General features: G+C 57.1%; 86 protein-coding genes and 1 tRNA gene (2 of these 87 running past the window's edge). 40 read left to right on the top strand and 47 right to left on the bottom strand.

Going from position 1 to position 115,343, the window contains the following annotated elements:
* From VGM18_09725 to VGM18_09700, 6 genes are all read right to left on the bottom strand, one after another.
* Positions 1-531, bottom strand: partial view of a sulfotransferase domain-containing protein gene (locus tag VGM18_09725; GenBank protein HEY3973271.1) — the 5' portion only. The gene continues 402 nt to the left of window position 1, outside the view; the window shows 531 of its 933 coding nt (coding positions 1-531); it begins with the start codon at positions 529-531; its stop codon lies off the left edge, out of view.
* Between the two features lie 5 nt (positions 532-536).
* Positions 537-1,391 (bottom strand): sulfotransferase domain-containing protein, encoded by an 855-nt coding sequence (locus VGM18_09720; protein ID HEY3973270.1) that lies wholly within the window; start codon positions 1,389-1,391, stop codon positions 537-539.
* A gap of 24 nt (positions 1,392-1,415) precedes the next feature.
* On the bottom strand, positions 1,416-2,972 hold the full coding sequence (locus VGM18_09715) for a flippase (protein HEY3973269.1): 1,557 nt from the start codon (positions 2,970-2,972) through the stop codon (positions 1,416-1,418).
* Positions 2,969-6,979 carry an amino acid adenylation domain-containing protein gene (locus VGM18_09710; GenBank protein HEY3973268.1) on the bottom strand — a complete coding sequence of 1,337 codons (4,011 nt, stop codon included), beginning with the start codon at positions 6,977-6,979 and terminating at the stop codon, positions 2,969-2,971. Before VGM18_09710 ends, VGM18_09715 begins: the two co-directional genes overlap by 4 nt.
* Positions 6,976-7,752, bottom strand: coding sequence for a 4'-phosphopantetheinyl transferase superfamily protein (locus VGM18_09705; GenBank protein HEY3973267.1), 777 nt, complete (start codon positions 7,750-7,752; stop codon positions 6,976-6,978). The genes VGM18_09710 and VGM18_09705 overlap by 4 nt, the downstream gene beginning before the upstream one ends.
* 693 nt (positions 7,753-8,445) lie before the next feature.
* A complete protein-coding gene (locus VGM18_09700; protein ID HEY3973266.1) occupies positions 8,446-9,561 on the bottom strand; it encodes a sulfotransferase in 1,116 nt (371 codons plus the stop codon).
* A gap of 579 nt (positions 9,562-10,140) precedes the next feature.
* Here VGM18_09700 and VGM18_09695 point away from each other — a divergent pair.
* Complete coding sequence (locus tag VGM18_09695; protein HEY3973265.1) at positions 10,141-10,623, top strand: hypothetical protein; 483 nt, start codon at positions 10,141-10,143, stop codon at positions 10,621-10,623.
* A gap of 24 nt (positions 10,624-10,647) precedes the next feature.
* On the opposite strand, the gene VGM18_09690 is transcribed toward VGM18_09695, so the two are convergent.
* Positions 10,648-11,502, bottom strand: a complete 855-nt coding sequence (locus VGM18_09690) for a helix-turn-helix transcriptional regulator (protein HEY3973264.1) — start codon at positions 11,500-11,502, stop codon at positions 10,648-10,650.
* A gap of 376 nt (positions 11,503-11,878) precedes the next feature.
* On the opposite strand from VGM18_09690, the gene VGM18_09685 reads away from it, so the two are divergent.
* From VGM18_09685 to VGM18_09660, 6 genes are all read left to right on the top strand, one after another.
* Positions 11,879-12,592 carry a PEP-CTERM sorting domain-containing protein gene (locus tag VGM18_09685; GenBank protein HEY3973263.1) on the top strand — a complete coding sequence of 238 codons (714 nt, stop codon included), beginning with the start codon at positions 11,879-11,881 and terminating at the stop codon, positions 12,590-12,592.
* A gap of 777 nt (positions 12,593-13,369) precedes the next feature.
* Positions 13,370-13,993, top strand: a complete 624-nt coding sequence (locus VGM18_09680) for a PEP-CTERM sorting domain-containing protein (protein HEY3973262.1) — start codon at positions 13,370-13,372, stop codon at positions 13,991-13,993.
* 474 nt (positions 13,994-14,467) lie between these two features.
* Positions 14,468-15,166, top strand: coding sequence for a PEP-CTERM sorting domain-containing protein (locus VGM18_09675; protein ID HEY3973261.1), 699 nt, complete (start codon positions 14,468-14,470; stop codon positions 15,164-15,166).
* A gap of 494 nt (positions 15,167-15,660) precedes the next feature.
* Entirely contained in the window at positions 15,661-16,524 is an 864-nt protein-coding gene (locus VGM18_09670) for a hypothetical protein (GenBank protein HEY3973260.1), read from the top strand.
* A gap of 128 nt (positions 16,525-16,652) precedes the next feature.
* Complete coding sequence (locus tag VGM18_09665) at positions 16,653-18,530, top strand: tetratricopeptide repeat protein (protein HEY3973259.1); 1,878 nt, start codon at positions 16,653-16,655, stop codon at positions 18,528-18,530.
* A 270-nt stretch (positions 18,531-18,800) separates the two neighbouring features.
* Positions 18,801-20,603, top strand: a complete 1,803-nt coding sequence (locus tag VGM18_09660; GenBank protein HEY3973258.1) for a tetratricopeptide repeat protein — start codon at positions 18,801-18,803, stop codon at positions 20,601-20,603.
* Between the two features lie 95 nt (positions 20,604-20,698).
* On the opposite strand, the gene VGM18_09655 is transcribed toward VGM18_09660, so the two are convergent.
* Positions 20,699-22,576, bottom strand: a complete 1,878-nt coding sequence (locus VGM18_09655) for a tetratricopeptide repeat protein (GenBank protein ID HEY3973257.1) — start codon at positions 22,574-22,576, stop codon at positions 20,699-20,701.
* Positions 22,577-22,844: 268 nt separating this feature from the next.
* Between VGM18_09655 and VGM18_09650 the strand changes: the two genes are divergently transcribed.
* Positions 22,845-24,803 carry a tetratricopeptide repeat protein gene (locus tag VGM18_09650; GenBank protein ID HEY3973256.1) on the top strand — a complete coding sequence of 653 codons (1,959 nt, stop codon included), beginning with the start codon at positions 22,845-22,847 and terminating at the stop codon, positions 24,801-24,803.
* Between the two features lie 7 nt (positions 24,804-24,810).
* Here VGM18_09650 and VGM18_09645 read toward each other — a convergent pair whose 3' ends face one another.
* Positions 24,811-25,137, bottom strand: a complete 327-nt coding sequence (locus VGM18_09645) for a hypothetical protein (GenBank protein HEY3973255.1) — start codon at positions 25,135-25,137, stop codon at positions 24,811-24,813.
* Between the two features lie 198 nt (positions 25,138-25,335).
* Here VGM18_09645 and VGM18_09640 point away from each other — a divergent pair, with 198 nt between their 5' ends.
* Complete coding sequence (locus VGM18_09640) at positions 25,336-25,674, top strand: hypothetical protein (protein ID HEY3973254.1); 339 nt, start codon at positions 25,336-25,338, stop codon at positions 25,672-25,674.
* A 2-nt stretch (positions 25,675-25,676) separates the two neighbouring features.
* On the opposite strand, the gene VGM18_09635 is transcribed toward VGM18_09640, so the two are convergent.
* The gene (locus tag VGM18_09635) at positions 25,677-30,155 is read right to left on the bottom strand and encodes a carboxypeptidase regulatory-like domain-containing protein (protein ID HEY3973253.1); all 4,479 of its coding nucleotides are present in this window, start codon (positions 30,153-30,155) and stop codon (positions 25,677-25,679) included.
* Between the two features lie 551 nt (positions 30,156-30,706).
* On the opposite strand from VGM18_09635, the gene VGM18_09630 reads away from it, so the two are divergent.
* From VGM18_09630 to VGM18_09590, 9 genes are all read left to right on the top strand, one after another.
* Entirely contained in the window at positions 30,707-32,995 is a 2,289-nt protein-coding gene (locus VGM18_09630) for a hypothetical protein (protein ID HEY3973252.1), read from the top strand.
* 179 nt (positions 32,996-33,174) lie between these two features.
* Entirely contained in the window at positions 33,175-34,389 is a 1,215-nt protein-coding gene (locus tag VGM18_09625) for an alpha/beta hydrolase (protein ID HEY3973251.1), read from the top strand.
* A gap of 569 nt (positions 34,390-34,958) precedes the next feature.
* A complete protein-coding gene (locus VGM18_09620) occupies positions 34,959-37,355 on the top strand; it encodes a hypothetical protein (protein HEY3973250.1) in 2,397 nt (798 codons plus the stop codon).
* Positions 37,356-37,604: 249 nt separating this feature from the next.
* Entirely contained in the window at positions 37,605-38,702 is a 1,098-nt protein-coding gene (pstS, locus tag VGM18_09615; GenBank protein HEY3973249.1) for a phosphate ABC transporter substrate-binding protein PstS, read from the top strand.
* A 63-nt stretch (positions 38,703-38,765) separates the two neighbouring features.
* Positions 38,766-39,740 (top strand): phosphate ABC transporter permease subunit PstC, encoded by a 975-nt coding sequence (pstC, locus tag VGM18_09610; GenBank protein ID HEY3973248.1) that lies wholly within the window; start codon positions 38,766-38,768, stop codon positions 39,738-39,740.
* On the top strand, positions 39,724-40,602 hold the full coding sequence (gene pstA, locus VGM18_09605; GenBank protein HEY3973247.1) for a phosphate ABC transporter permease PstA: 879 nt from the start codon (positions 39,724-39,726) through the stop codon (positions 40,600-40,602). The genes pstC and pstA overlap by 17 nt, the downstream gene beginning before the upstream one ends.
* A 119-nt stretch (positions 40,603-40,721) precedes the next feature.
* The gene (pstB, locus tag VGM18_09600) at positions 40,722-41,525 is read left to right on the top strand and encodes a phosphate ABC transporter ATP-binding protein PstB (protein HEY3973246.1); all 804 of its coding nucleotides are present in this window, start codon (positions 40,722-40,724) and stop codon (positions 41,523-41,525) included.
* Positions 41,526-41,678: 153 nt separating this feature from the next.
* Positions 41,679-42,725: a phosphate ABC transporter substrate-binding protein PstS gene (gene pstS / locus VGM18_09595; GenBank protein ID HEY3973245.1), complete on the top strand. Its 1,047-nt coding sequence runs from the start codon at positions 41,679-41,681 to the stop codon at positions 42,723-42,725.
* Between the two features lie 856 nt (positions 42,726-43,581).
* Complete coding sequence (locus VGM18_09590) at positions 43,582-43,818, top strand: LuxR C-terminal-related transcriptional regulator (protein HEY3973244.1); 237 nt, start codon at positions 43,582-43,584, stop codon at positions 43,816-43,818.
* Positions 43,819-43,901: 83 nt separating this feature from the next.
* Here VGM18_09590 and VGM18_09585 read toward each other — a convergent pair whose 3' ends face one another.
* The 5 genes from VGM18_09585 to VGM18_09565 all read right to left on the bottom strand — a co-directional run bounded on the left by VGM18_09585 (position 43,902) and on the right by VGM18_09565 (position 53,516).
* On the bottom strand, positions 43,902-45,254 hold the full coding sequence (locus tag VGM18_09585) for a zinc-ribbon domain-containing protein (protein HEY3973243.1): 1,353 nt from the start codon (positions 45,252-45,254) through the stop codon (positions 43,902-43,904).
* Positions 45,255-45,392: 138 nt separating this feature from the next.
* Positions 45,393-47,207, bottom strand: a complete 1,815-nt coding sequence (locus tag VGM18_09580; protein HEY3973242.1) for a GAF domain-containing protein — start codon at positions 47,205-47,207, stop codon at positions 45,393-45,395.
* A 251-nt stretch (positions 47,208-47,458) separates the two neighbouring features.
* Positions 47,459-50,665, bottom strand: coding sequence for an efflux RND transporter permease subunit (locus VGM18_09575; GenBank protein HEY3973241.1), 3,207 nt, complete (start codon positions 50,663-50,665; stop codon positions 47,459-47,461).
* An 18-nt stretch (positions 50,666-50,683) separates the two neighbouring features.
* Positions 50,684-52,045, bottom strand: coding sequence for an efflux RND transporter periplasmic adaptor subunit (locus tag VGM18_09570; protein HEY3973240.1), 1,362 nt, complete (start codon positions 52,043-52,045; stop codon positions 50,684-50,686).
* A 34-nt stretch (positions 52,046-52,079) separates the two neighbouring features.
* Complete coding sequence (locus VGM18_09565; GenBank protein ID HEY3973239.1) at positions 52,080-53,516, bottom strand: TolC family protein; 1,437 nt, start codon at positions 53,514-53,516, stop codon at positions 52,080-52,082.
* Positions 53,517-53,888: 372 nt separating this feature from the next.
* On the opposite strand from VGM18_09565, the gene VGM18_09560 reads away from it, so the two are divergent.
* From VGM18_09560 to VGM18_09550, 3 genes are all read left to right on the top strand, one after another.
* On the top strand, positions 53,889-54,113 hold the full coding sequence (locus tag VGM18_09560) for a helix-turn-helix transcriptional regulator (protein ID HEY3973238.1): 225 nt from the start codon (positions 53,889-53,891) through the stop codon (positions 54,111-54,113).
* Positions 54,110-54,373 carry a helix-turn-helix transcriptional regulator gene (locus VGM18_09555; GenBank protein HEY3973237.1) on the top strand — a complete coding sequence of 88 codons (264 nt, stop codon included), beginning with the start codon at positions 54,110-54,112 and terminating at the stop codon, positions 54,371-54,373. The genes VGM18_09560 and VGM18_09555 overlap by 4 nt, the downstream gene beginning before the upstream one ends.
* Before the next feature lie 274 nt (positions 54,374-54,647).
* On the top strand, positions 54,648-55,052 hold the full coding sequence (locus VGM18_09550) for a hypothetical protein (protein HEY3973236.1): 405 nt from the start codon (positions 54,648-54,650) through the stop codon (positions 55,050-55,052).
* A gap of 132 nt (positions 55,053-55,184) precedes the next feature.
* Here the strand turns inward: VGM18_09550 and pgl are convergent, their stop codons facing one another.
* The 9 genes from pgl to VGM18_09505 all read right to left on the bottom strand — a co-directional run bounded on the left by pgl (position 55,185) and on the right by VGM18_09505 (position 66,090).
* Entirely contained in the window at positions 55,185-55,940 is a 756-nt protein-coding gene (pgl, locus tag VGM18_09545; GenBank protein HEY3973235.1) for a 6-phosphogluconolactonase, read from the bottom strand.
* A gap of 21 nt (positions 55,941-55,961) precedes the next feature.
* Positions 55,962-56,945: a glucokinase gene (gene glk / locus VGM18_09540; GenBank protein HEY3973234.1), complete on the bottom strand. Its 984-nt coding sequence runs from the start codon at positions 56,943-56,945 to the stop codon at positions 55,962-55,964.
* A complete protein-coding gene (zwf, locus tag VGM18_09535) occupies positions 56,942-58,483 on the bottom strand; it encodes a glucose-6-phosphate dehydrogenase (GenBank protein HEY3973233.1) in 1,542 nt (513 codons plus the stop codon). The genes glk and zwf overlap by 4 nt, the downstream gene beginning before the upstream one ends.
* Positions 58,484-58,575: 92 nt before the next feature.
* Positions 58,576-59,559, bottom strand: a complete 984-nt coding sequence (gene gnd, locus VGM18_09530; protein ID HEY3973232.1) for a decarboxylating 6-phosphogluconate dehydrogenase — start codon at positions 59,557-59,559, stop codon at positions 58,576-58,578.
* A gap of 92 nt (positions 59,560-59,651) precedes the next feature.
* Positions 59,652-61,370: a bifunctional transaldolase/phosoglucose isomerase gene (locus tag VGM18_09525; protein HEY3973231.1), complete on the bottom strand. Its 1,719-nt coding sequence runs from the start codon at positions 61,368-61,370 to the stop codon at positions 59,652-59,654.
* A gap of 38 nt (positions 61,371-61,408) precedes the next feature.
* Positions 61,409-62,572, bottom strand: a complete 1,164-nt coding sequence (tal, locus tag VGM18_09520; GenBank protein ID HEY3973230.1) for a transaldolase — start codon at positions 62,570-62,572, stop codon at positions 61,409-61,411.
* A 36-nt stretch (positions 62,573-62,608) separates the two neighbouring features.
* The gene (gene tkt / locus VGM18_09515) at positions 62,609-64,690 is read right to left on the bottom strand and encodes a transketolase (protein HEY3973229.1); all 2,082 of its coding nucleotides are present in this window, start codon (positions 64,688-64,690) and stop codon (positions 62,609-62,611) included.
* 197 nt (positions 64,691-64,887) lie between these two features.
* On the bottom strand, positions 64,888-65,610 hold the full coding sequence (locus VGM18_09510) for a PilZ domain-containing protein (GenBank protein ID HEY3973228.1): 723 nt from the start codon (positions 65,608-65,610) through the stop codon (positions 64,888-64,890).
* A 135-nt stretch (positions 65,611-65,745) separates the two neighbouring features.
* Complete coding sequence (locus tag VGM18_09505) at positions 65,746-66,090, bottom strand: energy transducer TonB (GenBank protein HEY3973227.1); 345 nt, start codon at positions 66,088-66,090, stop codon at positions 65,746-65,748.
* Between the two features lie 375 nt (positions 66,091-66,465).
* Here VGM18_09505 and VGM18_09500 point away from each other — a divergent pair, with 375 nt between their 5' ends.
* From VGM18_09500 to VGM18_09485, 4 genes are read left to right on the top strand one after another with little or no spacing between them, the layout of a single operon-like run.
* On the top strand, positions 66,466-67,869 hold the full coding sequence (locus tag VGM18_09500) for a TolC family protein (GenBank protein ID HEY3973226.1): 1,404 nt from the start codon (positions 66,466-66,468) through the stop codon (positions 67,867-67,869).
* 3 nt (positions 67,870-67,872) lie between these two features.
* A complete protein-coding gene (locus tag VGM18_09495; protein ID HEY3973225.1) occupies positions 67,873-69,174 on the top strand; it encodes an HlyD family secretion protein in 1,302 nt (433 codons plus the stop codon).
* On the top strand, positions 69,171-70,769 hold the full coding sequence (locus VGM18_09490; GenBank protein HEY3973224.1) for a DHA2 family efflux MFS transporter permease subunit: 1,599 nt from the start codon (positions 69,171-69,173) through the stop codon (positions 70,767-70,769). The genes VGM18_09495 and VGM18_09490 overlap by 4 nt, the downstream gene beginning before the upstream one ends.
* A gap of 34 nt (positions 70,770-70,803) precedes the next feature.
* Positions 70,804-71,472 carry a cytidylate kinase-like family protein gene (locus VGM18_09485; GenBank protein HEY3973223.1) on the top strand — a complete coding sequence of 223 codons (669 nt, stop codon included), beginning with the start codon at positions 70,804-70,806 and terminating at the stop codon, positions 71,470-71,472.
* Positions 71,473-71,506: 34 nt separating this feature from the next.
* Here VGM18_09485 and VGM18_09480 read toward each other — a convergent pair whose 3' ends face one another.
* From VGM18_09480 to VGM18_09415, 14 genes are all read right to left on the bottom strand, one after another.
* The gene (locus VGM18_09480) at positions 71,507-72,559 is read right to left on the bottom strand and encodes a ferrochelatase (protein ID HEY3973222.1); all 1,053 of its coding nucleotides are present in this window, start codon (positions 72,557-72,559) and stop codon (positions 71,507-71,509) included.
* Positions 72,560-73,103: 544 nt separating this feature from the next.
* Positions 73,104-73,763 carry a class I SAM-dependent methyltransferase gene (locus VGM18_09475; protein HEY3973221.1) on the bottom strand — a complete coding sequence of 220 codons (660 nt, stop codon included), beginning with the start codon at positions 73,761-73,763 and terminating at the stop codon, positions 73,104-73,106.
* 56 nt (positions 73,764-73,819) lie between these two features.
* Complete coding sequence (locus VGM18_09470; protein ID HEY3973220.1) at positions 73,820-74,338, bottom strand: PadR family transcriptional regulator; 519 nt, start codon at positions 74,336-74,338, stop codon at positions 73,820-73,822.
* 417 nt (positions 74,339-74,755) lie between these two features.
* Positions 74,756-76,039, bottom strand: coding sequence for a hypothetical protein (locus VGM18_09465; protein HEY3973219.1), 1,284 nt, complete (start codon positions 76,037-76,039; stop codon positions 74,756-74,758).
* Between the two features lie 106 nt (positions 76,040-76,145).
* Positions 76,146-76,222: transfer RNA gene (locus VGM18_09460), tRNA-Arg, on the bottom strand.
* A gap of 218 nt (positions 76,223-76,440) precedes the next feature.
* The gene (locus VGM18_09455) at positions 76,441-76,803 is read right to left on the bottom strand and encodes an RNA-binding protein (protein HEY3973218.1); all 363 of its coding nucleotides are present in this window, start codon (positions 76,801-76,803) and stop codon (positions 76,441-76,443) included.
* Positions 76,804-76,974: 171 nt separating this feature from the next.
* Complete coding sequence (locus tag VGM18_09450) at positions 76,975-77,241, bottom strand: hypothetical protein (GenBank protein HEY3973217.1); 267 nt, start codon at positions 77,239-77,241, stop codon at positions 76,975-76,977.
* Complete coding sequence (gene typA, locus VGM18_09445) at positions 77,238-79,061, bottom strand: translational GTPase TypA (GenBank protein HEY3973216.1); 1,824 nt, start codon at positions 79,059-79,061, stop codon at positions 77,238-77,240. Before typA ends, VGM18_09450 begins: the two co-directional genes overlap by 4 nt.
* Before the next feature lie 176 nt (positions 79,062-79,237).
* Positions 79,238-80,059, bottom strand: a complete 822-nt coding sequence (locus VGM18_09440; GenBank protein HEY3973215.1) for a glycosyltransferase — start codon at positions 80,057-80,059, stop codon at positions 79,238-79,240.
* Positions 80,056-80,922: an ABC transporter permease gene (locus VGM18_09435; protein HEY3973214.1), complete on the bottom strand. Its 867-nt coding sequence runs from the start codon at positions 80,920-80,922 to the stop codon at positions 80,056-80,058. Before VGM18_09435 ends, VGM18_09440 begins: the two co-directional genes overlap by 4 nt.
* Positions 80,907-81,755, bottom strand: coding sequence for an ABC transporter permease (locus tag VGM18_09430; GenBank protein ID HEY3973213.1), 849 nt, complete (start codon positions 81,753-81,755; stop codon positions 80,907-80,909). Before VGM18_09430 ends, VGM18_09435 begins: the two co-directional genes overlap by 16 nt.
* Positions 81,756-81,775: 20 nt before the next feature.
* Positions 81,776-82,885, bottom strand: coding sequence for an ABC transporter ATP-binding protein (locus VGM18_09425; GenBank protein HEY3973212.1), 1,110 nt, complete (start codon positions 82,883-82,885; stop codon positions 81,776-81,778).
* A gap of 9 nt (positions 82,886-82,894) precedes the next feature.
* Entirely contained in the window at positions 82,895-83,992 is a 1,098-nt protein-coding gene (locus VGM18_09420; GenBank protein HEY3973211.1) for an ABC transporter substrate-binding protein, read from the bottom strand.
* Between the two features lie 9 nt (positions 83,993-84,001).
* Entirely contained in the window at positions 84,002-84,829 is an 828-nt protein-coding gene (locus VGM18_09415; GenBank protein ID HEY3973210.1) for a cupin domain-containing protein, read from the bottom strand.
* 149 nt (positions 84,830-84,978) lie between these two features.
* Between VGM18_09415 and VGM18_09410 the strand changes: the two genes are divergently transcribed.
* The 12 genes from VGM18_09410 to VGM18_09355 all read left to right on the top strand — a co-directional run bounded on the left by VGM18_09410 (position 84,979) and on the right by VGM18_09355 (position 104,165).
* On the top strand, positions 84,979-88,818 hold the full coding sequence (locus VGM18_09410) for a TonB-dependent receptor (protein ID HEY3973209.1): 3,840 nt from the start codon (positions 84,979-84,981) through the stop codon (positions 88,816-88,818).
* Positions 88,819-88,947: 129 nt separating this feature from the next.
* Positions 88,948-90,324 (top strand): glutamate-1-semialdehyde 2,1-aminomutase, encoded by a 1,377-nt coding sequence (locus VGM18_09405; protein ID HEY3973208.1) that lies wholly within the window; start codon positions 88,948-88,950, stop codon positions 90,322-90,324.
* Between the two features lie 91 nt (positions 90,325-90,415).
* The gene (locus VGM18_09400) at positions 90,416-91,924 is read left to right on the top strand and encodes an APC family permease (GenBank protein HEY3973207.1); all 1,509 of its coding nucleotides are present in this window, start codon (positions 90,416-90,418) and stop codon (positions 91,922-91,924) included.
* Between the two features lie 16 nt (positions 91,925-91,940).
* Complete coding sequence (locus VGM18_09395; protein ID HEY3973206.1) at positions 91,941-93,422, top strand: aldehyde dehydrogenase family protein; 1,482 nt, start codon at positions 91,941-91,943, stop codon at positions 93,420-93,422.
* A gap of 98 nt (positions 93,423-93,520) precedes the next feature.
* Positions 93,521-94,882, top strand: a complete 1,362-nt coding sequence (gabT, locus tag VGM18_09390; GenBank protein ID HEY3973205.1) for a 4-aminobutyrate--2-oxoglutarate transaminase — start codon at positions 93,521-93,523, stop codon at positions 94,880-94,882.
* A gap of 234 nt (positions 94,883-95,116) precedes the next feature.
* The gene (locus VGM18_09385; protein ID HEY3973204.1) at positions 95,117-96,607 is read left to right on the top strand and encodes a CoA-acylating methylmalonate-semialdehyde dehydrogenase; all 1,491 of its coding nucleotides are present in this window, start codon (positions 95,117-95,119) and stop codon (positions 96,605-96,607) included.
* 109 nt (positions 96,608-96,716) lie between these two features.
* Positions 96,717-98,054: an aminotransferase class III-fold pyridoxal phosphate-dependent enzyme gene (locus VGM18_09380; GenBank protein HEY3973203.1), complete on the top strand. Its 1,338-nt coding sequence runs from the start codon at positions 96,717-96,719 to the stop codon at positions 98,052-98,054.
* 127 nt (positions 98,055-98,181) lie between these two features.
* Entirely contained in the window at positions 98,182-98,412 is a 231-nt protein-coding gene (locus tag VGM18_09375; protein HEY3973202.1) for a hypothetical protein, read from the top strand.
* A gap of 191 nt (positions 98,413-98,603) precedes the next feature.
* A complete protein-coding gene (locus VGM18_09370) occupies positions 98,604-99,500 on the top strand; it encodes an OmpA family protein (protein ID HEY3973201.1) in 897 nt (298 codons plus the stop codon).
* A gap of 262 nt (positions 99,501-99,762) precedes the next feature.
* Positions 99,763-100,191: a response regulator gene (locus VGM18_09365; GenBank protein ID HEY3973200.1), complete on the top strand. Its 429-nt coding sequence runs from the start codon at positions 99,763-99,765 to the stop codon at positions 100,189-100,191.
* Positions 100,192-100,437: 246 nt separating this feature from the next.
* A complete protein-coding gene (locus VGM18_09360; protein HEY3973199.1) occupies positions 100,438-100,863 on the top strand; it encodes a hypothetical protein in 426 nt (141 codons plus the stop codon).
* 305 nt (positions 100,864-101,168) lie between these two features.
* Positions 101,169-104,165, top strand: a complete 2,997-nt coding sequence (locus VGM18_09355) for a sigma 54-interacting transcriptional regulator (GenBank protein ID HEY3973198.1) — start codon at positions 101,169-101,171, stop codon at positions 104,163-104,165.
* 89 nt (positions 104,166-104,254) lie between these two features.
* On the opposite strand, the gene VGM18_09350 is transcribed toward VGM18_09355, so the two are convergent.
* Entirely contained in the window at positions 104,255-105,412 is a 1,158-nt protein-coding gene (locus tag VGM18_09350; GenBank protein ID HEY3973197.1) for a P1 family peptidase, read from the bottom strand.
* 129 nt (positions 105,413-105,541) lie between these two features.
* Between VGM18_09350 and VGM18_09345 the strand changes: the two genes are divergently transcribed.
* Positions 105,542-105,820 carry a hypothetical protein gene (locus tag VGM18_09345; GenBank protein HEY3973196.1) on the top strand — a complete coding sequence of 93 codons (279 nt, stop codon included), beginning with the start codon at positions 105,542-105,544 and terminating at the stop codon, positions 105,818-105,820.
* Between the two features lie 49 nt (positions 105,821-105,869).
* Here VGM18_09345 and VGM18_09340 read toward each other — a convergent pair whose 3' ends face one another.
* Entirely contained in the window at positions 105,870-106,205 is a 336-nt protein-coding gene (locus VGM18_09340) for an iron-sulfur cluster assembly protein (protein ID HEY3973195.1), read from the bottom strand.
* 83 nt (positions 106,206-106,288) lie between these two features.
* Here VGM18_09340 and VGM18_09335 point away from each other — a divergent pair, with 83 nt between their 5' ends.
* On the top strand, positions 106,289-107,014 hold the full coding sequence (locus VGM18_09335; GenBank protein HEY3973194.1) for a hypothetical protein: 726 nt from the start codon (positions 106,289-106,291) through the stop codon (positions 107,012-107,014).
* A 109-nt stretch (positions 107,015-107,123) separates the two neighbouring features.
* Here VGM18_09335 and VGM18_09330 read toward each other — a convergent pair whose 3' ends face one another.
* From VGM18_09330 to VGM18_09300, 7 genes are all read right to left on the bottom strand, one after another.
* Entirely contained in the window at positions 107,124-107,789 is a 666-nt protein-coding gene (locus VGM18_09330; protein HEY3973193.1) for a DUF2461 domain-containing protein, read from the bottom strand.
* Between the two features lie 81 nt (positions 107,790-107,870).
* Positions 107,871-108,209: an L-rhamnose mutarotase gene (locus VGM18_09325; protein ID HEY3973192.1), complete on the bottom strand. Its 339-nt coding sequence runs from the start codon at positions 108,207-108,209 to the stop codon at positions 107,871-107,873.
* A 37-nt stretch (positions 108,210-108,246) separates the two neighbouring features.
* Positions 108,247-109,029, bottom strand: coding sequence for an SDR family oxidoreductase (locus VGM18_09320; GenBank protein HEY3973191.1), 783 nt, complete (start codon positions 109,027-109,029; stop codon positions 108,247-108,249).
* 17 nt (positions 109,030-109,046) lie between these two features.
* Entirely contained in the window at positions 109,047-109,826 is a 780-nt protein-coding gene (locus VGM18_09315; GenBank protein HEY3973190.1) for a glucose 1-dehydrogenase, read from the bottom strand.
* A gap of 29 nt (positions 109,827-109,855) precedes the next feature.
* On the bottom strand, positions 109,856-111,502 hold the full coding sequence (locus VGM18_09310; GenBank protein ID HEY3973189.1) for an altronate dehydratase family protein: 1,647 nt from the start codon (positions 111,500-111,502) through the stop codon (positions 109,856-109,858).
* 53 nt (positions 111,503-111,555) lie between these two features.
* Positions 111,556-112,404, bottom strand: coding sequence for an amidohydrolase family protein (locus VGM18_09305; protein ID HEY3973188.1), 849 nt, complete (start codon positions 112,402-112,404; stop codon positions 111,556-111,558).
* The gene (locus VGM18_09300; GenBank protein HEY3973187.1) at positions 112,394-114,622 is read right to left on the bottom strand and encodes a glucoamylase family protein; all 2,229 of its coding nucleotides are present in this window, start codon (positions 114,620-114,622) and stop codon (positions 112,394-112,396) included. The genes VGM18_09305 and VGM18_09300 overlap by 11 nt, the downstream gene beginning before the upstream one ends.
* Before the next feature lie 321 nt (positions 114,623-114,943).
* On the opposite strand from VGM18_09300, the gene VGM18_09295 reads away from it, so the two are divergent.
* A protein-coding gene (locus VGM18_09295; protein ID HEY3973186.1) for a TonB-dependent receptor crosses the window boundary here: on the top strand, positions 114,944-115,343 show its start. Its footprint extends 3,113 nt past the window's final position; the window shows 400 of its 3,513 coding nt (coding positions 1-400); the start codon lies at positions 114,944-114,946; its stop codon lies beyond the right edge, outside the window.

Below are 115,343 nucleotides of genomic sequence, written 5' to 3'. Positions count from 1 at the left end.
AAGCATCAGGAACGTGGACTCATTCCGCCGCAGCAAGGTCCAGCTCAGAACATTCTCTCGCCACGAGCCGAATTTGCGATCAAACTCCCCTGCGATGAAGCGGGGCACGAAACTCGTCATGGGATAGTCATCCGGTATGTTTCGCGCCTTCACATTGTGGTGATAGAAAGACACAGCCACATCCCGCGGATCGCGCACGATGTAGATGACCCGCGGATAATGCGGCTGAAAGCATTCGTGACTCTTCAGCATGCGGGGACGCGGAAGGTTCCTGAGCACGCGGTCGCGATTGAAATAAATTTCCGGAATGCGCGCTTCAATATTGGAAAACGTGACCGGATCGTGCTGGTAAAGCAAATTCCCGAGGAGGAATCGCGTCCAGGTGTTTCCAGAGCGGGGATAGGAAACAAGAAAAACGTCATCCGGAAAAACGGTGAGGCCGCGACCGGCGATCTGCCGTCCGGTAAGCACGCGCCCCGCCTGGGCCAGCGCGCCCCAAAGCCTTTGCATATTTCCCGGGGCCGTCTGCATTGGGCTCAGCCTTTCACCAGTTCGCGTTCCGGAGTGGCGTCCATAACCAGAGCGTAGCCCAGTTCTTTCATGGTGGATCCCCATGCCTGTTCGATGGTGCGGACTGCAGCGGGTGAAAGCTTTTTCGCCCAGCCGCCGGCTTTGGCCTCGCGCACAAAGGGAATATCCTGCCGAGTGCCTTTCGTGGCCGCCCACTGTTGGGATTGCTTCCTTTCGAGAGACTGCATGTGGCTGGCTGAACTTAACTGCACAGCTCGCTCCACGCGAGCGGGAGTGGGTTCGATTCCCAACAGGGGAGCGAGGTTGGTGAGTTCTTTCGCCGGGTCAGCTAAAAGATCTTCGTAGCGGACCATCCTGAATCCCGGCCGTCCGTCTCGCAGGCGCAGCCAGCTTAGAACATGGTCCTGCCAGCAGCCGACGCGGTCGGCGTAACCTACCACATTGGCGGCCACGAACCGGGTCACGAATTCATCCATCGAATATCCATCAGGGATGACTCGCACCTTAAGATTGAAGAAATAAAACGAAACTGCCACATCCCGCGGATCGCGCACGATATAAATCACGCGGGGATAACGTGGATCGAAGCACTCATGACTTTTCAGGACGCGAGGCAAACGCCGAAGCACGCGATCGGGAAAGTCGTAAATAATGGGAACAAGCCGCCCCATATTTGTAAAAGTGACGGGCTCGTCCTGATGGATGAAGTTGCCGAACAGGAAACGCGACCAGGTGCTGCCGGAGCGAAAGTAGCTGACCAGGAAAAGGTCGCCGGGAAAAACGGATAGGCCTCTCCCCGCGGGAGTGCGTCCCAGGGCGGTCTGCGATATGGCTTTTAAGTGCGTTGACAAGCGACTCAAACCGTTTGCTCCCTGAATGCCAACCTATGCTTCCTCCTGATAACTTTCCACCAGCGCGAGGGTTACGTCATCCTCGGGATTCGCCACCAGTTCTCCCACATCCCAGGCGCGTTTGGTCCAAAACGCCCAGGCCAGGCCGAGACCATATACCAGCCCCGCAATCACCAGTTGTATCAGAAGCGGGCCTAATCGATGAGGGACGAACCAGCGCTGCATCAGAAGAAGAACCGCGATCAAAGGAAGACATAACGCAAGCGGAAAAACAAATGCTCGATGGAGATAAGTTCTAAGCTTGATGCCCAACAAGCGGCACAAGTGCAGGGGCAGGAAAAGAATCATGGAACAGGTGAGCGGAATTGCCGTGCCGATGGCGTCGCCCATAATGCCGTAGGGCCTTACCAGGACGACGCTCAGAATCAGGTTGGCGGCGCCTTCCACCAGCACGACGTACGCCCATGTCCGGTGTTTGGCCATTCCCCACAGCGTGCGTCCAGAGGCGGACTGCGCCAGCATCAGCGTCGTCGGATACAGCAGAACCAGAAGCACGGGATAACTGGTGGCGATATATTTCGGACCAACCCAGGCTTCGATAATGGACTTGCCCAATACCGTGAGGATGGCGGTGATGGGAAAGATGATGAGGGCGCAGGCGCGATTACCGACGACGAAAATTTTCCGCAGCCCGTCGATATCACCCTTGGCCTGCGACTGGCTCGACATGGGAACGAAAATCTGAGCCAGGCTGCTGACCAATTCGGAAGAGTAGTCCACCAGGCGGGAACCGATGGTGAAATAGGTGATAGCTGCCGCCGAGACGAAGGTACCAATCACGAGAGCGTCGGTTTTGAAGCGCAGCCGTCCGGCCACGATGATCAGGAATGTTGTGCCGCTGTATCCGGCAATCAGGCGCAGACTCGCGCGGCTCACGTACCGGGGACCAAGCCGCAATGGTAAAAGGTGAAATACAGATACGCCATTCACCAGGCCGTTCACCAGCGGCAAGCCGACGGTGATGAGGGCCACGGTCAGCAGCCCGCGGCCGTGCCGCAATGCGACCACGATCAGCACTGCTCGCAGCACCGTGGAGATGACATTGACAAAATTCAGCAGATAGAAACGCTGCAACCCTTCCAGAATGCCGCTGAAAACGCCAAGCGGAAAGCCCAGCGACACGGAGGCGCCCACCATGAGCAGCAGGAGTCGCGAAGTTGGCACGTCCGCCGGATCGATCTTGGGAAAGATGGAATGCACATAGTAGGCGGCGACAAGGGTAATCCCTATGGTCACGATGCCGATGGCGCTATAACTGAACATGGCGGTGTTGACCAGACGATTCATCTGCTCATGTTCTTCGTTCGCCGAGTATTTGGCGACATAGCGAACGATGGAGGAGCGAATGCCCAGGTCGAAGAGCCCGTAGTATCCCGTGATGGAAAAGATCAGGATCCAGATACCAAAAGCTTCGTCTCCCAGATGATGAATGATGTAGGGGGAAATGAAAATTCCCACCACAACGTTGGTGCCCAGAGAGAACCAGCTGGAACCGACATTTTTGAGAATCTGGCCCTTGTTGAACTTCATGAACGTGGCTGCCTGGGTGAGGCCATCGCCAAAGAAGCCTCGGGAGTTTCCGCGGACTTTGCGGCAGCCGAAACGCGGGCCAGGGCGGCAGCGAGCTCTAGGCCGAAAATTCCGACCTGCGGCTCGCGCAGAATTTCGGCGTGATGAAAATCCACCTTGTGGATCTCGACTCCGCCGGCGCTGCGCGCGCCCCAACCCATCTGCGGATCGTCGATGTAATAAAATGGCTGGTTCGGCCGCTTGAACAAAATCACCGGCGCCCGGAAGCGCGGCGGAGTGAAATCCTCGGGCCAATAGGCTTGCTGCCAATCGGTGCGCGACGATTTCGCGCCGACAAGATTCTGGACCTTGTTAGCCGCCACACGTTTGTAAGAAGCGACGCGCTGGGAGAGACTTTTCTTTTTCACTTCGCGCAGGCGCTCGCCGTAGTAGTAGATCTTCCACAACCAGCGCCTTTGACTGTGCTGCAAAACCCAGGTGTCGAAGATGGCGAACAATCCGAGCTCCTCGCCTTGCGCTTCGAGACTGAGAACAATCTGTTCTGCGATATGAGTTCCGTCGCACAGGCCGCCCACGCAGTACGGGCCGTGCGGTTGCACGGAGCGCATGGCTGCGATGTATTCGCGCGTCAGGGCTCGCATCTCGTCGGCAGAATAGGGCCGCTTTCCGCGGGTTACGGGAGTCTGCCCCTGGATTTTGTAGACAGTTTGTTCGGGACCCATGTGTCGCGCCAGCATGGCATAACCCAACGACTCTTCTCCGGGCGGGACGATGGCGAAGAAGGGGAGCCGGCTGCTTTCTCCGCGCTGGATTTCCATTACGACCGGATCGTTCTCGCCTTCCGATTCCTGCTCGATCAGCAGGGCCAGCGATTCGACGGTGGCGCCCCGAAACAGCGCGGAAAGAGGAATTTGGCGACCGGTCTTTTCATTCACTTGAGAAAGCAGCCGTCCCGCCAGCAACGAGTGCCCTCCCAGGTCAAAGAAATTGTCGGTAACGCCGACTGAGGGCAAGCCCAGGACATTCGCAAACATACCAGCCAGCTTCGACTCCAGTTCGTTACGCGGGGCGACGATCTCCACTGACGTTTCCCGCTCGAGAGCGGGGGGTGGCAACGCCTTGCGGTCGACCTTGCCGCTGGTGGTCATCGGAAATTCTTGAACCACGACGAACCGTGAAGGCACCATGTACTCGGGGAGTTTGTCCTTCACTTCTTTGCGGACGCGTTCGAGGTCAAATTCCTGACCGGGCGCCGGGATCAAGTAGGCGACCAGGCGCCTGTCGCCGGGATTATCTTCGCGCACCACGACAGTCGCTTGCAGAACGCCGGTGCACTCGCCCAAAACAGCCTCGATCTCGCCAAGTTCAATGCGAAAGCCGCGGAGCTTCACCTGATGATCGATGCGGCCCAGATATTCAACGTTGCCGTCGCTTAGGAAACGGGCTAGATCTCCAGTCTTGTACAGGCGGCCTTCGGAAGAATGGTTGAACGGATCAGGAATGAATTTTTGTGCAGTCAGATCGGGCTTGTTCAGGTATCCACGGGCCAGACCAATTCCACCGATATGCAATTCCCCTGCGACTCCAATCGGAACTGGTTGGAGAGTTGTATCCAGGATGTAGATCTGGGTATTGGCGATGGGCCGACCGATGGGAACAATCGTTCGCTCGCTATCCGGAGTGCAACGCCAGTAAGTTACGTCGACGGCGGCTTCGGTCGGGCCGTACAGATTGTGCAGCTCAGCTCCGAGCCGCTCGAAAAAGCGCTGCTGCAATTCGAAGGGGAGGGCCTCGCCGCTGGCGAACACCTGTCGCAACCCCTGGCAGCGTTCCAGTCCACCGACTTCCAAAAAAATGTTGAGCATCGAAGGCACGAAATGAAGAGTGGTGATGCCCTGATCGGCAATCAGATTGACCAGGTATGCAGGATCGCGATGACCGCCGGGACGGGCTACTACGAGCGTGGCGCCAGTCATCAGCGGCCAGAAAAATTCCCACACGGAGACGTCGAAGCTAAAAGGCGTCTTCTGTAGGACGCGGTCGCGGGCGGTCAGCCGATACATCTCCTGCATCCAGAGCAGGCGGTTCACTATGCCCTCGTGAACGTTGGGCACGCCCTTCGGCTTTCCCGTGGATCCCGAGGTGTAAATTGCATATGCCAGACTTTTCCCGTTGACTTCCGACGGAATATTTTCGGGACTCTCTGATTGCAGGGATGGCCAGTCACGGTCAAGACCGAAAACGTTCCGCGCACCGTCAGGAAGGCGATCGAGTAAATGCGCCTGAGTCAGCACGACCGGCGGATTCGCGTCCTGCAACATGGTCTCCAGGCGGTCTTTTGGATATTCCGGGTCCAAGGGAATATATGCCCCGCCGGCCTTGATGACGGCCAGTAGAGCGATGACAAGTTCCAACGATCGCTCGGCGCAGACGCCCACCAGCACATCCGGACCGACGCCGTATTTCTTCAGGCGATGCGCCAATTGGTTGGCACGTCCGTTCAATTGGCTGTAGCTGAGCCGTTCCGATCCGAAGACCAGAGCGATGGACTCGGGCGTCTTCTCTACCTGGTCTTCGATGAATCGGTGAAGAGGAACATCCCTCGGATAGCCCACCCGCGTGTCATTCCATTCCACCAAAAGCTGATGCCGCTCGGCCTCGCTGAGAAGAGGCATCTGCGAAATCCTGGTGCTTGCATCGTTCAGGCTTCGCTCGTTCGCCGCCGACTCCAGCAGAATCCGTAAGTGTCCTGCCATACGGCCGATGGTCGCGGCATCGAAAAGATCGGGATTGTAGCTGAAAGATATTTGCAGATCGTCACTCACCGTCAATTCGACCGACAGGTCCAGTTGCTCGGCGGAGTTCTCCACATCAAAAGGACTCATGACTGCCGGTAAATCTGAATTCGCCGCAACATCTTTCAAGGTGAGCATGACCTGGAACAGCGGATGACGGGACATATCCCGCTCCAGCCGCAACTCGCGGAGCAGGGTTTCGAAGGGTACATCTTGGTGGTCGAAGGCTTGCTGAACCGTGTCGCGCGCATGAATCAACAGCTCGGAGAAAGTGGGATCGCCCGACAGGTCGACGCGAAGCGCCAGCATGTTTTCCAGCGGGCCAATTAAATTCTTGAGTTCAGGCTGCTCACGACCGGAGACGCGCGTCCCGATGACGATGTCGTGCTGCCGACTGTATCGGAATAGAAGAACGCCAAGAGCGGCGAGCACGGTCGAGAACAATGTGACGTCGGCTTCTTGCGCAAGATCGAGAAGCTTTCGTAGCAGCGCCGCTTCAATCCTTATGCTATGCTTTGCCCCGCCAAAGGTCTGGACCGGAGGACGAGCGCGATCTGTGGGCAAATCGAGGCTGGATGGTGCGCCCTGGAGGCGTTGCAACCAATAGGAGAGGTCAGATGTACTTACAGTTTGCCGCGATATAATCTCGTTGCACTGCGGCGAAATGCTGGATTGCTGCGGCGTTTTTCCATCCGCTTGCGCCAGGTAGAGCAAGGCTATTTCGCGGCGTAACAAATCCATCGAAATCTCATCGCAGACGATGCGATGGGTGACCACTAGAAGCACGTGTTCGTTGTCCGACACTCCAAACAAGGTTGCACGCCAGGGAATCTCTTCCGCCAGATCAAACGGATCGCGAACTTCCTCTTGCGCCAAGTGAAGAAGATGCACAGGTCGTTCCGGCGCAGGCGAGGATCGCAAGTCAACAACTCTTAATTGTACGGGGCTCGTCGGAAGGACCATTTGCCGGGGCTCTCCATCGACAGATCGGAACACCGTCCTTAGAATTTCGTGCCGCTGCACCACGAGCCGGAGCGCAGACTCCAGCGCACTCCGATCCACCCCTTCGGTAAAGCGCATACCACCGGCGATGTTCTGAGCAGGATTGCGAGGATGCAGTTGGTCCAACACCCAAAGGCGTTCTTGAGCAGGAGAGAGCGGGCTTTCCTTCGTCGAGGACCGTGCGATTTGTTCCGCCGCCTTAAGGGTCATTTCACGGCCCCGAGATTACGATCACGGTATTCGATGGGGGTGGCGTTCGCGGTATTCGCCACCGCCAAGGCCGCCGCATACGCGGGCTGCGCGGTCAGGTCGCTCAGCATCCAGCGCTCCGCTTCGGACGAGTCTGGGCGGGTGGCCAACAGGGCTTTAGATGAGCTGGCCGCGATGGAAACGTCGAATTGATGCAGCGGCAATGACAATCCCTCTCCCCTCGCCTTGACATAGGCTTCTTTGCGAGTCCAGCAACGAAAGAACGCCGAGCATAGCTCTTCGCCGCAGAGAGGATGCAGACTCTGCCGCTCATGGACGGAAAAAAATCGTTCCGTGAGTTGCCTCAGTTCCGGCACCGGCCTGATTTTTTCCACGTCGATCCCAACCTCGCGAGCCTTAACGAAAGCCATCAGAGCCAAACCATCGGTGTGCGAAACGTTAAAGCGCAGCTCGGACGCTCCATCGAGGAACGGCTTGCCGTACGAGGAATAGCGGAACGACAACTCCTGCGGCGTTGTCGCCAGATAACTCGCAGCGAGCCAACGAAGCGTTCCTCGAGTCAGGACAAAATCTGAGCGTGGCCCCCCAACACGATATCGGGCCGCGCGCTCACGTTCCTCGGACGAGAGCAATTCGTAGCAGGCCAACTCCAGGTGCGGGGCAACTTGCAGCGAGCGAGTCCACACCTGCACCACGTCAGACTCAAGTTCGGGAACGACATAATCTCCCGGCTCACCGCAGTCCCCTACATTCACTCTTATGCTGACCTTCATCTGCCGATATTCATCGAAGAGAAAACCCAATGCGCAAAACTAGAAATGCCTTCAGACGAGACCAAATCCGCTCTGAGTCGGAAGCAATTCCCATTGCAACATTTTACGCTGCCATCATTTCAGGCATGTTTCAATACCTGAAACATTGCAGATAACTTTTGTAACCGCTAGTGATGATCAAGAGCGATTCGTCGAGAACTGGCGATACGCTCCGCAGAGGAATGGTCTGGGAAGAGGCGACTAAAGCCGGATGGCGGGGGGCGAACATTGGGCCGAACCGCTTAGTGCCGGCGGCTTCCCGGGGCTGACGTTCTGTACATCTGACCGGTCTGAGGAGGGCGATACGAGAAGCTAATTGGGGTTCCGCGGTCGGAGGCCTTCGACTCGATCGGGTGCCCCGATGACGTCCCCGATTTTGCACTCCGTTTCGACTCAGACAGAAGTTGAGTCGAATTATTGTGTTCCAAACGGTCAAGCTCCGAGGTATGGCTCGTCGATTTTCCGAGGTTGGCGGGAATCGCCGTGGAACGTGGCAAATGGTTGTTGCCACTGGTCTTAAGTGGATCGTAGTGAGGTATCCGCTCGGAATGGTGGTATTGGCCTGCGGACTGCGCCCCGGACTGTATCGAAGCTGCCAAGAGGAGCGCAGCCGCTGCTATCTCGAAAAACTTCATGGCAACCCTTCTTTAGTTATTAGTGCTGGACCATCGCCTGTACGGGGGAAACTTCGCCGAGCGGCCCATGCGTCAAAAAACCACTCTGGATCTTACCCGTGCTGGCCGACACCCGATCATCTACTATAACGATCTGATCCACGTACTGCGAGGTGAGCGCTGGCCGCAGAGCGCGAAGAAAACGGTTTTTCTTCGACTGATATTTGAGTTCGAAAAACTGGCGGTACAGAAGACGATTCCAGGCCAACTGAGCCTTGTTGCACGCGCTTTGGCCTGATGTCGCCAACTCGTAGCCCAGATCCGACAGAGTTCCGCCGACCAAGCCTTCAATTCTGGTCAGTTGCTGCGGAGTCAGCTGCTTTTTCCAACGCGCAACCGGATTGAAGCCCTGCTGCCGCTGCGCCGAGAAAGATGTGTTAGGGCGAGCTACGGTTCCAATCGCGGTCTTCTGGATGCGATCGTAGTCGAGATCGTGGTGCAGGAACCCGCTCAATCGCCGGAGAACCATGCGAGGGTCGTGAACCAACTCCTCGAACCGGACCTCGGTGTAGTCCCCCCCGAATTTGGCTCCGGCCGCTCTCCCTTTCTTCACAATCCACTCCCAGTAGAGAGCAGCGCCCTCGGGAGTTTCGCGGTCTTTCCACGGGAACGGCTGGATGTAGCGTTTTTCCGATAAAGACACGCTCACATCTCGACCGTCACGGATGGCGTGGATAATCAGTGCATTAGGAATAGTGTCCTTAATATGCTCCAGGTGGAGAATCTCTTCTGGCGCATTTGCGGCCCAACGGCGGACATTCTGCTGCCTCGCCAGCTCACCCATCACCGCACTGAGAAAGTCGCCGGCATTCCGGCAATGTTCCACCTTATCTTCAATTTGAGAGCGTTCCAGACCCGAGACCCGAAAGAGCCGGCTGCCCAGCCAGACATTCAACATCTTCTCTCGGTTCTTGCGCACGCTGAGATCACCGAATCGCGGCGCCAGGAGGTTGAAGATATTGGATTCACCGAGATAAACGGCAAAGCCGCCCGCCGAGAGCAAGGTATCATAGAGAAGAGTCGTCCCAGAACGGGCGCTTCCAACTACGAAGACTGGCGCACAGCTCCTATCGACTAAGGGCGCGGGCTGTTTCATTGCTATGTCTCCTTCGAAAGTCAGGACTAATAGGTTTGCGCTGTCGCTCAGACACGTTTTCGAAGGCGTGAAGTATCGTAGCGCAATGCCTAGTTCATATCAAGAGATTGTCAGCAGGATTCACTAAACATTCATAACCTGTGCAAAAGCAGAATGTTATCGGAGAACTGAGTCGCTACGGAGCCACCCGAGTCGCCGGTAATCCTGGAACATCTCGCATTTGCATACTCGCTCATCCGAGAGGCGGCGTAATCCCCCAAACAAGGTATTTTCGCGGGCCGCGCCGCAAATACCTCATTTGGGGGATTACACTCCTCGGCCGAACTGAAAAGATGTAATCAGGCGAGGTTACGAAAATGGAAGGCTATCTTATTCAACAGAACGACTATCGGGGCAACATCGAACAGAGTTCGCGGCGCGACCATAGTTTTTACAGCTACTCCCTCTGGCGCTCCCGGTCTGGCGAACACTTGTTTGACGGCGTGGCGGGTGACCTTGCGGAGGCGCTTGACACGGTCCGCGCCCATTTTTTATTTCTCTCAAATCAAGGAGGGTCAGTCACAAGGGAGTAGCATCCTTATGAAACCATCTGTGAAACTGCGGGCGGTTGATCCCGCCACCGACGGAACCCTGGAAAACCAGGGGTCCTTTGAAGTGGTTGACTTAGGCCCCTTCGACAACAATCGGAACGATGTGCTCGCCTTGAACGATCACGGGCAGTGCGCGGGAGTGTCTTTGAATCCGGGATCGGGCCGGATTGAAGCCTTTCGTCAGGAACAGGGAAAGCGCACGATGCTGGGGACGTTGGGCGGTTCGTTCAGCATCGCCCGCGGCATTAATAACCGCGGCGATGTAGTCGGGGGTTCTCTCACCGATGGCGACGAAAACTTTCATGGGTTCATCTGTCACAACCAGAAACTCTACGATCTCAACCAGTTCCTGGAGCCTGGCGCCGGATGGGAAGTGATTCAGGCTCTCGCCATCAACAGCCGGGGAGAAATCGTCGGGATCGGGTCACAGGAAGGTGAAGACCGGGTAGTGCTGCTGCGACCCAAAAAGTAGTTGGATCATGACGTGGCGCGGCTATTACAAAACCGTCAGCAGCATGCGCACTACCAGCTCGGTTTGACGATGAGTGTCGGTCTTCATAAAAATGCGTTTGAGGTGCGTGCGCGCCGTATGTGCGCTGATGAACAGCTCGTCGGCGGCCTCCTCGATCGATTTGCCTTGGGCCAGTCGCGCCGCCAGCACGGCTTCTCCCTTTGTCAGACCGTACAGGGAAATGAGAGCGCGTTCGTCTACAACGAGTCCTAAGTCCTGATCGTAGAGCTTCAGCAACGCGGGGCGGCTTTCGGCATGTGGCCAGCAATCCAATCCCGGTCCAGGAACCACCCGCACGATGAGGGCATGCCGCGCCTTCTTGCGTTGGAGCGTGAGCGGCGATTCGACCGGTTCGCCACCTTCGGGAGAGTTGATGGCGTCTTGCAGGAGTTTGTGGAGCACTCGAGTATCCGCGGCGCGATCGGCAACGAGTCCATTTGCAGAGATCGCTATGCCATCTTTCTTGGCCAGAATTGTGCTGGCCATCCGATTCGCCAGCCGAAGATGGCCAGGGCCCGCGACCAGCGCTGCTCCATGCTGTACCAGGTCGAGCCCATACTGGAGCGCGCGCAGAACGTCACGCGGAGTGGCGAGGCCGTCGCTCCTCGGCGGTTCCGAACCCGACGGTTCGGAGCTTTCGCCGGTGAAGCCGGCGGAATACTCAACCTCAGGTCGCGCGTCGTCCGCCGCTTGCGCGACTGGGTCGTTGCACTGACGTGGATCGGAAGACTCTGGACTGCCGACAAAGCTGTCCCGAGGTTTGTCAGCGGAACTCGAATTCGGCAGGTCCCAGAACTTGGCCCGATCTTTATTGCCCGTGGCGCGGGGGGTGATCGCCATTGATTCGCCTGACAGACTCCTTAATTTTGCTCAGAACTTAAGCGGGGAGAGTATCGCCTTAGCTTGTTGCGGGATAATGACGCCCGCGTTACGCTGACGTTAATTTTTCGCCAGCAAGCTCTTGGGTTGTGGAAAACAAAAACCTTCCAATTCGTACGTAGGCCTGAATTGTGGAATTCGGAGTCCTGGGGGTTTCGCCGGCGGATGGGCGGGCGGAGCAGCTCAGATTTCCACAAGCCCCCACTCGCCTTCCGCAATAATTAACACACTGTTAACATTCGCGTGATCTGTTCGTAATACCCTTCTGGCGATACTGTTCTCGCACGTTTCGCCATCCGCCGTACTCGCTGGTCGGTATCAGCTAAGGAGAAGGTCCATGCGTCGCTCGGTATTCTCGTGTCTTGCACTTGCCACTTCCATTCTGTTCTGGAGTTCTTCAGCGTTCGCGGGTTCTGGGGAACTGTTGAATTTCCAGGGGCTCGGAGACCTGCAAACCGTCGGCGGGTTTTATAGCGGCAGCGGTCTCGCCAGCACCCCGAATTACGGCATAACATTCTCATCGAACTTCTTCGGTCTGCAATCGATCTACTTTTCCCGGCCCAACGGCACCACCGGTTCGGGCAATTTCGCGCCATTAACAATTCCCGGAACCGGTACCGTGCCCAACACGACTGCGATCTTCATGAACGGAACCATGGGCTCGTCGGTAACCGGTACGATGAATGTTACCAATGGCTTCTCGAATGGGATCAATTTCTTTTTTACGGCAGGATTCCAGCCTGGTCAGACGGCACTGGTACAGATCTGGAGCGGTTTGAACGGAACCGGCAACCTGCTGGCGACCATTTCGTTGTCCGGTAACGATAGCGGCTGCAAAGCGCCAGCGTACTGTAACTGGAGCGCTGTGGGCGCCGCTTTTATCGGTCCGGCTCATTCGGTGACCTTCACTGGTGCGGCCGACGAGTTGGGGTTGGCGCAAATCACCTTGGGATCGACCACCACAGCGATTCCCGAGCCGTCCTCGCTTTTCCTGGTTGGGACGGGGCTGACCGTTCTTTCGTTCAAGGTGCGGCGCTTTATTGGGATCTAGAATCGTAGCCTGAAGCCAGAAGCGGATTGAAAAGGCAGATCGCAAAAGGTCTGCCTTTTCTCTTTTGCTCGGGATTCTACGAAGTACGGGATTCTACTTAGCACTTGGATGGTTGAGGTTTTTAATCGCAGGCGGAGGACGCTGAAGGGAAAAACCAATTCCTATTCAATTCGGCACGTATTAGGTGAGCTGCTACCCAGAAGCGCCGATTTCCCACTTAGGCACTTTGTTGTTTGGAACGATTAAGGTCTCGACAATGTGCGCAGTGGCACTGGAAGGCCGGATCCGTGGAACGAGCTAAATGGTGGCACTTACTACAGAAAAAAATCCCGTCCTTACTGCCTGTCAATCCCACCATGGGTCGGAACTGATAGTCCTCGGCACAGTACGGACAGCGCATCGTGAAGGCAATTTGCTCCCACGCTTCTGTGCCTTTTGACTCTTTCATGTGGTTTGATCCCGCAGCGAACGATCTGGGCGTCGCCAGCATACGTCTCTATTGTTAATCCTGTATTAAGGAAATGTGAACGAACGCGCAATGCGCAAGGACAGACAAACAAGGGCAGACAGATAACAGATAAAGGTTCGACGGACTCTTCAGCGCAATGCGGTCTCGACTCCCGCCAAGAATACCCTATATGGGGGATTACAGAATTTACCCCATCCCTCAAAGTACGCTATTAGGAGGGATGTCTAATGTCAGGAAAAAATCGCGCAGGAGCACTTGTCGTTCAACGCTGGTTGGCCGTTGCTGTGTTGGCTTTATTTGTGCCTATCATGGCTCGGGCGGACAGCTCAATTACTATCTTCAATCTCGACGGGAATGCCGGAACGACCACTGCTGGATTCTCCGGACCGTTTTCCGTGTCGGGGTCACAATTAACCTACATTGGCGTTTTTGCCCAGGGAGCGGGCTCCTACATGTCGTTCTCGACCGGATCTATGATCGGCGGAAACCTGTATGGCACCTACGCTGGGGGGGGGCAAATTGCAACTTTCAACGGTGGCGGGCCGAACAGTTTCACCCTTACTGGAAACTGGAACGGCTATAACGGAACTATCTTCACCGGCGCGTTCTCGGGAGTCGTTTCGTGGATCGATAATGGGTGTACTGGTCCGGCTTCGAACGAAACCTGCCATTACGTACTGTCGGGACCAATCTCCGGAACTTGGGCCAACGGAACCCACGTAAATGGTGAGACGACCCAGATTTTGTTCTCGTACACTGGAAAAGCTATGTGCACCGGTTGCGGCAACTACAACGGCGGTAACATTAAAGACTTGGGCGGAACGTCGTCGGTCACCACTCCCGAGCCCAATTCGTTGGGATTGATGGGCGCAGGATTGCTCGGCTTGGGATTTGTGGTGAAGCGCAAGGCAAAGGGACAAGTAGGACAGTAGTCGAATTCTGAATTTTGGCTGATTGAGGTGGCCAACCTCGGCTACTTCTAAGGTTGGCGTCGTTACCTTGTTGCGGTGACAAGGCGAAAGGAAGCCGTCGTCGGGGGATTAAGTGCTCGAGCACATGCCAGCCAATTTGGTTTTGTCGCTTGGACAAGCTTGGGAATAATGGCTTTCCTTTGGGGCCGGATACGCGTGATCGAACTCAGCGCTGTTGGAAGGCACGTCTCGCGTGCGTGTCTTCTACCAGCGCTGTATTTCTTTGGGGGACGCCGAGCAGCGAAACCTAAGAATTGTTCATCGCCCTTTGGCTCGCTCCGCTAAGCTGTTCCTTCGTTCGGTCTTCTTGGGGGTTATGCTCCTTCCGCTATCGCCTAGCTCCCCGCCAAAGCCACCCTCTGGTGAGAATACCCTATTTGGGGGATTACAGGATTTACCTTAGCCCTCAAAGTACGATACTAGGAGGGATGTCTAATGCCCACTAAAACTCGCGCGTCCACTCGTGTTGTTCAACGCTTCTTAGCCGCTACAGTATTGGCCTTGCTGTTTGTTCCCATCATGGCTCATGCTAGTAGCGATACCATCGTTACCTTCAACGGCGGCGGCGCCGCAGGAACGTCCGCTTCGGGCGTCACTGGACCGTTCACTCTAACGAACTCAGGGGTACTCAGCATTGGGATTTTCACTCAGGCGCCAGGTTCAACGATGTCGTTTTCAACTGGATCCCTCATCTCCGGGGACCTTTACGGCTCCTATGCCGGTGGGGGACAGATTGCAAGCTGGAATCCAGGCGGTCCGAATAGCTTCACGATCAATGGATCGTGGAACGGCTACACAGGGACCATTTTCATGGGGCAGTTCTCGGGAGCGGTTTCGTGGATCGATAATGGCTGTACCGGCTCGGGTGCGAAGACGGTTTGCCACTACGACCTAACAGGAGCGATCACAGGTACTTGGGCGAATGGAACGAAGGTTGTCGGCGAAACCACCCAGCTTCTGTTCACCTTTAAGGGCGCACCTGTCTGCAGCGGCTGCGGCAACTACAACGGCGGCAATATTCAGGACATGGGCGGAACGACGGCAGTCACCACCCCCGAACCCAATTCGTTGGGCTTCATGGGTGCCGGACTGCTCGGTCTGGGTTTTGTAGTACGGCGCAAGGTCCGGCTCTAAGGAAGCAAGACTAGGTCCCATTTAGATGGTGCGACTGCGGCTTGTCAGTGGTAGGACTCCCTCGCTGGGGCGTGCACTTGTTTCTGAATGAGCCGAAAAGCATTATCTTGCCGGGTCGAGCTCGGAAGGATGCCGGCACATCAGATGGGTTGCTTCGGAACAACAGATCTGAAGGCTTTACATCTGAGCCCGGTGCGTATAGCTAGGCGCAGCACTGTTGGAAGGCACTTTTCGCGACGTGTCTTCTACCGGTGCTGCGTCATTTTTCTTTAGGCTTTGTCGGGAGCACGGCCCTACGGGCAAGAAATCCTTTGAGGGAGAAGCCAGGGCGGACGTGTTGGTTGACCCTAATTCGCGATCAGGCCGAAAATTAACGCACTATTAACACGCGACTCGGTGGGCGATGCCATAATTTCTGCTCGCTATTTTTTCGGTCAAGTTTGTCCCGAAGGAACTCGTTATCCTTCCACCGCACGCCGCTGGAGACATTGAAAATGCTGAGGCTGTTAAAACCCAGGCTGATCGCTTGGATCGCGTTATTGCTCGTAAGCGCCCTTCTTATCGGTTGCGGTAGCGGCCACGGATCCTCTTCGAGCGTGCCGATCGCGAATATCCAAGGCCCATGGGAGTTCGTAGCCTATTCCACCGGCGGTTATGTGACGGGGATCGATGTGGCATTGGTGGAGGGCCAGGTTCTGGTCAGCGGACTGGAGGAACCGAACGGCCAGATTTCCGCTAGCAGCGCCCAGATTACCTTTGTCTCGCTGGATCCCGCGACTTCCGACGCCACCGGCTTCGGAGGTATCAACTGTCTGCCGGTCACTTCCACGAACAGCCTCGGCCCCGGCTCGGTCACCGCTCTGGGCGCGCCGATCAATTTCACCTTTACTCAGAACGGCAACGTGTTCAACGTGACGGGCACCCTGAGCGGGGACGGAAGCAGCATTTTCAATGGGACATACACCGCGCAGGCGGGGAACCCCTGCACCGATCCGGGAGGCACGATCACAGGTACGGTATTAACCAAGCTTACGGGAAGCTACACGGGGACAATGTGTCCCCCTTCCAGCAGTTCCTGCCAATCTTCACAGGACTTCACGGACAATGCGACCGCCACGCTCAGCGAGAGCTCCAGTGTTCTCACTCTTACATTAGCGCTCACCGGAACCGACAACACCAGCTTTACACTGACGGGTCCAGTCACGGGCAATGCCTTTATCGTTCAGGGAACATTCCAAGGCCAAACGCTCACCTACAACGGATACGCCGAGATTGTGGGCAACGCCAGGTCGCTATACCTCGTGAACGGGACCAGTTCGGCGCAACCCAACTATGTTGGGACTCTCTCTATGCCGTAGGTATAGGGACTCCACGGCACTTTGAGGCCGACCGGCTTCCTGCGATCCAGAGCAGGGAGCAGCGGACTGCTGCGAGGTATGAAGCGTTCTCGATGAGCTGATAGATTCCAACTCCGTCCAACACAGAAATGTCCACCACCACTGCAAAACGGGCGAATATTCGGCGCTCGCGAAAAGCCGCATCCAGAAGGGCCGATGCTGCCTCCGGCAACGTGAGTGCTCCGCCCGCGAGGTTGCATCGAGTTTCGGCGGCCTTGGCCTTGGCGGTGGCCACTCTTATTCTCTATTCCTCTACGGGCAGCCATCCTTTCACAAATTATGACGATCCCGGCTATGTTCTCGAGAACTCGCACGTGAAAAAGGGTGTGACCTGGGAAACGCTGAATTGGGCTCTAACCACCACCGAACAGGGCAACTGGCACCCACTCACTTGGTTCTCGCATGCGCTGGACTGTCAGTTTTTTGGGCTGGATGCGTCCGGCCACCATTGGACCAGTGTGGCGATTCATGCTCTCAATGTTGTGCTTCTGTTTCTGCTGTTGCAGCGGATAACAGGCGCCACCTTTCGAAGTTTTCTGGTCGCGGCGCTATTCGCCTTTCACCCGCTTAACGTGGAGTCTGTGGCTTGGGTCGCGGAGCGCAAGACCGTTCTGAGCACGCTGTTTTTCCTATTAACGCTGGGGGCCTACGGTTACTACGCCATGCAGGTTGGCCTGAAACGCTACAGCCTGGTGGCGGGATTGTTCGTGTTAGGGCTGGCGGCCAAGCCGATGCTTGTGACCTTGCCATTTGTGCTGCTGCTCATGGATTATTGGCCGTTGTGCCGCATTCAGGGCTGGAGTCCGCCATCGCAATTTCCCTCGGTGCAGGAGAGTTTTTCCCGGTTGGTGGTAGAGAAGCTGCCTCTGATGGCATTGTCTGCCGGCAGTGCAGTCGTCACGGTCATGGCGCAGCGTACCAATCTGGCGCCCTCGGAACAGTTCTCTTTCGCCATGCGCCTGGAAAATGCCGCTTATTCCTACTGGATGTATCTGGCGAAAGCGTTCTGGCCAATGCGGCTCGCATTGTATTATCCCCATCCGGCCAATTCTTTGCCGGCATGGCAATGGATCGGCGCGACTTTGTTTCTTGTCGCCGTCTCAGCGCTTGTCTGGAGGCAAGCATCGAGCCGCCCCTATCTACTTGTGGGCTGGCTGTGGTTTCTGGGCACTCTGGTTCCAGTGCTGGGCATTGTCCAAGTTGGAGCCCAAGGAATGGCCGATCGATACGCGTACATTCCTTTGATCGGGATATTCGTGGCCGTAGTTTGGGGCGTGAAACTACCCGCCCATGTGGCGGCGCAAGCGGCAGCCGGCGCTATTGTACTTGTGCCGCTGTTCGTAGTAACGTGGCGCCAAATTGGGTATTGGAAAAGCGACTACGACCTCTGGTCTCACACACTGGCCGTAACCGAAAACAATCTGATTGCTGAAGACAAGCTTGGGGTGGCATTGCAGGCGATGGGTCGCCAGCAGGACGCGATCACCCATTTTGCCAATGCCGCACGCCTGAATCCGCTGGATCCGCTCAGTAATTTCAGTCTCGGAGCCGATCTTCACTGGCATGGCCGGCTCCAGGACGCGATTCCGCATTACGAGGTTACGATCAAGGAGACCACCGACGCTCGACTTCAGGCAGATGCTTACCAGAATCTTGGCGCCGCCTATCTACAGATGGGTGAGCGCGCGCAAGCCCGCGAGAACTTCCTTCTGGCACTAAAAGCCAATCCCGGTTTATTGAGCGTATTTGCCGGGTTGGGTGAGTTGGGAACGGAAGCGGCGCGGACGCTGTCGCGATCAGTCGTGCAACATCCGTCTGGCTTGGGATTCCTGCAACTGGGACGGATGTTTCAGCAGGATGGACTCGTGCCCGAGGCTCGTCTGGCCTATGCGGAGGCCTTGACCTTGAGTCCGGATCCGGACGAAGCACGACAGGCCTTGGCCGCGCTCGATCGCGTTCCCCAATAGAGCGGTGCACCCGGATTGTGCCATCGTCCGACCGTCGAACGAACTTTCATCAGCTACCGCGATCTCAGGGTCAGGTTACGTTCAGGTTAATTTTGGCCGCATAGTTGTCCCCTGCGGCTGCTTGGAGGAGGCTTTTTCGGTACTCTAGTAACTTCCGCTGGCGGTCTTTTAAAGATGTCCAATAAAGCAAAGTTAATCGAACGAAACCCTATCTCGTCCAAAGCCCGACAAAGGACGGCCCCCAAGCGGGAAGTTTCTGGCAAAGTCGCGGTGAATCTTCCGCCCTTGCGCCTGAAGCATACCTTGGTAGTCGCCGTCCTACTCGCTGTGGGCACGCTGCTCCTCTACTGTAAGGTGGGAAGCCATCCCTTCATTGACTATGACGATCGGGATTACGTTTTCGACAACGCTCATGTCAAAGAAGGGGTGACCTGGGACACGCTGACCTGGTCTTTGACCGCGACAGAAGAGGCCAACTGGCATCCGCTGACATGGATGTCGCATGCCTTGGATTGCCAACTCTTTGGACTGAATGCTGGAGGTCACCATTGGACCAGCGTGGTGATCCACGCGCTAAACGTTGTGCTGCTATTTCTTCTGTTGCAGCGAGCGACCGGCGCCAGGTGGCGAAGTTTTTTCGTTGCGGCTCTTTTCGCCTTTCACCCGCTGAATGTGGAATCTGTGGCTTGGGTGGCCGAGCGGAAGAATGTATTGAGCACATTGTTCCTGCTGCTGGCCTTGGGTGCTTATGGCTGGTACGCGCGAAAACCGAGCGTTCGACGTTACGGACTTGTCGCTCTGCTCTTCGTCCTTGGCCTGGCCGCCAAGCCGATGGTCATCACCCTGCCTTTCGTGCTCCTGCTGGTTGATTTTTGGCCGCTGCAGCGGATCGAGAATTGGAGCGATACGTCGCCGACCTTTCCGGTGCCTCAAGAGCCGTTTCCACGCCTGGTCCTGGAAAAGCTGCCCCTGCTGCTTTTTTCCGCGGGCAGCGCGGTCATCACGCTCATTGCGCAAAGAGAAACCGTCATATCGACTCTCGTGCTCCCAGTCACGGTGCGTCTGGAGAATGCTGTCTACGCCTACGGCATGTATCTCTGGAAGGCGATATGGCCGGCGCATCTGGCGCTGATCTATCCTCATCCCGGTCGCACGCTGCCCGCATGGCAGCCCACGCTCGCCGCGCTGACATTGGCGTCGATTGGCTGGATAGCGTGGCGGCAGCGGTCCACTCGTCCCTATCTCGCCGTGGGCCTGCTGTGGTTTCTTGGAACTGCGGTCCCTGTGATCGGGATCATCCAGGTTGGGGTTCAGGTGATCGCGGATCGCTACGCTTATTTGCCGTTAATCGGAGTCTTCCTGATTCTCGTTTGGGCGGCCGGGGATGGGGCGGATCGCCTTCAGGTTTCGTTTGTGCCGCGTATCGCGGTCGGGTTCCTGCTCCTGGGACTACTGGCGTTTGTGACATGGCGCCAGATTGGCTACTGGCGCAGCACGATCGACGTGTGGACGCACGCGCTGGCCGTAACCACAAACAACTCGATTGCCGAGCAAAACATCTCGAATGCTTACTTCTCGCTGGGGCGATATCAGGAAGGAATGGTGCATTATCGCAACTACTCGCGGCTGGAACCCCTGGACCCGGCGGCGCATGCACGCGTGGCCGCCGATTTTCAGGATCACGGACAACTTTCCGCAGCCATTAAAGAATATGAGGCCGCTATTCGAAGCGAACGAGTTGTGATCGCATCCGGTGTCCGGGCCTTAGACAGTACGACGTTAGCCGTGACCTATGCCAACATGGCTGTGATCTACGCTCAACTGGGAGAGGTTGAGCACGCTCGTGAACAAATGAAGAACGCTCTCGGTTCCGATCGGCAAGCGGTCGAAGGCATGATGAATCAACTCGACCAATCCCTTGCCACACGCCCGACCGCCGAGGGCTATCTCCGGTTTGGCCTTTTTTTGGCGCTCACCGGTCACCCTTCCGAGGCCCAGCAGGCTTTTGCATTTGCGCAGCGACTTGATCCTAAAGTCGGGTTGCCGCCGACGGAGGGTGGGGCCCAACCCTGAATGCGAAGGACGAAAACGGTGAAGCTGAAACCGGGCGAGAGAGACCTTATGGTCTGCCACCAACGTTATCTTAATTCCTGCTGGTGGGTGTAGCGCTAGCTCGGGGATGCTCCGAGATGATCGACGTAGCGCTGGACTTCCATCCGCTTGGGGTTTAGCTTCAACGCCTGAAGATAGGCCGCGCGGGCTTCCGGACTCCGCCCCTCTTGCTCCAGCAGCAAGCCTAATCGCACGTAAACTTCGTCTCCGGGACGGGCCGCCGCCGCCCGGGAAAATTGGTCAATCATTTTATCCATAGCCCGCCGGTCAGTGGACAGCGCCTGTTGAAACTCGGCGCCTGCCTTCGCAAAATCCCCCAGTTCGGTATAAATAATGCCCAGGTTCGCATAGGCGAAGGCTAGAAACTCGGCGGTGGGAGGGTTCTGCAGGACCACTTCATACTCCGGAATAGCCTCCTGCAATCGTCCTTGATCTTCGAGATAGGCCGCAACGGCGCCGTGGCTGACGCTGTCCTTGGGAGCAATTCTCGCCGCTTCCTGAAAGTACTGGATCGACTCTGGACGCCCAAGCGACATTAGTGCATCGGCCATGTTGTCGTCGGCGACAAAATTATCTTGCGTAACCTCCAGCGTGTGCCCCCAAATCTCAGAACCGCTTCGCCAGTAGCCAACTTGACGATATGTGAGAATCCACAGCGCCGCCAGCACGAGGGCCGCAATCAAGCGGCTCGAAGCCGGACTCATGCTCAGGCCGTTTGCTAAATCGGCGAACCCCCAAACCACAATCACGAATAACCCGATCAGCGGCACGTATGCGTAGCGGTCCGCCATAGCCTGCATCCCAACCTGGACGATCCCAATTACCGGAACCAACATTCCCACGTAGCATAGCCATCCGGTCACGAGATAGGGGTGACGGAAGCGCTGTTGCCAAACGGCCAGGCTCGCACCGACCAGCAACAATGCGCCGAGCGCCACCACGGCATACACGCTGGCCTCGGGCGCGTGGTTCACAATCGGAGCAAAAGGATGCGGGTAGTAAAGTGCAAATCCCGAAGGCCAAAGCATTTTCCACGCATACATGAAATATGAGTAAAGCGCATTAGCCAGGCGCAGAGTAAAAGGGAGATTCTCGGTTGTAGCGATCGTGCCCCGTTGTGCGATCATCGTCACCCGGCTGCTGACCGCCGAGAGCACGAGCAGCGGCAGCTTTTCCAGCGCTAAATGCCAGGGGGACTGTTGGGGAAGCGGGAATGCTTGCGATGGCGGAAGCCAGGAACGCACCCGTTTCAGCGGCCAGAAGTCGAGAAGCAGAAGGACGAACGGCAGGGTTACGATCATCGGTTTGGCTGCGAGTCCAAGGACGAACAGCGCCGCCACGGCGATGTAACGCTTCCAATGGGGTCGTTGCGCGTACCAACCGTATGCGCCGATAGCCAGCAGAAAGAAGAACGTGCTTAGCACATTCTTTCGCTCTGCCACCCAGGCTACCGATTCCACATTGAAGGGATGCCAGGCAAACAGCGCAGCCACCACGAAACTGCGTCCTGCGGCTCCGGTCGCACGTCGCAGCAAGAGAAACAACAAGACCGCGTTGAGCACGTGGAACAGTACGCTGGTCATGTGGTGGCCGCCAGCCGCAAGGCCAAAAAGCTGATAGTCCAGGGCGTGCGACAGCCATGTCAGCGGATGCCAGTTGGCCTGTTCGGTCGACGTAAAAGACCAGCGGATGGTCTGCCAGGTGAGGCCTGCCTTTACATGCGGATTCTGGGTGACATAACCTTCGTCGTCCAGCCTGATGAAGCCGTGGCTGACGACTTGCCCATAGAGGGCCAGAGTGCCTACAACTAAGCAGAGACACGGGAAAAGGTTCCCGGACCACCAGTTGCTCGAACCAAGTTGTGCGGCGCGCCGGCGTTTGGCCGATCCGCGTACACCTCGCTGCCGTTCCTTTGTTACTCCAATTCTGGTCATCTTCGCTTGAACTCGGCAACCCGGAGCGGCGCCTCGTGAGAGCCGATTTTCAGGAGGATCAGGGCGTGGAGATCCCGATTCCTGAGAGTCCAAAGTAGGAATATACACTGCGTCGGCAGCGGGAAAGTCCGGCAGTTTTCCTGAAGTTTTCGAAATTGTTACGTTGCGGTTACAGTCAGGTTAAATTCCTGCAACAAGGGCGAGGCGCTCTATTCCCAGGCCCCAATTCTTCGGTAAGTTTATTACTCGCCATTTGGTAATTCCCAAGATGCCCACGAAAAAGATGCCCACGAAAAAGACGCCCACGAAAAAGAAGCTCTCAATAGCAAGCTCCAAGCCTCGTCCAGGGCCAGTTCGGGCCAAGATAATAGACGGTCCGACCTGGCAAGCCGAAGTTCCTGGCAATCCCGTGCTTTCTAAGATCGACGTTGCCCTGATCGTCATGCTCGCAATTGCGACTTTTGCGGTCTATTCCCGGACTGCCAGAAATTCGTTTGTAAACTTCGATGATCCCCGCTACGTAAGCGAGAACCGCCACGTCCAACAGGGGTTGAATCGGGATACGTTGCGGTGGGCATTTACAACGACGGAAGAAGCCAATTGGCATCCGCTGACCTGGCTATCGCACGCGCTGGATTGCCAACTGTTCGGCTTGATTCCCGCCGGCCATCATTTGACCAACGCTCTGCTGCACGTGATGAATACCGTCCTGCTCTTCTTGATACTGTGGCGGGCCACGGGGGCGACCGGACGGAGTCTATTCGTGGCCGCGCTGTTCGCCCTCCATCCCATGAACGTCGAGAGCGTGGCTTGGATTGCGGAGAGGAAGAACGTCCTTTCCATGCTGTTTTTCCTGCTGACTCTGGGCGCTTACGGCTGGTACGTTCGGAAGCCAAACGTCGCGCGTTACTCGGCAATGGCAGTGCTGTTTGCTCTTGGACTCGCGTCCAAGCCGATGATTGTGACCCTGCCTTTTGTTCTCTTACTCCTCGACTTCTGGCCGCTGCGCCGCGCTTCGGGATGGAGTTCGCCCTCAGCTAGCTTTCCTGTATCACAAGCCGGATTCTGGAAGCTGGCGCTGGAGAAAGTGCCCCTAATCGCGCTTGCAGCGACCAGCAGCATTATCACCATGACCGTGCAACATGGTGCCATGGAAAGAGGAGTCCCGCTGATGGTGCGGTTCACCAATGCTGTCTATTCGTATGTGATGTACCTCGTCAGGACATTCTGGCCGCTCCATTTGGCAGTCTTGTATCCCTACGAGGGCTACCGCCTTTCCGGTTGGGTGGGATTGCTTTGCGGGCTCGTTTTGGCTGGAATCAGCTTCTTGATCTGGCATGCCCGTTCCCGTCCATATCTCGTCGTTGGCTGGCTCTGGTTCCTGGGAACACTGGTCCCGATGATCGGGCTGGTGCAGGTCGGGGATCAGGGAATGGCGGATCGTTACGCGTATCTTCCTCTAATCGGAATCTTTGTGATGCTCGTTTGGTGGGGAGACGAGTGGGCTCGGAGCCGCCAGGTCGATTCTCGATGGCGAAGCTCCGCGGCAGGGATCGTTCTCGCCGTGTTGGCTGTGCTCACATGGCGGCAGATCGGGACCTGGAAGAGCAGCTACGCGCTATGGACGCGCGCGGTCGAGGTCACGAAAGACAATTATGCTGCCGAGAATTATCTCGGGGAAGCAATCCTGCTGACCAGTTTTCAATCGACGGGGCAGCGCTACTCCGAGGAGGCCGCAGTTCATTTCAGAAACGCTGTCCGGCTCAATCCCCGAGACGCCATGAGCCGACTCAATCTGGGGGCCGATCTCCACGAACACGGACACCTGCAGGAAGCAGTTTCGCAATACATGGCAGCCCTTCAGTTAACCCAGGATCCCCAGATCGCGTCGAAAGCGCTGATGGACTTGGGCGCCGCTTATCGAGAGATGAAGGAGTATAAGAAATCCCGGGAGTGCTACCTCCAGGCCATGCAGCTGGATCCAGGCAGCCAGGTCATTTTCATGAACCTTGGCAAGTTGGCCATGGAGGAGAGAATCGATCAGCTCGCTGCCGGAGCAGCAGCCCACCCATCGCCCGAATCTTATTTGCAACTTGGGCAGGTACAGCAAGCCGCCGGCGAGCTTTCTGAAGCGCGCACCTCTTATGAGCTTGCTCTTAAATTGAATCCTACGTTATTGGAGGCGAAGAGCGCTTTGAGTAGTCTGGGCACTGAACCAGGTCGCTAGGCGCTCGTCACTGTTCTTGCTGTGCCTGGGGCGGTTGTGTCTGAGGCGGCTGTCCCTGGTTAGGTGGTTGTGCCGGATTTGAAGTCCCTGCTCCCGACGGAAGCAGGGCAACTGGCGACAGCGAGGTAGGACCTTTTATTTCCATTCCTCGATCGCGGGTGGGATCGTAAAAAAACAACCAGTCCTTGTAGTGATTCTTGTGGTCGAACTCCCGAATCGTACGAGCCTTGCTCTTGCTGGCCACACCGAAAATCACCTGTCCTACAAGATTGACGCGACTGTCGTTGGGGGCAAAGCCCGACTGCGGGCTTCCTGCGTTCGACTGAGAATTCACCGCTGATCCGGGGGCAGTAGGCGCTCCGGGAGACGGCACTGTAGATCCGGGCGCAGGCGCTAGAGATGTGCTGTCAGATGCAGGCGAAGGGGAGTCACCGGAAGAAGTCGGAGTGTCGGAATTATCACCGGTTCCGTTGCCGCTGACTTGTGCGCCGTTGAGGTTGGGCACACCGGCAGGAGGCTGAACGTCCCCCATATGAAGAAGCCGGAAATCCCCCCCGGTAATTGGATCCTTATAGAGCTTGCGAATGTACCGGACTCCAGTGGTGTTCTGAAGTTGGTCAAGAGTTACGGGATAGCGGCCGGTTTTCTGAGCAAACCTGCGGATGGCCCGGGAATACTGAACGCCGCGGTGAATCATCTCCTCCTCGCGGTCCCGTCTGATTTCGAAGGCTATGGTTGGCGCAACGATGGCCGCGGCGATTACAAGAAGGGCCATGAAAAGGGTCAACGTCAGCAAGATATAGCCGCCTTGCGGGCATTCCCCCCGACCGAAATTTCCGATTTTTCGCACCATACCAAGATTTACACGTAGATCTAGAAACTGTATTTCAATCCCAATTGGATTGTCCGCGGACGGTGGGCATCGACTGGCCGCAGAAAAGAACTTCCAGTCGTGCAGTCTACCGGAACCGGTTGACCCCCATTCGCCGCAATCAGCCCGCCCGCTGCCGAAAAGTTAGAGAGCGCCCCACCGTAGCAACTCACGGTGTTGTTGGCAGTATTTCCGATGTTGGGATTAAAGATTCGAAACTGAGTGTGGTTGAAAACGTTGAAAGCTTCAAACCGGAACTCCAGATTGCTGGCCTCGGTGACCTTGAAGTTCTTCAGCAAGGACAGGTCGAAATTCAACCGATGCGGATTATTGAGGAAATTACGGCCCGCATCTCCGAAAGTGAGCCCTTGGGGGGCGGCGAACGCTGCCGGGTTATACAACAGCGGGCCAATGCTCTGCGGGTTAATGCGGCTGATGCCGGTCGGCAGGGCGGAACGGGGATTGCCGACGACGTCCGGGTAAGAGCCAGTGCCGGCCCCATTGGCCACGCCGGCATTATCCACCACTGAAATCCCTAAATTGCTGCCTCCATTGATTACGCTGAAAGGAGTTCCGGATTGAAAGACCGTGATTCCAGAAACCTGCCAGCCGTCCAGCAAAGTGTGCAGCAACCGGGACCCGGCCTCCGACGGCTTAGCGGCTTGCGGAGCAGGGTCATCCGATTCATGGACTACCAATCCTTCAAAAGCTCGGCTGAACTTCGGCAGATCGTAGATGTAATTGAAGTTCAGCAAATGCCGCTGATCGAAATTTGAACTGGCCCAGTTCGACTTGATATTGGCCGAATTCACAAACGACGCATCCGATCGATCGGAAGAATCGTCGAACGAGTGGCTGAACGTATAAGATACGCCCACAGTGAGCGGGCCGCTGGTTCGTCGCATCGTCGCCTGGAGAGCGTCATACTGGGAGTCGGCGATATTCTGTAGTCCCAAAATACGCTGGAAGCCAATGTACTTGCGAAGCGAATTTGGACTCGGCACCCCAGTGTACCCGTAACAGGCAGCCACCATATTTTCCCATGCGGGCTGTGCCGGAGTTATGATGACGCCATTGATGCCAGTGCCGTTCGGTCCTATGAAACTATTGTTGTTGAAAGTACAATCCCCGGGAGCGAATGAACCAGGAAAAGCCTGGGTAATGAGCGGTTGACCGGGGGCATAAGGATTGCCGCTGGGAAAAATTCCGTTGTCCGCCCCGGTCGGAGGCGGCGTCAGTTGGTTCAGTTGAAGCTCTGCCGGAAGATGAGTTCCCTTGCTCCCAACGTAAGCCACAGTAGCCACCATGGCCCTGGGGAGCTGGTGCTGCACGCTCAAGCTCCACTGCTGCACGTCAGGCCAGGTTGCTTTGGTCGGAATGGACGTGACGTCGAGCGGAAAGGCTACCCGGCTGGCCCCAATCACGTTATAGCCGATCGAAGAGTAAATCTGCGGAAACGGATCGGTCATGCTGAGCACCAACGGCGAACTGCCCTCCAGTGAACCGGTATTGGCATCCTTTGCGGTGCCATGCTCAAAGAAGATTCCATACCCTCCGCGAATCGAAGTCTTGCCGTCGCCTTTTGGATCCCAGGCAAACCCGATTCTGGGAGCGGGGTTGAAAAGATGGCTTTTCATGCAACTTGCCGGCACCCCATTTTTCCCGCACTGAACCAATCCATTGATCACCGCTGGATTCAAGCTGGCTGACGGATTATCCGGATCCAGAATGACCGGCTGATTGTTTACTTGGAGGAATCCGCCAAACGTCCCTGCACTCCGCTCAGCGACGGACACAGTCGATGCAACCGTCGAGCTAAACGCGCTGGGATCCCAGTTGTAGGCGTTCAAATTTTTCTCGTGGAAATCCCCAAAATAACTTAGACGGACCCCCAAGTTCACAGTCAAGTGGCGGTTTACGGTCCAGTCATCTTGAATGTAGGGTTCGGCAACCCAATAGTCGTTGTAATACTTGAGTTGGGCGCTGTCTTGCTGAAAACTCTTGATTCCATTGAATGTGCAAGTGCTCTCGACACAATAAGGCGCCCCCGGCCCCGACAGAAAATTGGACCAGGCATTCCCGGTGTTCAGAGCACCTCCACTGTTCTGGTTGCTCGAAGTGAGAATGCCCTGTAGATCGCCCGTGGCGGCGCCAATGGCTCCGTTGGTCTCGCTTCTCCGCGCATCGAGTAACTGAATTCCGAACTGTAGAGTGTGGCCGTGCCAAGCCTTGCTGATGTTGTCCCCCAAGCCGTACGTCGGATTGGTGTGATCCCAAGGCTGGTAGGAAGGATCGACTGCAAAACCGAAGCCGCCGTAGACGGCGTTTGTCCCCGCAATGACGAGGCCGGGCGGTTTCCCACCCGCGCCATTGTTGAAAATGAAGCTCATGCAACCCGGAACGGCGTTCACAGCGCAATTCGTAATCGGCTGAAGATTCGCCCCCGGGCCATTCTGCCCGCGCAGGGTGATGTGGGCATCGACGTAGCTGGCCACAAATTCGTTCAGCAGGGTCGGGGAAATCGTATTGGTCAGCCGCGCAACCATACTGATCCCAGGGCCGTTCAGCCGGCTCTGCACGGTCGGGAAGTTGTTTTGCACGGCACCCCACAGCGGGGTGGCAAGAGTCGTGTCCCAGGAGTCGTGAATATAACGGAACGAAAGGCGCATCTTTTCGGTGAAATTGTGGTCAACCCGACCCAGTTCCTCCCGCCAATACGTCGAGGGAGAGATTACGGCGGCATAGCACGGTATGTTGGGCTGGCCCGTGCTCTGGTTAATCGTATTCGCCAGGCTCGAGTTACAGCCGGTGGGAGAGTTGGGCATCGGAATCATCCCGGTGTTGACAATTGCCGCGCTGGTAGTGTCGATGGGCACAAGGTCTCCCGGGAACGTGTTTACCCCGTCCGGGCTCGGGCAGTCGGGATACTGGGCTCGAGGAAGCGGCGACGAACCGCCGGCACTGGCCAGAGGGCATACGTCGCTGAAGTCGGCGCAACTTCCGGGGCCGGCAGGGCAGTTGGAAACTCCAACGCCACGCTCGGCGGCCGAGGGCACGGCCTGGTTGAATTCCTGCGGAGTTTTCTCCAGCCGGAATTCTTCCGACCAGAAGAAATACGTCTTGTCTTTCTTGGTGTTGAACACCCCCGGAATATAGAGCGGGCCGCCGATTGTGCCCCCGAAGTCCTGCCTGCGATAGAGCGGCGCCTTCGTCGTCTGGTCGAAGTAGTTGCGGGCGTTGAAAAATTCGTTACGAACAAAGTCGTATAGTCCGCCGTGAAACTTGGGCGTGCCAGACTTCGTGCTCACCAGCACAGTGCCCGATGCGCTACGCCCATACATCGCCCCGTAGTTGGAAGTGAGCACCTTCACTTCCTGAATAGCATCCAGACTGGGATAGACCATCAACGTGCTCTCAGCCCCGTTGAGCCCGGCGTTCAGAACGTCGCTGCCGTCGACGTCGAAGTTGTTGTACTCCACTCGTCCGCCGTTGACGCTGTACTTCACGCTGCCTTTCACGCCCACCAAGGCTTCGTCCTGTCCCGTCTGGTTGCTGACGCCCGGCGCGAGAGCAATGAGTTGGGTAAAGTTGCGGCCGTTTAAGCCGGTCTTCAAGACTTCCTTTTCGGTGATCGTACCTTCGATATGGGACTCTGCGGTTTTTACTCCCGTTACGTTCTCGGTTACTTCCACTTTCTGTACTTCACTGGGTGGCACGAGTGACGCGTCGATTTGAAGAGCCTGATCCGCGGCCAGCGTAACATCCGTCTCGAAAGGGGCGAACCCCGGCGCCTCAACCTTCAGGTGATATTGGCCTGGCGCCAATCCATTCAGCACATACAGCCCTTGCGCATTCGCAGTCGCCACGATCGGCTTTAGGCCCGGGAACGCAACGGTCGCGGTACCGCCCGAAATCACCGCTCCGGTCTGGTCGGTGGTGACGCCGTAGAGTGCGGAGCGCCCTCGCTCAGGTTTGACGTGGATGTTCTGCGGCGCCGCAACGGTCTGAATGGAAGGTGCAGCCACGGGAGTTTGGGCCGGGGCAGCGGTCGCCGGATTTTCCTGTCCAGACGCGGATGCGCCAGGTTCGGGTGAAGCCGGCGCGGATGCAGCCGGCTGGGAAGGATGCGGGGTCATGGTCATGACCGCGTCCGCCTCGGTCACTCCGGTGGCGGCGACTTTTATCTGGATCTCAAAATCGTCGTACCCCGGCGCGCTGATAGTCAGTTTATAAACGCCAGGCGTAATTCCGGTAAGCCGGTATTCGCCGCGCTCGTTGGTTGTAGCCTCCCCGCTGGCGCCCTGCGCCACGACCCGGGCATTCACGACCGGCCCTCCCGTCAGAGCGATAACCGTGCCGTGCAGCGATGCGTTTCCATTCTGCGGCGGTGAAACAGCCGAGGCAATCCGTGCACTGGCGACGCAGGCGCTGGCAGCAGCCAGCACGGTCAACAACAATACAAAACGACGAGGAAGTCTCAAGCCGATCCTCCAGGAGAGATCACGAAAGCCGCCAGACACACTGATCTGTTCGTGGGCAACCACGCGAAAGTGAACGGCAAGGGTAGCGACCGATTGTTACAGTGCTGTGAAGAAGAGGTTAATTTCACATGACATCGCCAACCAATTTCGTCCGCTTGTCATGCCGTTTTATTCGAACAGGTCGCGTCGGATTTGTGTCCATTGCGGCGGCTCCGATGTGGCGGCCGTGAGCAACCCTTTTTTCCACAGCGCCTCGCACAACTGTCGAGCGCCGCACCGGAGCGCCCCAAACGTTGCAAGAGAATTGCGAACGAGGTGCATTTTTTCGCACAGTTTAACCCTGTCTACGCGAGAAATTCATATTCCGTTCATCTTTCCGTCATTCTGCAGTAACAGGCTTCCGCGATAGTTGGGGCGCACAACAGGCAGTATTCGGTTGCGCGCCCGTACGAAATCGTTTTTCTCAACTATCTTGGCGTGTCCGGAAGCTTAGGGCATAGCTGCGCGGGGCTATCCCCCACAACCCTGTACAACTTTCAAGGAGATACACCATGAAGAAGAAAGTACTTGGAGCGGCTCTGTTGCTGATGGCGACAGTGTTCGCTTCCAATGCATTCGCAGCGGTCAATGACTGTTCCGGCACACCGACCATTCAGGCGATTGGGGTGGGATCGTCGGGCATGTACAACGCGATGTCCTACGCCATGGTCTCGATCGTCAGCAACAACAGCTTCAACACTTCGTCGTACAGCATGATCTCCAACAAGGCTGGCAACCTGCTGCTCACCGACAGCCGCTTCAGCACTTCGCTCAACGACACGCCGACGATCACGGTCGTCTGGAGTAACAATGACGGCAGCAACAACTGCAACGTCTGGGCCTACTTCAGCGTCGACTCTGGGATCGGCATCAAAGACTATTTTGCATGGAAAAAAGTTACGGTCGGCACGGCGACATTCAGCGTAGCGGCCGTGTACCCTGCTTTCACTGGTACTTTCTCTTCCGCGAACAAAGTTGGTGGCTTGCCGGACAATCTACAGGGTTTGAGCGCATTGCCGACCACGATTTTCAACGCCCTTAACACTCCGCCAGTTCCTTCCAGCCAGACCGATACCCCGTTCCTGCACGGCCTGGCCTATTGCGGTTACCAGTCCGGCGGATCGGCGAAAGCTGGAACCTGGTGCAAGTTCAACTTCGGCTTCTCCGATGAGCGCCCGGAAGACAACTTGTTTATGGTCACCCGCGCGCTGAGTTCGATTCCAGCCGCAGGCGGACTGACTGGGTTGGGCTATAACAACGGCGGCTGCCTCGCTGGAACCGACGGTACCGCCGCCCAACAGGGGTGCCCCATTGTTGACTCCTTTGGCGGAAGCAACTATTTCAACGTCCTGACTTTCAAACTGTCAGGTACGGATCCAATCACGTCCGGCACCATTCCCGCGTATACGAGTTTGCGTGTCGGAGCGGTCCCGATTCTCGCGTTCGTGAACAACGGAGACACGGCCGCACTGGGCTTCGGAGGGAAGTATACCGACGCTAACAGCCACAGCCACTACGCCTTCACCAATATCAACAAGAAAGTCCTTAGCTTAATCTACGACGGTACGCTGCATTGCACGGGCGACCTGCTTCCGGGCACGCCGGTTGCGAACAACAACATCTACGACCAGGGTTGGATCGCAGGTCCGCCTCCGGGTGCGGGCAAGCCGATCCAAGTCGTTCAGCGCGAAATGCTGTCCGGAACCTACACCGCTTTCGAGTACACTGGTGTGCGCACTTTGGGCGGCAGCGGCAATCCCTTCGTTGCTAAGGCTTCCAGTACGGCTTGGGTCAGCGATGCTGACAGCGGCCAGGAGTACGGCAATGATCCCACGACCAACTTCAGCTCCTCCCATTGCGGCGGTACGGTGGCGCTCAATGCCGGACTGTCGACTGCTCCTGACGGAACGGTTAGCTGCGGCGACCCGCTCTTCATCATCACCGGCGAAGCCGGCAAGACCTGCGGCACCGGTCTGCGCTTGCGCACGATCGGCACCGGCCAGGAAGTTCCCGCTGCTCTCGGCCAGAAGAACAAGGGCGGGAGCGTAGTGACGGACGGCATCGGGTACGCCTTCTGGAGCTATGGCAACTTCGCACCTGCGGTTACTAGCTGCAACACGGCTCTCACCAGCCAGACCGCCTACAACGCCTCTTGCACTCCCACAGGCCACTACCTGACCGTGGACAGCGTCGATCCGCTGTTCATTACTCCTGGTGGCGAGAACGATGCTGCCTACGGCGGCGTGAATAACCCGGCTGGTGCGTTTAACCTGCCGCAGTGCAACCTCACATCAAGCGCCCTGCCCTGCATCCAGCTTCCGTTCACCCATGTTTATGACGGAACCTATCCGCTGTGGTCCATCAACACGTTGGTTACGTTCCAGAACGTGGGAAGTGGAACCGGCCAAACCCTGTTCACGCCTTTGTCGGTGCTCAGTCTGGTCGCGAATGCCCAAATCCAGGTGGCTAGCCCGACCCTGAATCTTTCGGACTTCGTGCCCGTCTACAAGAACATCAACACCACCAACAACCCGCCGACTGGCGACTTGAATGTGGGCGTGTTCCGCTCGCACTACAAGGAAACCAACTCTCCGAACAATGGCCACGCCGCTTGCGCGGGTGTCTTCACCAACGTCGACATCACCGGCTCAACCAAGGGCAGCAGCAACAAGTGCCTGATCGATGCCGGCGCCGACGCCGGTGGTTCGGTGCTGACGGTGCAGTCCGATGTTGACTTCAACGTAGACTTCGGCTCCCTGTTCCTCTCTGGGGCGTACGAAATCTACGACCTGCGTCAGTAGTCGGAATGCCTGAGTACAGTATGTATTGCGCTGGAGATAAGGAGGCGGGCCAGTTGCCCGCCTCCTTCCTCCGGCGATCTTGTTTTTAAGGCAATGGCAATTTTTGTTGAAACAGGCTTGCATTTCGGTACATATCCGTTCAAACTTTCAGTTCTTTCGGCCAAGCAAAAAGGAGTTCCATGCAGTTGAAATCTTTGATAACGCTTATTCTTCGTTGTATCGCCTTGTTCCTCCTCGCAGCCGTGGCCGCCGCTTTTGCGCAGCAGAGTCCGGCGACGAAGCCCGATTCCACTTCTCTCGCAGGCGCTCCAGGCGCGGCAACCTCTGCACCTCCATCTGCGCCGTCGACCCCAAAGACTGATGCTCCGGCGCCCGCCGGGCAGTCGAAGCCGGAGGCAACTCCGGTCATGCCTGAGTTGAAACAGGAACCGCACCTCGATCCCAGCGGCAAGCCGCTCTATGAGACGATTCAGGAAGACTGGAGTTCCCTACAGGTGACGACGAGCAATCTGGTGGTGCAGCCACCCTTGGTGGGTGAGGTTGCCGACGAGACCAAATTTACCCGCACGCTGGTGCGCTTACAGTGGCGGCCAGGCGATCCCGTTGACTTGTGGATCGTGCAACCAAAAGGCGTGAAAAAGCCGCCCGTGGTTCTTTACCTTTACGACTACATTGAAGATCCCGAAAAGTTTCGCAGTAAAGTCTGGTGTGAGCGCGTGACCAGCGGGGGATTTGCCGCCGTGGGATTCCTATCGGCTCTGAGCACGGATCGCTTCCGGGATCGGCCTCTGAAGCAGTGGTTCGTGAGCGAATTGCAGGAGTCGCTGGGAAGCACGGTCCATGATGTTAAGTTCATTCTCGACTACCTCGAATCGCGGGGCGATCTGGACATGACGCGAGTGGGAATGTTCGGGCAGGGCTCGGGCGGCGCCATTGCCATCCTGTCGGCAGCCGCGGACTCGCGCATCAAGGTCATCGATACCCTCGAACCTTGGGGAGACTGGCCGGACTTTCTGGTTCAATCCCCAATCGTGTCCGCCGATCCCAAGCGGGAGGACTACAGCAAACCGGAATTTCTGAAGAAAGTGGCGCCGCTGGATCCGGTGAAATGGCTTCCCACTTTGAAGGTGCCGATTCGTGTGCAGCAGGTACAACACTACCTCGCGGTACCGATGGAGACCAAAGACGCAATTAAGGCGGCGCTGCCCAAGCAGGCGGAACTGTCCCGGTTCGAAGGACTGGGCGAACTGTCGAGCCGGGAGGGCGGCGGCGCGCTGTTTTGGTGGATCAAGGAAAAGGTGCAGGATTCGGGCAAGCCGGCCGAGGGCAACGATGCGAAGAAATCCATTGCGGTGGAAACTGGTTCCGACCCGAGTTCGACTGTACACCCCTGAAGCAGTAGATTTTTTGAGCCGGGATTCTGCATGCGCCGATGAGAAGTGCATGCAGGAATCAGCGATTCAATTTTGTTAGCTCTTAGCGATTAGAAATCTACATAGATGGGCTCCGGCAAAGTGTGTGGGGCCCAGGAGCCTTGTTCTCCAGAAGGATTTGTGTGCGCAAAGGTGCCGATTCCAGGTTACTGTTCTCCTGCATAGTACTCTGCCTGCTGACTGCAGGTTGCAGCAGCAGCGGTTCGAAGACCAGCAGTAGCGGCTTGCAGTTCACCGCTCCCTTGACGGGTCCGACGATCGAATCCGCTCAGAGCGTCAGCCTTACAGTCAATGAGCCGGTTACATGGACGTGGCAAAACGGCAGCGGGTTTGGGAAACCTATCGGTCAGCTAACCAACCAAACCCCAACTTCAGTAACGTACGTGGCGCCGACGGTGAATCCACCTTTCTGTGGTGGCAGCGCGCCTCCCCCGCCACTACAAGCAACGGTGGTGGCGACATCTACGGCAGACTCCACCCAATCTGTATCCATTGTTGTAACCATTACGCAGGCTCAGCCTTGCATAGTTGTGGCCAGTAACGTCGCTACGGTTTGCCCTCCGTCGGGGACGATTATTCTGCCAACTTCGATTCAAATTGCTCCGCTTTTCCAGGCTGGTGTCTTCGCACTGTTCACCATTAACGACGGTGGCAGTCAGAGCCATGCTCCGTTCGGCGTGGCCCCGTTTACCTGGTCCCTGGCTTCTGGCTTACTGCCCAGTGGGCTCACCCTCTTACCTTCTGCCGACGGTTCTACGGTGAATATTCAGGGCACTCCAGCCTCGTCCGGCTGCTCAGTGGCCACTCTACAGATCACAGACGCGACTGGAGCTACTGCCAGCGAGCCAATCGCGTTCGTAGTGATCCCACCTGCTCTGAAGGTCCAGGTACCAAGCTACCCTGACTCGTACGTGAATACGTCCACAAACGTTGGCGTTCCGTATCCTCCGACCGCCATTTCTGTATCCGGAGGTCTAACGCCCTATACCTGGGCATACAATTCAACGCCCGGCGGAGTTCCTGACTTTCCCGCCGGACTTTGCCTGAGTAGTTCCACCAGCAATGTGCCTTCCGGTTGTACGAGTAGCGCTCCTCCCGCGAGCTCGAGCGTTGGTTTTGTCTGGGGAACGCCACTGGCCAGTAATCTCGGAACTGAACAGAACACTGGCGGACCTTTCACGGTGCAGTTGCAGATCAGCGACAGCCAGCAACCCTACCCGGCGGTGGCGCTTCCCAATCTCACTTCGACGGTTTACCCGCTACAGACTTCTTGCCCTTCAGCGCCGGACATCCAACCAAGCACACTCAACGGCGGGACGACCGGAGCCGGTTCGGTCCCGGCGAACGCGTACCTGCAAGGATCGTTTGCGTTCTTAGTCCGTGGCTTTGATGCGAACGGTCCCGTCGCGATTGCGGGCAGCGTAGTCACCGACGGCAACGGAGGCATTACGGGAGGAGCTGAGGACATTACGCGAAGCGCCGGTTCTCAGAGTCTGACGATCCTTTCGGCAGGAAGTTCCTACTCGCTTGGCGGATCTCTCAGAGTCTCAGCGTTGGGCGGTCCGTCTGCTGTTTACAATCGGGGCTGCATGACGCTGGCAAATTCGGGAGGAACCTCAACCACATTTGCTTTTAGTCTAGGGGGATGTTCCAACAGTTATACAGAAGGCGGCGCAATTACGACGCACGATAACGCGTGCGGGATGATGCTGAACGGCCAGGGGCAGAACGTCGCCGCCGGCACTTATTCGACGGGACGAATCATTGAGTTCGACGACATTACGGGCACGGGCACTCGGGGGGCAGGAATTCTAAGGTTGCAAGACTCCTCCAGTTTTTCGAACAGCGGATTCAGCGGGCTTTACGCCTTCGGACTCGCTGGTCAGGACTCCAGCGGTGGTCACTACGCCCTGGCGGGCTCGACCCAGGCGAGTTCCGGCAACTTGAGTTCAGCGGCCGCCGACATCGACGATGCAGGCACTCTCAGCTCTAACCTGACTGGTGGCAGCGGGACTTACAATATCGGCGCAAATGGGAGAGGAACCGCGACCCTGACACTTGGCCCGACGACTCTGGACCTTGCCTTGTATATGGTCAGCAGCGGCGAGGCCATCGCGATCACGACCGATCCCTTGAGCTCGAGCCATCCCATTGTCTCCGGAGAAGCTATTAAGGCATCTGGCCCCTTCAATTTCGCAACCCTACAGAACAGTCACATGTTCCACATCGGGGGGCTGGGCCCAAGCGGTCCGGATGTCAGCGTTGGCGTCTTAAACTTCGACGGTTTCGGCAGTTTGACCGGTACCGCTTATCAAGACCAGGCTGCAACGCTCGGGACAACGAGCCTGTCAGGTGTTTATTCAATGGATAGCAATACCGGGCGGACCACATTCTCGGCCCCTACGATTAACCAGACCCTGGGACCGCATCCATTCGTCGCTTACCTGACTGGGCCGCCCTCCACTCTGACGCGCGCCAACTGTAGTACGCCGGCGAGTTGCGTCACCGGATTTCTCGTGGGTATCGACGGTACTGCCCAGGACGGTATCCTGGAGTTCCAAACCCCCACAATCGCCCCGCCTCCCCCGTTTGGCAAGCAATTCATTGCCGGAGACTATCTCTACGGCAACGCAGAGAGTCTGGATGCCGCAACGACGAATATCGACGGCAGCTTGTCCAGCGACACCAACAACCTTGTCAGCAGAAGTCAAAATACGAGCTATGCCAACGGCAGTTACTGCTTGCAGAGCGACTGCCTGATCTTGTTGCCTGAGGAAACTTTCTCGAGTTCTTCATATACGGTAAACGCGGACGGCACGGGCTCGTTCGGCAGCGAGACGGCATCAGTGACCAATGGCAACGTCGTCTTCTACATCGACGAATCGCCGTTGAACCTGCATCCTTCGGTGATTGTTGCGGAACAATAATGGAAGGTGTCGGATTGCGATCGGGTTCCAGGCGATTTCCGGGTTTCGATCAGCAACGCTGAGGGCAAGAATGCCCTACCTATTTTCCAGCTTTCCTGGGTCCTGGTGCCGACGCATACCAAGGATCCCGCCGCAAGGTAAACGCACATTTCAGACACTACCCCGCGACGTGTTTAACACAGTTGTAACAATAGACGTATAGGATTACTGCTTCATCTCAAGTAGTCCAAACTCCACAGGGGATTGCAAGTGGTAAGCCGGTGGTCGCCAAGGAGAAAATCAAAAATGAGACTTTTTAGTCGTTGTGGTTCAGCCGTTGCAGTCTTCACCCTGATCTTGTTTGCTTCTCTGGGTATTTTCGCCCAGTCTGGTGCTCTGACCGGTGCGGGTTCCACGTTCGTCAACCCGCTGATGTCAAAGTGGTCTAAGGAGTATCACACGCTTCACCCCAATGTCGAAATCAACTACCAATCCATCGGATCGGGCGGCGGTCGTCAGCAGTTTTTGGCAAAAACGGTTGCCTTCGGGGCGAGCGATGCTCCCCTGACCGATGAGCAGCTTGCGCAAGCTGGTGGCACGGCGAACGTGGTTCATATTCCGGTCACACAGGGTGCCGTTGTGATCGCCTACAACGTGGCTGGAGTGTCGAAGCAACTGCGGTTCAGTCCCGATAGCATCGCCGGAATATACCTTGGCGAGATCAAGTTGTGGAACGATCCGAAGATCGCCGCCGATAATCCGGGAGTATCTTTGCCGGCGAAACCGGTGTTGGTGGTTCACCGCTCAGATGGTTCTGGGACAACGGATATTTTTACGGACTACTTGACCAAGGTCAGTGGGAAGTGGAAGTCGAAGGTGGGCCATGGAACATCCGTGCAATGGCCAGTCGGCATCGGTGGACAAGGAAATGAGGGTGTGGCAAACCAAGTGAGGAATACTCAAGGCGGAGTTGGCTATATCGAACTCGCCTACGCGCGGCAGAACAAGATTTCCTACGGCCTGGTCAAGAACCAAGCCGGGAACTACATTGATCCAGATCCCAAAAATGTAACGAACGCCGCTGATTCACTAAAAGAAATCCCTGCGGACTTGCGCTTTTCGATCACCGACCAACCGGGCCCGCAAGCGTATCCGATCGCGGGATCGACATGGGTTCTCCTTTACAAGAACCAACAGGATGCGAACCAGGGTAAGCTTGTCGTCGATTTCGTGGAGTGGGCCATCACTGACGGCCAAAAGTACGCCAATGAACTGGACTATGCGGTGCTGGCGAAGAACCTGGTCCAGAAATCGCAGGCCGCTCTTCATTCCATTACTTGTGGTGGAAAACCCTGTTTGCAAAAGTAGGAATTGTACACTTTTCCCCGTTCTCACTTCTCAGACGACTCGGAGAGGGAATCCAGGAGACGTATGGCGACTGCCGTAGCTGACCGTCTAGTGATGCAACCAAAGGAAAAAGCCCGGCGGGCGGGTCGCGGAGATCGCATATACCACGCCGTAGTAAAGAGTGTGGTGGGTGTGGTGCTTGCGATCTTCACTGGCGTCGTCGTCGTCGTGATCACGGGAGCCTGGCCGGCGATGAAGCGTTTTGGTCCGGGCTTCATGGTCCGCACCGGCTGGGACCCGGTGCATCTATCCTTTGGAGCGCTACCGTTTATCGTTGGCACGATCCTGGTGGCGCTTGGAGCGATGATCCTGGCGGGAGGGGTAGGTCTGATGACCGCAGTCTGCATCACCGAGCTTCTGCCACGGTGGTCGCAGGGACCTGTTACGTACCTCATCGAATTACTCGCGTTCATTCCAAGCGTGGTTTACGGTCTATTCGGTCTGCTCGTTTTGGCTCCATTGCTGCAAAGTACGGTCGAAATTTGGCTTATGGAGCATCTTGGAACACGACTTTCGATCTTCAACGGTGCACCGTATGGAGTCGGGTATCTAAGCGCCATACTCATTCTGGCAATCATGCTTCTACCGCTAATTGTGACCCTCGCCAGGGAAGCTCTCATCCTCGTTCCCAGAGGCATTAAAGAGGGTGGGTACGCGCTTGGCGTGAGTCACTGGGATGTGGTTTGGAGAATCACTGTCCCGTATGCAAAAAACGGAATTGTCGGGGCATTCGTTTTATCGCTGGGCCGCGCGCTGGGCGAAACCATCGCGGTCGCGATGACGATCGGGGGTGGGTTCAGCCTTCCGAGAACCGTAATGGATCAGGGCTACACCCTGGCGAGCGTTATTGCCAACGAATTCAATGAAGTTAGCTCGGATATGTATCTATCCGCACTCATCTACTGCGGTTTGATCCTGCTTGTGATCACGGTTGTCGTCAACATCTTGGCGTATTTCATTGTGCGGAGGTTGTCAGGGCTCCATGGATTCAAAGTATAAGGCCTCATTCTTGGGACACACCGAGAGCAATTGGCGACGATGGCGCGGAACTCTGGGCTTTGCGTTTACGGGCCTTGCAACCTTGCTGTGCCTGGGAGCATTATTTTCGATCCTCGGGTATTTGGTATTCAATGGCATTGGCGCAATTAACTGGAACTTTCTCGTAAAAGAGCCCGCCGCTGTTGGGGAGCCAGGCGGCGGCATCGCACCTTCCTTATTAGGGACTGGAATTCTGGTTGCAATCTCAATGATCATCGGCGTGCCTCTTGGTGTCGGTGTCGGCATATACCTCTCGGAAATTGCTGGCGACACGCCATTCGCCCGAATCACTCGTACGGCAATCAACACATTCATTGGTGTGCCGTCGATCGTCGTCGGAATTTTCGTTTATTTCATTCTGGTCAAACCAACCAACACGTTTTCGGCGGTGGCCGGAGGGTTGGCGCTAGGGATCATCATGATCCCCATCATGGCACGAACTACGGAAGATGTTTTGCGGTTGGTTCCCAACAGCGTTCGTGAAGGCGGGCTCGCCCTTGGAGCACCGAAATGGCGGGTTACCTTCGATTTAGTGCTGCCGGCGGCACGAGCTGGAGTTATCACCGGCGGCGTATTAGCGGTTGCTCGGGTTGCGGGAGAGACGGCGCCGCTGATCTTGACCGCGCTCGGCAATGAATATTATCCTTCGGGCCTTTTTAGGCCGATTGACGAAATCACGCTGAGGATTCTGAAGTATGCGCGCGGACCGTACGACGTTTGGCACCAGCAGGCGTATGGAGCTGCCTTGCTGCTGGTTCTTGGCGTCGCCATTGGGAGTCTGCTATTGCGCATAACCACACGAGACCGTTATGCGGCCACTTAAAGATGTCGGAGAACTGGCGTTCTGGATAAGGTGATGCATACGATTTTTGATTTTTCTTACGATGCAAAGGGATAGGTTTTGACGTGTCAGCGATGAACGCGCTTACAAGGTTCCCAGACATGAATGAAGCGGGCGGAGGCCCCACTCTAACTTTCGATGGGGGAAAGTCGGCTTTGCAGCCGCCGTTCTCTGTTAACAATTTGAACTTTTACTATGGGGCTCATCAGGCCCTGCACGACATCTCGATTGTCATCGCAGATAAGGTTGTTACTGCACTAATCGGGCCCTCGGGATGCGGCAAATCAACGTTTCTGCGGACCCTAAATCGCATGTATGAGGTCGTGCCGAACGCGCGTCTGACGGGGGAGATCTTGCTTCGCGGCGAGGATCTGCTTTCGCTTGAGGCCTCGATCCTGCGGCGGCGCGTGGGTATGGTCTTTCAAAGTCCAAATCCTTTCCCAAAGAGCATTTTTGATAATGTCGCCTACGGCGCCAGGATCTCAGGCGAGTTTTCGCGCGCATCCATCCCCGACCTCGTGGAACATAGCCTGAAACGAGCTGCTCTTTGGGACGAAGTCAAAGATAAGCTTCGTCGTTCGGCTATGGCCCTCTCGGGTGGACAGCAACAGCGTCTCTGCATCGCGAGAGCCTTGGCCCTCAATCCTGAAATCCTGCTGCTCGACGAGCCTTGTTCGGCACTGGATCCGATTTCCACCGCAAAGATCGAAGAGTTGATCTTCAGCCTCAAAGACAGCTGCGCCATGGTGATTGTGACCCACAACATGCAGCAAGCGGCACGAGTCGGAGATTTCACCGGCTTTTTCCTTATGGGTAAGTTGGTCGAGTTCAATCGGTCCAACGTCATTTTTGAGAACCCAGCGAGCAAACAAACCGAAGACTACATTACCGGCCGGTTCGGCTAACCGAGATAGCGAAATCTTTGACGTTCTCGGGCCTGGGATGACGCCGGTGAACTTACAGAAGTGTGTTTCGAAGTACAGGAGGCATCGACCATGAAGCGCAATCGGACGTCGCTCGCAGTCGTTTTCTTCGCCTCACTGGTAGCGCTCTGCCTGTTGCTCTCACTGGCCTGCGAGTCGAAACCTAACTCTGAATACACGATCACTGCGTCCGCCGATGCGCCGACGAGTGTCCTGGGCGCCTCAGGAAGCACTTTCATCGCCCCGCTCATGGACAAGTGGGCCGCTGCTTACCATCAGACTCACCCTAAGGTCGAGATCAATTATCGCCCAATTGGCAGCGGGGGCGGAATCGAAGAGATGAAGCAAGGGTATCTCAGCTTTGGCGCTAGTGACGCACCTTTGAGCGACGATCAAATCAAGGACCTGCGCCGCCCGATTATCCAGGTTCCCGCCAGTGCCGGGCCCGTTTGCATCGTTTACAACCTCTCCAGTCTGAGCGTTCCACTCAAACTCAGCGCCAAGAGTTTGAGCGATATTTATCTGGGGAACGTCATCAATTGGGAGGATCCAGAGATTGCGAAAGACAATCCGGGAGTTAAATTACCAAAAGGCGCGATCATTGTTGTACATCGCTCCGACGGCAGCGGTACGACGAACATTTTCACTTCATACCTTTCCAAAGTTAATCACTATTGGCAATGGAGGGTGGGACAAGGATTGTCGGTGAGCTGGCCAATTGGTTTGGGCACAGAAGGAAGCAAAGCGTTGCTAGCCATGGTCAGGCAAACGCCTGGAACCATCGGTTATATAGAGTTGAGTTACGCAAAGCACGATGGCGCACCGGTCGCTTCCATTCAGAACCAGGCTGGCCATTTTGTGCAACCGTCGTCTGCCAGCGCCGCCGCGGCAATCGCCGCTTCCAGCGACGCCCTGGCGAAGGATGTACGTACGCCGATTGTCGATCCGCCCACGGCTGCCGCCGATGCTTATCCAATATCGGGGCTGACTTTCATCCTCATACCGAAAGACCGCACGGATGTGGCCCAGCAGGAGACAGTCAAAGACTTCATTGCCTTCGCACTTTCCTCGGGTCAAGATTCCGCCGAAGAATTGTCGTATGCCAAACTCCCGGAAACTGTTAAGAAACAGGGGCAAGCACTGCTTAATCAGTTGACGGCCAATGGCCAGCCGCTGAAATGATTGATGTGTCGGCACTTCGACGATTATCAAATGGAGCTTCCGTCGTGATTGCTGCATTGAAGATCCACGAATAAAGCGTTCGGTTCGAACCACGCGCGGATTTTCAATATGGAAATCCGAATTGCTGGAACGACGCCGTTGTGTAGTCTCACGTCTGATTAGATGTCGGTCCAATCATTCTTCAGAGCCTGTCAGCCTTCGGCGTATGTCACCGATCGTGTAATTTGTGCCAAAAAGTTCCCGGGTGACGGGAAGTTTCGTCTAAGGCATTTACCCGATTGCCACGGTTTCGCACCGCATCTGAACTCAGAAATCCAGCCCTTTACCGTGCGGCACTTGCAATGCAGGCAATGAGAAGGCGGCGTAGTTAATCAGTGGGCGACTGTCGTGGACCCTCAGTTCGTCCGATTTTGCCAGCCAAATACTCGGCGAAATGCAGTAAAGAGGGGCCTAACGGTTTTCGAAAACAGGCCTACAATTTCCGGGGAGGCGGTCAATTTCCCGCAACTCCCTGTGGAAATAGGCTTTTCGGCATAAATCCGGATTTTCGGCTCAAAGTGGCAATGTGGGTGCTATGAAAATTGAAAGGTTCCGCCCCTGTATCTAACGTCGGGTGGAGGCGATGTCAACCACAAGGGGGAGATGGGATGAAGGAGCAGACTGTTCGGTTGGGTCCCCGCGAACAGCAGATCGTCGAACTGCTTTTGCAAGGCTGTGACAATGCCGAGATTGCCGCTCAGCTAAAAATGGCGCGGCGCACGGTGAAGGCTCATTTCAACCGCCTGTTTCTTCGCTTTGGAATCAACGGCGGCATCAAGCGAGTAAAACTCGCGACCCTGCTATATCGGAGGCAAGCATGTCTGCAACTGGACGCTATGGGACCCGTGTCCCCAGTGAACGTGAACAGAGAGTCATCCAACTTGTTGCCGAAGGCTTAAAGAACAAAGAAGTCGCGGAAGCTATCGGGACCACCGAGCACGTCGTGAAGAATTACCTCCGTGTGATCTACGACAAGCTTGGACTTTGGAATCGCGTCGAACTTGCCCTGTGGTATGAGTCGCGGCGGATTCCATCCATACTGCTCACTCAATAAAATATTTTTCTGAAGATGGATACTCGTCTGGAGCCGCGCTGAGGCGGGCGTCGCCCGGTGAGATTACTAGGTCGCCTTCACAGCTATTGACAGCCAAAAGCGGGAAGATGTCGCAATTGATCGCCCGCGCCTTTGATCCCTTGGCGCGCGGCAGCATCAAGGAGCACCCGAGCCTGATCGCAATTCTTTCCCACTCCTTGTCCCTTCAGATATAAGTCGGCGAGCAGGAGGGTGGCGTCGGGGTTGTGCTTCCCGACCGCCTTCCATAGCCATTTGGCGGCTTCGGTACGGTTCAAAGTCTGGCCATCGGTTCCATTTAAATATCGTTGCGCAGTAATAAGTTCTTCGTTACCGTTTCCCAACGCAATATCGGCTGGCAAATTCTTCGTGCTAGTTGCAACCTCGGCCGCTCCGGGCCTAAAAGTTTTGCGTCGGTGGATGTCTACACTTGCGGATTCGCTCTGCCGATTGGCACGTAATCCGTTGTCCACTGGCTGGGGTGATGGCTGCTGGTTCGCTGGAGGCTGGTTTACCTGGGGCTGATCCGGCGCCGGAGCCTTAGGAATATCTGTTTCCGACCAGCCTTGTTTCGACGAACTGGTCGCGGGCTCTGGAGCAGTGGGAGGCGTGGCAACTGCTGGCGGAGCCTCCAATTTGACATATGCGCTCCGTAAAGCCTGCCGGTTATGCCACGCCAGATATGCGATTGCGACCGCTACCACCGTCAGGGCGACCCTTAGATAAGGGTGAGGAGAGCTCGACGCTGGCAGATAGCGGAACATCTCGAAATCGTTGCCGGCATCGCTGCCGCGATATGGCGGTTCCTCATCGTCATTGCTCGGCTGCGTTTCGTGAACCCGATCTCCATAAGTAACAAAGCGTGATTTGTTTGCTTGTGCGGCGCGCGGACCAGCCTCCCGCTGAGCCACATCTTCGACTACCGGGCGCTCGAAATAAGAGTGGTCGAAATGCCCCTCCGCGCTCTCCGACTCCGCGACTTGCATATCCGCAATGTAAAGATCGGCCACCGACACCGCTTCTATAGGTTTCCCACACCTCCCGCAAAACTTGTGATTTGCAGGATTCTCCCGTCCACACGAGGGACAGCGCAGCGTCGCAGGCGAAGCTTCCTCAATTTTCGTGGCACGACTTTCGGCAGCGGTGGTAGAACTCATCCGCCGAACGTCGAATTCGGCGGGTCTTGAGGCTTCATTTTGCGCCGCCGCTACCGAAGGCTGCCCCACCGTCACATCGGATTTCCCTTGTAGTTCGCGCAACAGCTCGAGCACCGCCTCCTCGCGTTTCTCGGGAGGAGCCGTGAAGTAGACTTCAGCCCATCGTCCCATGTTCTGGCCCAGGACCGGATTGAGCAACGGATTCAACTCGGGCGTCGGCAATGCACTGGACTCTTCAGACTGTTTGACTTCACGGGCCAAATTCGAATCTCCGATCAAAGAAAGTCTGCGAATCGTGAACGCAACCTAATTACCTATATCTATGATTGCACTCCGGCGGTCGAGGGTTGTCAAATGAAACGATGCAGAAAGGCTAAACCATTGGCACGCAAGGGATTTTTAATCGCAGGGTTTGCGATAGGCGGGCTCAAACTGGTCTAATTGCGCGTCGCGCTGCGAAGTAAACTTTCCTTTTGGAGTTTTGCCGTAGAGCTCGGCGCCGGGGCAGTAGTATAAGGCCGTGTGAAGATCGACCCAAACCTGCGCGTCGGGATTGCCGTTGTCGATCGGAGCCGGTGGGGCCTCGGCCAGCCCCAGACCGATCAGCATCCGGTCGAACAACGAAAGATCGGTGGCAGATTTGTGATGGGCTGCTGCCTCTGCCGGTTGACTCCCGCTGGCGCCCACAGAATGATTAGACAAAATTCCCCAGCGAATCACGCAGGCCACAAGAAGCACGGCGATGCCCAGGTAGACATCGCCTCGGCGGGCCATCCAGAAGCGAGCCAGTGTACTCGGTCTGTCAGCTTCCGCCAGTTGCTCCAGGAAGTCGCGCGCAGTTGCCGCTGAACTCCAGGCCGTAGGGCGCTCCGGTTTCGCCAACGCGGTTGATCCCGCGGCTTGGGTGTCGCCTCGACCCGCATTCTGCGAGTTCGAACCGAGAGGAATTTCGAGATCGGAAAGTACGGAGTCCTCGAACTCTGCTCTGATCGGCGCGGTGTCGCAATCAACCGCCTTGTCGGCGTTAGCCAGCATATCGGTCGACGCAAAGAGCTCGGGCATTTGCTCTTCCAGCGAGTCGGCCAGCGCGTTCTCGGAATGAGCCTTATCAGGATTTTCGCCACGGCCGGCTATTGGGATGCTGTGCCCCGGATCCGCAGGAGGCGTCTTCTTTACCGACTCCTGCATATTCCAAATCGATGCTACCTTGCTCTGCATGCTGGGAACTTCATTGCTGCTGCGCGGCATTCCGCAGTTACCGCAAAACTGTTCTTCCCCCATGATCTTGTGCCCGCACTTGCGGCAAACGAACATGGACGCGGGTGGGATTACGGGGAACGCGCTGGCAGCGGGACTGGCAGTTGTGGCCGTCGAATCTTTAGCGGCCCCTTTGCCCGCCGTCGATTTGTCCACCAAGGCCTCAAGGTTGGGCTTCAACTTTTCTAGAGCCTCCAGCATGACTGCACGTTCGGTTGCGAGCGATTTTTTCCAGCCGGCTTCCTCCTCCCGCACCAGCGCCTCGGTCACCAGCCCGGCCATGAGCTGGCAGGTGTGAACGTCCTGCTCGGTGAACGCATGTGTGATCGGATAATAAAGCTCCACACCGCCGGCGACGACGCCCTCGTGGAAAATAGGAACCGCAATCATCGACTGAATGCCGCGCCGTCGGCACTCTTCCGTGTCGAGAAGGAATTCGGGATTTACGTCGTTGCAGCGGAACACCTGCCCGGTGCGGAGGCAGGCGACGCACAACGACTTATCCATGGGAACTTCGGTTCCCGCAGGCAACGTCAGCAGCCCGCTGGCCGCCCGGTAGAGAAACTTCTCGTCGTCGAGGATGCCAATTGCGGCACCCCTGGCCCGGGCGATCTGAGTGAGGCGCTCAGCGACCAGCGACATCGCATTTTCCAATTCCAGGTGACGGACTTGAATCTGGTGCTGAGTCTCAACGATTTGCGCCAACGTGGTGGTGTAATCGGCGTTGGCCCCTGATTCGTCGTCCGGCGGGCGCGCCGCGGCCCGTGGCGGGAAAGGCGAAGCTCGCTCTTCCGCTTCGATCTGTTCTCGCCTGAGCGAGAGCCCCAGTTCCATCTCTTGCAATTCGCGGTTGTGCTCTTGCAGCACATACGCCGCTTCCAGCAGCTTTCCGAGCGTCTGCTCGTCCAGAACTGGTTTATCTTTCTCTTCGGAACCGATCTCTTTTTGTTTTTCCACCGCAGGAAACCGTCCCGGCGCGCAACCCGCATTTCACTGGAATGCGCCTATTCTAGTGCAATTCCTAAGCGAATCATGCGCCAATTAAAGAGCGCCAAGGTGGTCACGCGGGGGAGAACCTTCAGGAAGATCGTACCTTGGGGCTCCTTCGGCCAGGCAGGGCCCACGAATCTGCCAATAGTTTACCGCCAGACGCGTCAACTGGCGAGTGCTCTTCTGGCGCGAGAGCCGGGCACGAGGGCGCCAGGTTATCACTCTTCGGTAACCACCCTCGAGTCACCCTTTTGGCTGAGAAAGAAGTGCACTGCCGGCGTGATGATGAGCGACAGAACCATGGAAATAAGCACGCCGCCAATGACCGCGATCGCCAGAGGTTGCAGCATCTGCGACCCGGCGCCGATGGCAAAGGCCAGCGGCAACATGCCGGCTACAGTCGCCAGCGCCGTCATTACGATGGGTCGCAACCGGCGGCGAGCGGCCTGAAGCATGGCCTGTTCGGCGGTCATTCCCAAGGAGCTCATCTTCTGATCGGCGTCGAGCAGCAGGATGCCGTTCTTGGCGACGATGCCGATCACCATGATCATCCCCATGAATGACGAAATGTTAAAGGTCGTGCGTGTAATCAGGAGCGCTATAAAAACTCCCGACGTCGACAAAAGCGCCGACGAGAGAATTGCCACCGGTGCGGCGAACGTTCCAAATTCAAACAGCAGCACGATGAACAACAACAATATCGCAAGCGTGAGTACGATCATCAGGTCATGGAATGACTGCCGCTGTTCCTGGTAGGTTCCGCCATATTCCACGCGAATACTCGACGGGATGTGTAAATTGGTCACAGCTTTTTGCACGTCGGCCATGCCGCTGCCCAGGCTGCGGCCTTCCAGACGGGCAGTCACAGCCACGTCGCGTTGCAGATTTTCGCGCCTGACTTCCGTTTGGCCCGGATTCTCCACAATAGCCGACAGTGCGCCCAGCGTCGCGGTATGGCCAGTGCCGCTGATCAGTAGGGTATCGCGCATGGCTTCGAGCGAGGCGCGGTTCGCGGCAGGGAAGCGCACGCGCAGTGTGTAGGCACGGTCGTTCGCCACGACCGGAGTGGGTGCCGGCTCGCCTTCGAGAATGGCCGAGGCATCCAGCGCGATTTCTTCGGCGCTGAACCCGGACCGGGCGGCTACGCTGGGATCAACCTGAAACGTCACCGCCGGACCGCTGATGGTATTTTCGATTCCATTCAGAATGTCGACCACGCCTTTGATTTTTCCGATGGACTCAGCCACCCTGGGCGCCCACTCTTCCAGTTGCTTCGGATCCTGCGAGAACAATTTGATCTGAATCGGTTCCGGCGCCGACGTGAGATCGCCGATCATGTCCTGAAGAACCTGCACGAACTCGATGTCGAGCGCAGGCTCCTGCTGCTTGATGTCGGCACGCACGTCGGCAATGATGTCTTCGATATCCCGGCTGCGTTTGGCTTTCAACTTCACCAGAATGTCCCCGGTATTGGCTTCCGTGACCGAAGCCAGGCCTAGCTGCAAGCCGGTGCGCCGCGACGTGCTCTCCACTTCCGGAACTTCGCGCAGCATCTGCTCGACGTGCCCCACCACGCGGTTGGTTTCTGCCAGCGAACTGCCGGCGGGCATGATGTAGTCGATCACGAATCCACCTTCATCCATCTCGGGCAAGAGGTCGGAACCGGAAAAGGTGTAGCACAAATAAGAGGCGACAATCAGCGCGGCGCTGAAGACGATCAGCAATCGCGGCCGCTCCAGCGCACGCCGCAGCCAGCGTTCGTGAAAGTTCACCACGCGCAGGAAGAAGCCGCTCAGGTGCTTCTCCTCGGCCGCGAGCAATCTCGCAGCGTCGTCTCCATTTTCAGCGGCTCCTTTTCCGTTATCTTGCGACGAATTGCCGGAAGCCTCGGCCTCTACTCCATTCTTCGCGTGTCTTCCTTTGACGAAGAACTGGCTCAACGTCGGCGTCCAGGTCACAGCCAGCGCGAGCGAAGTTAGCAGCGACACGGTCATAGTCACCGCCAGCGCGCGGAAGAAAACTCCAGTGACCCCGGCGATGACGATCAGTGGAATAAAGACGACCACCGGCGTGATCGTCGATCCGATCAGCGGCACGGTGATTTCCTTCAGCGCGCTGCGGATGGCTTCCAGTCGCCCTTGTCCCGCGTCGCGATGCAGCACGATGTTTTCCACCACGACGATGGCATCGTCGATGACCAGTCCCACGGCTGCCGCCAGGCCGCCGAGCGTCATCAAATTAAAAGTCTGGCCCATCACTTTGAGGGCGATGAATGTGACCATCACGGTCACTGGAATTACGAGGCCCGCCACCAGCGACGTTCCCCAATCGCGCAGGAATACCACGAGAATGATCGAGGCCAGAAGCAGTCCGAGCAGAATGGCATCGCGCACACTCTTGATGGATTCGTTGACGATGATCGACTGATCGTAAAATGGCTGGACCTGAACTCCGGGCGGAATGGTTTTGCGCAGGCGCTCGATTTCGTCGTGAACTTCCTGCGCCACCTGCACCGTGTTTCCATCCGGCTGGCGATTGATGTTCAGCAGTACGGCGGGCTTTCCGTTGGCCGTAACCACGGTATAGACCGGCTTTACACCGGGAGCGACGCTCGCGATATCGCCGATGCGCACCGGAATTCCCGCGGGCGTGCTCTTCACCACCGCGTTCCCAATTTCTTCCGGTGTGCGCACCTGGCCGCTGACGAGGCCGAGATAGAGTTGATGATTGCGCTCGATCAGTCCGGGGGAGTCGATAAGGTTCGTGCGCCGCACCGCCTCGAGAATGTCTGCCACGGTGATCCCGGCGGTCAGAAGCTTCGCCGGATCGGGCGTGATGTGAAACTCCGGCTCTTGTCCTCCCTGGACAATTACGGTGGAAACGCCTTCCAGCCGGTTCAGCCGTGGCTTCATTTCATAGGTGGCCATCTCCCACAGCTTGGTTTGGGGCATGCTGTCGGAAGTCACGCTATACCCAATGATCGGGAACGCCGCAAAGGTCAGGCGATGAGCTTCGATCTTCGCGGTGGAGGGAAGTTCCGGTTGTACGCGTGAAATCGCCGCATTTACATACTGCAGGGTCTGGAACATGTCGATGTCCCAGCGAAAAAACAGATCGATCTCCGCCGATCCCCGGCTGGTAATGGAGCGCACGGTCAACAGGCCAGGTACGCTGTTGACGGCTTCTTCGATCGGGCGCGTGACCGTCACCGTCATCTGATCGATGGGCATAACGCCGTTATCGACCGCGATCAGCACGCGGGGGAAATCTGTCGAAGGGAACACCGATACCGGAATCGTGAACGCGAGATATGCTCCCAGCAAACCCAACGTCAGAATCACGAATATAACGGGCCGCGAGTGCTGGGCAATCCAATGCTGGCTGGAGGGTTGCTCAGGCGAACCGCCGGGGTTCGGAGAGTTCATGCGGAGGCTCCGCAGCAGTTACTTTTCACTCGATCCCTCGCTGGGAGCCTTCGATGCGGGCTTCGATTCTTCCGATGATCCTTCTGCGGGAGCGGGAGCTTCGGCTGGCGCGATTTTGATCTTGGTCTTGTCGGGCAGCCCATACGCGCCGGTGGCGATTACTTTGTCGCTGGCGGTGACGCCTTCAAGAACCTGAACGTCGTCTCCGTTACGGATGCCGAGTTTTACGGCCTTCTGGTGAGCCAGGCCATCGGAGCCTGCCAGCATTACCGCAGTGGTTCCATCCGGCGCAGTGATTACCGAACTTGCAGGGACGACGAGAGCGTCTTTTATGGTCTTCGCGGTCAGTGACAGCTGCACGCTGGTTCCCGGTTTCAGCGCGTGCTTGGGATTCTTCGCTTCCACCCAGACTTCGACGGTCGTGCTGTTGGGGTCCAGCGCCGGACTCACCACCGTCACCTTGCCTTCGACAGGTTCGTCGAGGCCAGGTACGGTCATCGTGCCTTCATCGCCCACTTTCAAGGCGGCCGCATCGCTCTGTGGGATATGCGCCTTGGCGATGACCGACGAAATATCCATCACCGTCAACAGGGGAGTGCTTGCCGCTGCCATTTCGCCGGGGTAGAGCGGACGATCGGTCACGACACCGTCTATCGGACTGCGAATTTCCGAGTAGCTTAGCTGCGCCTCCGCTCCCAGGTACTTTCCTTTGGCCGAGGCCAGTTGTCCCGCGGCCGACTTCAGTTCCTGTTGCTTGCCGATGGCCAGGAGCTTGTCCAGATGCTGCTTGGCGATTGCCTGCTGGTTGCGCGCCGCGGTAATGTCGACGCGCGATTGATCCAGTTCTTTCCGTGGCAATGCTCCTTGCGCGAACAGTTGCTGGCGGCTCTCGAAGACCTTTTCCTGCGCGTCGAGAGCCTGCTGCGATTGCTGTGCCTCAGCTTCGGCCTTCCTGATCTCCTCTGGCAGGCTGGCAGCGGTAGTGGTTTCGTAAGTTGCTTCCGCCTGCTCGTATGAGCCTTTGGTGTCCTGTGCCGCGGCGCTCAGATCACGGTTCTCCAGCACCGCCAGCAGTTCGCCCTGATGAACCGGACTGCCGCGCTTCACCAGAAACTTCTGTACCGGGGCGCTGATCTTCGGCACGATCGCGGCCTGCTGCCGCGGAAACAGAATCGCCTCCGCCTTGATGGTGCGTTGAATCGTGGTTTTTTCGACGGCGGCCACCTGCACGGTGACCGTGGGCTCTTTGTCGCCTGTCTCGGACGAGCATCCCGTCATCATGGCTCCGCCAATGGCAGCCACCAGAACCGCAATGGAAAGCGTCGAGCCCCGCAACGGACTCAACGTGTACATGCCGCGCCACAGGGTTCCGGTTTCCAAGCGTGCGGTTCTCGTGTTTTTGCAGTTCATGCGGCTAGAAGTTCCCCGTCACCGTCTGTAAATTCGCCACCGCGACCCGGAATCGCGCCTGGCCATCGTCGTAGGAATCGCGCGCCTGCGTCAGAGTATTTTGCGCATCCACCACTTCGAGCACGGTTGCTTCCCCCGCTTGATAACGCAAGGTCGTGAGACGCAGGCCGTCGGCCGCCAGTTCGGCGGAACTGGCCAGCGACTCCAGTTCCAGCCGCGCGGTCTCGGCCTCACCGTAGTACTGGCGCAGATGGCTCAGCAGTTGCCGCTGCGCGTAAGTCAACTCGACCTGCGCCTGATCCCGCCGCAATTCGGCCTGTTTCAGTTTGCTGCGATCCGAGCCCCAACTGAATATGGGAATCTGCAAGGTCGCCACCGCCGAATAGCCAACATTGCGCACGCCATCCGTCCGGATCGCAAACTGGTTCGAGTCGATGCCGTAAAAATAATCAATGCCTAGCGACGGCAGAAGTCCACCCCATGCTGCCGCCACTTCATGATTCGCAATTTCAAAGCTCGCCAGAGCGGCGCGCAGGTCGGGGTTATTTTTCTTGCCCGAGGCTTCTACTTCCGCGAAAGTGGGCAGCGGCTCCGGAGTCTGCAAGTCATCGACGACGGCAAAATCCTGATTGAAATCCCGGAAAAGCAGCACCGCCAGATCGAGCCTGCTCTTCTCCATGCCAAGTTGAGCCTCCTCCAGGTTGCGCTGCTGCTGCTGGGCCTGAATGCGTGCCTTGATTACGTCGGCGCGCGCCACTTCACCGCCATGCTCGAGCTTCTGGCTGATGTCGAGAAAGTGGGCGGCCTCGGCGTCCGCGCGTTGCGCCGTTGCGTACTTTCGTTGCGCTACCACTAGTCCGTAATATGCCCCGGTCACAGTTACGACCAGTCCCCGGGCGGCGATCTCTGCTTTGGCGCGCGTCTGCGCCAGGGCCGCAGATGAGCGGCGATAGTCGGCAAAATTGGTGAGCGACAGAGCTTGATGCACATCCGCCTGGCTAATATATTCGTGCACCCCATTGTTGGCGATGAACCTGGAATTCGGACATCCCTGGGGTCTCGCCACGCAGTTCGCGGGAAGCGCTCCCGTGCCTTGGGTATAGATAAATGAATTGTTGTAATTCAGGTTCGGCAGAAGTCCAGCGCGAGTCTGCACTCGATCTTCGCGAGCCACGCCGAAATCCGTGATCGCCGAGCGGTATTGGGGATCGTTCAGGCGAGCCCGCTGAATCGCGTCCTGAAGCGTAATCGTGATTGGAGCCCCACCGGCGGGTGCGGATGCCGAAGTTGCACTCGTGGCCTCGGCCGATATTGTTACCTGTGCAAAACTAGGGAGCCGAAGTGCCAGCAGCACCAAAATGAAAAACCAGCATTGCGAACCGCGCCCGCTATGGGACGACGCCGTCCTTGTCGGAACTCCGCCAGTCGGTTGGGCCGCCACGAGGTCACAGCGATGAAAAGCAGCGCAGTCGGACCTTGATGAAAGGCCTTTAATGCCAAAGGTATGGCTCGGGACGAGCGTGCAGGCGAAACTCCGCCTCTTGTAAGCGATAACCGACGTCGGCCAGACCCGCGAAGGAAGAAAAATGTGATCTGCCACGCTTTTCATGGGGCACCTGTTGCGCCAATTTGGAACTCGTAAGGCTATCACGGCCCGTCTGAAAACCACATGAAAACCATGGGTTATCGCTTAAAGTGCTACGCCCTAAGGTAGTTAGCTCATGTCCTGGCGGACTGCGCGAACAATTGGCGAAGCCCGTGCATTAGGCCAATACGAGTTCGATCGCCGAACCACCAGGAGGAGAAAATTAACATGATCGATCTGGAGCAAGTCAAAGTCACTCCCCGCGACCGGCAGGTCTTGAACCTGCTCGTTCAGGGATGCAGCAACAAAGAGATTGCGGGACAGCTCAACATCAGTCCCCGCACGGTAAAACAACATTTGCGCACCCTGTTCCTGCGCGCCGGAATCCGCGAAGGCCGAAAACGTGTGAAGCTGGCCATCGCCATGTTCAGCAAGGAGAATGCACAATCATGACCCCCTGCGAGCGCCTCACCCCAAAGGAAATTCAGATCGCCATTCTGGTCTGGGAGGGCCTGACCAATCGCGAAATCGGCAAGATTATCGGCACCAGTGAGCAGGTAATTAAAAACCATCTGCGAAGCACCTTTGACAAGGTCGGCGTCTGGAGTCGGCTGGAATTGGCGATGTATGTGGCCGCTCACGGCGGAAAGAACTGGCCCCCTGAGGCGGAGCGCACTGACGCATCCTATGGCGAAGCCATTGGAGCTGACTGAGCCACGATCACGTTGGTAGATTGCCCGTTCGGTATCTTCGCGGCCGCGGAAAACGGTAACAGGGGACAGCAATCTCCCGATCGGGTTCCAATTTCTGCAAAACGTTTCACGACCACAGTTCGATTTGGAGCATCGGCGGACCCTTAAGTTTATATCTCACAGTCAATTGCAACTAGCTCGATAACGGCATGGGAATTGCGAGAAGCCAACTGATCTGCACGAGCGGGCTCAATAGCAGCCACGAGCCGGCTTCGCAACCCGGGGCGAAACCGCGATGGCTTATAAAGAGATTTTCTGGATGGCATGTGACTCCACCGAACAACTAAGGGCGGAGTACGGACCCTTTCATACCCGCGACCAGGCTGAGTCTGAGGCCAAGAAGCTTGGATTTGGCTACCTGCTGCGTTACGAGCACATTCTCGGTGAGAATGAAGAAATCCAGGAAGTTCGCTGCATTTTCGTAGAGCTGCCGGGGGCAGCCCCGGCCGGTGTCGAAAGCATTCCGGTAACCCTCCATACTCGTTGTGCTACCTGTGGCGAATCGGCCGCGCATGAGAAGGGCTGGCAGGCTGAAGTGTGGGCCGACATCCACGAGTTTGAACATTCGCGCCATCGGGTTCGACTGTTCGAACATGCGCGCGGCAAAGGCCTGAAGGAAATCGGCGACTGGCGCGGCTAAGGATTAAGGCAGGGAAATTACAACCGCAGAGGACGCGGGCTACGCAGAGGAGTTATTGAGCATTCCTTTTGCCGGCGTCAGTGGAATCGTAAATACTCCGCGCCCGCGTCCTCTGCGGTTTTTCATTTTAGTTTATTTCGGGGGCGAGGTCAGCGCGCTCGCCGCCGCCCGGTCCACCAGCCAGATCAGCTTTCCATTGCTCGGCTGCACCAGCTTTGAAGGATACTGTTCGCCGGGCGCATCTTCCTCCAACACAATCTTGAGGACGTTCGCCTTATCTGTTCCGCTGACCAGAAACAGTACGCAGCGGGCGGCATTCAGAACGGGAAGAGTGAGCGTAAGGCGGTTGGTCTTCAGCTTCTCGACCCAGTTGGCGATCACGAGCCGCGATTTCTCCTCCAATCCGGCAGTGCCTGGAAAGAGCGACGCGGTGTGGCCATCCGGACCCATGCCGAGGAGAATTAAATCAAAGCTCGGAAACTCTCCCGCCTTCAGTTGAAAGAATTTTCGCACAGTCTGCTCATAAGCCTCAGCCGCGGCTGCGGCGTCACGGTTTTCCGCAGGAATCGGGAACACATTCCCGGCTGCGACGGGAATCTTCGAGAGCATGGTTTCGTCCGCCATGCGGTAGTTGCTGTCGGGATCGGTCGGAGGCACGTGGCGCTCATCGCCCCAGAAGAAAAACGTGCGATCCCAGGGCAGAACGCTCTTGGCATTGGTGGCCAACAAATTAAAGAGATTTTTGGGAGTCGACCCGCCCGACAGAGCGATGGTGAAGCGGCCGCGCTGGGCTACCGCTTCCTTGGCGCGGTGTATGACCTCTTCGGCCGCCGCTTCGAACAACTCCTGCGGAGTGGTTAGCACTCGAACTTCAGCGGAGGAACTCACTCGACCTTACTCCCGTAGGCTTTAGCTCTTTCCCAGCACGGCAGCACAACGCGCCGCCCCTAGCAGCCCAGCCTTTTCGTTGGTGACGACCTCGACCGGAATCGCTTCCACCAGGGGCCTCAGGCGGCCTTTCGCGAGGAACGCCTCAATAAAGAGCGACCCCTTCAGTTTGGCAATAATTTTCGGAGAGATGCCGCCGGCCAGGAACAAGCCGCCGGTGGACATCGCTTTGAGCGCCAGATTGCCGGCCTCTGCGCCGTATACGGCAATCCACAGGTCCAGTGCCTGGACTGCCAGAGGTTCGGTTCCGTCGAGCGCCGCTTTAGAAATCGCCGCGGCCGGATCGCCCGACTCAAGCCCAGCGGCAAACTCGGCAGACTCCTTGGCGCATCCACTCTCGCGCAGGAATTCGTACACATTCACGAGACCGGGCCCCGACAAAATCCGTTCGTAGCTCACATGTCCAAATCGCGCCTGTAGAAACCGCAATAATTCGATCTGCAAGTCTCCCTGGGGCCCAAAGTCGGTATGTCCGCCCTCGCAGGCGAAAACGTGATGGCGCGTGCCATCCCAGAAAAGCCCGGCCTCACCCAGTCCAGTCCCCGGCGCGATTACAGCCTGATTGCCTGTAGCTGGGCCCGTCACCCGGTGCAACGGAACCAGATCCGAGTCGCTCAGTGCGCCGATGCCCCACGCGCTGGCTTCCAGATCGTTAATGAGAAGCGTGGCAGGAAGATGAATTTGCTTGGCCAACCGCGCCTGTTCGATCACCCAGGGGAGGTTCGAGGTTTCGACGCGTCCGTTGCGCACCGGGCCAGCGATGCCGAAACACGCCGCGTCGGGGCGGGCGCCGGAATCGTTCAAAAATTCGCTGACAATCTCGCCGAGTTCGCTGTGCTCACGGCTGGGAAAGGTTCGCTCCGAAATCAGGCGCAGATGCCCGTTCTGGGGTTGAAAATAAGCCAGCCTAGCGTTGGTACCGCCAATGTCGCCGGCCAGAATCATTTCTCGAAGTTCCTCCAGCGGCGGCCGTCGCGTTCCAGCAGTTCATCCGCTTCCTTCGGTCCCCAGGTACCGGACGCGTAATTGGGGAAATTCCGCGGCGGCAGTGCCTTCCACAAATCGAGCACGGGGTTGACCACGGACCAGCCAGCCTCCACCATGTCGGCGCGCTGAAACAGCGTCTGATCGCCGATCATGCAGTCATGCAGCAGCCGTTCATAACCGGTGCTGGGCTGCTTGCCAAAATATTCCTGATACTCGAAATTCATATCGACCGTACCCAGTCGCATGACCGGCCCGGGCACCTTGGCCGCGAATTGCAGCGAGATTCCTTCCTCGGGTTGGATGTGCAAAACCAGCTGATTCGGCATAAGATGTTCGACCGGCGTGTCGCGAAACAGCACGAATGGCGCCCGTCGAAACTGTATCACGATATGGGTATTGCGCACCGGCATGCGCTTGCCCGTACGCAGGTAGAACGGCACATCCGCCCACCGCCAGTTGTCGATGTTCAGCTTCATGGCCACGAAAGTCTCGGTCCGCGAATCGGGTGCGACGTCGGGTTCCGAGCGGTAAGCCGTGACCCGCTTGCCGTCTTCGGTCCCGTCTCCATATTGCCCGCGCACGCTTCGGCTCAATACATCTTCGTCGCCCATGGGCTGAATGGCGTGCAGAATCTTGGCCTGCTCGTCCCGCACCGCATTGGCATCGAACGAAATCGGCGGCTCCATCGCCGTCAGGCTGATCAGTTGCATGATGTGGTTCGGAACCATATCGCGCAGCGAGCCGGCATGATCGAAATAACTTCCCCGGCCCTCGACGCCAACGGTTTCCGCGACCGAGATCTGCACGTGGTCGATATAGCGGCGATTCCACACCGGTTCAAAAATTCCGTTGGCAAAACGGAACGCCATGATGTTCTGCACGGTTTCTTTGCCCAGATAATGATCGATGCGGTAGATCTGCTTCTCATCGGCGACTTTGAGGAGTTCGGCGTTCAGCGCCTTGGCCGATTCCAGATCGTGCCCGAACGGTTTCTCGATCACCACGCGGCGCCAGTGGCTATTGTTCTGTTCCATCAACCCGTTGGCGGAGAGCTTCTGCACAATCGGTCCGAAAAAGTTCGGCGCCACCGCCATGTAGTAGAAAAAATTCTGGTGGGTCAAGTGATCCTGATCGATCTTGCCGAGGAAATCCTTGAGCCGCGGGTAAAGGTTGTCATCGCCGAAATCGGCGGCGAAATAATAGAAGCGGCGCATGAACGAGTCCCACAGTTCGTCTTGGATGCACTCGCCGCAGTAAGCCTTCACATCGTCATGCACGCGCTTGCGAAAATCGTCGTTTGACATCTGCGTGCGCGCAACCCCCACTACGGCGAACTCTTTCGACAGCAATCCGGCGCGCGCCAGGTTATAGAGCGCCGGAATCAACATGCGCCCGGTCAGATCGCCGGCTGCGCCAAAAATCACCATGACACAGGGATCGCCCTGCTTGCCGATTTTAGGAGGCGCCGCCGTAAGTTGTTCCGCTAACTCAGCCATGATAAGTCCTTTTAAGTCGGTCGTTAGCCCGTGGTCGTCTGTCGCTTGCGAGCCAGTGTAAGCGGGCGGCCAACGACAAACTGCCAACGACCCTATTTTTTCGCCCCAGCTTCCACGTGTCCGCCAAACTTCTGCCGCATGGCGGAAAGCATCTTTTCCGCAAATGTGTGCTGTTGCCGCGACCGGAAGCGCACGTACAGCGCCGCCGTTAGCACATCCGCTGGGACCGCTTCGTCGAGCGCTGCCTGAATCGTCCAGCGTCCCTCACCGGAGTCCTGCACGTAGCCTTCGTATTCCGAGAGCGTCGGATTTTCCGCAAGCGCCATCGCCGTCAGGTCGAGCAGCCAGGAACTGACTACGCTTCCGCGCCGCCACACTTCCGCTATGTCTGGCAAGTTCAAGTCGTATCGAATGTCTTCGGGCAAATCTTTGCTGGTCGCGTTCTTAAAAATATCGAACCCTTCCGCGTAAGCCTGCATGATGCCGTATTCGATGCCGTTGTGAACCATCTTGACGAAGTGACCGGAGCCAGAGGGGCCGCAGTGAAGGTAGCCTTCTTCGGCGGTACCGCCGAGCTTTTCCCGCCCTGGCGTGCGCGGGATATCGCCCTTTCCTGGCGCCAGTGTCCTGAAAATTGGATCGAGCCGCTGCACCGCTTCTTTGGGCCCGCCAATCATCATGCAGTAGCCCCGCTCCAGGCCCCAGACGCCGCCGCTGGTGCCGACGTCGACATAATGAATGCCTTTGCCCTTGAGATCCTTGGCGCGGCGCACGTCATCTTTGAAAAAAGAATTTCCGCCGTCGATGATGGCATCGCCCGCCTGCATGTGCTGCGCCAACTTCTGCACGGTCGCTTCGGTCGGACCGCCTGCGGGGACCATGATCCAAACTGCGCGCGGCGCCGCCATCTTGCCAATCAGATCTTCGAGCGACGAAGATCCTGTCGCTCCCTCGCCGGCCAATCCCTTCACGGCATCGGCGCTGAGATCGGAAACAAAAAGCTGATGTCCGCCGCGCATCAACCGCCGCGTCATGTTGGCGCCCATGCGCCCGAGACCCACCATCCCCATCTGCATGCTGAAACTCCTAACCGTAACGCCTAGTAGCGCCGGCGTCCCGCCGGCTGTCGCGAGCGCATCCTGCGCTCGCACTCATGCATCACAAAACTCTAGAGTGCTTTTGCCACCGCAGCCTGCAGCGCGGCCAGCCCCGCCTTCAAATTGCTGCCCAAATGCACCCGCATCGCGCGCCTTCCGCGATCCGCCAGCACCTGGAAATCTCCACGCGCCTGCGCCGCCTTCACCACTCCAAACGTATATTTCTGGCCCGGCACGGGTAGCTCCACGGAATCATCGCAAGTGATTTGCAGAAACACTCCCGAGTTCGGCCCGCCTTTATACGCCTGCCCGGTCGAATGCAGGAATCGGGGCCCAAAGCCAAGAACTGTCGCAACACGTTTCTTATCCCGCACCAGATGCCGGATCGCTTGCAGGGCAGTTTCGTGCTCCGCATTCATCTGGATATATCCCAGCACCGCGAAGTAATCGCCCGCTTGGATGCGAGCCAGGTGCGCCTTGAGATATCCCGCCAGCGAATTATCGCCGCGCGCCGCTTTCGCAAGTTCCGCCGCGTTTTTTTCGTCGGTGAACAATTTAATTCCGGCATCTTCAACGACCGGACTTTCCGCGGGCAGGGAACCATTCTTCTCGTACTCAGTCGTCAAAGAACGCGTCGCAACTTTGCTGGCTTCAACATCGGGCTGGTTGAAAGCATTGATCCCGATGATCGATCCGGCCACGGCCGTAGCAATCTCCCAGCGGAAAAATTCTGCGCCCAGGTCGTAGATGTCGGGCATGGAAATGCGAACTACAGGATGCCCAGCCTTTTCGATGGCAGCCACGTGCTCGTCCTGAGTCGCGTCCGGGGCCGATTCCAGCCGCACATAAACAAACACCCGGTCGCTGCCGTAGACCTCCGGAGAGCCCAAGCTCTCGCGGTCTACTGGGATGATGCCTTTACCCACTTTACCCGTCGATTCGGCGAGCAGTTGCTCGAGCCACGCCCCCAGATCCGAGATTCCCGGAGAGGTAATCATCGTGACCTTATCGCGGCCCGCATTGGCGGCGGTTCCGAGAATGATCCCTAACACCGCGCCGGGATTTTGTTCGGCGGCAACACCCGACCGACAGGCATGAACCATCTCAGCCGCGCGATCGAGAAATTTCCTGGTATCAATCCCCATTGCTGCGGCCGGGACCATTCCAAAGTTCGACAAAGCGGAATACCGTCCGCCGATCGAAGGGCGCCCAAAGAACACATGCAGAAAGTGATCGGCTTCCGCCACCTGCTGCATCTTCGACCCCGGATCGGTGATCGCGACGAACTGGCTGCCAACTTTCGCCGCTCCCACCGCCTGCTTCGTGCGTTCGAAGAAATATTGTTTGAAAATATTAGGCTCGAGCGTGCTTCCAGACTTGCTCGAAACGATGAATAGTGTCTTCGGAATGTCGATCGATTTCTCGCACGCTTTCACCTGCGAAGGATCGGTGGAGTCGAGCACATGAAGGGTAGGGAAGTGCGTGATGCGGCCAAAAGTCATGCGCAGGACTTCCGGGCAGAGACTCGATCCGCCCATGCCCAGCAGCAGCACATGCTGAAAGCCTCGCACCTGAACTTCTTTAGCAACCTTCACCAGTTGGTCGTGCTGCGCGACCTGCTCCTCGACAATGTCGAGCCAGCCCAGCCAGTTGCCCTCGTCGCTTCCGGTCCAGAGGCCCGCATCACGGTTCCACAGGCGCTGCATGCTTCCGCGTGCTTGCCAGTCGGCGATCGTCGTCTTTACGGCCGTAGCCAGCGAATCGGGCAGGGAGGTCTTCAGTCGGCTCACCGGTCTTTCCTTTTTCTGATCTATCTTCTGGTTCTAATCTATCCTTTTGCTTGCGTGCTCTTCTCCACCGCGGCCAGCAACTTGTCGAACGCGTCGGCGAACAGCTTTACGCCATCATCGGTCAGCTTGTCAGTGACTTCCTTCATGGAAATACCGGCGCGCGCGAGATCCTGCATGGTCTTGGCCGCGCTCGCTACATCCTCGGTCAAGCTGTTGCGCAGCCGTCCATGATCGCGGAAGGCGTCGATCGTTGCCGGCGGCATGGTATTGACCGTATCTTTCCCGATCAACTCCTCAACATAAATCACGTCGCGATAATGCGGATTCTTCGTGCTGGTGCTCGCCCACAGCACGCGCTGTGTCTGCGCCCCCTTGGATGCCAGCGCCTGCCAGCGAGGTCCGCTGAAGATACGCTCATAACTCTGGTAGGTGAGCTTGCCGTTGGCGATCGCCACTTTGCCCAGCAGACTTTTCAGCAGAGCTTGCCGGCTCGCATCGGTCGTTGTCTTCAGCTTTTCATCGATTATGGAATCGATCAGCGTGTCGATGCGGCTGATGAAGAAACTGGCCACGCTGGCCATTTTTTTCAAGTTGCCCCCGCGGCCCGCCAGCTCTTCGAGTCCTAAGATATAAGCCTCGGCAACTTTTTCGTACACATCCTGCGCGAACAGCAAAGTGACGTTGATATTGATGCCTTCGCCGATCAACTGCTGGAACGCCGGAATTCCCTCGGTTGTTCCCGGCACTTTGATCATGACATTCTCGCGCTGCACCGCTTTCCACAGGCGGCGGGCCTCGTCGATCGTTTCTGTCGTTTTGCGCGCCAGGTACGGAGAAACTTCCAGGCTGACGTAGCCGTCGCGAGCTTTCGATTCGTCGTACACCGGCCGCAGCGCGTCGGCTGCATCCTGAATGTCGCGAATGGCGATCTGCTCAAAGCGGCCCGTGGCATCGAGATCCTTACGCGAGGCCAGCGACTTCAACACATCGTCATAGAGCGAACTGTCGGCGATTGCTTTCTCGAAGATCGCGGGATTCGAGGTCATGCCTCGCAGCCCATCGTCGGCAATCATCTGCTTGAGTTTGCCACTGGTGAACAGATCGCGCCGAATGTAATCGAGCCACATCGACTGGCCGTAGTCGAGCAATTCCTTCAGCGGATTCTTAGTCGCTTTCGAGTCCAGAACTCCAGTTGGTTGCATAGTAACCTCCACGTCTACGAATTCATTTTACCGATGTCATTTCTCCGACATCGCTGCGCGCGCTTCCTCCACTACTTTGTCGACCGTAAACCCAAAGAACTTCAACAGATCTTTCAACGGCGCCGACGCGCCAAAACGATGCATCCCAATATTCCGCCCCTTGAGGCCGGTATAGCGAGCCCAGCCGAATGTCGCCGCCATCTCTACCGAAACCCGCGCCGTCACGACCATTGGCAGCACGCTCTCTTTGTACGCCGCATTCTGCTGTTCAAAAATTTCCCACGAAGGCATGCTGACCACGCGCGCCTTCACTCCTTCGGCCTTCAATTTTTCGTACGCGTCCACGCACAGCGACAATTCGCTGCCCGTACCCAACAGAATCACTTCGGGCTTTCCCGCCGGCGCGTCGGCCAGCACGTAAGCTCCCTTGGCCACTCCGGATGCAGCAGCATACTTCGTCCGATCCAGCGTCGGCAGATTCTGTCGCGTCAACACCAGTGCCACGGGCGAATGGCGTAATTGCGCAATAATCTTCCACGCTTCGGTGACCTCATTCGCATCGCCCGGACGCAGCACGATCAGATTCGGCATGGCGCGCAGCGATGCCAGTTGCTCGATCGGCTGATGCGTCGGCCCATCCTCGCCCACGCCGATCGAATCGTGCGTGAAGATGAAAATTGACGGGCACTCCATCAGCGCCGCCAGCCGGATGCTGGCCCGCATATAGTCGCTGAAATTAAAAAATGTCGCGCCGAACGCGCGCACTCCCGACTTTGTCAGCCCGTTCACGCTCGCGCCCATCACATGCTCGCGCACGCCGAAGTGCAAATTGCGCCCCGCATAATTTCCCGCCTTGAAATCTCCCGCACCCTCAAATTTGAGCGTGGTCTTGTTCGATGTCGCGAGGTCCGCGGATCCGCCAATCAGCCATGGAATATTCTGCGCTACTACATTGAGCACTTTGCCTGAGCTTTCGCGCGTCGCCACGCCTTTGGCGTCAGGGGGAAACGTCGGCAGATTCTTATCCCATCCTGCAGGCAGTTCGTCGTGTTGCATACAGCGCAACCGCTCCGCCATATCGGGGAACTTCTGGGAATATTCCGCGAATGTCTTAGCCCACTGCGTGTGCAAGTCACGCCCGCGCCTGCCGATACCCTCGCGAAAATTCTCCCGCACTTCCTCTGGCACCAGGAATTTCGCATCTTCAGGCCAGCCATAAAACTTCTTGACCAGCTTTACTTCGTCTTCGCCGAGCGGCTCGCCGTGAGCCGCGTTCGTATCCTGCTTGTGCGGAGACCCGTAACCAATATGGCTATCGACAATAATCAGGGTTGGCCGGTCGGTGGTCTTGTGGAAAGTCTCAAATGCCCGCGCCAGCATTTCCAGGTCGTTGGCGTCGGCCACTCGGGTCACGTTCCATTCGTAGCCGATAAAGCGAGTCGCCACATCTTCACTGAATGACCAGTTAGCGGGACCGTCGAGCGTGACCGAATTGTGGTCATAGATCCAGCAGAGATTCGAGAGCTTCAAGTGTCCGGCGAGCGATGCGGCTTCGCCCCCAATGCCCTCCATCAGATCGCCATCCGAGCACATCGCGTAGATGTTGTACTCGAAAATTTCCAATCCCGGGCGATTGAAGTTCGCCGCCTGCCACTTGCCGGCAATGGCCATGCCAACACTATTTCCCACGCCCTGACCCAGGGGCCCCGTCGTCGTTTCCACTCCAGAAGTGATGTGCGACTCCGGATGTCCCGGTGTTTTGCTTCCCAGTTGCCGAAAGCGCTTGATCTGCTCTATCGGCATCGCGAGCTCTTTCGTGACGCGCCCATGCTCGTCGACTTGACGCACTTCCGCCAGATGCAACATCGCGTACAGCAACATCGAGGCGTGACCGTTTGACAGCACGAATCGGTCGCGGTTCAGCCATGTCGGATCGGCGGGATCGTAGCGCAGAAACTGCTGCCACAGGCAATACGTGACCGGCGCCAGACCCATGGGCGCGCCCGGATGGCCGGAGTTCGCCTGCTGCACCGCATCGATGGCTAGAGTTCGAATCGTGTTGATGCTCAGCGTCTCCAGTTGCTGACCTGTTGCTAACACCTGTTCACTGGCTACCATGCGATTCCACTCCTCTTCACTCCGAACTCCAGCCGGGATTTTCACCGTGGGGTGACCGGTCCTTAACTAAACGTTACCGGTCCTACTAAATTAGAGCGTCCCGATTACAGAAAGGGTTCAATACGCAGAAAGTGTATCAATTTCCGCGTAGACGTGGATTGACCTAGGGTGAAAAAACACAAGAAATGAGGGATTACTTATTTCAGAAGGTCGAAGTAGCCGTTCTCAAGTTTCGATCCGCGGGTTGTTTCCTGGACGAACTTCAGAAACTGCTTCAGATTGTCGCGTTCCGCCGCCGCCAGCCCTTCGAAATGGACGCGAACGCCGTTTGCGGGGCCACTGCGGGATACCACGCCACTCAGCGCAAAGCCTTTAACCCAGATCTTTCCGTTGGGCACCCACAAGCCGATTTCCACCTTCGATCCGGGCTTAACGGGCGTTGCCGTTTCCACCAGACATCCGCCCGCGCCAGTATTCGAAAGATTGCCCCAGATGGGAACGGGAAATTCGTCGACCCGCAACTCAACCGCGACGAAGCATTTGATTCGGGGATGCCGTCGCCGATCGCTTGCCCAACTCGTGCTGAACAGATCGGGTTCAAACGGAGGCGTCGCCGAAGCCGGAGTGGGGACGGCCTGCGGCTGTGCCGCCGAAGTGCCACGAGCTTTTCCGGCAGGAGCGGCGCTCGCCTTGATCTCACGCATCGCCGACAACAACGCTTCCTCACGCCGGTCAACCGGGGCTTCCCGATAGGCTTGCAGCAGCTTCCCGACATGCCGGACAAGGTCCGGGTCGGCCAATATTTGTGTCCAGTCTGTTCCCGTCGCTGCACTCATCGATGACACACATCTTTCTTTAACAATTTGTCGCTCCACCAGATTGAACCCGCAGTCACCGCCGTTCAAGATGACCTTAGTCACTCCGTGGCGTTTCTCCGATACTCAAATCGCAAAATGCGCCTTGGAAAATGACCAGTACCGCTTGCTGATTATTCGTCGGGCCGTAGAAAGGGCGACGCGATCGAGAGGAGATACGCCCGAAAAATCGGCGGATAATCACTGGCCCTCGAAAGCCAATTGAACCACTTCCGTGCTCTCACTTTGTCCCGGTTCAAACTTCCACTTAGCGACCGCATCCATAGCGGCTTCCACCAGCACCGGATTCCCCCCTAGCACTCGCGTGGACTTAACCGACCCATTCGGGCGCACTACGGCTTCCACTCGAACTGTGCCGTGGATATGCATCTTCTTGGCCAATTCGGGATAATTTGGCGCAACCCGCGAAGCGATCCTTCTTTCGGTCTTACTTTCGGTCTTGGACTCGACGTTATTCTGGGCGATCACGATGCTCGCCGTCAGTCCGATGAGCACAAGCGATGTCAGTGAAGTCCTTATCTTCATGATCTACATAGATTCCTGTATGCCACCCAGATTAATTTAGAGGAGTGCGCTGGCGCAAAGTACCAAAGTTAGTGGCCTGAAGGGAAAGTTGTGGCCGACGTTGCCATTCCGCGCCGTCCGCGTCCCAGTCCTGACCGAAGGACGCAAGGGCATTTCCACGCGACAGCGGAATCGTTTGCATCTTCAGGGTCCGCAAACGAATCAAAGCGTGCTAGTTATGGTGCGAGTTATTCTGGACACGAGGAAGGGCGTTACGGTCGTGTCATCGAGCGCCGAACGCTTCCAAAATCAAGAATGCGCTATCCATCCATAGTCACAGCTTCCCGATTCGCATTTTTCAGTCTCATTGTTGGTATGGTTTCCAGCCCGAGTTTGGTGTCTCAGTCCGCGAGTGAGCCTTCCTCGTCTGCCCCGAGTGTCTCGCTACCCGGCCCGCAAAATCCATTTCTTGGGAGCGCTCCCGAAGGAGAAGCAACCGCCGAAGTTCTACAGATCGACTACAGCGACGCCATCGACCGCGGCCTGCGCAACAATCTGGGCTTATTGCTGGCCAGCGACCAGACTCAAATAGCTCGCGGCGAACGCTGGAAAGAACTGAGCGACCTGCTTCCCAACCTCAGCGGCCGTGTCATGGAGAATGCCCAGAATTTGAGTCTGGCGGCCCTGGGCTTTAACAAACTCTTTCCATTACTCAGTCCTCCCGGTTCCAGTCCGGCTGCTCTCCCGCGCGTGACGCCCGCTTTTAATTATTTTGATGCGCGGGCCTCGCTGAGCCAGTCCGTTTTTAATTTCAAGCAACTGGAGAGCGAACGATCCGCCTCGGAGAGCGTTAAGGCGGCGCAGTTCAGTTACAAAGACGCTCGTGAAATGGTGGTGCTCGCCGTAGGCAACGCTTATCTGCAAGCCATCGCAGGCGCTGCCCGTGTGGAAACGTCCGAGGCCCAGGTCAAGAGCGCTCAGGCTCTGAACGACAAGGCCTCCGATCAATTGAAAGCCGGTCTCACCCCCGCGATCGATGCCTTGCGCTCGCAGGTCGAACTGCAAACCCGGCAGCAGCAGCTGATCGTCGCTCGTAACGATCTGGCCAAACAGAAATTGAGCATCGCCCGCATCATTGGACTGCCGCCGGGGCAGCAGTTTGTTCTTACCGAGAAAGCGCCGTATCAAGCATTAACCGCGCTTACGCTCGAGACTTATCTTCAGAAGGCTTATGCAGCGCGCGCGGACTACCAGGCACAATTGGCTCAGGTGCGTGCCGCCGAGTTGTCGCGGCGCGCGGCTGCGGCGGGACGATATCCCAGCCTCGACGTCAACGCCAATTACGGCGATATTGGGGTGAATCCCAGCCAGTCGAACGGCACCTGGCAGGTTGCTGGAGGCATCACGATTCCGATCTTTGAAGGCAATCGGGCTCACGCCGATGTGCTTCAGGCCGACGCGCAACTCAAACAGGCGCGGGCTCAACTCGGCGATCTCCGCGGCCGCATCGACTACGAAGTCCGCACCGCGCTGCTCGATCTGAACGCCGCCGCCGAGCAAGTCGAAGTCGCGCGAAGCTCGGTCGACCTCGCCGAGCAGGCGCTCGCCCAATCGCAAGACCGCTTTACCGCCGGAGTGGCTGATAATCTGGAGGTCGTGCAGGCCCAGGAGTCGGTGGCCAGCGCTCATGAGAGTTATATTGAGAGCCTCTATGCCCACAATCTCTCAAAAGTCGAACTGGCGCATGCCATCGGCGATGCAGAAGAGGGCGTCAAACGATTTTTGAAAGGCAATCATTAGCCTATGGGAACCACACAAACTCCCGACGTCGGAAATAAAGGCGAAACCCCTGGGTCCGCCCCGGCAAGCACGGCCCAGCCGGCGAGCACGACCAAACCATTGCCCTCCAGCGAGCAGGATTACCGTAGGCCTTCGCGCACGCAAAGTTCCGGTTTTCGTATCGCTGTCTTGATCGCCCTCATTGTTCTCGTGGTCGCCGGATTCTTTGCCTATCGTTATTTTTCCAGCTACGAATCCACCGACGATGCCCAGATCGACGGCCATGTCAACTCCGTAAGCGCTCGCATCTCGGGCCACGTGATCAAGCTTAACGTGCAGGACAATCAATACGTCGCGGCGGGGACCGTGCTCGTAGAGATCGACCCGGCGGACTATCAGGTTGCCTATGACCGCGCCAAAGCGGATTTTGAGGATGCTCAGGCCGCTGCCGTGGCGGCCGGTGTGACCATTCCAATTACTTCCGTCAACACAACGAGCCAGGTCTCAGCGACGGAAGCCGACGTGAATAGCGCCCGCGCTGGGATTCAAGTCGCAAAACAGCAGTTCGAAGCCGCCAAAGCGCAATTGCAGGAAGCCGAAGCCAATAATGTGAAAGCGCAAAACGACCTTGGCCGCTACAAACAGTTAGTCGAGAAACAGGAGATTTCCCAGCAGCAGTACGATCAGGCCACCGCCGCGGCCACGGCCAGTGCGGCAACCGTAGAAGCCGCGCGCGCCAGTGCCGACGCGGCCCAACAGCAGGTCACGCAGGCTCAGGGCAAGCTCGTGCAGGCCCAGGCGAACTGGAGTACCGCCAATACCGCACCCCGGCAGATGGAAGTAACGCGGGCCAAAGCCGCCTCCGCCCTAGCCGAAGCGCAGCGCAAAAAAGCCGATCTCGAACAGGCCCGATTGAATCTGGAGTACACCAAGATTGCCGCGCCCGTGAATGGGGTTGTGAGTGACCGCACCGTGGAAGTCGGGCAGAACGTCGCTCCCGGACAGGAATTGATGAAGATCATCAATCTCGACGACATCTGGATCACCGCCAACCTCAAAGAAACCCAGCTGCGCAACATGAAAGTCGGTCAGCGCGTGACTATCGAGGTCGACGCAAACGGACGATCCTACAGCGGTAAAGTCGATAGCATTGCCGGAGCCAGCGGCGCGCGCTTCAGTCTGCTGCCGCCCGAAAACGCTACCGGAAACTACGTGAAAGTAGTGCAGCGCATTCCGGTCAAGATTGTGCTTGATCCCGGAGCCAACAACGATCACCAATTGCGTCCCGGCATGTCGGTGACGCCCAAGGTCTGGATTCGCCAATGAGTGCAGCGGCGGGTACCGTCAGCACGGATCAGGCGGCCGACGCCTGGCGTCCGGCGGTCAATCCGTGGATTATCGCCATCACGGTTACGCTGGCTACATTCATGGAAGTGCTTGACACTTCCATCGCTAACGTCGCCCTGCCCCACATCGCAGGCAGTCTCTCCGCCGGACAGGATGAGAGCACCTGGGTCCTCACCTCCTACCTCGTTTCGAACGCGATCGTGCTTCCACTGAGCGGATGGCTGTCATCCATCATGGGCCGCAAGAATTTCTACATGGGCTGTGTCGCGCTGTTTACCGTGAGTTCGTTTATGTGTGGTCTCGCGCCGAACCTGGCGACGCTGATTATTTGCCGCGTTCTGCAAGGCGCCGGTGGCGGCGGTCTCCAGCCCAGCGAACAGGCGATTCTGGCCGACACCTTCCCGCCCGCCAAGCGCGGCATGGCTTTCGCGGTCTATGGCATGGCGGTCGTCACCGCGCCTGCGATTGGTCCCACTCTCGGCGGCTGGATTACCGACAACTTCACCTGGCGCTGGATTTTCTTCATCAACATTCCGGTAGGAATCATTTCCATCCTCCTGACCTCCAGGTTGATTCAAGATCCTCCCTACTTCAGGCGCCGCAAGATCAGCGAGACCAAGATTGACTACGTCGGCCTGGGCTTCGTTGCTCTAGGCCTGGGCGCTTTGCAGATCGTCCTCGACAAGGGCCAGCGCGATGACTGGTTCGAGTCCCACTTCATTCTTACGCTTACGATCATCGCGGTCTCCGCGTTGATCTTCGTCGCCATCTGGGAATGGAGGCACAAAGATCCCATCATCGACTTGCACCTGTTCCGGGATCGAACCTTTGGAGTCTCGAATCTGTTGATGTTCATGCTGGGCTTTGCCCTGCTTGGCAGTACTTTGTTGCTGCCCCTGTTTTCGCAGACGCTGCTTGGGTACACCGCGGAAGAGGCCGGTCTTTCTCTTATGCCCGGCGGATTCACCATCATTATTTTGCTGCCGTTGGTGGGATTTCTGCTCTCGCGCTATAGCCCGCGCTGGCTGCTCTTGTTCGGGCTCGTCATGTTGTCGTTCTCACTGTTTCACATGACCGGATTCGATCTCGATATTGACTTTAAGACAGTGGCGATGGCCCGTGTAATTCAGGCTGCGGGAATGGCGTTCCTCTTTGTTCCGATCAACACGGCGGCCTACGCCTTCCTGCCACGCGACAAGAATAACGCTGCGTCCGGCTTGATGAATCTGGCGCGCAACATCGGCGGCAGCGTGGGCATTTCCATCGTTACCACCATGCTCGACCGGCGTTCGCAGGCGCATCTCACTTACTTGTCGAGCCACTTAAGTTCGAGCAATGCGCAGCTTCGAGCACGACTGAACGCGCTCGGTATCATGCTCCAGTCCCGTGGGGGTGGGCCTCCTGGATCTTCCTCCGTGCCCTACGCGATTATTCAGAATGCCGTTGCCCGTCAGGCTTCCATGCTGTCCTATCTCGACTGCTTCATGTTTCTCGCCGTGGCCATTGCAGCTATGATCCCCATGGTGTTCCTGATGAAAAAATCGAGGCCCGGCGGCGGAATCGCAGTACACTAAGTACGTACTACCGGAAGTACGTACCATACCGGCCATGTTTCGCATCGTTACCATCGAGCGCGAGTTTGGTTGCGGGGCCGCGGCGATCTCCACCCAACTCGCCGAACAGCTGGGATGGAAGCTGTGGGACCAGTGTTTGACCGAAGAAATTGCCCGCGTTGCCAATGTGGATCCCTCTGCGGTGATGCGGTGCGACGAGCGCCGGGACAGCCGCTTGCACCGCCTCGCGAAATCCTTCTGGCGCGGCAGTTATGAGCGCAATTCCGCGGCCCTGGGGAGTCAGGTTTTCGATACTGATCGCATGATGTCGATGATGTCAGAAGTCATGAATAAGATCGCGCGGGAAGGCAATTCGATTATCGTAGGCCGGGGCGCGCCCTATCTGCTGCGTGAGAATCCCGACGCCTTCCACGTTTTTCTCTACGCTCCACGCGCCGAGAAACTGCGGCGCATCATGGCGGAGGGGCACAGCGAAGAAGAGGCTGTGGATCTGGTTGATTCCGTCGACCGCGAACGCATCGCCTATGTGAAACACTATTTCAATGCGGACTGGCCTACGCGCTCGCTTTATCACGTCATGCTCAATACGGCGGTAGGGAATGAACCTGTGGTCCGGACTATTCTCGATACCATGCATCTGGTTGAGGGCCGTCCGAAAGCGACCGATTACGAGCATCCCGCCGTTCCGGCGACGTCGAAGTAAGACTTCTCTCATCCACGTATTCACGGCATCTCCGCTACGTCGCGCTTTCAGATCTTACTTGCTCGACTTGCGAACGCGCCGATCGTTCTGGCGCGGGACAGCAGTTCTGCGGGCAAACGTCTGCTCGCGGGCCCAGCGAGCCGAGAGCCCTCCGCTCCGTTTCCGGGTTGGTGCGCTCCAGAATCAGTTCACGAATCATGGCGATGAACTTGGGATGCAATCCTACCGTTCTTGCGCGTGCCATCGGCAGCGCGAGCGAATCGCCCAGTTGGCGTGCTTCAATGTCGAGGTCATACACCACCTCCATGTGATCGGAAATAAAACCGATCGGCGCGATGACGACGGCGCTCGCCAGGTTGCGAGCTTTGACTTCGCGCAAGTAATCGAGAATGTCGGGCTCAAGCCATGGCTGGCCGGGTGCGCCGCTGCGGCTTTGATAGATAAGAGCGTCATTCGCGATGCCCAGCCGCGCGGAGACCAGCTTGCGTACCTCTTCCAACTGGCGGACATAGTCACAAGTGTTGGCCATCGACATTGGTATGCTGTGCGCGACGTAAACGATCTGAGCGTTCTGGCTGGCATCTGCGGGTACTTCCCTGAACGCATCGCGCACACGATCCTCCGTGGCCTCGAGGAATCCAGGATGATTGAAGAACACGCGTAACTTTTCGATCTCAGGCGCTGGCGCGCCGACTTCATCTTGGGCCCGTATGATATTTTCGCGATACTGTCGGCATCCGGAATACGAGCTGTATGCTGAAGTCACGAAGGCGAGGGCGCGGCGAATGCCATCTTGCTTCATCTGCCGCAGAGTTTCCGCCAGCATAGGATGCCAGTTGCGGTTTCCCCAATAGACGCGCAATTTCGGGCCGTGCTGCGCTAGTTCGTTCTCAAGCGCGGCAATCAGTTCGCGGGTCTGCTGGTTGATAGGACTTTTTCCGCCGAAGCGATAATAGTGCTCGGCGACTGAGAGCATGCGCTCGCGCGGAACATTTCTGCCGCGCAGCACATTTTCGAGAAACGGAATCACGTCTTCGGTGGATTCCGGTCCGCCGAACGCGACAACCAAAATTGCGTCGTAGTTCATTCAGTTGGCTCGAGGGCGGATTCATATCCCGAAAAAAAAAGAAAAGATTTTTCGTTAAAATACTGATTCTGAATGAGTTGCGTCGATTTGATATGGATATCGCGTCCGCAAAGTATTGAGCGGTAAGCACTTACACGCAAAATATTCCGGAATAAGGGGTTAGCAGCTATACTGGAAGGTGCGTCCGGATTGAGGGATTGACACTCGCTGCGGCTGAACACGACTCCTTCTATCTTAACAGGATCGGAGGGGATTGTTGCGGCGAGGTGGAAGTGTAATGGCTTTCGGGAGAATGAGTTAGCGAGGAAGGAATCGATTTTGCTTGACACCCGAGGGGCTGTAGAGAACCTCGGTCGTCGAACTGCCCGCCACCCCCCACCCTTGCGCGAAGAGCGCCGCAAGGAGGGCCATCAGGCCACCATGGCCTGACTCTGGCTGTGGGCCGAGGGGCTGCCAATTTCCCTAACGCCGTTTTTGGATGAACAGTTGTTTCGGGATTGGGTTTACCTTCTGCGTCAAGCGTCGGTAGGAGCCCTTCGGTGAATTACGCCACCTTCACCGAAAGCTCGGTTCCTTTCTTGAGCGGCAGCGTCACCGAAATAAACCCATTGCCCGGATCGCGAATAAACTCCAGAAAATCCGGCTCTGCATTGTCGTTCATCACGTACCCGCCAAGGCGAAGTTGTGGAGAGACGATCTCAATCACCTCACGCGCCAGCGAGGGCTCTGCATCGCGCGGCCAGCCGTCGATCAAAGCAAAATCCACCAAACCTCCCAGATCGCGAAGTGTTTGCCGCGCATCGCCCTCGCGTATTTCTGCATAGTCGGCGAGGCTTGCCTCGCTGAGATTACGCCTCGCGGTCGCGACTTTCGCCGGGACGAGTTCTGAGCCGATCACGCGACCGCCGCCGTTGTCGCGCATAGCTGCCGCGAAATAAAGGGTCGACATTCCGACCGAAGTCGCGAACTCGACCACGCGCGTAGCACGCATTCCGCGGCATAAAAGATAGATCAGGTCGCCCTGGTCGGGGCGAATTGAGAATCCCCGGTCCGCATAGTCATACGGATCCCGGCTTTGACCGTCATCGTTCGGACTGCCGGCCCGCGCGCCGCGACGTTCTGCCTCCAGTCGCTCGATTACCGCGCGGACGCGTTCATCCTGAATTACGCTCTTGAAGGTTTCATTTAGCAAAGTATTTGGCATGAATCGCTCTTTCTGTTGGTCTGTCTTTCAGTGTTGATGTAGCGCCTGCGGCCCCCCTACTTTCCCAGTATTTCCGTCGCAGCTCGATCGAGAATATTGGCGATCCGCTTCGCTTCCTCGGGATCGCACCCGTGTTTACGGCGCAGCGCGTGCTTCAGAGCGTGGCGCGCGCGATGCACTTCGTCGGAAGCGCCTCCGTCAGAATCGCCCACGCCAGCGAACGCTTCGCGTACCTGCTCCATTCGTCCACCAATTCGCGCCAGAGCTTCGAGAATCGCTTCGGCGTTCGCGCGATTTGCTTCCAGATGGGCCTTGCCCTCAGGTGTAATGCTGTAAAGCTTCCGCGTACCCTGCTGTTCCACGCTGGTGTAACCGATCTCATGCAGGTAAGTCAGCGCGGGATAAATCACGCCCGGGCTGGGCGTATAGAATCCGCCCGAACGCTCTTCGAGGGTCTTGATCAGTTCATAGCCGTGCGCTGGTTGTTCGGCGAGCAACGCCAGAATCACCAATTGAATGTCGATCGCGTCGAGCTTGCGACCGCCGGGAAAATCGCCGCCGGCGAAGTCGCTCACAAATCCAGGGCCTCCACGACGGAATCCGCGGCGTCCGTGATGACGGCCGTGCCCTCGGGCGTGTTCTCGGCTGCGTTCGCGGTCGTGTTCTCGTCCGTGTCCTCGGTCATGTTCTTGGTCGCGTTCGGGACCGTGTTCGCGGCTGTAGCCGCAATCGAAACGTGCTGATGTTGAAGAGTCTTTGAAATGGTTGTGTTTAATCATGTTTCACAATATATCGTACGATGTATCTTATAGCAATACAAATCGTAGCTCTCGTCTCAAGAATGTTCCCAAATAACTCAATTTGAACGGTTTTTCGTGGTCATTTGCGGGTGTTGCCCGCGTCCACACGCCCCTCTCGTTATTCCGAGCTACCCGTTGGCTCATGGAAGTTCGAAGGTCGGCGGCGGCAGCTTAGGTAGGGGGATCGGTGTGCTATTTTGCGCCTAGGACTGCTGTGGGGGTTTCGATCGGGGCGGTGGGGTTCAGCGAGAGTGGGCGGTCGAGGGAAATTTCCATTTCGGTGAAGCGCGGAAGAACTACGTCGCGGCCATGACGCGTCGCCAGGTAGATGCCGGAAACGCAGGTCGACACGATGCGCGCAGAGCCTGCGGTGGAAGCGTCGGTGGCGGTCGAGACGAGGGCTTCAATAGCGATTTGAACCCCGTCGTCGACTTCTTTGGCGAGGCCGGCGCTCATGCCGAGGTTGATGGCCATCCACGGGTTGCCGGGGCGTTCGCCGTGCAGGCCACCTTCCGCGTCGATGCGGGTGTGGGAGCGCCGATCCAATTCTGCTCCGGCGAGGGACGCCGCGATGGGAATTCGATTTCCGCCGGGCAGAGTGAGTTGGGTGAAGATCAGGTAGAGCGAGCCGGCGCGGCTCAACATGCGGGGCTTGGTTTTCTTGATGACTTTGCCTTCAAACAGGCTATCGGCCGGTAGAACGAGCTTCTGATTCAGAAGGACGGGCTCAAGCAGGCGACCTTGCACGACGTCTCCGGGCAAGCTCTTCGAGGCGCTAATGCTGCCTAAAAGAAGAATCTTGCAACGAGTGCCGGCGGGGAGAGTGGCGATCTTTGACTCTTCTTGTCGAGATGATTCTTCAGCCGTCGCGGTTTCCGAAGCGCTTGCCGAGAAGTTTGCCGAAGCGGTAGAGTTCTCGACGCCGAAAGCTTCCAGCACCAGAGTGGGCGCGGGCGATTTCTTCTGGGTCGGCGGGAGCAGATCGACTGCGCCATTTTCGGCGCCTGAATTTTTCTTCGTTTTGGCGTGAACTTCACGCAGGCGACTCACCGCAATCAGCGAGACTTGCAGCGGACTCTCATGACCGCCGTCGAGCACGCTAGCGGTATGAAAGATGGGATAGTTTTCGTGGCGAGGCGTGAAAGCGTTGACCACCCACGGCCAGTGGTCATTGGGAATGCGCTTTCTCTTTTCCATGTGGTCGACCGTCAGCCCCACGCGGCTTCCGGCGGCGAACAGTTTACGATCAGCCGCATAGACATCTCTGGATAGACCGCCTTCCACCACGTCGCCGGGCTTCAGCCTCGACATTTTTAAGGGAGAGGCGAGCTGCACTTTCAGGTAGAGGCCCGCAGCGGGCCCATGCAGGCTCGCTGCGGGATCATCGGCAGCCGAGCAGAATATCGGAAAAGCGGCGAATGCGAGTGTAAGCAGAACTCGGACTGCGCGCTTCAGCCATTGATTGGGCTTCGACATTTTGCTCCTGGGCATTTGCTCCTGGGCTCCGGGGCTTTCGCACAGCCGACTAGTGAGAGTGGTGCCGGCTTATTGGGGCTTTGCGGCGTGCTGTTTACTTGGGGGATGGTGCGCCCGGAGAGATTCGAACTCCCGACCTGTTGCTCCGGAGGCAACCGCTCTATCCAGCTGAGCTACGGGCGCGCACGGACCTAATACAGTCTACATGGATAGATGAAAGTGCATCAATGGCGACGGGCCCCGACTATCGAATCGCCAAAATCTCTAAGCTTGTGCGGTGGTCCTCTCGCAAACACGCGGCGACCGTAATCACCCGCTTTCGATGCCGCGGGCGTCACATCAATCGTAGCCGTGCGGCTGCGGTTGAGTCTGATTTTCCAGGGAAAGTGTCCTCTTGTTTTCTAATAGCGGTCGCGCCGGCCGCCGCCGCCGTCACGCCGGCCGCCACCGCCGCGATCTCCGCGGTCGCGGCCGCCACCACCGCCGCCTCCGCCGCTGCGCTCGGTCTTGGGCCGCGCTTCGTTTACGTTCACGGTGCGACCGCCGACTGAGGAGCCATTCAACGCCGTGATGGCCTTCTCGCCGTCATCGTTACTGGTCATTTCTACGAATCCGAAACCACGAGATCGTCCCGTGTCACGGTCGGTCATGATGCTTACGCGGTCCACTTGCCCGAAGGGCTCAAACAGCTGACGCAGTTCGTCCTCGTTGGTATTGAAGCTCAAATTTCCTACGAAAATATTCTTCACGTCTTGCCTCTGCATTGAGCTGTCGGAAGTGCGAGCAATTCGGCGGACTTGGCAGGTCGGGAGGGCCTTTCCTGAAAATCGATACCGGAGCTGGCGAACAGTCGAATGCGCCGAGCAGTATAGCAGGTTTTCCCCGACGGGCTTGTTAAATCACTGTGAAGACAATATGTTCGTCAGAGCACAGAGTTAACACTCGTCGACCTTCCAGTATCCTTCGGCGTGAAAACCCATTTGCAGCAGGCGGTTCTTGGGATCGTGGCGCTTGCCGCAGCCGGGACAGACCAGATAGCGGCCCCACGCTGTGCCCTGACGATCGTAATTTTCCGCCACGGCAAATGTCCGCCCGCAACTGCAAGGAATGAGGAACATGCGCAGCGGCAGAGTGCTCTTCCTCTCTTCAGAAGACTTCTTTTCGGACTTGCCGCTCGTCCCGGATTTGCGTTGCGGCGTCACGCTTCTTCGACAGTTGCAAACGAACTTCGCTTGCGTTTGTTCGACTGCAATGTTTTCTTGCGAAGACGCAGCGATTTCGGAGTGATTTCGACGAATTCGTCGTCGGCGATGAATTCGATGGCCTGCTCCAGATTCAACGGCCGGAAGGGAACGAGGCGAATGGCCTCGTCGGCAGTCGATGCGCGCATGTTGGTGAGTTTCTTTTCCCGCACTGCATTTACGTCCAAGTCGGTGTCTTTGGCGTTCTCGCCGATGAGCATTCCCTCGTAGAGATCCACGCCAGGTCCGACGAAAAGTTCGCCGCGTTCTTGCAATCCCCAGAGAGCGTAGGCGGTGGAAACGCCGCCGCGATCGGCGATGAGCGCGCCGGTGAGGCGATGAGGAATTTCGCCCTGCCATTCGGTGTAGCCGTCGAAGAGTGCGTTCATGACGATGGTGCCGCGCGTGTCGGTGAGCAGCTGGCTGCGCAGGCCGATCAGGCCGCGGCTGGGCACGCGAAACTCGATGCGCACGCGGCCGTAGCCGTGATTGTGCATGTTGGTGACTTCGCCTTTGCGCGAGCCGAGTTGCTCCATGACTACGCCAACGAAATCTTCGGGAACGTCAACTGTGAGATGTTCAACCGGCTCCATCAGCTTGCCGTCGATTCTCTTGGTGACAATCTCCGGTTTGCCGACCATGAGCTCGTAGCCTTCGCGCCTCATCATTTCAATCAGGATGGAAAGTTGCAGTTCGCCCCGGCCCAGCACTTTGAAGGAATCGGTGGTGCCCATATCTTCGACGCGCAGAGAAACGTTGGTGAGGAGTTCTTTTTCCAGGCGTTCGCGCAAATTGCGCGAGGTCACGTAGGTTCCTTCTTTGCCCGCGAAGGGGGAGTTGTTCACGGTGAAAACCATCGCGATGGTTGGCTCGTCGATCGCGATATGCGGCAGGGGCGCGGGGTTCTCAGCGTTGGTGATGGTCTCGCCAATCGTGATGCCTTCGACGCCGGCGACGGCGATAATGTCGCCCAATTCGGTTTCCGTGATGTCGGTGCGCTTCAGCCCAGAGAAAGAAAACAGTTTCGTGATTTTGGTTTTGTGGAGCGTACCGTCGAGGCGGGCGATGCCGACTTCTTCGCCGGTGCGCATGGTCCCGTTGAACACCCGCGCAATGGCGAGGCGGCCGAGGTAGTCGCTGTAATCGAGGTTCGCTACCAGGATTTGCAGAGGACCGGTGGGATCGCCTTTGGGCACCGGGATAGTTTTCACGATCGCGTCGAAAAGTGGCCGCAGGTCTTCGCCGCCACCTTTAATTTCGGTGGTCGCCGTGCCGATCTTCGCATTGGTGTAGAGTACGGGAAAATCGATCTGCTCTTCTTTGGCGTCGAGGTCGATGAACAGATCGTAGATTTCGTTGAGCACTTCCTGCGGTCGTGCGTCTGCGCGATCGATCTTATTGATGACGACAATCGGCGGCAGTTTGGCTTCGAGCGCTTTACTCAGAACGTAGCGTGTTTGCGGCAGCGGGCCTTCGCTGGCATCAACGAGGAGCATGACGCCGTCGACCATTTTGAGAGCACGCTCGACCTCGCCGCCGAAGTCGCTGTGGCCGGGCGTATCGACGATGTTGATTTTTACGTCGTGATAAAAAATGGCGGTGTTCTTGGCGAGGATGGTGATGCCGCGCTCGCGCTCCAGTTCGTTCGAGTCCATGACCCGTTCGACATGATGCTCGTTGCTGCGAAATGTCCCGCTCTGTTGCAGCATAGCGTCGACCAACGTCGTTTTGCCGTGGTCGACGTGCGCGATGATGGCGATGTTGCGAATGCCTGAACTCAAAAAGGATCCTTCCTGATCTTTGCCCTGAGTATATGAACGGACGGCCTGCCCCGATTGTCGGCGTATTACTACTTTACTATGCGACGGTGAATTTATGGATGGAGAAGTGCAAAGATGCCTGGATTCCGGCGGAACTGAGGTCACGCGACGACGTTGCTAAATTAGATTTCTTGGACTCACAGCTTTCGCAATCCGTTGCTGCATACGGGACTGCGCTCAACGCGGGCGCTCTCCAGAAGGGCGCAGCTGTTTTCAGCTTTCGAACGTTGCGGGTGATGGAGATGGTATTGAATGGCGCGGTGGCGTACCCACTCCAGATGCGCACCGGCGGCGCGCAGGCGATAGCCGAGTTCGGTGTCCTCGCCCCAATAGTCGACGAAGTCTTCGTTGAAACCGTTGACTTCTTCGAGCAGAGAGCGGCTGAGGGAAAAGTTGCAGCCGAATAGCACGGGTTCGGCCCGATGAAGCCATTTGCGTAGAATTCGATTTCGAATTTCGAGGCTTTCCTCCAAATGGCTGGCTCGTCCCAACAGGGCATCAAGGGTTAACCTGGGCGTCGGGTGATCGAGTTCGCCCGCAAGAATCTGTTGCGGCGTCAGCCTCCGCGACATCTCTGGGCTCAGGTTTACCCGGCGTCCACAGAGCACGGTACAAGCCTTCTGGTGGTCATGCTCCTGATGATCAAGGTGTGCCTGAACGAAACGGGGATGAGGAATGCAATCGGCGTCAATGAAGATGAGATAGGGCGCGGAGGAGGCTAGAATCGCCTGATTCAGAATTTTGCACTTGCGAAATCCTTCGTCGGCTTGGCTGACATATTTGATTGGGAAGGGCGAGCGCTGCGAAAAAGATTCGACGAAAGCCCGCATCTCCGGTCCGGAGCCGTCGTCGGCGATGACGACCTCGAAGTCCTTACAGGATTGACGGGAGAAGCCGGTTAGCACGAGTTCCAGTTCACGCACCCCGTTATAGACCGCGATCAAGACTGACGCTTTCACTTGGCCTTGACCTCAGCGGGTTCCAGTAATTCCATGCCTACTTCGGCGGGGCCTTCGCTCCGGATTCTCAGGCGGTACCAGACCACAATCGTCAGCAGCGAAAACACAAAAATGATGGTCGAGATGGCGTTGATCTCCGGGGTGATTCCGCGGCGAAGTCGGCCCCAGATTTCGAGCGGAAGCGTGTTGTCGCGGCCGATGAGGAAAAAGCTGACGGCGATCTCGTCCATCGACAGCGTGAAAATCAAAAGCGCTGCGCCGATGATCGGCAGCTTCAGATTCGGCACCGTGATCCGCCAAAAGGTCTGCCAATAGTTTGCACCCAGGTCGAGGGAAGCTTCTTCCTGGGCGCGGTCGAGCTTTTGCAGGCCGGCGAAAACTTCGGTGGTCGCGACCGAAATCAACGCGGTGCCGTGGCCCAGGATGATCGTCATCAGGCTCAGCTTTGCTCCCGCCACGTTGAAGAGCATGAGCAGTGAAAGGCCGGTGATGATGCCGGGCAAGATCAGCGGGAGCAGCACCAGACGACGAAACAGCGCCTTGCCGGGAAATTGGGCGCGGTCCAGAGCCAAGGCTGCCGGTATGCCGAAGGTGAGCGAGATGGCGATCGCCGCGATTGCCACTTGCAGGCTGTTGAGCACCGAATCCCAGATGGCGCTGTCGGCGAAGAGAATTCGATACCAATCGAGTGTGAGGTGATGTGGAGGAAATCCGCCGACGCCTTGGCCGTTGAACGAATAAAGGATCAGCACTGCGATCGGCAGATAGAGAAATGCAAAGACCGCGGCTGCGTGGACTTGCAGCCAGCCTGAGCGAGGGATGTTGGTTTCGCTGCTCGGCTGCCCGGTCACGAAAAGCTCCATTTCTTTTCGAGGCGCTCAGAAAAGAAAAGCAGGCTGGCCACGATCACGAGCATGGCGAGTGAGATGGCTGCACCAAGTGGCCAGTTGTAAGCCGCTCCGAACAGGCTGACGACAATATTCGAAATCATGATGCCGCTAGGCCCGCCCAGCAAAAGTGGAGCGAGGAAATCGCCAAGGCTTAGAACGAAGGCGAAAGTTGCGCCGGCAACGACGCCGGGAATCGACAGCGGGAAGATTACTTTCCAAAACGTTTGCGCGGGTGTCGCACCCAGGTCATGCGAGGCTTCGACCAGATTGCGCGGGATATGCTCCAGGGCAGCATAAATCGGCAGAATCGCGAACGGCGTGTAGATGTGCGTGAGTGTCAGCACCACAGCGAAAGGGCTATAGAGCAAAAAATCGAGGGGATGGGTGGTCAGGTGGGCATACTGAAGCAGCGTATTGAGCACGCCGCCGGATCCGAGGATTGTCTTCCATGCATACGCGCGGACCAGGTAGCTAACCCAAAGAGGAATGATGACCAACTGATAGAAAAGATCTTTGCGCTTGCCCGCGTAGAAGGAAAGAAAATAGGCGAGCGGGTATCCCAGCAGCAGAGAAAATAACATCACGCGGGCGGCAATCCACATGGAGCGCAGCAGAGTTTGCCAATAGACCGCTTTCTGGAAGAGCTCCTTATAGTTTTGAAAATTCCAGGAGTGCACGATGGCCTGCTCGGGCGAAACCGACCAGAAGCTGTAGCAGAACATCAACGCGTAGGGCAGGAGCAGAAATGCCGTCACCCACAACAGCGGCGGGACGGTTACGGCCGTCTTATAGGCTCGGGAGAACATGTTTCTCCAAAATCCTTTCGTCAATTTCTTTCCGGAGAGTCTTTCACCAAGACCGCATCGCCGGGCGAAAATTCAAGGTCGATTTCATTCTGCGCGCCAATCCCGCTGGCAGTGCGGATTGTCAGCACAAGTCCGCCGGCGCACTCCACGCGAATCAGTTCGGTTGCGCCATGAAATGCCTGATGCAGGACTCGGCCACCGGTGTGCACTGCATCACGGGTTGGATCTGCTTTTTTTTGAGACAGCCGAATATGCTCGGGACGTAAAGAAAAAATCGCCGGTCCGTCGGGAAGGGAGGTGGTCCACGACAGTGATGCGCAGTGTGCCACGCCTCCCCGCACTTCGCTTCTCAGCAGATTCGTATGGCCAATAAACTGCGCCACATACGCCGTGGCGGGACGCGTGTAAATTTCGCGCGGCGTCGCCACCTGCTCCAGTTCGCCGGAACGCAGCAGGGCAATACGGTCGGACATGACCATCGCTTCTTCTTGATCGTGTGTGACGAAGACGAACGCGATGCCGACTTCGCGCTGCAACGATTTCAGTTCGACCTGCATCTGGCGGCGGAGGTTGGCGTCCAGGGCTGACAGCGGCTCATCGAGTAATAGCAGGCGTGGACGGTTCACCAGGGCGCGTGCGAGCGCAACCCGCTGCTGCTGGCCGCCGCTGATCTTTGAGGGTTTCGATTTGGCATGAGCCGTCATCCTCACTTTGTCGAGAGCTTCGGCGACGCGTTGCTTTATTTCTGCGGCGGGAAGCCTGGCGACGCTCAAACCGTAGCCAACGTTTTCCTCAACCGTGAGATGCGGGAAGAGGGCGTAGCTCTGAAACACTGTGTTTACGCGGCGACGGTAGGGCGGTTGGTGATCGAGTCGCTCGCAGCCCATCCAGATCTCGCCGGAGGTTGCGGCTTCGAAGCCGGCAATGATCCGCAAAAGCGTGGTCTTTCCCGAACCGCTCTCGCCGAGGATGGTAAGAAATTCTCCCTCAGCGATCTCGAGTGAAACATTGCGCAGCACCACGTTGCGGCCGAAGATCTTGGCCACATCGCGGATGCTCAGAAGAGTGGGCTTGGCCGTGGATTGCCCGGCCGTTGTCGCCCCGCTGCCGGTCGTTGTGGAAGAGGGCATGAATCCTGACTATTGCGCGGCCTTTACGTCGTTCCAAATTTCCGTATACTTCGCGCGGCGCGGGACGCTCTGCCAAAAGTAAAGGCGTTTCTGATAATTCTCCACATCGTCGAGGTGCAGCGTCTTCACTTCGTCCGGCGTCATCAGACGACCTGCCTGCGGATTGGCCGGAACATAATGCGTTTTGTCGGTCACGAGTTTCTGCGTCTGCGCCTGAATCATGTATTCGAGAAACTTGTGCGCAAGTTCCTTATTCTCGCTGCCCGCCGTGATCATCAGATGGTCGATCCACCCGGTGGTGTTTTCCTTGGGAATGGTTTCGCCGACAGGGAAACCCGCTTTCTTCAGATCGGCGGTATTGAGCGGCCAGCCCATGGCGATCACAATTTCGTGGCTCTCGAACAGGTTCGTCAGCTCTCCGCCAGTCGACCACATTTTGCGCACATTCGGTTTCAGCTCCAGCAATTTTTTCTTAACGGCTTCGAGTTGCTGGTCGCTCAAGTTATAGAGACGCGACGGATCGGGCCTGTCATAGCCGAGAACCTGCGCTGCCATATACACCGTGGAAAGATCGTCCCACACCGAAACCTTGCCTTTGTATTTCGGATCCCAAAAGACATTCCAGGAATCCGGAGGCTGCGCAAAAGCGGTGGTGTCGTAGATGATGGGATCGGGCCCCCACATGAAGGGCACGCCGTAAACCTGACCCTTGCCGCGAACCAGGGGCAGCAAAGTCAACTGCGGAGAGAGCTGGCTGTAGCTGGGAATTTTTGTGAGATCGAGCGGAGCGGCCAATCCTGCACTTACGACAGATGCCGCCACGTCGCTCGAGGGCGAAATCACGTCGTAATTGCCCGAGCTGCCGCCATGAAGTTTGGCCATCAATTCGTCGCTCGATCCCATGTACGACGCCGTAACTTTGCAATGATTTTGCTTTTCGAACGTCTTGATGAACGAGGGATCGGCATAACCTTCCCAAACCAGAAGATTGAGCGTCGGGGCTGGTTTCGAGCACGAGCCCACGCACAAAATCGCCGCCACCATCGCCAGCAAATGCGATATTTTCGGCCAATGCGGGTTCGACCTGCGGGGGCGATGCCAATTCATTCTGGCCTCCTAAAATGTTGGCGGCGTATTGATCCACAGAACGCAAGTTTCCTTGCGGCCGGGATTCTTCCACCGGTGCGGAGTCGCGCTCTCAAAATAGAAGCTGTCGCCGGGTTTCAGTCGATACTCTTTGCCGTTCACCGCGATCTCAAGATCTCCACGTAACACGTAAATGAATTCCTCGCCCTCGTGCGTGTAAGGATCGCCACTGCCGGCTTCCGGTGCGATGCGAAACAAATGCGGCTCCATGACCGTGTCGCCCCATGCCAGCAACTCCATGCGAACCCCCACGCCCGCTTCGAGTACTTTGCGTTCTCGGGGCTTGACCTGGCGACTGGCTGCGCCGTTGGCGTCGAAGAAATCGAGGATGTTGGTTTTGTAATAGCGGGCGAGTTTCCGCAGGGTTCCAACCGAGCCGCTCGTTTGCGAACGTTCGAGCGCGCTGAGAAATCCGACCGAAATGCCGACGGCCTGCGCCACCTGCGCCAGGGAAAGCTTCCGTTGTGCCCGCAGCTGGCGCAAGTGAGAGCCGATCGCTCCGGCGTTCCCATCTGCTGCCGGACGCGCTTTGCCTTCGCGTTTGAGCAGTTGCATGATAGCGGCAGCGTTAAGTCCGCGAACTTTGCGCAGGAAGCGCGCACGCTTCAGCAGCTTCACATCATCGGAAGAATAGAGCCGATACTTACTCTCGGTGCGCCGCGGACGCGTCAGGCCAAGGCTCTCCCAGGAGCGGATCACCGAGGGCGAAACGCCGACTTTTTTCGCCACATCGCCGATCTTCAAATAAGTTTCAGCCATGCCGTTCCTGTCGTGCGCCGGCGGGCGTGAAGTTCTCATTGAAATTTCTTATGGGGAGCACGCGTTTTTTTGTCCTTGACAGTTTGCGCACCTGTTCTCTAACCTTGCGGGATTATAGCAAGGTTGTGGCTGGGCACAAGCTGTCGTTCCAGAGCAAAAAACTTTCCCGAAGATGTCTTGGAGGTTCCATGCCGTCGCTGCGAGCCCGCTGGTGTGAGTTGTGCCTCTCGTTGACGTCTCTGAAAATGGTTTGCGTGGCGGCTGCTGTTTGCCTGCTGATGCCTACGTTGGTCCTCGCCCAGGGTACTGGAGGCCGGGTCCTGGGACGGGTTTCCGACCCTAGCGGAGCGGTGTTGAGCGGAGTGAAAGTTGCGGCCACGAATGATGCGACCGGCATCGGCTCCGATACCGTCAGCAACGACAGCGGCGATTTCGTGTTTCCCAATCTCGCGGTTGGGAACTACACCGTCAGCTTCGATCTGACCGGCTTCAAGAAGGCGGTGCGCCACGGCATCTCGCTCGACGTGAACCAGGTCATCACGCTGAACATGACTTTGCAGTTGGGAGAGAATAAAGAAGTAGTCGATGTGACCTCGGAAGCTCCGCTGGTCGACACCACCAGCACACAGTTGGGTGCGGTCGTGAACAATCGTTCGGTAAACGAACTGCCGCTGAACGCCCGCGACACCTATCAATTTCTACAGTTGCAGCCTGGGGTGCAGTCCCAGCTAGGGTCGAGTGGCGGAACCTTCTATGGCAGCGACGACGCGGGAGCAGTTTCGGTGAACGGGGGCCGCAGCCGCGCCAACAATTTCAGCGTCAACGGCGGCGACGCCAACGACCAGTTCGTCAACTTGCCGACCATCCAGCCGACTCCGGACGCTATCGAAGAGTTTCGCGTGATCAGCAACACTTTCGACGCGGAATACGGACGCAACTCTGGTGCAGTGGTGAACGTTGTCACCAAGTCCGGGACCAATCAATGGCATGGTGACCTGTACGAATATTTCCGCAATACGATTTTGAATGCGCAAGGTTATTTCAATACGGTCAAGCCGCAGGAGAATCAAAATCAGTTTGGCGGGACATTCGGTGGGCCGATTGTGAAAGATCGCACATTTTTCTTTGTCTCGTATGAAGGACGACGGGTTCGTCAGGGCATCTCGGGACAAACGGTCATCGTGCCCACTCCCGCAGAGAGGTCTGGCGACTTCTCGGCCGGAATGCCGTTCGGAAATGTCATCTCAGATCAGACTGTAGCGGACGCTCTCAACGGACGACCCGGCTGCACCCAGGCCATTCAGAATCAAGGGGGGAGCGTGCCGGAAGCGGGAGTCGGTTACTCGACATATATGGATAGTTCCAATGTATCGCATCCCGGAGTGTTCACCACCGCGACCGGGCTAGAGAACCAGATTCCGATCGCGTGTATGGACCCAGTGGCGACGGATCTGCTGCGTTTCGTTCCGGCGGCCAATCGCTCGAATGCCAACGGCGGCTATTACCAGGCGGTGCCGGTCAGCGCCGACACCCAGAATCAGTTCACTTTGCGCTTGGATCACCACATCAACGATCATCAGAATTTCAGCTTTTATTACTACTTCACGAACGACAGCAATTTTCAGCCGTTCTATAATTTCCAGGCCTCGGGCGCGAATATTCCCGGCTTTGGCGCCAACGTAGGCTCCCGCTATCAGCAGTTCAATCCAAGCCACACGTGGACGATCTCCAATTCACTGATCAATGAGGCCCGCTTCACCTATATGCGGGAAGGCCAGCTCACCTTTCAGCATCCGCAAACCACCAACCCGGTGACGGACTCCTGCACTTCGGCAGTCGCAAACTACTGTTTCACGGGGACGTCGGATTCCAGCGCCATTAATACGATCATCGCCAATTCTGGTTACCCTGCGTCGCAGGCTGGAATTACCACGGGCCTGCCCAGCAACCGTACGGGAGTTCCTTTCGTGGGCGTAGCCGGTGGTTTCGCGATCGGAAATGGATGGGAGGGCGAGCTTCCTCAAGTCGGCAACACGTTTCAGTGGGCCGACAGTTTGACTTGGGTAAAAGGCACACATGCGATGAAGTTTGGCGCGGACGTTCGCCGCTCCCGCTTTGATCAAACGCTCTACTACAATGTCAGCGGAAACTTTACCTTTAACAGCACCACCACGGATTCGGTGCAGTACACGCTACCAAATGGCAGCACCGACTCCTATCCTAACTATCTACTGGGACTGGCTGACAGCTACTCCCAAGGTTCGGCGCAGCGAGAAGACGTGCGCAACACTGGCGTGTATCTGTTTGCTCAGGATAGTTGGAAGATCAAACCGAATGTGACGTTGAATTACGGACTTCGCTGGGAGCTGGATACGCCACTGACCGATGCGCTGCACCATGTACAGACGTACCGACCAGGACAGAACTCAACCGTGTATCCGTGCACGTTGACGGCTGCCGAACAGACGAATTTCGGAGTTTCCACCTGCGCCGAGGCAGGCGTACAACCTACTGGCCTGGTGTTCCCGGGTGATCCCGGCGTCCCCAACGGTCTGACTCAGACGTACTACAAGGCTTTCGCTCCCCGCGTCGGCTTGGCCTACAGTCCTAACTTTAACGACGGCTTTCTAGGCAAGCTGTTTGGCAGCAACGGTAAGACCAGCATTCGCACCGGCTGGGGACTCTTCTACAACCCCATGGAACAGCTCGTTCTTGAGCAGTTCGGCGCCGAACCGCCGTTTGGGGGCAGCACGTACTTGCCGGGCACGTTCTTCAATACGCCCTTCGTCCAGCAAAACGGCCTGGTCAACCCGAATCCCTTCAAGGGGATTCTGAGTCCAACGCCGGGCCAACCTCAGGATTGGGCTAGTTTTCGTCCGATTCTGCTGTACGGGGACTTTCAGCCGCACATGCGGACGCAATACACTGCGCAGTACAACTTCAGCGTTCAGCGCGAGATTGCCAATGGCCTGCTGTGGCAGATCAACTATGTTGGTTCGCAAGGGCACCGCCTGCTGGCGTCGCATGACATCAATGCATCGAACCCGCAGACTTGTCTGGACATCATCACCATCCAGGGACCGGGAGCGTGCGGACCATTCGCGGAAGATAGCCCGTACAGCCTTACGGTTCCGCAAGGTTTCAATTTCCACCTCCCCAACGGATCGACCGTCACCGGGGCTACCGGCGGGACTCCGGTACAGTTGGTTGGGCTCCGGCCCTTCTCTTCGCCAAACTGCGTTGCCACCGGCGCGAATATAGGACAAGGCTGCCCGCTGGACGGCGTGCCGATCTTCACCAATATATTCGCCGAGGACACCATCGCAGCTTCGGCCTATAACTCGCTCCAGACGATGCTGGAGAAACGGTTCTCGCACGGCCTCCAACTGCAGGCGTCCTATACGTTCAGCAAATCGCTCGACTGGGCTTCCAGTTTCGAAGAAACGGTGAATCCCTTTAACTACAAAGCGAGCCGCGCGCTCTCGCTGTTTAACTCGAAGCAGCGGTTCGTAGTGAACTTCTACTGGGAGCTTCCGGTTCGAAAGTACAATGGATTTGCCGGCAAGGCGCTAAACGACTGGGCTGTGTCGGGCATTGTGCAGTTGCAGAGCGGTTTCCCCATCCGTCTCTCCGATCCCGACGACTACGAACTGATCAGCAGCCTGTTCTTCCTGGGTACGGGGGCGCCGCAATTGACCGGGCCGCTCCAAATTCTGAATCCAAAGACAGCTCCTAACAACGCTTATCTGAACGCGGGTCAATTTAGCGAACCGACGCTGGGGACGTTCTCAACCACTCCCCGCTCCATCTGCTGCGGCCCGGGCGAAAATCAGTGGGATATGACTTTCTCCAAGCGCATCGCCGTCAGCGAAACGAAGTATTTCCAGTTCCGCGCCGACATCTTCAACTTGTTTAACAAAACGCAATTCGTGAATCCGGACGGCAATTTCAGCGACACGACGTTCGGACAAATACAATCGGCGCGTGAGGCCCGCGACGTGCAGTTTGCGCTGAAGTATTACTTCTAGCAAAGAGAGTAGAGTAGAACAGTCGCATCCCGGGCGGCTCTAACCGTCTGGGCAATCTAATGGCCCGCTCGTCTTCCGGAATATTCCTGCCGGAACGCGGCTGGCCTGAGTCTATCCCGGAGCAATTCGATGTATCCCGATCTACAGAAAGAACTCGCCACCTTCGAGCGGCGAACGCCCAAGTCCGCCGAAGCCCACAAAAAGAATCTCAAACGAATTCCACTGGGCGTCGCCAGCAACTATCGCGCATATGATCCCTGGCCGATTTTTGTGAAAGAGGCCAGCGGCAGCAAGTTCCGCGATCTTGACGGCAACGAATATATCGATCACAACCTGACCTTTGGCGCGCTCATGGCTGGACATTGCCATCCTGCGGTGATGAAGGCGGTGGAGAAGCGCCTGACCACCGGCACCATGTTCGGCATGCCGCACGATATGGAGTGGGAACTGGCGGAAGAGATCTGCAACCGGTTTCCGGTCGAAATGTGTCGCTTCGGCAATAGTGGGACCGAAGCCACCATGCACGCGATTCGGCTGGCCCGCGCAGCCACGGGCCGCGACAAGATTGTGAAATTTGAAGGCGCCTATCATGGCCTGCACGACAGCGCGCTGGTCAGCGTGAAGCCCCATGCTCCCGACTACGGCGACATCCACAATCCTACGCAAGTTTCCGGTGGTCTTGGCGTTCCAAAGTCGGCGCTCGCCAACGTGCTCATCGCAACCTTTAACGATCTGGCAACTGTCGAGCGGAGGTTCAAGGAGAATCCGGGCGAGATTGCGGCGATCATTCTCGAGCCCATTCTGATGAATGTCGGCCTGTGCATTCCGCGGCCCGGCTTTCTGAAAGGCCTGCGCGAGATTTGCGACAAAAACAGCGCGCTGCTGATTTTCGACGAAGTGAAGACCGGCGCGAAACTGGGCTGGGGCGGCGCGAGCGAATATTTCGGCGTTCGTCCTGACATGATCTGTCTGGCGAAATCGATCGGCGGCGGCTTGCCCCTGGCCGCATTCGGCGCGAGCAAGTCGGTGATGGACCTGATCTCGCAGCACAAAGTTTTTCACGGCGGCACCTACAACACAAACCCGGTATCGATGGCCGCGGGCTTGGCAACGTTTCGCGAAGTGCTGACTCGCGAGAACTACGCCAAGGTCGACAAACTCGGCAAGAAACTGGCGGATGGCTATCGCGCAACGATCGCGAAAGTAGGATTGCAGGCCTACATCGCGCAAGCTGGAGCGAATGGCGCGCTTATGCTGTATCCGAAGGAGATTGTGAATTATCGCGACTGGGAAGCGATCGACATCGACCTGTGGCGTCACTATTGGTTCGGCATGGTCAATCGCGGCGTCATGGCGCAGCCTTACTGGTGGGACGAGCAATGGACGATTTCGGTGCAGCACACTGAGGCGGACATCGACAAGCATCTGGCGGCGTTCGATGACATTGCGGGTTCGCTGGCGAAGGCGCAGCAGGAGCGCGCTGCGCCGGTCGCGGTCGCGCATTAAGAAACCGTCGTTGGTCTTCGGTCGTCCGCCATCGCAGAACCGTGTAAGCCGACGACCGACGACCGACGACTGAAAATCGACAATTGACAACTTGTCCACCACCGCCCAATCCGCCGATGCTCCAAACCTGATCCGCGCCCTCGGGCGGCGCGATCTCGTGCTGCTCTTCGTGGTTGCGGTATTCAATCTGAATGTGGTTCCTTCGATCGCCGCTAACGGTGGCGTCACCATCTGGCTGTGGATCATCTCGCTGCTTCTTTTCTTCTGGCCGCAGGGGATCGCGGTCATTGAACTCGCCCATCGCTATCCCGGCGAAGGCGGCGTGTATCTGTGGGCCAAGGAAGTATTCGGCGATTTTCATGGATTCCTCTCCGGCTGGTGCTACTGGACCAACAACATGCTCTACGTGCCGACGGTCATGCTTTATTTTGTCGGCGTGTCGGTGTACGCGCTTGGCCCGGGTCACTTGGGATTGGCCGACAATCGAATATTTGCCTGCGTTGCCTCTCTATCGCTGCTCGGGGTGCTGACCTGGCTCAACATTCTCGGCCTCGGTGTCGGCAAGTGGATCAACAACTTTGGCGCCATCGGAACGTTCATCGCAGCCGCGGTGCTGATTGGTCTGGGCGTAATCGTCTGGTCGCGCTTCGGCACCACGATTACGGCTGCTGACTTTAAGATTCCCGCCGATCCTCGCTTCGTCCTGAATTCTTTCGGCGTCATCTGCTTCGGTCTGGTCGGTCTCGAACTCGCCTCAGTTATGGGCGATGAGATTCAGGATCCGCGCCGCACGCTACCCGGAGCTGTCGCCTGGGGCGGCTTGCTCTCCGGAGCGCTCTATGTGGGAGCGACTCTGACCCTGCTGATTGCCGTCGGCAAAAACGTCAACGTGCTTCAGGGCATCGTGCAAGCGGTCAGCCATATGGCCGGCGACATTGGCTTGGGATGGATCACAGTCCCCTTTGCTCTTATGCTCAGCCTCTCCATCGCCGGCATTGGCTCCGCGTGGATGGGTGGCTGCGCGCGCATCCCGTTCGTCGCCGGACTTGATTCCTACATGCCCTCCTGGCTGGGCCGGGTACATCCGCGCTATGCCACGCCCTATGCAGCGCTGATCGTGCAGGTAATCGTGTCGGCCCTTCTCGTGTTGGGAAATTTCTATGGCTGGTGGATTTGGAACCATCTCGCCGGATTGTTCGGCTTGTCTCGCGGTTTATATTTGAGTCCGGCAGGCGCGGGCGAAGTATTTCAAAAGCTTCTTTCGCTCGCCGTCGTTCTGCAATTGGTGCCGTTCGTGTATATGTTCGGTGCGCTGGTGCGATTTGCGTTTACGGAATCGCGACCGAAAGGCCAGTACAGCCGGATCACATTGTTTCTCGCCGGTACGAGTGGATTGCTAACCACCATTCTCGGCATTGCCTTGGTATTTTTCCCCGCCCAGCAGATTACTTCGTTGTGGCCCTACGAGATTTGGATGGTCGGGGGAACTCTGTTTTTTGTCGGCTTGGCCGCGTTTTTCTTTTTTGTCTATGGCCGGCGCAGGGGATCGAAAATCATCATAGCGCCCGCCCCGGCGGTGGTGAGCGAAGCTCACCAGTAAATTGGAGGCCAGTCTTATGCCCAGCGGAGTTCAGACCGAAGTGAAAACGTATCAGATGTTCATCAACGGGGAATGGATGTCGAGCAAGTCCGCGAAGACCTTCCCCGTTTACGATCCGTCGACCGAAGAGATCATTGCGCAAGTGCCGGAGGCTGGGGCTGACGATGTGAACCGCGCGGTCGCCGCAGCCAAGGCCGCTTTCGAAGACGGTCCGTGGGCTTCGACGACGGCCCAGGAGCGAGGGCGCGTTTTATTCCGGCTCGCCGACAAAGTGCGTCAGAATCTTTCAGCGCTTGCCGAGTTGGAGTGCCGAAACACGGGCAAGCCCATCGTCGAAGCTGAATACGATCTTGCCGATGTCGCAACCTGCTTCGAGTACTACGGTGGGCTCGCCACTAAAGTGGTCGGCTCGGTGAATCCCGTGCCCGACAACGCCATGAGCCTGACGCTCAAAGAGCCGGTTGGCGTCTGCGGACAAATTATTCCGTGGAATTATCCCATGCTAATGGCGGCGTGGAAGCTGGCGCCGGCATTGGCGGCTGGCTGTACGTGCGTACTGAAGCCGGCGGAGCAGACTCCACTGACTGCTCTGGAATTCGCAAAACACTTCGCGGACTGCGGGCTGCCGCCGGGCGTGGTCAATATTGTTACGGGATTTGGTGAGACTTGCGGCGCGCCGCTGGTTCAGCATCCCGACGTCAATAAGATCGCATTCACTGGCAGCGCGGCTGTGGGAAAAATTATTGTGAAGCAGGCTGCGGATACTGTGAAGCGCGTAACTCTGGAACTTGGCGGCAAGTCGCCGAACATATTTTTTGCCGATGCCGATTTTGAAGCTGCGATCGACGGCGCGCTTTTCGGTGTCTTTATCAATCAAGGAGAAGTTTGCTCGGCGGGCAGCCGAATCCTTGTGCAGAAATCCATTTACAAGAATTTCGTCGAAGCCATGACCGAGAAGGCGAAGAAGATCAAGCTTGGTCCGCCGCTGGAGCGCGAAACCAAGATGGGGCCGCTGGTCAGCAAAGAGCAATACGACCGCGTGAATTCCTATCTCGAAATCGGCAAGAAAGAAGCCAAGCTTGCCTCGGGCGGCGGACGCCCCGAAAAGTTTGCCAAAGGCTACTACATACAGCCGACGATTTTCTACGATGTAACCAACAGTGCCCGCATCGCCCGCGAGGAAATCTTTGGTCCGGTCGCGACCGTGATTTCGTTCGAAGACGAAAAGGACGCGATGAAAATTGCCAACGATTCTCCCTATGGCCTCGCTGCCGCGGTCTGGACGCGCGATATTTTCAAGGCCATGCGCGCCGTGAAAGCGCTGCGTACGGGGATTGTATGGGTCAACCACATGCAGCCCACCTACGTGGAAGCGCCGTGGGGCGGCTACAAACAATCCGGGTTCGGCCGCGAGTTAGGCCCTGGCGGGATCGAAGAGTATCTCGAGACCAAACAGGTACATATTAATTTGAACGAAGCGCCGATTGGCTGGTACTGAACAAGCACCGACTTGCGAGTATCGAGTACCGAGCGAAGGAAGTCTTCCTAATGACGCGCGATTAACGACTAACGGCTAACGACTAACGGCGAGAACCGATGTCCACTATTCAACTCCGTACTTCCATTCCGGGGCCGAAGTCCAAGGCTCTTTCCGAGCGGCGAGCAAAAGCTGTACCGCGCGGACTTTCTCACGGTACGCCGATCTACGTGGCCAAGGCCGAGGGCGCCTGGCTCGAAGACGTCGACGGCAACCGCTATCTGGATTTTGCCGGCGGCATCGGCTGTTTAAATGTAGGACATCGCCAGCCAGCAGTCGTCGCTGCCGTCAAGGATCAACTTGATCGCTTCCTGCATACCTGCGTGCAGGTGACGCCCTACGAGAGCTACGTGCGGCTCGCGGAGCGCATGAACGAGGTGACGCCGGGAAAGTTTCCGAAGAAAACGATTTTCGTGAACAGCGGCGCCGAGGCGGTCGAGAATGCGGTGAAGATTGCGCGGGCTTACACCAAGCGGCCCGGCATCATCGCCTTCGAAGACGCCTTTCATGGGCGCACCATGATGACGCTGGCGCTGACCAGCAAAACTCATCCCTATAAGGCAGGTTTCGCGCCGTTTCCGAGTGATGTTTACCGTGTGCCATTTGCCTATTGCTACCGCTGTTCTTACAACCTGAAGTATCCGTCGTGCGATCTTTACTGCGCGCGGCATCTGGAAGACACATTCAAGCGCGTAGTTGCGAATGAGGAAGTCGCGGCGGTGATCGCCGAGCCGGTGCTGGGAGAAGGCGGATTCATCGCGCCACCGCCGGACTATTTTCAGGTACTAATTGAACTCTGTCACAAGTACGGCATTCTTTTTATTGCCGACGAAGTCCAGTCAGGCTTCGGACGCACGGGCGCGCTTTTTGCCAGCGAGCGTTACGGCATCGAACCGGATCTTCTCGTGACCGCGAAATCTCTGGGCGGGGGATTGCCGTTGGCCGCGGTCACCGGACGCGCGGAAATCATGGATGCTCCCGGCCCCGGGGGGCTGGGCGGCACGTTCGCCGGCAATCCGCTCTCGTGCGCGGCCGCGCTGGCGGTGCTCGATTTGTTCGAGCGGGAGGATTTACTGGAGCGCGCGAACGACCTCGGCGATCGCTTCCAGAGGCGCGCCCGCGAATGGCAGAGCCAGTGGCCGATGATTGGCGACGTGCGCGGCCTGGGCGCAATGCAGGCGATCGAACTCGTGCAATCGGAAAAGACTAAAGCGCCAGCAGCCGAGGAGACAAAAAAGATCGCGCAGTACTGCTACGAGCATGGTCTGATCACAATCACCGCCGGCTCGTACTCCAACGTGATTCGGGTGCTGGTGCCGCTGGTGGTAACCGACGAACAAATGGACGAAGGGCTCGCCGTGCTCGAAGCCGCCATCGCGAGCGTGCTCGACCGCAAAGGCGCGGCTGCACAGTTGGTGTAAAACAGTTCTCAGTCTCTTGGGCGGCGGAGTTTGCCGCTATATACTGAAAAGAGTGCCGGTGACGAAGTTTGGCTGACGCGCCGACTTGGTTAAGCGGGAGATCCTTCGCTACGCCTGAAAAACGGCTACGCTCAGGATGACAACGCTAGATAAGAAGGCCAAACCACCACCAAAATTGCCGGCGCGGTTCCACGGCACTCGGCAACTCATTCTTCGCGATAGCAGAGGTATCCCATGAGCGTAGCCGCACCCCCCACCACCAGGCTCACCAACTACATCAACGGCCAATGGACCGAGTCGCGCGCATCGGAATGGCGCGACGTCGTGAATCCGGCAACGGGCGAGATACTGGCCACCGTCCCCATGGCGGAGGCGGCAGAGGTGAACATTGCGGTCGAAGCCGCGGCGGCAGCGTTTCCCGAATGGCGGCGCACGCCACCGGAAGACCGCATTCAACCGCTGTTCAAGCTGAAGATGCTGCTGGAAGAGCACATCGACGACATCGCGCGCATTATCACGACGGAGAATGGCAAGACTTTCACTGAGGCGAAAGCTGAGATGCGGCGCGCCATCGAGAATGTCGAAGTGGCCTGCGGCATTCCGATGATGATGCAGGGCTACAACCTGGAAGATGTGGCTCGCGGCATCGACGAGATGATGATCCGGCAACCGATCGGCGTGACCGCTGCGATTGTGCCATTCAATTTTCCAGGCATGATCGCGTTCTGGTACTTGCCTTACGCCATCGCCACAGGGAATACATTCATTCTCAAGCCGAGCGAGCGCGTCCCGCTCACGATGCGTTATGTGTACGAGTTGCTGGCGAAGACTGGCCTGCCGAAGGGCGTGGTCAGCCTGGTGAATGGCGGCAAAGCGGTCGTGGATGCACTGATTGATCATCCCAAGGTACGAGCGATCAGTTTCGTCGGATCAACCCCGGTAGCGCGCTACATTTATGCGCGATCGGGCGAGCAAGGGAAACGCTGTCAATGCCAAGGCGGCGCGAAGAATCACGTGGTCGTGCTTCCGGATGCCGACATGCCGATGGCGACGCAGATCATCAGCGACAGCGCTTTCGGCTGCGCCGGGCAGCGTTGTCTCGCGGTGTCGGTAGCGGTCACGATTGGCGAAGCGCAGAAGACTTTTCGCGACTCGATTGCGGATGCTGCTTCGAAACTGCGCGTGGGCAATGGTCTTGAAGAGGGCGTGCAGATGGGTCCGGTAATTACGCCGCAGAGCAAAGAGCGCGTGGAGTCGCTGATCGGTGTCGGGGAAAAACAGGGCGCGAAGGTTCTGATCGACGGGCGCGGCTCGAAAATTCCGAAATACGAATCCGGAAATTTTGTGAAGCCGACGATTCTCGATGACGTCCCGGCGACGAGCGATCTCGCGGACACGGAAATCTTTGGTCCGGTGTTGAGCCTGGTCCACGCCGATAACATGGACGAAGCTCTGGCATTTCTCGAACGAAGCGCTTATGGGAATCAGGCATCGCTGTTTACGTCGAGCGGATCGGCGGCGCGGCGTTTTCGTTACGAGGCGCCGGCGGGAAATATCGGCATCAACATTGGAGTCGCCGCGCCCATGGCCTACTTCCCATTCAGCGGATGGAAGAATAGTTTCTTCGGCGATCTGCATGGGCAGGGGCGCGACGCTATCGAGTTCTACACCGACAAGAAAGTTGTGGTGGAGCGTTGGGCGAAAGAGCATTCGAGGAAATTCTAGGGAATTGAGTAATTGCGAAATTGAGAAATTGGGTAATTGAAAACGCCTGCGGCCGACAATTATTCAATTACAAAATTTCCCAATTACTCAATTCGTGAAATGAGAAAAAATGACTACAGCAACCGTGAATCCCGCCATGTCCGGCCAGGAAATCATTGATCTCACCAAGAAGCACACGCTGTTTGAGTGGTCGGCGCAATCGAAGGTCGATCCCATTCCTGTGGCCAAGGCGAAGGGCATTTATTTCTGGACGCCCGAAGGCAAGCGCTTCATCGACTTCAACAGTCAGTTGATGTCGGTGAACATTGGACACGGCGATGAACGTGTGATCGCGGCGATTCATGAGCAGGCACAAACGCTCGCTTACGCGAATCCGTTTATGGCGACCGAGCCGCGGGCGCGCCTGGGTGCGAAGCTCGCGGAAATCACTCCGGGCGACATCGACACTTTTTTCTTCACGAATGGCGGCGCTGAGGCCAACGAGAATGCCATCAAGCTCGCGCGCTTTTTCACCGGCCGGCACAAGATTATGGCCCGCTATCGTTCTTATCATGGGGCAACGGCGGGAGCCATTTCGCTCACCGGCGATCCGCGTCGATGGCCCGCTGAACCGGGGATTCCGGGAGTGGTGCGCGTGCTGGATCCTTATCACGGCATCGAGCGCGGCTGGGAGTCGGCTGAAACTTCGCTCACGATGATTGAGGAGACCATGCAACTCGAAGGCCCGCAGACGATTGCGGCTTTCATACTCGAAACAGTCGTCGGCACGAACGGCATACTCATTCCGCCCGACGGCTACATGCAAGGCGTGCGCACGCTTTGCGACAAATATGGCATCCTGATGATTGCCGATGAAGTTATGGCTGGGTTTGGGCGCACAGGCGAATGGTTCGCCATCGATCACTGGAAGGTGGTTCCGGACCTGATCTGCATGGCGAAAGGACTGACTGCGAGTTATCTCCCATTGGGAGCCGTGGGCATGCGGCACCACATCGCGCAACATTTTCAGGACAAGGTGTTCTACGGCGGGCTGACTTACAACTCGCATCCTATGGGATGCGCGGCGGCGCTGGCGACGATTCGCGTGTACGAGGAGGATAAGCTCATCGAAAATTCGCGGAAGATGGGCGCGATTATGAAAGACCTCGGAGCCGAGTTGCAGGCCAAGCATCCTTCGGTTGGCGCGGTGCGCTCAATTGGCTTGTTTGGGATCGTAGAGCTGGTGCGCAGCCGGAAGACGCGGCAGCCGATGGCTCCGTTCAACGGAACTTCGGAGGAGATGGGAGCGCTGGGCCGTTTCTTCCGGGAGCAGGGACTGTACACGATCGTGCGCTGGAACTCGTTCTACACCAACCCTCCGCTCTGCATCAATGAAGCGCAACTCCGAGAGGCATTCGCCATTATCGATAAGGGGCTGGAGATTACCGATAGAGCAGTAAAGGATTAAAGTTGGGCATCAGGGCGCTGGGCGTCAGACCCGGGACCTTGGACTTCCATCCCCCGCGGAATGATCTACAGCTCTGATGTAGAATTGTTCTTGGTGGAACGCGCCAACGGTAGCGCGCGAGGGTTTAGTGAAAGTACTTGCGGCTCTTATTCTGTTCGGTGTCTTGTGCGTGGCGTGCCCGATGCAGGGCTTTGCGCAGACACAGAGCAGCGCCTGGTCGCACAGTCGCGCCTCCCGCAAGGCGGAGAAAAAGCAGCAGAAGGCGACGAAGAAGTACGCCAAGGCGCAACGGAAGGCGCAAAATAAGATGTTGAAGACGGAGCGCAAGAACACGCATTATCCGCCGCAGGCCTTCTGACTTTTCTCTTCCAAAATCGACCGTTAACGTTGGCGAAAGTCCTTGCAGGGCGCTGGATTTGAGCCGCCAGCCCAACAAAATCGCCAAAAGGAAGAGCTTGCACGTTTGGCCCGCCAAGAGCACAATGTAAGACTTCTATCTGCCCAGGGTGGAGTCTCCCGATCTACCACTCGGAAAACGAAGGTCCGAAAATGAAAACAAAGAAAATGGAAACAAAGATGTCGATCTCCGCGCTGAAGTCCATGCTGCCTTGGTTGCTCGTATGCACGGTAATGTCCGTCACGTTGCCACATCCGGCGTTCGCACAGCAATCTTCTTCCACAGCTCCCGCTCAGGGCGCTGCTGCGACCTCCTCTCAGACCGCGAGTTCCGATGACCGAGAGCCAATCAAGGCCGATACTCCGCAGAATTTCTGGGATGGCGACGATCCGAATGTGGTGAATCTGGTGACGCATCCATTTGCCAGCAAAAAATATGTGCAGCGGCATGTGGCTCCCATCCGGGACCGGATCAATGAACTGGATGAGCTGACCTCGGAAAATGGCAAGGCAATCAAGGATGTGGATATGCGCGCTCAGCAGGGTATTCAGCTGGCGTCGGAAAAATCCAGTTTGGCGGATCAACATGCGAACGATGCCGGCAACAAGGCGCAACTTGCGCAGACGGCTGCAACCCAGGCATCTGCACGCGTTGCATCGACCGAGCAGATGGTGGGCAACCTCGATCAGTACAAGGGAACCGGCCAAACCGAAATTCGCTTTCGCACGGGTCAGACCATGTTGAGCAAGGCCGCTAAAGATGCACTGGACGCAATGGCAACTCCGCTCAAGGACCAACGCAGCTACATCATCGAAGTGAGCGGATATGCTCCCGGCAGGGGGCAGGCGGCCATTGCGAGTTCCCAGAAGATGGCGGATTCGGTAGTGCGTTATCTGGTTCTCAGTCACCAGATTCCGGTGTACCGCATTTATGTGTTGAGCATGGGCAACGCGCCGGCCGGCGGCAGCGATACGGCGAAGCGTAGCAGCGGAGGGCGAGTCGAAGTCAGCCTGATGAGAAACGATCTTATGGGTTCGACGCAACACTGAAAGCTGTTGAGCCGCAACGAGAGGGCGAGTCCAGACGACTCGCCTTTTTTCTTGGTCCACGCTCAGGGTGGCGGCAAAGGTCCGGGGGGAGTAACTACCGATGGATTGTCCATTCGTAATTTGCGGAACAGCGGTGCAGCCAGCAGAATTAAGTTGCCACGCAGTTCATAGCTGGCCGGCTCACGTCTTGTTCTTGTATAGGGACGAATGAGAACGGCGGCGCTCAACCCAACCAACTCCTGGCCGGATCGGAACGTGAGTCGTGTCTCGCGCAAAGGCAAGAATTCTCTGCATTGACGACCATTGGAATGGGCTCATTGGACGAAAAATGCTGCTGGAAGAGAGCGGTTACGAAGTCTTGGAGGCGACCGGCGGCGATGAAGGATTGAAGCTGTTCCGCACCCATGCCGTAGATGCGGTGGTTGTGGACTACCAAATGCCGGGGATGAACGGAGATGTTGTGGCCGCGAAGATAAAACGGATCAATGCCCACGTCCCAATCATGCTTCTATCGGCCTATGGCCCTTTGCCCGCCCACAAACTGAATTCGGTAGATTCGTTTGTGTCCAAATCGCAGCCACCCAACATTCTGCTCTCGAGCTTGCAGGATTTATTGGGTGACCATCGCAAGCCCTTCTTCTCCCGCTGGCTCGATCACTGGAAGAGCCGAAACCCAAGGGTGAGCCATTGAATTTTCTGAAGCAGATTCTGGGACGTGGCTGTACCCATCGTTTCGCGTGGCCGCGCATTGACCAGCAGGGACGCCACTATCAGCGATGTCTCGCCTGCGGGATAGCCTACGAGTACGACTGGGCCAGGATGCAGCGGACGAGTCGGTTGTTGGCTACTAGTGTTCCACTGGATCGCAACGCAATATCCGTTCCCGTGTTCGGAGCCCACCATTCGTGAGTTCGTCGGCGAAATAATTGAATATAGAATGCCCCACTTCCCTCAACCGCAGCTCTCCACACGCGCTCCCCGCGTAAATCTTCGGGGGCGCATTTCCGCAATCATTCAGCTCGAAAATGGCCGGCAAGTGCAGGCCAAGCTTCATCAACTCTCGGTCACCGGAGGATTGCTGGAACTCCCTGCCTACCTGGACGAAAGATGTAAGGTTGACCTGACGATTGCGGTGGGTTTGAGTATTGTGCGGCCGCAGGCCCAAATGCTTTTTCCGATGTGTGTGAAGATGTGCGGAGCTCACGGTTATTTGCAACCCTTCCGGTTCACTCGACTCTGGGCGGAAGAGCGCCACATGTTGGACCTCGAAATCACGCAACTGTTGAAACAAACTATGGCGCGATCGATCGCCGGGCTGCCCTCAGGCCCGGTCCCGAGCCGATTCAAGTTGGAGCCGCTCTAGTCCTCACCAATTCCTGCTAAATGTGGAACGAGCGCAAGGATTCCCGTTTTGGGAATCTCCTTGATTTGTCATTTTTTGTCACTTCCCCGAATTCTCCTGTTATGATCCCGAACAACTGTTTCGCGGTCTTCCCCAAGGCCGACGAAAGCCATGCCACGAGACGAACCGTGGCGCGATAAGAGCGCTTCCGTGCGGAAGAAGCGTTGCCAGACGCTGTTGTTGCGCTTTATTGCCATTTCCCTGAAAGGGAATGGTGCACGAGCACGGTTCTTGACCCAGGGAAATCCCAGTATGAAAGGTTGGCTATGAGTTTTGCCGATCGAAAGGGAACCATCGCCAGTTCTGTATACACGCTTGACACCTGGCCGCGACGATATGGCCTCGCCCTGATTTCTGTATTCGTCGCAACCCTGTCACGTTACGCCTTAAATAAAATATTGGGCGCAAACGCGCCTTTCGTGCTGTTCTACCCGCTGATTTGGCTAGTGGCATGGACTGCGGGGCTCGGCCCCGGAGTCTTCGCCGTCATTTTGTCGGCGGCGTCAGCAAGCTTTTTGTTCTCCGGAATGGCCGTCCCATCAAGGTTCGGTCTTCCCATCAATGGAAATGGCGTAATGTTGTTTCTGGTCGTCGGATTAGCTCTCAGCGTTCTTACCAATCTGTACCGGCGGCGCCGGGATAGCGTTCACGCAATCGAAAGTGAACGCACGCGAGCCGAGCGCTCGCTGCGCCTGTTCCGCACTCTAATCGATCAGTCCAACGATGCTGTCAAGGTGGTTGATCCGGAAACGTTTTGCTTCCTGGATGTCAATGAGAAGGCCTGCCAGGACCTGGGCTACAGCCGGGAAGAACTGCTGGCGATGACGATTTTCGATGTCAATCCTAACCTGGACGAATCGACGCGGACGATAATGCTGAAAAAGCTCCGTGAATCTGGTTTTGTGGTGATCGAGGGGATTCACCGGCGAAAGGATGGATCGACCTTTCCGGTAGAGACCAGCATGAGGTTGGTCCAACTGGAGAGCAATTATGTCGTCGCGGTTTCCCGGGACATCAGCGATCGAAAGCACGCGGAAAATAAACTTCGCGAGAGTGAAGACCGATGCCGCGATCTGGTCGAACACAGCGAGGATCTCGTTTGTACCCACGATTTGAACGGGAACCTGCTCTCGGTGAATCCGGCCCCGGCGCGACTTCTGGGATATGAGGTCGATGAAATGCTGGCCATTCCGATGCGCGATCTTATTGCGCCCGAATATCGTGAATTGTTCGATGGGTACCTGGGCCGGTTAAGGGCACATGGCGCGGACCGAGGGCTCATGATTGTCCTGTCCCGCACCGGAGAACGCCGGACCTGGGAATACAACAACACTCTTCGCACCGAGGGCGTTGACTTCCCTGTGGTACGGGGGATGGCGCATGACATTACGGAACGAAGACGTGCCGAACTGGCCCTGCAAAGCCGCGAAGAAGATTACCGGAGCTTCGTGGCGCAAAGTTCGGAAGGAATCTTTCGCGAGGATCTGACCGTCCCCGTCCCCATTGATCTGCCCGAAGACAAGCTGGTGGCACGCATTCGACGCGACTCTTACGTGTCGGAGTGCAACGACGCTTTAGTGAAGATGTACGGATTTGCATCCTCGCACGAAATGATCGGGAAACGGCTGGCCGACATGCTGGTGCCGGATGATCCGGGAAATCGGGATCTCATGCGGGAGTACGTCCGCTCTGGCTTTCGCGTTGTGGAGCGCCAATCCCATGAAATCGATCGCCACGGCAATCCCAAAGTGTTTCTCAACAGCATGATTGGAGTTGTGGAGGAAGGGAAGTTAGTGCGCACCTGGGGCATCCAGCGCGATGTCACAGAACGGGTGAAAGCGGAAGAAGGACGGCAGAAGGCGGAACGATCGCTGGCGGCCAGTGAAGAGCGCTTCCGCGTAGCGCTGAAGGATTCTCCGATCACAGTTTTCAACCAGGACTGCGAGCTGCGCTACACCTGGATTTACAACCCGCAGCTCTACTGGCAGCACGATGCCATGGGCAAGACCGATGCGGACATTATCGGGACGAAGAAAGCGGCGAATCTGATGGAGCTGAAGCGCCGCGTCTTGGAAACCGGAGTAGCCGCGCGAGAGGACGTCGTGATTTCGCATGAAGGCAGGAAATATGCTCTGGATGTCACAATCGAGCCGCTGATCGGAGCTGACGGCGGTGTGACCGGGATTACCGGCGCTTGCATGGACATCGCAAGATTCCGGGAGATGGCCGATCGACTGCAAGATGCGCGGGATAAGTTGGCGCAGGAAAAATCGTACTTAGAAAGCGAGATTCAAACCGAACTTGGTTTTGAACAGATCATCGGACAGAGTCCTGCATTGCGCCAGGTATTGAAAAACGTTCGCGTAGTGGCGCCCACCGACTCAACCGTGCTGTTGCTCGGTGAAACCGGCACTGGGAAGGAATTAGTTGCCCGCTCGGTGCATGCGTTGAGTGCCCGGCACGACCAGACCTTCGTCAAACTCAACTGCGCGGCTGTGCCTTCGGGATTGTTGGAGAGCGAACTTTTCGGCCATGAGCGCGGAGCCTTTACCGGAGCCGTCAGTCAGAAGGTCGGACGCATTGAACTGGCGGATAAAGGGACGCTGTTCCTGGATGAGATCGGCGAACTGCCACTCGAATTACAGCCCAAGCTATTACGGGTGTTGCAAGATCGCGAGTTCGAGAGGCTCGGTGGCGTGCGCACTTTACACGTTGATGTCCGCATCATTTCCGCCACGAACCGCGATTTACATCAGGACGTCGCCGACCGGGGTTTTCGCGAGGACCTGTTTTATCGGCTCAATGTTTTCCCAATTCAATTACCCGCTTTGCGCGATCGCCGCGGCGATATTCCCATCCTGGTGAATCACTTTGTCAGTAAACATTCCATGCGCATGGGAAAGCATATTGAGGAAATTCCTGACGAGACCATGGCAATCCTCCAGAAGTGGAACTGGCCGGGTAATATCCGTGAACTCGAAAACATGATCGAACGCATGGTGATCTTAAGCAAAGGGCGGGTGCTGGCTGCGCCGCCCGTGGAATTGGAAATTCCGTCGGAATTCAACGACGACAATCTCACGGAAATGGAACGTGAGCACATTATTCGAATTTTACGGCAGACCAACGGCGTGCTATCGGGAACCGAAGGCGCAGCCCGCCGGCTTGGCATTAAACGCACGACCCTGCAATCGATGATCAAGCGCTTCGGAATCGAAGTGCAGGACTACCGCAATGGCGCGGGTACGTTTGGGCCTTCCTAGAACTTTGCTCGCAGTTTAGTTCGTAATTTGTCATTCCGCGCAAACCCGAGGAATCTGCTGTCTGCTGGCGCAGGCACAGCGCGTTCGCTCTACTTGCTTAGGCGGTTGTATTTTTTCAACACCTCGCGAAGCCGATCGTGGGGCAGTGCGACTACCGTGTGATTATTGATGCCGGTCATAGTTTCGGCGGCCACCATCGCGTTGACGACCGCTTCTTCAGTGGCCTGCACTGTCGCCAGGAAAATCGGGTTAAGCGAATCGTTGGGAAGCATCGTGAGCTGCCTGAGTCCCTTGGTGCCGACCGCGCCAGGATTCGCAGTAGAGAAAGCAATGAAGATGTCCCCCGATCCGTCGCCCGAGTAACTGCCGTCGCGGCCGAGGCCGAGCGAGACTTTCCTTGCTATCCGCTTCAGTTGAGTCGGGATGAGCGGCGCATCGGTGGCGACGACCACAATGATGGAACCAATATCCTGCTGTCGGCCGGCATGCTCGGGAATCTCGCGGCCCACGTTCACTCCCGCGATCCGAAGCTGCTCGCGCGCTCCGTAGTTGCACTGCACCAGTACGCCAACAGTGTAACCACCCGATTTGCCATCGAGAATGCGAGAGGAAGTGCCGATGCCGCCTTTGAACTCATTGCAGATCATGCCTGTCCCGCCGCCGACGTTGCCTTCCTCAACAGGGCCGGAGTGGGCGGTGTCGAGCGCATGAAACGCATCTTCAGGCTTAACATGAAATCCGTTGATGTCATTGAGATCGCCATCCCAGGTTTCGGCGACTACCGGTAGCGACCACCAGTAACCCTCCATGTCCGGTGTGCCGTGCCTGACTTTCCAGGCGATGACGGCGTCGCGCACGACTCCGACGCTGTGCGTGTTCGTGATCATCACCGGCCCGTTGAGAAACCCGGAATCCTCGACCCACGTGGTGCCAGTCATTTCGCCGTTGCCGTTTAAGGTGAACCAGGCGGCGAAAACGGCATCGTTGCTGCCTTTGCCTCGGGGATGAATGGCGGTGACGCCGGTGCGAACCGGTCCCTTGCCGACTTCAAGCTTGCCTTCGCCGGAGATGAGCGTCGTATTGCCAACCTCAACCCCCCGCACATCCGTGATTGCGTTATTTGGCCCCGGCGTGCCATCGAAAGGGACGCCAAGGTCGCGGGCTCGCGGCTTGGACTGCGCGGCGGCGTTAGCGGCTAGAATGATCGTCACCATGACTGCGGTCCAACGGAATCGCGAAATGAACATGGGCCCTCCAACACGACGAAGTATAAAGTGCATCCAAGCGATGCGGGATGCCATGTCTGGTACGCTTCTTGAGAGGGTTCAGCGGCGGCGTACTATCCCCAACTAAGTTTCGTGCTTTAGAGGAGAGTTATGGATAGCTGGAAGAAAGCAGTCGTTCTCGCTGCAATGGGCACCGCAGGCATTCTCTTTGTCAAGAAGCGATTTCCCGCGGGAGTGTTGGCTACCGGGGTCGGTCTCGCGGTGCTGGCATCGGAGTATCCCGAGAAGTTCGACGAAGTGCGCCGCGCGCTGCCCGATTATTTTGAGCGCGGCATGCGCGTGCTGGAGATGGCTGGCCAAGCTGGCAAGCGGATCAGCGAGGTTGCCGGCCGGAGCGCAATGGAAGCGTGGGAAGAAATTGGTGGATGAAAAGCGGACCTCGGACGTCATGGCTCTTCAAGTCGGAGGCCCGCCCGCCTTACTCGATGCCGAGTTGTTTTCTCGCGTCCGGACTAAGGCGCTCCGGAGTCCACGGCGGAGTCCAGACAACATTCACGGTGCAGTTGCTCACCCCGGCTAACTGTTCGATGCGCGATTTGACCTGCGCGCTGATGTTGACATGTTCTGGGCAGCCTTGCGCGGTCAGGGTCATCTCGACAGTGACATCCTGGCTAGGGTCTGCGGAACTCTCGGCGGGCACGGGCGCAAAATCCACCTTGTAGATCAGACCGAGGTCGACGATGTTGACCGGAATCTCGGGATCGTAGCAACTCCTCAGCGCGCTCAAAACGTCTTGCTCCGTGATCGTCGGCATAGTTGAACCTCTTCTTCCAGTTTACAACGTCACAGATCCCGGCGTGTCTGCCTCGAGAGCGGCCGATCTGGTAAAGTTTGCCCATGACTCCCGAGGCGAGGCAAAAACTACAACTGGCTCTGCTGCTGGCAATGGTGGTCGCGGGATTGCGGGCGGGCTACGTTCTCTATCAACGCCATGAAGATCAGGTCGCGGATGAAAGGCAGAAACAGGCGCTCAACGTCGGTTATTCCAATCCTGATTACTACGTGAATCCGAAAAAGCTTCATCCTTACGATCTGAAGAGTGCGAAGCAATTGACTCAGCAACCCGTGTGGGTAAAGGAAGGCTATCGCTACACCTACAACAGCTATGACCCTGTCAGCCGTAAAGTCGATTTCGCGCACAGCGCCGGGCTGCTTCTTCCCATCGAAAAATTGCAGATAAAAGACGTAGTAACTGCCATGCCCGTGGGCAAGGGCGAGCGCAGCCAAGTGATGGCTGTGTTCGAAAAAGATGGGAAGACCTACGCCGTGCCGATCGGGTACGAAGCGGATGAACAATACAAAATCTATTCTGACGAAATGTTTTTCGTGGAGGATCCGCACGACCTGTACAAACATTGGTCGCCAGATGTGTGGCAGGCCGTGGCCCAACACGAGGTGAGGCCCGGGATGAACGAAATGCAGGCAGACTTTGCGATCGGCATCGGCATACCCGACGGCGGAAGCAGTTCTTCGGACAAGACCTTGCGCTATCCCAACGGCGGCAAGCCGGTCGTCGTCGTCTACCAGAATGGCAAAGCGACAGAGGTTAAACCGGGACCATAGGTATCGTCCGAAACGGAATTGCAGGCATCGAAAAACGACTTTGATGCGAAGTTGCAAAACGACTCAAGGTGTGCGAAGAGGCTGCCTACCTTTGCGCAAGAGATTCCTCTTAGAACTTTAGTCCGACAGCGCTGCTCAAGAACGCGGCAACAGGCGACATTTTGCGGCACGCCGTAACGAAGATCGTCATGAACCGCGGGCTGCATACCTGCCAATCGGTGAAGTTCAACGCGCTGCCCAGATCGCGCAGCTTCAGGTCGTCCACGAATTCGTGATCGCCAGGGAAGCCGCGGGGCGGCCGACTCAGTCTGCTGGCGTCGTCCCAGTTAAGAAGTTTGCGGACCGGTCGCCACTCCTCGGGCCGCGAAACCATGGCGTTTCGTACCTTCAAGAGAATCGGCGCCTCAGGATGCCACAAGCCCGACGCTGCGAAACAGCCTCCAGGTTGGAGATGCAGGTAGAAACCGGGAGAGTGCACATCTTTGCCCACATGAGAAAAGCGCATGGCAATATGCGTCTTGTAGGGCTTCTTGTCGTGCGAGAAGCGTGTGTCGCGGTAAATGCGAAACAGGGAGCCGCGCGACGGGCGAGGATCGGCGATAAGGTGGGGAGAGATTTCTGCCAAGGGTGCTGCGAAGTCGGTAATAAAACGCAGGGCCGGCTGCCGCACATGGCTTTCCCATTCTTCCTGATGGGCCTGGAACCATTCGCGCTTGTTGTTGCGCTTGAGACGAGTAAGAAACTGAAACAGCTCAGCGGTGAAATAAGCCGGCATCACGACTAAAGTAAGAAGTACCGCGGAAAAAGTAAAGCACCCATTATCCAGACCACGCTCGGCCGCAGTAATGCAACGCGTTTATTCTTCCAATTTGAACACTCTTTCCATCAATAGCCATTTTTCGCCTGGTTGCGCTTGCGGCAACAACTTCTGAAATGTCGACATCAGCGTCTCCCACTCTTGCACCTTGGGGTCGAGTCGATCGGCCTGCGCCTTGGCCTCGAACGAAAACGATTCATTCACTTCCATGATCATAAACATGCGCGTTCCCAGCAGATAGATTTCCATGTCTTCGATGCCGGAGTCTTTGATACTCCCCGTAATTTCGGGCCATATCTTTTCGTGATAGCGTTTGTACTCGGCAATCAACTTGGGATCGCCTTTCAGGTCCAGAGTCAGGCAAAAGCGTCGTTTCATGGGGCCTCGGTGACAGCGGCGAAACGTGCGGTCCCCTTCATGTGAGGGCGCGATCCAGGTGAACGTATCCGCCATCGACGAATAAATGCTGGCCGGTGGTGTGACTGGACTTGGCGGAGATCAGAAAAATGACGGTTGAGGCAATCTCTTCCGCAGTGGTCATTCGCCGATCCAGAGGAATCTTGGAGAGGATGATCTTCAACTTCTCTTCGGGATTTGAAAACGTGTCGAGCCAACTGCGATAAAGCGGCGTCATCACCTCTGCTGGCATCACGGTGTTAACCCGAATGCCGTAGGACAAAAGTTCGACTGCCCACTCGCGGGTTAGCGCCATGACCGCTCCTTTCGACGACGCATAACCTGACGTGCCGCCCTGCCCGGTGACGGCGGTCTTGGAGCCGATATTCACGATGGCTCCGCGCGAAAGTTTCAGGTAAGGCAGTGCATAGTGCGCCATGCTGTAGTAGTGCACCAGGTTTCGGTTGAGCGAAGCGGCATATTCGGCGGGGGTTCCGTTTTCGAGGCCGACCTTGTCGTTGAGGCCGGCATTGTTCACGAGCGCATGAATCTGGCCAAAAGTTTTAACGATCTGCTCGATAGCTTTCGCGCAGTTCTCGGCAGCGGCGAGTTCGGCGGTGATGACTTCACAGGAATGGCCGCTGTTTTGCAGGTCGCTTCGCAGTTGTTTGCCGGCTTCTTCATCGCGGTCGACAATTACCGGAATCGCGCCCTCGGCGGCACAGGCCCGAACAATCGCAGCGCCAATTCCTTTGGCGCCGCCGGTTACAATCGCCACCTTGTCTTTCAGTTGCAAATCCATAGGGATGAGTCGATGCGCTAGCCGCGCAAATTCATAAATCCACCATCGATTGGGTAGTCAACGCCGGTGATAAACGCGGCTTCATCCGAACATAAGAACAGCGCAAGAGATGCAATCTCTTCAGGCTCTCCCATCCTTCCGATCGGTTGCGCTCTGGCCAGCTGGTCAAACATTTCCTGTTCGCGCCCCGGATAGTCCTTCTGCAAATAATGGTCGACGAATGGCGTGTGAACTCTGGCGGGCGAAATGCAATTGCAGCGAATGTTATATGCCAGATAATCTCGCGCCACGGAATAGGTCATCGCGATGACCGCACCTTTGCTCATGGCATACGCGAATCGATCGGGCAGACCCGCCGATCCGGCAATCGACGCCATATTCAAGATCACGCCTCCGCCCGAATTCTTCATGTGGCCGACCATGGCGTGCATGCAGTTATAAAATCCTTTGACGTTTATGCGGAAAACATGGTCGAAGTCTTCGTTGGTCGTACTCTCAACATTGCCGATGTGCGAAACCCCGGCATTGTTGACCAGGATGTGAACGCGCTCCACGCTGAACAGCTTCTCCAATCTGGCTTCCACAAAAGCCTGACTGGTCACATCGCAAAGATGGGGAGTAGCCATGCCGCCGGCAGCGATAATCTCATCGCAAGTCGCAGCCGCGGCAGCCTCGTCTACATCCAAGATGCGAATCACAGCACCATTGCCGGCGAATCTCAGCGCGATCGCGCGCCCGATCCCGCTACCGCCGCCGGTTACAACCGCGACCTTACCATCGAGGCGAAAATCTCCCACGCCGCTGTTCGCCTTTTTCGGACCTTGATTCAGAGCGATACGCCTCGTTTCCAGGGAATGAAATCTTCCTGAGCTTTCTGCTCGGCTTTCGTCCGTACTTCACCGCTCGCCACCTCGATTACGAGATCCAGAATCGTCTCGCCCATCTGCGCGATCGTTTTCTCGCCGGCGACCACGGCTCCAGTGTCGATGTCGATGATGTCGTGCATGCGTTGCGCCAGAGCGGAATTAGTGGAAAGCTTTATCACCGGCGCAACCGGGTTGCCGGTCGGAGTACCGAGGCCGGTGGTGAACAGCACGACGTTTGCGCCGGCGCCCACTTGCGCGGTGACGCACTCCACGTCGTTGCCGGGAGTGCATTGCAGATTCAATCCTTGTTCGGTCGAGTATTCGGGATAGTCAAGCACTGCGGTCACCGGCGATGTCCCACCCTTCTTCGCCGCGCCGGCGGATTTCATGGCGTCCGTCAAAAGTCCGTCGCGCATATTGCCCGGCGAAGGATTCATGTCGAAACCGGAGCCGACGGCCGCGGCGCGTGCCGCATAATCACGCATGAGTTGAATGAAACGATTGCCAACTTCCTTACTCGCCGCGCGATTGATCAGTTCCTGTTCCACTCCACACAATTCCGGAAATTCCGAAAGAATCGTTCGCCCGCCCAGAGCGGTCAACAAGTCAGCGGTATGGCCGATTGCAGGATTCGCCGAGATGCCGGAAAAACCATCCGACCCTCCACACTTCAAGCCCACGCATAAATCGGCGAGCGACGCCGGAGTGCGTTGCGCCTTGTTGGCTTCAACCAGCCCGTGAAACGTCTGCTGGATGGCATCCGACACCATCGCAGCTTCGGATCCGCTGCGCTGCTGCTCGAGGATGAACAATGGCTTATCGAATGTGCGATTGCGCTTGCGAATTTCTTCGCGCAGAATGCCGATCTGCGCGTGCTGACAGCCCAAGCTCAGCACAGTCGCGCCGGCGACATTCGGGTGGTGAATGTAGCCGGCTATAAGCCCGCAGAGGTTGTTGGAATCTTCGCGTGTGCCGCCGCACCCGCCCTCGTGCACCAGAAAGCGGATGCCATCGACGTTTTCGAAGAGTCGACGGCGTTGGGCTGGAGCGGCTGCCACCGGCGCCGCATGCCCCTCATTGTTGATTCGTCCTTCGCGATACAGTCGTGCCAGTTCTGCGACCTGATGCCGGTAAAGTTGCGGCGCAGCGAAGCCAAGCTCCTCTTCGAGAGCCTGCTTCAGAACCTGTATGTTCTTGTTCTCGCAAAAAACGAGCGGAACTACGAGCCAATAGTTTCGCGTGCCCACCTGCCCATCGGAGCGGCGATATCCCAGAAAAGTTTGCTGCTTCCGCCGCGAAATATCGGGAGGCGTCCACCTGTATTCGCCCGACTGCTCGTGGAAGGCCGAAGCCTGGTGTTGGATGTTAACCGTAGTTAACAGTTCTCCGGCCGGAATCGGCTTAACGGCTTTTCCCACCAGAACGCCATACATGACGACGCTGTCTCCCTCGTCGAAATGTCGCATTGCAAATTTATGCTTGGCGGGAACGTTTCGGACGAGGGCATAAGTATGCTCTCCGAACTCAACCCGTTCGCCGGCTTTCAGATCCTCTAGCGCGATCAAGACGTTATCGCTGGAGTCAAGTTGGAGAAGAGATCGAGGCATCGTGGTTGCGTGCGGTCATTGTAAAACATGCGGCGGGAAAAGTACTCGGCCTCTCACACATCGATCGGAGTATCGGCGAGCCGATAGAAGCGGCGTGCATTGCCGCCGAGCACACCCTCCTGAATCGCGGGAGTTTTCTCCAGAAGATAAGCATTCACCGCCCGTATCGCTTGCGTGTACGTTGCCGCCACCAGGCACACCGGCCAGTCGGAGCCAATCATCAACCGATCCGCACCAAACGACGCAAAGGCGACATCGAGAAAAGGCGCGATCTGTTCGGGACGCCAGCTCTTCCAGTCCGCTTCAGTGACGAGCCCGGACAATTTACAAAACACATTCGGAAATTCAGCCAGGCGCTTGATTCCGTCTGCCCATACTTCCACCTGGCCACTCTTGATCGGCGGCTTGGCCAGGTGATCGAGAACAAAGCGCTGGCGCGGGAAGCGCCCGACAAACTCGGCGGCCACCGGAAGATGTTTCGTGTAGATCAGAATATCGTACGCAAGCCCGAAATCTTCGAGTGCCGCCACGCCCCGCAAAAACTCCGGCTGCAACAAAAAACGGTCGTCGGGTTCGCTCTGCACGACGTGACGGACGCCCGCCAGTTTCCGATTCGAAGTCAGGCTCTTGAGCTGCGACCGTATCCCAGCCGAACGCAGATCCGCCCAGCCCACGACTCCGACAATCGGCCTATGCCGAGCCGCTAACTCAAGAAGCCAGCGAGTCTCTTCCAACGTTTGGCGCGCCTGAACTGCAATCGATCCCTGAAAGCCATTGCTTTCTAATTCAGGCTTCAGGTCTTCGGGCAGAAAATCCTTGCGCAACGCGGACATCGAATCGTCAATCCAGGCATACTCTGCCGGGCTGTAGATCCAAAAATGCTGGTGGGCGTCAATGTGCATTGCGTCGAAAAGTGTGTTCCGCTTCTCCTGCCGGACTGAGCTTTTCCAGTTTGCGCAGCATCTCAGGAATCTCCGGATTCGCCATGAAGCTTTTCCAGATCAGCCCGGTTCTGTAGTTCTCAATCATCACGACGATCGGGGCTTGATTCAATCCCATATAGATCGGTGAGACCCAATTTCGCCCTGGGTCGAAGGCATCTCTCGGACCATAGATATCCCAAAGCTCAGCGCCCAAGTCGCGATAGTAATGCTTGAGGGCGGCCATCGATGGTTCGGGCGTGTAGGGAAAAGATGCGAGTGCGCCGGTGAGAGTGAGAGTGCCGTCATCATCCGCCTCATCCGGCGCATGGGGGACATAGCCGTCCGGCCCGTCGCTCGCCGTCAGGCCCCATGCGTCGGCACCGTAGCCGGAAAAATGTTTTGGATTGGCAATCGAATAGGCGCGGTTGATGAGGGCCATGTTGCGGAAATTATCGAAGTACGAAGACGTATAGCGGTCGTGCAAGCGCTGCGGATCGAAACCCAAATAAGAATAATGGGTGAAAAACAACGGGCCGCCCGTACCGATTCCAACGTCCAGTTTGATTCCATAGTACGTGTGCCCATTGAAATAGTGATCGCCAGGCACAGGGTTGGGCCAGCCGCCACGGTCGGCGACCGCCTCTTGCGATTGCCCCGCCCAGCCGGAGTAGTACATCTCGACGGGCACGCCGTGTGTCGGCGACGACATCGCCAGCAGATACGTGATCATCACTTCATTGAAGCCGACCAACGGATGGTGAATGTGCTGCGCCCATTCCGGAGACCAGTGCCAGTAAATGAAATCGCGGTTCGGATCGCCGCGGAACCAATCCCATTCCACTGTCTCCCAGAGATGAGTGATGCGACGGTCGAGATCCTGCTCGGTAGCAGAGCTGCCGTGAAAATACCGGCGGGCGACCAGAAGCCCTTCCACCAGAAACGAAGTCTCCACCAGATCGCCGCCGTTGTCGAACATGCCAAACACCGGCAGAGTCTTCCCGGTGCTGCCGTCCATGAAATGCGACCAGGCGCCGTGATAGCGCGGCGCGCGTTCAAGAAAGCCAACGATTTTTGCCAAACGTTCAATCCCCTGCGCACGAGTAATGAACCCGCGGTCCACGCCGACCACCAGCGCGGCGATGCCAAAGCCGCTGGCCCCAGTGGCAACCACACGGTCATCCCCCGGAATGTTTTCCAGAGTCATACCCGAAGCAGGATCGGCACCCTCCCAATAGTAGTGAAAGCAGGCCTCCTGCAACATGGAAAGAAGTTCGTCATCGCTGAACTCTCGAGTCGACGCGCTCGCTCCATTCGAAAGAGCCGATTGGCGGTATTGTCCGTCGGACGCCGCAACTTTATAAGTAGCCGTGACTCCTGATTTGCCCAGAAAATCCGTATAGCGATTGATTCCCGGCACCTGGATGCCGATCGGCTCGAAGTTCTTGCCTTCCTCCGTCGTATTGCCTTGCTTCGGGTTGTGTCCCAATGACCGATAAATGACATAACGGCCGAGCGCAGAATCATTGACCGGATTCCAGGTCACGTCCACATGCCGGTCGAAGCCGACGGCGCGCACGCCGTCTGGCGCAGGCAGTTTCGCGCCCGCGTCGCCCGCTGCATCATCGTCAATGCGCAGTTCGTCGACGATCAGCGTATGGCGAACTCTGTCGGCGCGTCCCTGATGGAACACGATGGTCTGTAGATACTGTGGGTGAAACTCGTGTATGGCGGCTACGTGGAATTCTCTGAACGGGATACGCACCTGAACCCATCGCCCAGCCGGGAGATCGCCGGCGAACTTGCCCATAGGCAAAGGATCTGTAAAGGATTCCGGGAACCGGGCGGCCAGCACCAGCGACGGCAGATCAGCCGCCGCGATGGCTCGCGTGGTGAAACACCAGAAATAAAGATTGCGTCCTGCGAATTCGGGCGGCCGGTTGCGGAAATTAATCACGCGGATTTCGGCTTCCCACCCTCCCCCCGGCTCAGACTGCCATTGCAGGCGGAGCGCGTTGGGTGGCGTCAGGAAAATATTGGTATCGACCGGAAGACGGGAATTTGTCTGCTCTAGAAAACTAGGGCCGCTTGCCTTCCCACTACTGTAGAAGTAAGTGTCCGGGGTAAGACTATTGTCGAAAACGACGTGTCGATAATATTCAGTATTCGCTCCCGCGCTGCCCCAGAAAACACAAAGCATGGCGAAAAGCCAGAGCCGTCGTCTCTTCCCTCCTGTCATTGAGGAGTCGTAACCGCGCCGCTTCAATGGATATTCTCCCCGATGCGTAGTCTTGGCGGCCGCCGCCAGCGTGGGTTACCCAAACAGTTGAACCATCTGCAATTGAATGTCGTTAGTTGGCAGAATCTACCAAAAAGGTTTCTGTTATTGAGAATCAAGCACACCGAGCCTGCCTCAGGTTTCCGGTTTCAGCGATATCAGCCAACCAAATCCTAACGCCGGGCAACCAAGCTTTCCGCGAAACTCAATACAGAGAAGTCTTCAGGATTCAAGAGGGAGCCCATGAGCCGGTCCGTAAGGGTTTTATCGCTCGTTGCGTCGATGATGCTTTCAGCCGTACTAGCGCAAGCCCAGTATCGAACTTCCATTCAGGGCGTAGTCACCGATACTACGGGTGCGGTAGTTCCCGGCGCCAACCTCACGTTGACCAATCCGGAAACAGGCGAGAAGCAGGTCAGGGTCAGCGATAACGCGGGCGTGTTCAACTTCAATGCCCTGGCCGCGGCCCGCTTCCGCCTGGAGGCGGACAAAACCGGCTTCCAGAAGAAAGTCATCGACAATCTGCAACTCATTCCAGAGCAGCCCAACGCCGTCAACGTCCAACTTGAAGTCGGCGCGGCAACGCAAACTGTTACCGTTAACGCCGAGACCACGCCCTTACTGGACACCGAGACGGCTTCCA

Origin of the sequence: Candidatus Sulfotelmatobacter sp. (assembly GCA_036500765.1) — a bacterium.
GTDB lineage: Bacteria > Acidobacteriota > Terriglobia > Terriglobales > Acidobacteriaceae > Sulfotelmatobacter.
Note: the sequence above shows the minus strand (reverse complement) of the source record. Positions and strands in the feature narration are given on the sequence as shown.

Coding starts and splice junctions, on each gene's coding strand:
- glk (HEY3973234.1), bottom strand. CDS start 56,945: ATGATTCTGGCCGGCGACATTGGCGGTACCAACGCTAGGCTGGCTTAT.
- VGM18_09300 (HEY3973187.1), bottom strand. CDS start 114,622: ATGCTTTGTGTTTTCTGGGGCAGCGCGGGAGCGAATACTGAATATTAT.
- VGM18_09690 (HEY3973264.1), bottom strand. CDS start 11,502: ATGGCGATCACCCCCCGCGCCACGGGCAATAAAGATCGGGCCAAGTTC.
- VGM18_09385 (HEY3973204.1), top strand. CDS start 95,117: ATGAGCGTAGCCGCACCCCCCACCACCAGGCTCACCAACTACATCAAC.
- VGM18_09630 (HEY3973252.1), top strand. CDS start 30,707: ATGAAGAAGAAAGTACTTGGAGCGGCTCTGTTGCTGATGGCGACAGTG.
- VGM18_09485 (HEY3973223.1), top strand. CDS start 70,804: ATGTTTCGCATCGTTACCATCGAGCGCGAGTTTGGTTGCGGGGCCGCG.
- VGM18_09665 (HEY3973259.1), top strand. CDS start 16,653: ATGTCCACCACCACTGCAAAACGGGCGAATATTCGGCGCTCGCGAAAA.
- VGM18_09675 (HEY3973261.1), top strand. CDS start 14,468: ATGCCCACTAAAACTCGCGCGTCCACTCGTGTTGTTCAACGCTTCTTA.
- VGM18_09335 (HEY3973194.1), top strand. CDS start 106,289: ATGACTCCCGAGGCGAGGCAAAAACTACAACTGGCTCTGCTGCTGGCA.
- VGM18_09700 (HEY3973266.1), bottom strand. CDS start 9,561: ATGAAACAGCCCGCGCCCTTAGTCGATAGGAGCTGTGCGCCAGTCTTC.
- VGM18_09575 (HEY3973241.1), bottom strand. CDS start 50,665: ATGAACTCTCCGAACCCCGGCGGTTCGCCTGAGCAACCCTCCAGCCAG.
- VGM18_09420 (HEY3973211.1), bottom strand. CDS start 83,992: ATGAATTGGCATCGCCCCCGCAGGTCGAACCCGCATTGGCCGAAAATA.
- VGM18_09325 (HEY3973192.1), bottom strand. CDS start 108,209: ATGAAACGACGCTTTTGCCTGACTCTGGACCTGAAAGGCGATCCCAAG.
- gabT (HEY3973205.1), top strand. CDS start 93,521: ATGTCCACTATTCAACTCCGTACTTCCATTCCGGGGCCGAAGTCCAAG.
- VGM18_09425 (HEY3973212.1), bottom strand. CDS start 82,885: ATGCCCTCTTCCACAACGACCGGCAGCGGGGCGACAACGGCCGGGCAA.
- VGM18_09680 (HEY3973262.1), top strand. CDS start 13,370: ATGGCTCGGGCGGACAGCTCAATTACTATCTTCAATCTCGACGGGAAT.
- VGM18_09305 (HEY3973188.1), bottom strand. CDS start 112,404: ATGCACATTGACGCCCACCAGCATTTTTGGATCTACAGCCCGGCAGAG.
- VGM18_09330 (HEY3973193.1), bottom strand. CDS start 107,789: ATGCCGGCTTATTTCACCGCTGAGCTGTTTCAGTTTCTTACTCGTCTC.
- pstA (HEY3973247.1), top strand. CDS start 39,724: ATGGATTCAAAGTATAAGGCCTCATTCTTGGGACACACCGAGAGCAAT.
- VGM18_09380 (HEY3973203.1), top strand. CDS start 96,717: ATGACTACAGCAACCGTGAATCCCGCCATGTCCGGCCAGGAAATCATT.
- VGM18_09710 (HEY3973268.1), bottom strand. CDS start 6,979: ATGACCCTTAAGGCGGCGGAACAAATCGCACGGTCCTCGACGAAGGAA.
- VGM18_09345 (HEY3973196.1), top strand. CDS start 105,542: ATGGATAGCTGGAAGAAAGCAGTCGTTCTCGCTGCAATGGGCACCGCA.
- VGM18_09640 (HEY3973254.1), top strand. CDS start 25,336: ATGAAGAAGCCGGAAATCCCCCCCGGTAATTGGATCCTTATAGAGCTT.
- VGM18_09590 (HEY3973244.1), top strand. CDS start 43,582: ATGTCTGCAACTGGACGCTATGGGACCCGTGTCCCCAGTGAACGTGAA.
- VGM18_09430 (HEY3973213.1), bottom strand. CDS start 81,755: ATGTTCTCCCGAGCCTATAAGACGGCCGTAACCGTCCCGCCGCTGTTG.
- VGM18_09355 (HEY3973198.1), top strand. CDS start 101,169: ATGAGTTTTGCCGATCGAAAGGGAACCATCGCCAGTTCTGTATACACG.
- VGM18_09650 (HEY3973256.1), top strand. CDS start 22,845: ATGCCCACGAAAAAGATGCCCACGAAAAAGACGCCCACGAAAAAGAAG.
- VGM18_09455 (HEY3973218.1), bottom strand. CDS start 76,803: ATGCAGAGGCAAGACGTGAAGAATATTTTCGTAGGAAATTTGAGCTTC.
- VGM18_09480 (HEY3973222.1), bottom strand. CDS start 72,559: ATGAACTACGACGCAATTTTGGTTGTCGCGTTCGGCGGACCGGAATCC.
- VGM18_09670 (HEY3973260.1), top strand. CDS start 15,661: ATGCTGAGGCTGTTAAAACCCAGGCTGATCGCTTGGATCGCGTTATTG.
- pstB (HEY3973246.1), top strand. CDS start 40,722: ATGAATGAAGCGGGCGGAGGCCCCACTCTAACTTTCGATGGGGGAAAG.
- gnd (HEY3973232.1), bottom strand. CDS start 59,559: ATGCAGATGGGGATGGTGGGTCTCGGGCGCATGGGCGCCAACATGACG.
- VGM18_09320 (HEY3973191.1), bottom strand. CDS start 109,029: ATGGATTTGCAACTGAAAGACAAGGTGGCGATTGTAACCGGCGGCGCC.
- VGM18_09705 (HEY3973267.1), bottom strand. CDS start 7,752: ATGAAGGTCAGCATAAGAGTGAATGTAGGGGACTGCGGTGAGCCGGGA.
- VGM18_09715 (HEY3973269.1), bottom strand. CDS start 2,972: ATGAAGTTCAACAAGGGCCAGATTCTCAAAAATGTCGGTTCCAGCTGG.
- VGM18_09395 (HEY3973206.1), top strand. CDS start 91,941: ATGCCCAGCGGAGTTCAGACCGAAGTGAAAACGTATCAGATGTTCATC.
- tal (HEY3973230.1), bottom strand. CDS start 62,572: ATGCAACCAACTGGAGTTCTGGACTCGAAAGCGACTAAGAATCCGCTG.
- VGM18_09655 (HEY3973257.1), bottom strand. CDS start 22,576: ATGACCAGAATTGGAGTAACAAAGGAACGGCAGCGAGGTGTACGCGGA.
- VGM18_09695 (HEY3973265.1), top strand. CDS start 10,141: ATGAAACCATCTGTGAAACTGCGGGCGGTTGATCCCGCCACCGACGGA.
- VGM18_09310 (HEY3973189.1), bottom strand. CDS start 111,502: ATGCCTCGATCTCTTCTCCAACTTGACTCCAGCGATAACGTCTTGATC.
- VGM18_09550 (HEY3973236.1), top strand. CDS start 54,648: ATGGCTTATAAAGAGATTTTCTGGATGGCATGTGACTCCACCGAACAA.
- VGM18_09625 (HEY3973251.1), top strand. CDS start 33,175: ATGCAGTTGAAATCTTTGATAACGCTTATTCTTCGTTGTATCGCCTTG.
- VGM18_09685 (HEY3973263.1), top strand. CDS start 11,879: ATGCGTCGCTCGGTATTCTCGTGTCTTGCACTTGCCACTTCCATTCTG.
- VGM18_09405 (HEY3973208.1), top strand. CDS start 88,948: ATGTATCCCGATCTACAGAAAGAACTCGCCACCTTCGAGCGGCGAACG.
- VGM18_09495 (HEY3973225.1), top strand. CDS start 67,873: ATGGGAACCACACAAACTCCCGACGTCGGAAATAAAGGCGAAACCCCT.
- VGM18_09360 (HEY3973199.1), top strand. CDS start 100,438: ATGCCCCACTTCCCTCAACCGCAGCTCTCCACACGCGCTCCCCGCGTA.
- tkt (HEY3973229.1), bottom strand. CDS start 64,690: ATGGTAGCCAGTGAACAGGTGTTAGCAACAGGTCAGCAACTGGAGACG.
- zwf (HEY3973233.1), bottom strand. CDS start 58,483: ATGGCTGAGTTAGCGGAACAACTTACGGCGGCGCCTCCTAAAATCGGC.
- VGM18_09350 (HEY3973197.1), bottom strand. CDS start 105,412: ATGTTCATTTCGCGATTCCGTTGGACCGCAGTCATGGTGACGATCATT.
- VGM18_09410 (HEY3973209.1), top strand. CDS start 84,979: ATGCCGTCGCTGCGAGCCCGCTGGTGTGAGTTGTGCCTCTCGTTGACG.
- pstC (HEY3973248.1), top strand. CDS start 38,766: ATGGCGACTGCCGTAGCTGACCGTCTAGTGATGCAACCAAAGGAAAAA.
- VGM18_09415 (HEY3973210.1), bottom strand. CDS start 84,829: ATGAGAACTTCACGCCCGCCGGCGCACGACAGGAACGGCATGGCTGAA.
- VGM18_09555 (HEY3973237.1), top strand. CDS start 54,110: ATGACCCCCTGCGAGCGCCTCACCCCAAAGGAAATTCAGATCGCCATT.
- VGM18_09560 (HEY3973238.1), top strand. CDS start 53,889: ATGATCGATCTGGAGCAAGTCAAAGTCACTCCCCGCGACCGGCAGGTC.
- VGM18_09475 (HEY3973221.1), bottom strand. CDS start 73,763: ATGCCAAATACTTTGCTAAATGAAACCTTCAAGAGCGTAATTCAGGAT.
- VGM18_09340 (HEY3973195.1), bottom strand. CDS start 106,205: ATGCCGACGATCACGGAGCAAGACGTTTTGAGCGCGCTGAGGAGTTGC.
- VGM18_09465 (HEY3973219.1), bottom strand. CDS start 76,039: ATGTCGAAGCCCAATCAATGGCTGAAGCGCGCAGTCCGAGTTCTGCTT.
- VGM18_09490 (HEY3973224.1), top strand. CDS start 69,171: ATGAGTGCAGCGGCGGGTACCGTCAGCACGGATCAGGCGGCCGACGCC.
- VGM18_09435 (HEY3973214.1), bottom strand. CDS start 80,922: ATGGAGCTTTTCGTGACCGGGCAGCCGAGCAGCGAAACCAACATCCCT.
- VGM18_09505 (HEY3973227.1), bottom strand. CDS start 66,090: ATGAAGATAAGGACTTCACTGACATCGCTTGTGCTCATCGGACTGACG.
- VGM18_09370 (HEY3973201.1), top strand. CDS start 98,604: ATGAAAACAAAGAAAATGGAAACAAAGATGTCGATCTCCGCGCTGAAG.